Here is an 84,214-nt window from a genome sequence, read left to right on the forward strand (position 1 = left end):
CCGCCGTCGGCAAGTGGATCATGGCTGAGGAGTATACAACAATCACGGGACAAACATACGAAAGCGAGGAACAGTAATGAAAGAAAACACAACAAAAATCATCATATCAGCAATAGCCGCAGGGCTGTCAGCGTATTTCCGTGTTATGGCGATACCTATAGTCATTCTGGTTCTTGTGATGATCATTGACTACATTACAGGAATGTGGAAAGCATGGAACAGGGGCGAACTTTCAAGCCGTGTCGGTCTTAAAGGGCTTTTCAAGAAAGTTGGGTACATATTTGTGGTGGCGGTGTCAGGCGTACTCGATTGGCTCTTTATCTCAGGACTTTCACAGATAGGCATTGAGGTAAACGTCAGCTTTTACTTCGGTCTTATCGTGACGATATGGTTTATCATCAATGAATGTATTTCTATCTTGGAAAATCTTGCGGTGATAGGTATACCATTGCCGTCATTCTTGGTGAAGATAGTACACAAGCTTAAAATCACAGTTGAAAGCAAAGTGGATACAAACGAAAGTGAGGAATAGAAAATGACATATGATGAGTTTATCAAGAAGCACAATGGCGTAGCTGTTAACTATGACGGCGCAGCAGGCAAACAGTGTGTAGACCTTGCAACGGCATATTTCAACGAGGTCTTCGGCTCAGGTATCAAGAATTTCTGGTATGACGCTCACCATTTTTGGGATTTATTCGATAAGAACACTTGGCTGAAAGCAAATTTCACAAAGGTAAAGAACACACCAAGTTTCGTGCCGAAAAAGGGCGATGTAGCGATATGGTCAGGCACGTTGAATGGCGGCTGGGGTCACATAGCAATCTGCACTGGTGAGGGCAACACGAATTATTTTTATTCGTATGACCAAAACTGGAGTGGAAAAGCCTGCACTAAGGTCAAGCATACTTATGACCATATTGCAGGCTTCCTGAGACCAAAGAAACAGAGCAAGATAAGTGCGAAAGTGCTTGACAAGACAGGTTACAAGCAGGGCAACAAAACAAACGGTGTGCTTGCACTCAAGGAGCTGCTGCTTCTTGCAAAGGCGGTCAAGCTCCACAACGTAGGTATGGATAAGAACGGTACATACGGAAAAGGTACTGCAAAGGCAGTTAATACTCTGCTGAAAAAGTGGGGGTACAGCGAGAATGGCATTGCAGGCGTGAACTTCATCAAAAAGCTCAGCGATGAGATTACAAAGAAGATAAAGTAGGTAGTAAGACAGCCGACAGGGATTATTCCTTGTCGGCTGATTTACTTAATATTCAGTTTTGTCTTTAACAAATGCCGCCACTATTAATCCTACCATGGAACTACGCCATCGTCTTTATTATCAGTATTACTACGATAAGGCGCTGCTATTTGCTGTTTAAATTTATCACATTCTTCTTGTTTTTCGATAGCAGTTTCCTTTTTATCAGTTGTGATTGGAAGATAATCATACTTATCGTTGCTATCACACTTCACGTATTCGATTATATCGCCCGGCTGTAAATCCAAAGTGCCACAGAGCCAGTCAATGGTTTCAAACGATACTACCTTGCGTTCTCTTAACTTTTGGATAGTGCTTTCGGAAAGTATGCCGTCTTTTCTTAGCTTATAGGTGCTGTACCCATTTTCTTTAAGACGTGGCAATACATCTATTTTTATTCTTATCATTATATCACCTCACAATAATAGTATCACATATATGCTCTTTTGTAAAGTGTACAATATATACAAAATATGCACTTTATTTTCGTGTATATTTATATTCCAAAAGCATTGACATACACGTTTAAAAGGTGTATAATAATATCAGAAAAGAACGAAAGGAGTGAAACCAATGGGTAAGAAAAAGAAAAAAGCGGCTCAAAAGAGCCGCCAACCTGAAGATAATGCGACCGTCCTAAAGCTGCTTATCATTCAGGTAAGTTTAAACCTCTTAGACAGTTTGATACAGCTTATTGATAAGCTCACAGACTAAAGAGGAATTCCGCAAGAGAGCCGAAAGGCTCTCCGCTGCGGATATTATATCACACAAAAGGAGAAATGTCAAATGGAGATCGTAAGCATTATTCTTAATGTGGCTGAGATAATCATTCTTGTAGCAGCCGTAATCGTATTTTTCAGAAAAAAGTGATTAAATATTCGGAGGTAAAAAAACATGAAAGTTACAGTTGAAAACGAGAAAATCAAGGTCAACAGTCCGTACAACAAAAGCTTTGTCGCAGGGGCAAAGCAGATACAGGGTAAGTGGAACGCCCCTTGCTGGGTCTTTCCAGAGGAGAACAAGGAAGCCGTCAAGGCGTTACTCATCGAATGCTATGGTGAATGCGGAGAACTTGGTGCGGTTAGCACTGTCACAGTAGATCTTGACCTCGACACTTATACAGAGGGCTACGAGGACGGAGAAATCAGAGTTGGCTCAATCGTTGTTTTGAAAAGACTCTATCGTGATAGAGAGGTTATTTTCTCCGACAATGCAATGCTTATAAGCGGTGGCTTTGCCACTTCGGGCGGCTCTGCCAAAAATCCCAGGATATCAGCTGATGAGGGTACAATCGTTCGTGTTAAGGGTGTGCCTGAAACAATTTACAATAAGATAAAGGACCATGAGGGCGTTAAGCTCGTATCTGATATAGACGTGGAAAGCTTAAAAGCTGAGCGTGAGAAGCTGCTAAAAAGAATTGCAGAAATAGACGGCTTGCTTGCACTATGAAAGCGGCGGTCTATATAAGGGTGTCAACGCTGGACCAAGCACGAGAGGGGTACTCCCTCTCTGCTCAGCGAAAAACACTAACAGAATGGTGTGCCACAAGAGGTTATGAGGTATACAATGTATATGCCGACGAGGGTATAAGTGCAAAAGATATTACACATCGCCCAGCGTGTCAAGCCATGCTTGAAGCGGCGTATAACAGTGAATTTGATATCATACTGATATGGGCGTTAAGCCGTTTCACAAGGTCCGTTGCAGATCTTTACGATACATGGGATAAACTACAAAAACATAACGTCAGCGTTGTAAGTTGCACAGAGGGTTTCGACACATCTACACCGACAGGGCGTGCGATGATGGGCGTACTTGGTGTTTTCGCCCAAATGGAGAGAGAATTGACGGCTGAAAGAGTTTCGTTTGCTTTAGCTGAAAGAGCTTCACAGGGGAAGCGGACTTGCTCTGATGTGTTAGGCTATGACCTAGACGGAAAGGATAGTCTTACTATCAATGAAACAGAGGCAGAAGTTGTTCGATTAATTTTCAAAAAATTCATTGAGTATCAGTCCTATCTACCTGTAGCTGAGATAGTCAACGCAATGGGGCATCATGGGCGACGAGGAAGTTCATTTAACGCTGAGTCGATAAAGAAAATAGTAACACGCCCTGTTTACATCGGCTATTATAGCTTTAAGGGGCATTTATATCAAGGTGATTATGAGCCGTTGATATCGGAAAAAGATTGGAGACACGCACAACGTATTGTTCAGAAGATACGTTGCGGTCGGAGAAAGTATATCAGATAGTAGTTCAGCCGTCTCGGAACAATCTGAGGCGGCTGTTTTTGCGTACACGAATTATACACGATAAAGCTGAATTGTAAATATATGCTTGTGAAACACGGAGCAAGAAAAACGGCTTAAATGACGTAAATGCGTGGTTTGCGAGTAGTTTTATAAAACAATAAAAAGTGGTGTGAAGTGGTATATTTAATCTCTCCATCTCCGCCAAACGAACAAAAACCACCGTAAATACGGTGGTTTTCTTTTGGTAGCGGATTTTTTTGTTGCCACACAAAATCTTGCATTTCCACCCGAACTGTGTTATAATCCTATATATCAAACATCATAACACGGAGGTCTATCATGTACGAAAATTTTAAATATCTCGACGCTGTTGCACAAAAAGAGATAACCAACGGTGTTTTCTCAGGCTCAGTTCTCAGCGTTATCCATAAAGGCGAAACTGTCTATCTCAAAAGCTTTGGTCTTGCTGACAAGGAGAAAAATATCCCTATGAAAACTGACAGCATTTTCAGACTCTTTTCTATGTCAAAGCCTGTCACAGCCGCTGCCGCAATGATACTTATCGAGCGTGGTCTGCTCGACACTCGTCACCTGCTCAAGTGGTTTATCCCTGAGTTCTCCGACCCTGTGGTTCTTGATGAGAACGGCGAACGTCCTGCTGACAGAGATATAACCATAGGCGACCTGCTCACCATGACTTCCGGTATTCCTTATCCTGACGGCACTCCCGCAGGTCAGAAAATGGGTGCGCTTTGGGGCGAGCAGTCTGAAAAATATCTCAAAGGCGAAAAGCTTCTGGATACTGTGAGCTTCGCAAAGGAAATGGGCAAGCGTCCTCTTATGTTCTCCCCTGGTGAAAAGTGGATGTACGGTGCATCTGCTGACATCATGGGTGCTGTTATCGAGGTGGTTTCTGGCATGAAGTTCGGAGATTTTCTCAGAAAAGAGATCTTTGAACCCCTCGGTATGAACGATACAGGCTTCTATATCCCAGCGGAAAAGTACAGCCGACTTGCCCAGTGTTATGAATACAAAAATGGCGGAAATGAGCCTTTTACTCACTTCCACCTTTGCCTTACTGATTACACTGTACCTCCTGCCTTTGAGTCGGGCGGAGCAGGTCTTGTTTCCACTGTAGAGGACTATGCAAAGTTTGCCAAAATGCTTATGAACAAGGGCGAGCTTGACGGCGTGAGGATACTCGGCAGAAACACGGTCGATTTCATGACAAGAAACGGTCTTACACCTGAACAGCGCAAGACCCTTAACTGGGACAGCACAAAGGGTCACGGCTACGGTAACTTCATGCGTATCCTTGAAGACCCTTCCACCGCAGGACTTATCCAGTCAGAAGGCTCTTTCGGCTGGGACGGCTGGATGGGCTGTTATTTCAGCATTGACCCAAAAGAACAGCTCTGCATACTATATTTTATCCAGCAGACAGGCGCAGGCACTACCGATTCTGCAAGGCGTTTGCAGAACATCGCATGGGGTGCAGTAAAATAAGCAGAGGAGGTCTGAGATTTGAAATTACAGGAAGGCAGATTTATACAAGGGCTTAGAAATATGTTCAGTCTGCGCTGGGATATGGCTAACCCTGATGAGATACATAATACGATAATATCTGGCGCAAAACTTCAGGGTACTAATATGTGTATCCTCATGCTTGCCATACTTATAGCTTCCATAGGTCTGAATATGAACTCCACCGCCGTTATAATCGGTGCTATGCTCATCTCACCTCTTATGGGCGGCATCACAGCCATAGGCTACGGAATCGCCACCAATGACCTGACTCTTTCAAAGGGTGCGGCAATAAGACTTGGCATACAGGTGGTCATTTGCCTTATCACCTCGACTATTTACTTTACTATCTCACCTATCACCACAGCCTCCTCCGAGCTTCTCGCCCGAACCACACCTACAGCGTGGGACGTTCTTATTGCCCTTTTTGGCGGACTTGCCGGCATAATAGGTCAGACCCGTAAGGAGAAAAGCAACGTTATCCCAGGCGTGGCTATCGCAACAGCACTCATGCCGCCTCTTTGTACCGCAGGCTACGGCTTGGCAAGACACCGCCTTGACTATTTCGGCGGAGCATTGTATCTCTTTTTCATAAACAGCTTTTTCATCTGCCTTGCGGCTATCGTTGTGCTGAAGCTTTTAAGGCTGCCTCATGGCAACGATATTTCCCCGAAGGCTTTGAAAAAGATACACAGAAATATCGCTTTTATCACAGTTATTACCATGCTGCCTAGTATTTATCTTGGCTATGATATTGTGAAAAAGACAATGGATAACAGCAGTGCAGAGAAGTTTATCACCGAGAATTTTGACTTTGACGGCACTCAGATAGTGCAGAAAACAATAGATACCGATAAACGTATGATAGAAGTGGCACTTCTTGGCAAGAAGATAAGCACTGCCGATACAAAGGCGCTTCAAAGCGAGCTGAAAGCTTTCGGATTGGGAGATTATAAGCTTGTGATAACACAGACCGAGGTGGAAAGCGGTGTTACCGCTGACGAGGTCGAAAAGATGCTTGAAAAGAATGCCGACGATGAGGAAACACAGAACAAGGTGGCACAGGTGCTTGCGCAGAAAGAAAACGACGACCTTAAAGCCGAGAATGAAAATCTGAAGGCACAGCTTGACAGCTATCAGAGCTATGATATCGACATGAGCGATATCGCCGAGGAGCTTGCTATCGTTTATCCAAACATAACAGGTGCGGCAGGCGGTCACATGAGCAGCCATTCAGTAGGCTCGCCCACAACAGTTAATGGCATAGCAGTGGTGCTATATGAGAACAAGGCTCTTACCGATGAACAGCTCAAAACTGTCACAGAGCTTCTGAAAAAACGTCTTGATGTGTCAAACGTCACAGTTATCCAGCAGGTGGAGAAGCAGAAAGATACTACCTCAAAGGCTGAAAGCACCGATAAAAAGAAAAAGAATTGAAAAAATTCTGAAAACCCCTTGCAATCTGAGAAGATGTGTGCTATAATATATTAAAATGTATAATTATGTTTTGGAGGAACAAAAATGAGCGTAATTGAGATCGTTGCAGGCGCACTGCTGATCGTAGCCAGCCTCGTTATCATACTTGTAGTTCTTGCGCAGGACACCAAAGAGCAGGGTCTTACATCTGCTATCGGCGGTGGATATAACGATTCTTTCTATGGAAAGAACGGTTCAAACACCAAGGACGCTAAGCTTAACAGACTGACAAGGATAAGTGCGATACTGATATTCGTGATAACTCTTGCTGTAAATATCATTTATCAGATCAAGAAATAATTGCCCGCCCTGCTCCGTGCAGGGCTTTTTCTTTTGGAAAGTAAAGTAACAGTAAAAAGAAAGGAAATTTATGAAGTTAGATTACAGAAAAATAATATACTCAAAATTAAAAAAAGCAGGCAAAAAGCCCCTGACTTTCAAAGAACTGCTGAGATCATGCAGAGGAAAGGGCTTTGAGTTTGAAAAATTCACAAAAGCCGTTGACAAAATGAAGAAAAATGGCGAGATAATGGAAGACAAATTCGGCATAAGGCTCGTTGACCCTAAGAAATTCGTCAAGTGCGAGGTGGTAAGGCTCAATAAGACCTACGGCTTTGTGAAAAATCTTGACACTGACGAGGAAATTTTTGTTGTGGGCAAGTATCTAAAAGGCGCAATGCCACACGATATCGTCCTTGTGAGAACCTTCAAGGGCGAGGGAGCTTGCACTGAGGGCGAGGTCATGAGCATTGTGGAGGAGAATTTTGCTAAGTTCACAGGGGAGCTTGTAAGCGAGTTCGGCGTGCTGAAAATCGTTCCTGATATGCTGTCAAAATATGCAATGACATTTGAGAACCCAATGCGTCTTGAGCTTCACGAGGGCGATAAGGTGGTGGCGCAGATCACAAAGCGTGGAAACAGGCACTCAGAACACGTCTGCGAGATAGTTTCAAGCTATGGAAGCTCCATGAAAGCCTCCGCCTGCGCAATGAGCGTCCTTGAGGTCAACGGTCTGACACCTGTTTTCCCAAGCGAGGTCATCTATGAAGCTAGGGAAGTGTCTGATTATTCAAGGATAAAAGATGAGATACCCAACCGCCTTGACCTCCGTGACAAGCCGATATTCACCATTGACGGCGCAGATACAAAGGATATCGACGACGCAATTTCTGTTGAACGAACCAAAACAGGTTATCTCCTTGGCGTTCATATCGCTGACGTTTCCCACTATGTTCAGCCAAAGTCACAACTGGATAACGAAGCTTTCAAGCGTGGCACAAGCGTTTATTACGCAAACCGAGTTATCCCAATGCTCCCAAAGGAGCTTTCAAACGGCATCTGCTCCCTCAATCCGCAGGAGGACAGACTTGCGTTCTCATGTCTTTGTGAACTCGACAAGCAGGGCAACATCACCGAGTATAAGTTTGCAAAAACTGTTATCCGCTCCCGTGTAAAGGGCGTTTATTCCGAGATAAATTCACTTTTGGCAGGCAGTGACGATGCTGAACTTAAAGAAAAATATGCCGAGGTTTCAGGTCAGCTTCCTATTATAAATGAGCTTGCGGATATTTTGTACAAAAACAAGAAAAACCGTGGCTGTCCTGAGCTTGAAACCTCTGAGAGCAAGCTTATCATCAATGACGAGGATATCTGCGTGGGCGTTGAGAGGCGTACCCGTGGAAGAAGCGAGGAGATAATAGAGGACTTTATGCTTGTTGCAAACGAGTGTGCCGCAAGATTTGGCATGGATAATAACCTGCCGTTCGTTTATCGTATCCACGAAGAGCCGTCAGACGAGAAGCTTGAATCCCTGAGAGAAGCGCTTGTCAAGCTCAACGTCCAGTATAAGCTGGGCGAAAAGGCTTGCCCTGGGGATATGTCTGAGATACTCAAAGCCGCAAAGGGTACTGATATCGACCTTATCATGAACAATATCGTTCTGAGGAGTATGTCAAAGGCAAGATATTCCACCGAGCCTGTGGGTCACTTCGGACTTGCGCTGGAGGATTACGCCCACTTCACTTCACCTATCAGACGTTACCCTGACCTGACTATCCATAGGATAATGTCAGCTTTTCTCAGTGGCAGCAGTGCAGAGGAGTGCGCCACAAAGTTCAACAAGTTCGTTTACGCCTCAGCTGACCAGTCCACAAAGACGGAGCTTACCGCAATGCAGGTGGAGCGAAGCTGTGAGGATTGCTACAAGGCTGAGTATATGAACGCTCATATCGGTGAGGAGTTTCAGGGAACAGTGGTTTCAGCCGTTGAGTTCGGTCTTTTTATCGCACTTCCTGACACCTGCGAGGGACTTCTTCACACTGACAATATGCCTGACGGCGAATATGTCTGCGACGATATGGTGAGCCTGAAAAACCTCACAAACGGAATGGAATATCGTGTGGGCGACCCTATCAGAGTAAAGGTGATAAACGCAAATGTAAATTCGGGCAAGATAGATTTTGCACTTGCTGACGAGGACTAAATTAGAAATCAAAAGGACGGCGAAGAAAAGCCGTCCTTTTTTGTGTGTTAAAAAAATGTAGGGGCTGGCGCCCTCGACAGCCCGCCTTTCTCGCACGTCACTATTTATGTTGCTTTTCACATTGAATAAACATCGCACAAACAATGTAGGGGCTGGCGCCCTCGACAGCCCGCTTTTCTCCCACGTCACTATTTATGTTGATTTTCACATTGTATAAACATCGCTCGAACCATGTAGGGGACGACGCACTCGGCGTCCCGTTCATTTCGCTCATCTTGTGGTTTTACAAATTTATCGTTTCATGAATTGCGTATATGTACAAAAAATCGGACAGTCGCACCAAGCAACTGTCCGATAATTTTTTGTATTAATAAATTACTTTGAAAGACCCCAAATATCTCTAGCGTAGTCCTCAACAGAACGGTCTGCGGAGAAAATGCCTGCGCCTGCAATGTTTGCAAGGCTCATTTTCTGCCACTTTGTCTGATCCTTGTAGCACTCAGAAGCGTAAGCCTGTGCCTTCTGGTAAGAATCGAAGTCCTTGAGAGCCATGTATGGGTCAGAGTTCTTCAGGCTGTCAGCGATCTCGTTGAACTGCTGTCCGTTGATGCCGTACTGAAGTGTGTCGATAGCCTGCTTAACAACTGCGTTGGAGTTGTAGATGTCCATAGGCTTGTAGCCTGACTTGCAAGCGTTTACCTCGTCAACGTTCATACCGAAGATAATGATGTTGTCGTCGCCTACCTGCTCGTGTATCTCAACGTTTGCTCCGTCAAGAGTACCCAGTGTGATAGCACCGTTTATCATAAGCTTCATGTTACCTGTACCTGAAGCCTCTGTACCAGCAAGTGAGATCTGCTCAGAGATGTTTGCCGCTGGCATGAGTATCTCAGAAAGTGATACGTTGTAGTCCTCGAGGAAGATAACGTTGAGCTTCTCGTTGAGCTTCTTGTCCTTTTTCAGCTCCTGAGAAATGTTCCAGATAAGCTTGATGATCTGCTTTGCCATGTAGTAGCCAGGAGCAGCCTTTGCAGCAAAGATATATGTCTTTGGTACAAAATCAGCGTTTGGATTAGCCTTGAGGTAGTTGTACTGTGCTATGATGTTCAAAGCGTTGAGCTGCTGTCTCTTGTATTCGTGAAGTCTTTTTACCTGAACGTCAAAGATAGAGTCAGTGTTGAGAACAACGCCATACTGATTCTTTACATACTTTGCAAAACTCTTCTTGTTGTCAAGCTTGATCTTTGCAAGTCTGTCAAGAACGTCCTTGTCGTCCTTGAATACAGCAAGCTTTGAAAGCTCAGCGGCATTCTTGAGGAAGCCGTCGCCTATCTTCTCGCAGAGGAGATCTGTCAGACCCTCGTTAGACTGATAAAGCCATCTTCTGTATGCGATACCGTTTGTAACGTTCTTGAACTTTGTTGGTGTGTCAAGATACTCGTCCTTGAATGTTTCTTTCTTGATGATCTCAGAGTGTATCTTTGCAACGCCGTTTACGCTGTGGCAAGCGTGTACGCAAAGTGTAGCCATTTTCACCTTGTTGTCCTCAACGATAGACATATGTGAAACCTTAGCCTGATCCTTGTATCTCTCCCAAAGATCCTTGCAGTAACGCTCGTTTATCTCGATAATGATAGAGAAGATTCTAGGGCAAACGCTCTTGAGGAGGTTGCAGTCCCACTTCTCCAAAGCCTCAGGCATTACAGTGTGGTTTGTGTATGCAAATGTGTTTGTAACGATGTGCCAAGCCTTGTCCCATGAATAGCCGCAATCATCAAGAAGAACCCTCATAAGCTCTGGGATAGCAAGTGTTGGGTGAGTATCGTTGATGTGGATAGCTACCTTTTCATGGAGATTGTCAAGTGTGCCGTAAACGCTCATGTGCTGATTTACGATATCGCCGATAGAAGCAGCACAAAGGAAATACTGCTGTCTAAGTCTGAGTGACTTGCCCTCTGCGTGGTTGTCGTTAGGATAAAGCACCTTTGTGATAGCCTGTGAAATGATGTTCTTGCTAAGAGCCTTCTGATAGTCGCCCTGATTGAACATTGACATATCAAAGTCAGCCATTTCAGCTTTCCAAAGTCTGAGCTTTGAAACTGCCTCGCTGTTGTAGCCTGATACGAACAGATCGTATGGAACAGCCATAACTGATGTGTAGTTCTCGTGAGTTACGCAGTGATACTGATTGTCCCAGTATTCCTTAAGCTCGCCGTCAAAACGAACCTCGACAGCCTTTGACGGAACAGGAACGAGCCATACAGAGCCGCCTGGGAGCCAGTTGTCAGGAAGCTCGGTCTGCCAGCCGTCCTCCAGCTTCTGCTTGAAGATACCGTATTCATAGCAGATAGAATAGCCTGTAGCATGGTAGCCGTCTGCAGCAAGAGCGTCAAGATAGCAGGCAGCAAGTCTTCCAAGACCACCGTTGCCAAGACCTGCGTCAGGCTCACACTCGTAAATGCCGTTTATAGAAATGCCCATGTCTTTAAGGACCTTTGTAGCCTGCTTCTGCATTTCAAGGTTATAAAGAGAAGTCTTAAGGCTTCTTCCCATAAGAAATTCCATTGAAAGATAGTAGACCTTCTTCTTGCCCTCAGACTGAGTTTTAACGGTGAACTTTCTTCTCTTAGCTTTAAGAATGCCTACAACGATCTTAGAAAGAGCCTCGTATACCTGCTGATCGGAAGCGTCCTCAGGTGTTGTCTGGAAATCGTTGTGAAGAACGTCAAGAAGCTTTTCTTTAAGTTCCTGCGTGGAAATTGTTTTTTCTACAGCACTATTTGCCATAAATCTTTACCTCCTATATACTTTCAAGTCGAGCTTTGCGCTCTGCACCTTTATTACTGTATTGGCGAAAACGTTTGAGAAATAAGGATAGTTTTCACCCGTTGGGGGAATAACACGCCCCTGCTGCTGATAATTATACCACAAGCCGACAATTTTTGCAAGAAAAAATGCCAAACGCCCCTAAAATTTAAACACTTTTTACATAGGGCAGGCATATGATTTGTAGAAATCATAGACGCTGATATGCTATTTCTGCAATAGCTGTCATATTATGTTTGGAATATAATACAGGATATAGTATTTGTCTAATTTTATTATATGGTATAGTTGCATAATTGTCAAGGCGTTCAATTGTATAAAATGCTGATTTTGGAAGAATGAACAGCAAAAGGGGACAGTAAGGGCGGTAGTTTTTATATAATCACAAGAATATGAATTTGCTAGGTGGGCATATAGGCCATACGATATGTGTTCAGAAAAAGTGTACTTGCGTTATTTGCAGCAAAAGGCTCAATTTCTATGATTCAGAAATTGAGCCTTTATATATATTCGTTCGTTTTGATATAATATCTATTCTTCTTCTATCTTTTCTTCAGCCTTGGCAAGCTGTTTCTTGTCATACACGCTCTTTGCTACCTGAATACCGAACACGATCGCCGCACCGATGATAAAAAATACGATGCTGAATGTGCCGAAAGACATAGGGTCTTTAGGCTCTTTAAGCGTTGTAGGACCTATAACTATGGCGTACAGTGAGCCTATCATCATGCCGATAACGCAGTAGATAGTCTGGCTTCTGAACTTTTCAAGAGCCTTTTTGATAAGCCTGAGGGTAATGAACACCCCAAGTATAATGCCGATACCCAAAGAGCAGAGGAGTCCGAAATACTCGAAATTCAGATGAAGGAACTCTTTTATTCCCGTGATAACAGGCATATAAAGACCGAATGTGAGAAGTATGGTGGAGCCTGAAATGCCGGGAAGCACCATTGCAGATATTGCGCACATTCCTGCAAGAACAACGAATATCACTGTGCCTATATTCATGTGAGAAACATCAGTGCCGCTGCCGGAGGGATTTATAAGGGAAATGCCCACAACGATAGCAATGCCGATAACAGCCCATACGATGTTGTAATATTTGCCCTTAATGCTCTCTTTTTCTTCCATTATCATGACCGGTATCGCCAGAATGATAAAGCCCAGAAACAGCGAGCTTACCTTGTAGATGCCGCTTTCAAACACGTTGGCAAGAACGCTTACTGCAAGAAGCATACCGATCACCCAACCCACGCCAAGCTTTATAAGAAAGAAAAATGCTTTTTTACGCTTTGCATTGTCACGTCCCATAATGTCGTTAAGGGAATTTATGAAGCTGTCATAAAAGCCCAGCAGGAATGCTATAGTTCCTCCCGAAACTCCCGGAACGCTGTCCGCAAGAGCCATGCAAAAGCCTCTGAGTGCGTTTATTATCATACTTGTTTCTATGCCTTAAAAGGCATATCCTCCTTCCGTGGTGTTGTCTGCTTTCGTATCAGCAGACTTTTCTTTTGTTCTGATGTAAGCTTTTTCTACCTGTGTCATCAGCTTTCTAAGCTGTGCTTCCTGCTTATCGTCACTAACGAGCGCCGCACTTTTTTCAGCCGAAGCCTTTGCCGATCTCACATCACCCTGAGCGAGAAAACACTCGCCCTTGTAAAGCTCACAGTTGCACCGAAGCGTCTTGTCAGCGTCACGGCTTTTCTCTGCACTGTCAAAAAACTTCACCGCCGCTTCAAAGCGTTCGTTGAAATATTCCAGCAGACCAATGGTGAAAAGCATTTGCCCATTGCGTTTATCGAGAAGACCTCGCTTGAAGTAATGCTCTGCTGAAACAAATATCTCGTTTGCCTGAGAAATATCTCCTGACATGAGTCTGCCGTAAAGAAGCAGTTCAAAATACTTGTTCTGATCTGAGGGGGTAAGCTTATCAAAAGCTATACGGTCAAGTGTGAGAAAACAGTTTTCAAAGCGTTTTTCTGAAATGTAAACAGCGGCAAGCTTCAAAAACCCGTGGCCCTTATCTTTGTTCTGCCTGAGAAGATATTTTTCAAGAAGCTCAAAATATTCGTCACAGCCGCCCTTTTTAGCGTAGAGCCTTTCGAGCTTTTTTATTTTGAAGACCCATATGAAAAGCCCTGCAAGCTCGACGATGCACAGGAATATAAGACAAAGAGGAAGCGCTCTCATAAAAACGTTTATGCAAAACTGCGCTCCATAGCGACAGCCCTTTGAAAGCCATGCAATGCACATCACAGCATAGCTCAGCACCAGGCTCAATGCGGCAATGAGCCACAAGGTCCTTATAACGCCTTTATGCACCTTGCTCACCTCTTTGTAAATCATATCACATATAAGTAAAAATCAAATGTTGTCTGTGTAAAGAATGGGTAAAAATGTATAAACTGTTCAAAAATTTTTAAATTTAATCTATTGCCGTCTACTGCATATCCTTATTTCTGTTTTTGAGAAGCTTCTGTCTTTTGCGTTCGTGTCTATCCATAACTATCTTTTCGCAGAAGTCTACGACTTTCTTCATGAAAGGCTTGAAAATGTAGAAAAATTCACCCTCATAGGTAACGACCTCGCCGTTAAAACCCTTTTTGAACTTGTATACGCCGTAGTTAGGGTTTGTTTCATCGTTGTAGAATGGTATGCCCTGAAAATCGTAGATGTAGTTTTTGCCCTCAAGTGCCCAGTTTATCATCGTCCACTGCATAAGATAGTTAGGGTAGAGGTTTCTGTGGTGGTTTGCGGAAGCACCGTAAACATAGCAGGTCTTGCCTGCATACTGTGTTGTTACTGCACCTGACAACGGTATCTGCTTGCCGTCCTCGTCAACATAGCACATGAAAAGTCGGCAGTGTTCAGGGCCAAGACCATTGAGCATTTTTACAAAATACTCCTTTGAACGGATAGAGAAGCCATCTCTGATACCTGTTGCCTGCATGAGAGGGTAGAAATCGTCAAGAGCCTCAGTGCCGCAAGCCTTGCAGTAAACGCCCTTTCTAGGGGCTTTTCTGATACGGTTTCTCCAGTCAGGCTTGAAAGTCGCCATGACCTCGTCAGGGGTCTTGCCCTCGATATTTCTGAGCATATAGTTATTACGAGCCTGAATAGTGGTCAGCTCAGCCGCCTTGTGTATGTGCTTGAAGCCCATGTCCTCGATAAGCTTTGTACACTTGTCGTCGCCCTCCTCGAAACAAGGATCCCACATAAACTGGTAGCATTTGTATTTCTTTGCAAGTGCTTTTACGCCCTCGAAAAGGTCGGTCATGACCTCTTTATCAGACCAGTCGCAAACAGGGCCATGAGGGGCATACATAAAAGTAACACCGAAAATAGGCACTTTTTTGATTATGATAAGGCAAGTTCCACGGATATTGCCGTCAGCGTCACGGGAGATAACAGCGTCCCAGCCCCAGTTGTCCTTTACTTTCGGCCATTTGAGGGATTGCATGAAATTGCCGTATTTGCTGGTGCTTGCGAACTGTTCATATTCTGCAAGGAGTTTTTCATCGGACTTATTGATTATTTCCATTTTATAAAGATCCTCTCTGTAAGAATTTTTCTGTTATTATGCACTATTTCATTTATTATACTACATATTACGGGAAAAATCAAGGGGGGAGGGGAGTTTAAGTGAGGAGTGAGGAATGAGCAAAGCTGCCCCCCAAGCACCGAGCGAAGCGAGAGATAAAGCGCACGCTCAAGCCCAGTGCTAGAGGGCTTGTGGGGTCTAGGGGCAAAGCCCCTAGCGGAGTTTGAGGCAGAGCCTCATTCGGCGACAGCCGACTAGGTGCAGATATAATGAGAAAAAGCACACAAAAGTTGTGCTTCTTATCAAAAGTAATAACGGAGTAGAAATCTGCACCGCCTATCCTATCTCCAATTACAACGTAAATCCGCAAAGAGCAAAGCGATTTTGCGGCGTGATGAAGTCGGGGTAGAATTGTAGGGGACGGCGCCCTCGACGTCCCGTTTCGGGGAACGGCAAGGTTTGAATTTATCACAATGTTGTGTAGACGTGCCGTGTGGAGAATATTGTGCCGCTACCCTGAAGATGTGATTGGATAGTTTTTAGTTCTATCCAACAATGATATAATCGTGGGCTTGTTTCTTCGACGGGCGAACACTGTTCGCCCCTACTGCCGTTTGTGGGGGTATCAGTGGGTGTGTGATAATTACAATGTGTAGTATTCTATACGAATTCAAAAAGCGGTGAAAAAGTGTTTTATACCACAATGTATGGCGTAAAATGCCCGTCACGGCGAGTGACAGTACAAAAAAGCGGACAGCATAACGCTGTCCGTTTCAATTCTATCTCTTATTTGTCATCATGCGACTCGGTGATAAGATCAAGATTGATCTCGTATTTGGAGTCGAGAGAGTTCTGTAAAGGTGCGTCCTTTACATATTTGTTTACAAGCGCTGTACTCTTTTCTACCGCCTGAAGCGTTCCTGCACCTGCTACACAGCCGCCAGGACAAGCCATGCCCTCGAGAAGATAGCCGTCATATTTGCCTGCTTTCGCAAGTGTGAGAAGCTTGCGGCAGTCTTTAAGTCCCTGCGCTGATACTACCTTGACCTCACGCTCTGGGTCAAGCTTGTGGATAACGTCTGCTACTGCCTTTGCTACTCCGCCGCTTACTGCAAAGCCACGTCCGTCACCTGTACCCTCGCAAAGATCTACCTTTTCTTCATCTGTAATGTCTTCAAATGTTACGCCCTTGGCATTGAACATTCCCATGAGTTCTTCAAAGGTAAGCACAAAGTCTACGTCGCTGCGGATAGTACGTCTTGAAGCTTCAAGCTTCTTTGCCGCACATGGTCCAATAAATGCGATACAAGCGTCAGGATCGTCCTTTTTGAGCATTCTTGCTGTAAGTACCATTGGGGTCAAAGCCATTGAAATGTATGGTGCAAGGGTAGGGAAAAGCTTCTTCGCCATTACTGACCATGCAGGACAGCATGATGTCGCCATGAATGGCTGATGTTCAGGAACTTCTCTCATGAAGTCCTTCGCCTCTTCGATGGAACAAAGGTCTGCACCTATTGCTACCTCGACCACGTCTGCAAAGCCAAGCTTCTTCATTGCCGCTGTGAGCTTTTCAGGGCTTGCCTTTGGTCCGAACTGACCTACAAATGCAGGTGCTACGATAGCGATGACCTTCTTCTTTTTCTTCATTGCTGTTATAAGCTGGAATATCTGTCCCTTGTCTACGATAGCGCCGAATGGACAGTTTACAAGACACATTCCGCAGGATACGCACTTGTCATAATCTATTTTTGCCTTGCCCTCTTCGTCTGAGCCGATAGCGTCCATGCCGCAGGCTCTTGCGCATGGTCTTTCCATTTTGTTTATTGCATTGTATGGACAGACACTCTGACATCTGCCACACTTTATACACTTAGACTGATCTATTACTGACTTGCCATGCTTGATAGTGATCGCACCCTTTGGACAGACTTCCTGACATGGGTGTGCAAGACAGCCCTGACAGCAGTCGGTAACATGATAATGAGTTTCAGGACAGCCGTTGCAGGCAAACTTGATTATGTTTACAAGCGGTGGATCGTAATACTTTTCTGCGATCGCACTTTCTTCAATGCCGTCAGCCACAGACTTATGCTCCTCGATCGGTCTTAGGGGCAGACCGATAGCAAGACGGAGCCTTTCTTCAACGATAGCTCTTTCAAGGAAGATAGACTCACGGTAAACAGCCTTGCTTCCCGGTACTATCTTATAAGGAAGCTCTGCGATCTTTTCGGCATAATCGCCCTCTTCATAGGCAAGTCTTGCCACCTCTGTAAAGACTTTTCGTCTGATATCTGTTACTGAGGAATAGATACCTCTCATTTTCATATTTTTACCTCCTGCGTTGTTCTTCAAATTTGTGTCATACACTTACTATTGTACTATTTTTTCGGCTTTTGTCAAGTAATATATACTTTTTTTCATAAGGTATATTGAAAGTTTCGCATGACTTACATATTTGTCTGAAATAAGGTGCAGTAATGGTACGAAACGTCCTAAAAAAAATAAAAGTATTTCTTTTTTACCAATAGTTTTTCTGTTCATGAAAGTATGTGGCTTTTGCACAGTTTTGGGCAGGGTGATTTATGCAAACAAATGATAAATGATTTAATTTGGCAACATTTCTGCAATTGTTGCATTTTTTATGCAACAAAAGGGGCATTTTTCGGGATAAGTGAGAGATGTTTTTTGAGAGCCGTTAAGATACGGTGGTACATCTTTCGCAGAAATTAAAAAAGGAGGAACGATATGGCAGGCGAACAGAAAAGATTTGCGAGATTTTTCTTCTATCTGAGAAATCTTCGTGAAGCGGCTTTGCACACCGGTGCAAGGGCGGAGGAGGCTGAGGACAGGGGGCTTGAACTTCTGCACTCGGCAGAAACGGAGGCGGAGCTTAAAAAGCTGGAGGAGGCTGACAGCGACACTCTTTCTTATGTGAAGCGAGGGCTGAACAGGATAGCTTTCGGGGCGGTGAATGACGCTGTAAAGCTTGTTTTTGACGCTGAGAACATGACGGCAAGGGACATCATGGGCATGGATCTTTTCAATGTGAGTGAGATAAAGATCAGCGGAAAGAACGTTTTGGAGATCAAGTTTTTTGACAGGCAGAAAGCCTTGGAAAAGCTTGGGGAGCTTGCGCCTCAGCTTGACGGCGGCGGTGAGTCGAAGCGACTTATCGAGAGCATTTACGGCAGGGACGGTGATAGCTTGTGAAAATAACAAGGCTGTCGGAAAATCAGAGGTTTGTTTTCAGATGGTGGACGGCACGGGAGCTTAGTGATTACGACGGGATAATCTGTGACGGCGCGGTCAGATCGGGCAAAACCTTTTGTTTGTCGGCGTCTTTTATGACATGGGCGATGACTAATTTTGACGAGTGCATTTTTGGGCTATGCTCAAAAACTATCGTGTCGCTGAAAAGGAATATCCTGCCTGCGCTCAGGGGGTATATGAAAGCCATGGGCATGACGGCTGTGGAGGTCGCGTCAAAGAACTATATGGACGTGAGCTTTTGCGGCAGGAAAAACAGGTTTTACTACTTTGGCGGCAGGGACGAAGGCTCGCCCTCACTTATCCAGGGCGTGACCCTTGCGGGGGTGCTTCTTGACGAGGCGGCACTTATGCCCAGAAGCTTTATAGAGCAGGCTGTGGCAAGGTGTTCGGTGGCGGGGAGCAAGCTGTGGTTCAACTGCAATCCTGACAATCCTTACCACTGGTTCAAGAAAGAGTGGATAGACAAGGCTGAGGAAAAACGGCTTATCTACAGACATTTTGTGCTGGAGGACAATCCGACCCTTGACCGGGCGGTGATAGAACGCTATCACAGGATATATACGGGGACGTTTTACGAGCGTTTTGTTCTTGGCAAATGGACGGCGGCAGAGGGGCTTGTTTACCCTATGTTCGACGAGGAGAAAAACGTCTTTGAGGGGGATATACAGTGCGAGCGGTATGTTATAAGCTGTGATTACGGCACTGTAAATCCTTCAAGCTTCGGGCTTTGGGGCGAGAGTGGTGGAGTATGGTACAGGCTCAGGGAGTATTACTATGACTCTCGACGTGAAGGTATGCAGAAAACTGACGAGGAGCATTACAAGGGGCTTGAAGAGCTTGCCGACGGGCTTTGCATCGAAAAGGTCATTTGCGACCCCTCGGCGGCTTCGTTCATACAGTGCATACGCAGGCATGGAAAATTCACTGTCCAGCCTGCAAAGAACGACGTTGTTTCTGGTATCAGGCTTGTGTCGGACTGCATAAAGGACGGCAGGATAAGGATAAACCGCAGGTGTCGTGATACGCTTCGTGAGATAAATCTTTACCGCTGGGACGAAAAGGCAGGAAAGGACGCACCTGTTAAAGAGAACGATCACGCCATGGACGATATGAGATACTTTGCGGCAGAATGTCTGGGACGTGAAAAGGACGACTTTTTTGTACTGACAGTTGAACATTAGTGCAAAAAAGTGTACAGAAAGGAAGGAGAAAAAATGAGTATTTTCAGAAAGAAGGTCCGTGAATTTGTGCCGAACACGGCAGGCTCTGACAGAGAGTCGGGGTTTCATTACAGGCTTGCGCCTGAGGGGGTTTTTCAGCAGGAGCTTTATGACGCACTCAGGGCGAATGTGCCGATCATTGACGCTTGCTTCGGCAAGATAATAAGGCTCACAGGGGGCTTTAAGGTTACGGCTTGTGACGAGAGGGTGCAGGCGGAGCTTGACAGGTTTTGCAGAGAGGTTTCCGTGGGGGTGTCGGGAAAGTCCATTTACACTTTTGCGGATATGTATCTGGATTCACTGCTTACATATGGCAAGGCGATAGGCAGGATATATGCAGATTACAGGACAGGCAAGGTAAAGGGGATATATGTTGGCGACCCGACTTTGTACAGAGTGCGTGAGGGCAGGAACGCTTTTGAAAAACGTATTTTTTACATGGGAATCGGTGAGGAGATACCGGTAAGAAGTCCTGAAAAACTGCTTTACACGGCGCTCAATCCTAGTCCTAAGCACCCTGACGGAGTGTCCATACTCCGTGGATTGCCTGCGCTGAGCGAGATACTTATGCGAATTTACGAGTGCATGGGGCAGAACTTCGACAGGGTAGGAAATGTGCGCTATGCGGTGACTTATCACCCTGAGGGTGAGAGCGACAGGGCGAGAGCCAAGGAGCGTGCAGAGCAGATAGCTCAGGAATGGAGCAGGGGAATGAGAGCTTCACGAAACGGCTCGGTGCAGGATTTTGTGGCTGTGGGTGATGTGGACATAAAGGTCATAGGCGCTGACAATCAGATGATAGACACGGAGATACCTGTCAGACAGCTTATGGAACAGCTTGTGGCGAAGCTTTCAATACCACCGTTTTTGCTTGGGCTGAACTGGTCAACCACTGAGCGAATGTCTGCACAGCAATCGGATATCCTCACAAGCGAGCTTGAATATTACCGCAGACTGCTTGAACCTATACTCAGAGAGATATGCGAGGCGTTTTTAAGGCTTAACGGATATGCTTGTGGGGTGGAGATAGAGTGGGACAACATAAATCTTCAGGACGAGGAAGCGTTGGCGAAGTCAAGGCTTTACAATGCGCAGGCTAAGACGGCGGAGCTTGAAAACGAAAGGGTAGAGAACGAGAGAAAAAAGGAGGAAATGCAATGAGCGAAACAGTATCAGGCGAGGAGCTTGAAAAGATAAACGGCTATGCGAGAGAGCCGCTCACGGAGGACAAGGTCTTTGTTTTCAGGGTGGCGCTTTGTGACAATGACATTGACAGAGATGGTGAAAAGTTTTCATCAGGCGCTTTGGAGAAGCTTGCGGAGCTTTTTAAGGGCAGAACGGGTATTTTCGACCATGACCCTAAAAGCTCAAAGCAGACTGCCAGAATATTCGACACTTGGGTGGAAACTCTGCCTGAGAAAACTACGACAGACGGAGAGGTCTACCGCAGGCTTATGGCAAAGGCTTACATGGTGCGAACTGCTTCTAACAGCGATCTTATAGGTGAGATTCAGAGCGGAATAAAGAAAGAAGCATCCATTAGCTGCACCATGGGAAAGAAGCTTTGCTCTGTATGCGGAGAGGATATGCACAAGGGCGGCTGTGACCATGAAAAGGGCGGTGAATACGGCGGTAAACTGTGTTATCACATTCTTGACGATCCGCTTGACGCTTACGAGTGGTCGTTTGTGGCAGTGCCTGCACAGGTTCAAAAAAATGGCACTAAAAGTTTGGCAATAAGGAGAACGGCAATGCGTGAAATACTTTTTAGAGGAAAACGTGTAGACAATGGCGAATGGGTAAGTGGCTATTACGTTGTCAGAAAACGTCCATATTTCAAGGACAAAGGGGTTAATGTTGAGCATCTTATTTACGACAATATAGAGATTGAGGACAATGACTATAAGCAGTTTGTTGATACAATGCCAATTTCTTATGTAGTAGACCCTAAGACCGTCAGCCAATACACAGGGCTAACAGACAAGTATGATAAGAAGATTTTTGAAGGAGATATAATTAACATAACTCCTGATGTCACTAATAGACTTATGGATGTAAGGTGGAATGATGAAACACTTTCTTGGGAACTGACGGATGTAGGTACTCCAATGTTTAAAACGAACCATCTTTTTAATACGATTGATCTTGCGGAACTTGAAGTCGAATCTGGCTATGGCGAACGTATCTCTTTTATCGTTGGAAACGTTTATGACAATCCTGAGATGATGGAAAAGATTGAGGAGGATCACGAATGACTAAAAGAGATTTGAGTGTATGGTTTAAAGAGACAGCTAAAAATGTAATAGATGATATTTCAACTGATTATTTGTTCATAAAGAGAGATGATTCATGACAAATGAAGAATACATAATATCAAAAATCTCAGAACGTAGTTTAGCCGATATGTTTAATACTGGTAATTGCTATTATGATAATTTAAATGATAGAATTTATAAGGCTTTTCAGTATTGGAAAGAGTCGTATCGGTATAAGCGTTCTGGCAGACTCTTATTTCAGCTATGGCTTACATTCCAATATAACTCAGAAGAATGGGATTTAGCCAGACGAATAATTCATGAAGAACACCCATCTTGGGTTATAAAATGCGAAACATAAATGGAGAGTATAACAGTAGTTGGAGCAAAGGACACGTCTATTATAAGGAAAGGCAAAAAAGAAAGCATAAAGCAATTAATTTAAAAATGCAAATTAATGAAAATACGCTACTTTGGCATATCCCAAAACAGCGTAAATACGCACTTTTAGACACTTAAAATCTGAATAAAAGAGAAATTTTATTTAGGAGATGATACTGATAAAGCAAGAATATATAAAATCACCACTTAATTATGTGGGTGGCAAATACAAGCTTCTACCGAAGATTTAGAGGTCTTGATTACAAACTATTGAGGAGGACAACATTTAATGAAAACACTTACGGGGACAAGCCTAGCTGGAATGTCTCCTACAAGAGAAAGAGTGACTAATGATTTTTACGCAACACCATTCAATGCGACAGAAGCCATTTTAAAAAGAGAAAAATTATTTGGTAGCATACTCGAACCTGCTGCTGGTCAAGGGCATATATCAAAAGTCCTCAAAGAATTTTATCCATATTCAGAAATTGTATCTACTGATTTGGTTAGTAGAGATAGTCCTTTTGGAATTGATATTACTCCAAACGTTGACTTTCTTACATATAATTACAAACGCAAATTTGATAATATTATTACCAATCCACCGTTCAAATTTGCAAAAGAATTTATTCTTCGATCATTGGATTTAGCAAATGAAAAAGTTATTATGTTTGCAAAAATCCAACTTCTTGAAGGGCAAGATAGATTGAAAATGTGGGAAAACACTCCTATAAAAACAATTTATGTGTTTTCTAAAAGAGTAAACCCAATGCGTAATGGTAGTGAGGTAGATGAAAAGGGGAAGCCTTGGGCAAGCACTATGTGTTTTGCATGGTTTGTATGGGAACATAATTATGAAGGCTTGCCAACAATAGAGTGGATTTAATTTTATTTGAAAGGAGCAGTAAATGTCAACACCTAAGAAACTTTACATATCAGACCTACACATAGGTCATAAAAATATACTAAATTTTGATAATCGTCCATTTTTTAATCTTACAGATATGAAAGAAACTATTATAGATAATTGGAATAGTGTTGTCGGCAAAAATGACAGTGTGTATGTTCTAGGTCCCCACTTTGGATTTATGCAATCGTTAAAGTAATTCTTATAGTTATACTGACGATAATTGCGCTTAATGATAATGGAGTATCGTGCCGTAAAAGAAAGAAGAAACATTAAAATGTTTAATGGTAAAGAAAATACATATAAGAGACAAAATAAAAAAAACAGAAGCAAAAAAAGGAGAATAAAAATATGAGACTAACAAATACATGGATAAATGGAGATTGTCTTAAAGAACTGAAGAAAATGGCTGACGAGTCAGTGGATATGGTAATTACTTCACCGCCATATCACAATCTGAGGGTTTACAGTAATGACCCATGCGACCTTTCAAATTGTGAAAGCTACGAAGAATATTATTATCTTCTCGGTCTTGTAATTGCCGAGTGTCAGAGAGTCCTTAAAAAAGGCGGTAAATTTATAATGCAGTTTGAGGACTATAACTACACCATTGGTAGAGATAATAAAATGGGACAGGAGAGCTTAACAGGTAATATAAATAAGATTATGCTTGACAATAAATTTTCTCTTTGGACTAAGGCATTTTGGAGAAAATATTCCGCACAGAGAGCTATGCTTGCACAGGGTAATCTTTATTATCGCAATATGAAAGCAAGAGATACCATTCTCGCTGCGAATGTAGGCTTTGTTTATGTCTATAAGAAGGAAGGAGATTGTGAACTTATTAAGGCTTCTGATATTACACTCGCTGAATGGGCTGATTGGGCAGATGGTGTATGGAACATTTCTAATTCTGGTATTTCACATACAACCCCTTTTGCAGAAGAACTTGTAAGGCGTTGTGTAAAACTTTGGTCTTGCCCAGGTGACGTTGTACTTGATCCATTTGCGGGAGCAGGAACTACAAATAAAGTTGCGATTGAATGTGGTAGAAGTGCGATAGGTATTGAATTGCAGAAAGAATGGTATGATCTGGCTATCGAAAAGAGATTTTCACTTTGGGACGATAGTGTTTACGAGTCTGACGATAGTATAGAGAAGATGAAAGAGCGTTTTAACGAACAGCTTCTCGTTGGTAAAGAGCAGAGTGCAAAGGCTAAAACCGAGAAACAAGAGAAGAAGGTTATGTCCGATAAGAAAAAAGAATTACAAACACAGATTAAAAACCTAGAAGCTGAACTTGTGGCACTTGGAATAAGGAAATCAGAAATTAAAAAAATCAAAAATGAAGCAAGGGTAGAAAGTGATGGTTGAAGAATGGCGTAATATAAGTGGGTTTGAAAATTATTATCAAGTTAGTAATTTAGGGAACGTAAGGAGAATTGGTGACTATTCAAATCAAATCACATCATGGGGTTTAGAAAATCCTAAAATTTTAAACGTTCGTAAACACAGCAATGGTTATTTGAGAGTTATGCTTTCGGTAAGTGGTAAACATTATGACAGATATATTCATCGCCTAGTAGCAACTGAGTTCTGCAATAACCCTAACCCCGGTAAATACACAGAGGTAAATCATATTGACGGAAATAAAACGAATAATAATGCTATAAATTTAGAGTGGTGCGATAGAAGTTATAATAACAAACACGCTTATATCAAGGGGTTACATACGACACACGGCTGTTATGGAAACAAGAAAATGGTCGCACAAATTGATATTAAAACAAATGTTATAGTAAAAATTTATAATTCTGTAAAAGATGCCTCAAAAAGTGTCGGGTTAAAGAATTTTACTAATATATCAGCTTGTTGTAATTATGCCGAAAATCCTAATAAGTATAAAAGACCTTGTTTATCTTCAAAAGGTTATAAATGGCGATTTGCAACAAATGAAATGAAAGTGGGTGATACTATTGATTGAGTTATCAGTACCTGTTGAAAAGATACCATACATAAGGACTATTGAAGGACGTAAATTTAAAAATGGTAAATGGCAGTTTCCTGACTCGGCATTAACTGTACTACAACAATACAAACTAATCGACAGCAATATCGTTGTTTCTAAGAAAGAGAAAGTTCAATATGAGCTTTCTCCATATCTTAGAGATTATCAGCAGAAGATCGTCAATAACGCACTGAACGAGGGCTGTTATGCAATTTTTTCTGAGACAGGTACTGGAAAAAGCCCTATGGGGCTTGAAATAGCCATACATTTCGATAAGGCTCTTATACTATGTCCGTTATCCGTAATAGAAACTGCATGGATTGATGATTGTCATAGGTTTTATCCTGATAAAATCATCGTGAATTGCCATGGCAGTTCTAAAACAGAACGCTTAGAAAAGCTAAATTCAAAAGCTGATATATACATAATGAATTATGAAAGCTTTAAAATACTTAAAAATGAGATTCGGAACGTTCAGTTTGATTGTTTAATTATTGACGAAAGCTCTGTTATGAAGAATATGACAAGTCAAATTACATCAGATATCCTTGAAATGATAGATGTAATTCCTCACAGGTTTGTTTTAAGTGGTTGTCCTACACCAAACCATAATGCAGAGATATTTCCTCAAATAAAGCTTGTTGATAGCGATGTATTTGGAAATAATTATTATGGTTTCCTTGCAAAGTATTTTACTCAGGATATGGCTAACCCTCACAGATGGTATCAAACTCAGGAGAATAAAAATGCGTACTATAACAGACTTTCTGAAAAATCTATTTTTCTCGCTAAGGACGATTGCATAGCTTTGCCTGATAAGACTTTTGAAATTAAGAAAATTGATATGGGCAAAACGCAGAAAATGTATTATCAGAATATGGTACAGAATATCAAAGATAATATTAACTCATGGAGCAAATTTGAGTTCACGGCAAAGCTAATGAAATTGCGTGAGATTTTAAGTGGCTTTGTAATTAACAAAGATAATAGTATTACCGATTTTGATACTGAAAAAGATAAAATTTTACAACAATCTATTGAAGAAATAGGAGACAAACCTATTATAGTATGGTGTCAGTTTATTCATGAAATCGAAAGACTTGCTAAAAAATTCAATGGTATGGCTCTCACAAGTAAAACAAAAAATCGTGACGATATAATTAGAGATTTTAAAGACAACAAAGTAAAACTGTTGTTTACACACCCACAATTACTAGGCAAAGGCTTAACTTTTACAAATTGTAGTTACAATATTTATTATTCGTTGAGCTTTAGTTACGAGGACTTTAAACAAAGTCAAGATCGTATACACCGTTTTGGGCAAACTAATAAATGCACATACATAATTCTTCAGATGAAGAACACTATTGATGAACGAATTTATAATTGTCTTAGACGAAAGGGCAATGCAGTTGATGAGCTGTATCTTGAAATGGGGTTAAAGAGTATAAATGATTTCAAAGAAAATTCTTAACGCTCTTACGAAAGAGCAACTAATATTCCTAATAAATCAATATCAGCACATGGAATTTCTTATCTCAGAAATCTGTGTCAACGAGAGTAAGCAGCATATTCCGTCTGAGCAGGCGATAGAAGAGATAAGAAAAGAACTTCGTAACTGTAATTTCCCCTTTTGTGCTTCTACAGAAGAATTTATATCACTTTTAGATTATAAAATGGGCAAAATTACACTTGACGAATATAAAGAAAGAATTGGGATTGGGTAGAGAACACAAAAATGAAAGAAATTAAAGTAGCAAAGTATTCTAAGCAATGGTGCAAAACACGAATGACAATATATACTATTATTTGTATTATTTCTTTTTGTGTTTTTGTTTTAACAATGCCAATTATGGTACATTTCTATGACGAATACGGCTTACATCATACCAAAACTATAGTAAGTGTAATGGTGGTTTTAACCTTTTTTGTGGTATGGTTATATTGCTATGCAAAGGTTATGCAGTTTGAGCATTATGAGAGCTATATATACAACCGCATAAAGAAGATTAAGCGTAAACAAGATAGGAAATATAGAAAGTGGTTGATGTAAAAGCAGGAGATAAACAAAATGGATTGTACTATTCAAAATATAAAATGTGAAATCTGCGGTCGAGTGTTCCACAAAGTCTGCCATGCAGAGCCTTTTGACAAAGTTTGTGATAGTGGCGAATGTTTTCATAAAAAATTTTGGCTTGAAATTATAAAAGAAAAGGACGAACACGTTATTATTAATGGCATTTGTTATTACTTAGATAGAACCCACCCAATGAGTGATAGTCCTTTTAGGGGATATGGTGGTAGAGAATTTAAAATTAAATTACATACTGGTGAAATTATCGTAACAAATAATTTATGGCACAATGGTGAAGTACCTAAAGAATTTCGAGATAGATTACCTAATAATGCAGAGTTTATAAAGTAATACACTAAAATACATATAAATCAAACCAACATTTTATTAAGAAAATAAGAGATAAAAACAAAACGGAACGCTCAGATTAGCTACCTGAGTGAATATGATAATTGCAATTATCTTCCAATAAAAACAAATTAGAGGATTTGCAAGATTGTGAACCTAATTACATATTTGGAAAGCTGTTTGAGCTTGATACTGAAACTAGAAAGGAAACAGAATGTTAAATAATGCTTGGAATACTCTCTTGAAATGTACATGGGTGGCTTGCTTTGACACCCATAACTTTCAAGAAGGAAAAGTATACGAAGTAAAAAATGGCAGACTAATAGACGGTCATGGCAGAAAAAGTTGTAATACATATGATAATGTTTACGATATTAATGACAGCTTTTATGCCAGATTTAAAGAAGTGAAGGAGTGAGTAAAAACATGGCAAGCGAGATACGAAATGATTGTGTGGGTTGTACGGCTCTTGGACTTCCCTGCCGTCATTGTTATATGGGTCGAGATTATCGTGTTTTAATATGCGATAAGTGTGGAACTGAGGTTGATACGCTTTATATTATTGACAATGACTCGGAAGAACTTTGTAGCGAATGTGCTAAAGAAAAGGCTATTGAATATTTGTCAAATCATAATGTGGACGTTGACGATTTGTGCGAATACAACGATATTCCTTGCGAAAAAATGAACGGAGAAGATTATTATAACAAATATTGCTATTGTGACGATGAGGAATAAATACATATGAATAAAAAGAAAGACGAGGCAACAAAGCAAATAATGCAACTTATAGTTGCTATTTGCGTAATAGTTATCGGTTTTGGAGTTGTAAAAGTTATTGGGATTAACGAAGATTACAAGCACAATTTTGAAAGAAACAAAGCCGAAAATTCAACAGTTAATACGATTACCACTACCACAAGCACTATAACTAAAAATACAACAACTAGATCGGTAGAAAATAAAAAAAATACAGTAAAAACAAATACTAAATCTACTACAACCACCAAAGAAACAAGAGCTACAAAGCCGTATAGCCATAAAGTAACCGAAACTACAACGATAGTTACTAAGTCTGAAGCAGAGCCAGAAATAGAACTTATTTCTTACGATATTCCAACAGGTGATACTTCATTTCACGGCTATATGGATTATGCTTGTATTACGGACATCAATTCTCTGCAATATCAGTTACAACTAAATTGTTGGACGGATAGTCAGGGAATACGCAGACAAGGTGACGATGTTTGTATTGCTTTAGGAAGTTATTATGGTACAGAAATAGGTACACGCTATCTAATTACAACCGACACAGGTAATTCATTCACCGCTGTTTTAGCCGATTGTAAAGCTGATATTCATACTGACTATAATAATCAGTATCGAGATACAGGCAACGGCTTTAAGAATGTGGTTGAATTTATAGTTGATACATATGCACTTGACCCTGATGTTATGAGCAGTGGCAACATTGGTACTTATGACAATTATTCTGGTAATATTGTATCAATTCAGAAAATTAATTAGAAAAGAGGTGAATTTAAAAATTGGCATACGACAAGAAAGCAGGAAAAAGAAAGCGTTTAGCTAGAGAGGAGGAAAACAGACAGCTAAAACGCTACAAGTCAGAGTGTAGAGAACTAGATACATATTTTATGAGTGAGGACGAACTCATTCAAGCCAAAGAAAGACAGAAGATAACAAAAGCTAGAAATAAAGCAATCGTACAAAGGGCTTATATGATTGCTATGGCAACAAATTAAACGAGCGAGAAAGGACAGATAAAAATGGTAACGGAGTATACAGCATATAAAATTAGATTTACTACGGTAAAAGAGGTACAGCAGTTTATCAGACTTGCGAATATGGTTGACTATAACATAGACCTAAAGCAGAGTCATTACTGCGTAAATGCAAGTAGTATAGTGGGCATATTCGCACTTGACCTAGAAAATGAGGTAATAATGTTTGTGCCAACAGAACATGAAAAGAACGCAGAAGAAATGTTCGCAGAATTTATTATAAAGTAAAGGAAAAGACAATGAAAGTAACAATACTTGAATATCCAACTAATGAAGATTGGATTGCAGTAAAACAAAGAGCCTTGGTGACAGTAGGGCTAAAGGCTAAAACACCACCGACAGACGAGTGGAAATATAAAATATTAAAAGCAAGACATTCACCGATACGCAGACTAAGATTTTCGGTACTGTTTGAAGATATCCCTAATTGGGTAGCGGTACATCTTGTGAGACACATTCACGCACAACCTTATGTGAAATCTCAGAGAAACGATAGGCAATCTAATTATGATAGAACTAAAGCCCCACAGGACGCTCCTGTAAATATGATATGGGATTTCAATGGTGAAGAACTAATGAACATTGCCAATAAGAGATTGTGTAATCAGGCTGCTAAAGAAACAAGAGAAGCTATAAAAGAAATGTGCGATAAAATTATTGAACTTGATGATATTTGGAAAGATTTTCTCGTTCCTATGTGCAAGTACGTTGGAGAGTGTAAGGAAATGTTTCCATGCTATTTAAAGGAGAATGATGGTAAATGACTAAACCACTATTTTGTATTCTTGGAGCTTCGGCAAGTGGTAAATCAACACTTGTGCAAATGCTTGAAAAAGAATTTAATATGAAGCAGATACCCTCTTACACAACTCGTTCTCCGAGATACGAAGGTGAAGCAGGTCATACATTTGTTTCAGAAAAGGAATTTAAGGCACTTAATGATATCGTGGCATATAACTATTATCTCAATAACCATTATGGGGTAACGGCAAGTCAAATTGACGATGATACATATAATCTTTATGTTGTAGACCAAACAGGGCTTAATGAATTACATAAAAAATACAAAGGCAACAGAGAGATTTATTCTATCTTTATAGATTGCCTGCCGATTACTCGGCATGATCGCCTGTTTAGACGTTATTATAAAATGTATAAGAATATTGATAAAGCATTTAAAGAAGCTAGGAAACGTTTTAAGCAAGACGAGATAGAATTTAAAAACTGCAAATCATCTGTTGATTACGTTATCAATAATGATGAAAATATCAACACAGCTTATGAAAATTTCAGAAAATATGTGGTAGGACTTACAATTAAGCAGGAGGGAGATAATGATACCGAAACCGAACATAATTAACAGAGAACATTATAACAGTGTTATTTATTTATCTCACCCATATGGTGGCAAACAAGAAAATCTTAACGAAATAAATGAGTGCCAAAAACTATTAACTATAATGCGCCCTGAGAATTTGTATCTCAATCCTATTGCAATGTTTGGTAGCCTTTACGATTGTACCACTTATGAGCAAGGGTTGAACATGACTCTGTTGTTACTTGAAGAACTTGCAGATGAAATGCTTGTTTGTTCAAATGATTGGCAATTCTCCAAAGGTTGCTGTACAGAGATTAAATATTGTGACAACAGACATATACCGTATAAAATTTGTACTTTGGAGCAAATTAGAAATGAATACGAAAAATACAGAAAGGAACATGATAAAAATGGCTAATTTTATTATTGGTGCTTTGGTTGGGCTTGTACTTGGTTTTCTAATAGCCTATAGAACAGTGACCGAAATGCTTAATGAATTAGACGAGAATAATAAAGAGGAAAATGTCAATGGAACTGAAAGCAAATCTGATAAGACCTAGACCGTGGCGAATTGGTGTAGATTGTGATAATGTCATTAATAATCTAGCAGAGAGTATTATTGATGTTTATAATAAGGACTATAATGACAATTTGTCTGTTGCCGATATAACTACCTATAATATGAGGCAGTTCTTTAAAAAAGTTTCTCAGGATAAGTTCTATGACTATTTCACTGATAAGAGGGTATGGGAAAATATAAAGGTGCTTGAAAACTGTGTCGCTACATTGAAAAAATATCATGATTTAGGTTGTAAAATTTACATAGTAACGGCTACAGCCCCACAGAATGTTTCTAGTAAGGTAGCGTGGTTACAAGAGCAACTTCCATTTTTAAATATGTATGATAGTCTCATAGTCATAAAGAATAAGCAAATGCTCAGTGGAGATATTGATATTCTAGTTGATGATTGTGTGGATAATTTAGTTGGTGGCTATTATCATAAAATTTTATTTGATTATCCATGGAATAGATTAGGCTTCGAGTCATATGAAAACAACACTCATATGTTACATCAAAGATATCGTTGTAGGAATTGGAATGATATTGACAAGGCAATTAATATTATTATGAAAACTGATATGGGTACAGAAATAAAATTAGATTTGAAGCCAGAGAACATAGAGAGTATAGAAAGCGAACAAAAAATAGATTTTGTTTTAAGTGACAACAAGGAGTGATAAAATGTGCAAAATAGTAATTAAAAGAGATGGAACTAAAGTAAAATTTGAAAGAGCAAAGATAGGTAAAGCAATTTTGAAAGCGTATAATGAAGTTTATCCTGATACATTGGATATAAATACCGAACTTGCGAGCGACATATGTACCGATGTATGCAGGAAGCTTGAAGCCATGGCAGAAATTTCAGTAGAAGATATTCAGGATATAGTTGAAACAACACTTATGGATTATGACAGAAATGTAGCGAAAGCTTATATTAAATACAGATATAAAAGAGCTATGGTAAGAAATGAATACAAGGAGTTAATGGAAGCTGTAAAAGAAAAGGTATCAGCCGAAAACGTTCAAAATCAAAATGCCAATGTCGATGAACATTCATTTGGTGGTAGAATTGGCGAGACAGCAGACCTTGTTATGAAAAGATATGCTCTTGAATATTGTATGTCTGATATGGCAAGAAACAATCATATTAATAATGAAATTTATATTCATGATTTATCCCATTATGCCGTGGGAGATCACAACTGTTTGACAATTCCATTTGATGATTTGCTTGCAAATGGTTTTAACACAAGACAAACAGATGTAAGACCTGCACAATCTGTAAGTACAGCATTTCAACTTGTAGCGGTTATTTTTCAGCTTCAATCTCTACAACAGTTTGGCGGTGTTTCGGCTAGTCACCTAGATTGGACGATGATACCATATGTTAGGAAAAGCTTTTCAAAGCATTTTAAAGACGGACTTAAATATTGCTGTGAGTCACCAGAAAATTATATAAATAGAGTACCAAATGAATTGTCTTTTGATGATATGGAAGCAAATGACAAACGTAATGAAAAAGCTTATCAATACGCAATGGATATGACTACTAAAGAAGTTTATCAAGCTGTCGAGGGTATGTATCATAATCTTAATACACTTCAAAGCCGTTCAGGAAATCAACTTCCTTTTACTAGCATCAATTATGGTACTTGTACACTACCAGAGGGCAGGCTTATTATAAAAGCTTTGCTTGAAGTTTCCATTAATGGCATTGGCAAGTTACATAAAACCTCTATTTTCCCTTGTGGTATCTTTCAATGTATGAAAGGAGTAAATCGCAAAGAGGGTGAGCCAAATTATGATTTATTTAAACTTGCGTTGAAATCAACAGCACAAAGACTATATCCAAACTATGCTAATTGTGATTGGAGTGGAAATAAGGGTTATGATAAGAATGACCCTAAAACATATTTTAGTACAATGGGTAAGTAGAACTATAGCCCATTTAAAACCTTTTGAACCTCGCTAGAGGGTGTGAGAATTTATATTCTTGCTAACGAATAGGTCTTTATTATAGTTATGCTGTTATTTAATAAAGATGAGTTCGTGCTAAGTAATTAAGTACAGTAAATAAAAAGAGTCAACATTTAACACATTAAAAGAATGTCAAAATATTTCTCTGAAAATACACACAGATTTATTACAATTATAAATTTACTGTACTTGATTAAAAGTGTATCGACTATCCCTGATGAATGTATGGGAGTAGGGTTGGGGATAAGCACCAACGATGTTATAGGAAACGAAGCATCTGAGAACCGAAGCGGAAGGCTACGGAGCAATCCTATGAAAATATAAATGAATTGACATTTAGTAGAACACATAGTCAGCACCATTGGTGACAATGGATAAAGTGTGTAGAACAGCAAATGGATATGATATAAATGGCTTTGGACAGCTTAAAGACGGACGTGGCAATATTTGTCCTGTAACAATTATTATGCCAACCCTTGCAATGAAATGTAAAACAAATTATGACATGGATGTTAAGGAGCATTATTCTTTTGATGATATAAACATTCTTATAAGTAGATTTATGTATCTTCTCGATGCAAAAATTCAAGAAGCTGCGGTGATGTTACTTGAAAGATTTGATTGGATTTGTTCCCAGAATCCCAAGTCAGCAAAGTTTATGTATGAAAATAATGTAATGGCTGGGTACGATGGAAAAGATATTCGCAGTGCATTAAAACACGGGACACTTGCCATCGGTCAGCTTGGTCTTGCAGAAACACTTCAAATTCTTATTGGTAAAGACCATACAACCGAAGAAGGTATGAAGCTTGCTAAAAGAATAGAAAAGCTATTTAAGGATAGATGTGATAAATTCAAAAAACAATATAAACTTAACTTCGGTGTCTATTTTACTCCTGCGGAAAATCTTTGTTATACAGCCATGCAGAAATTCAAAGATAAATATGGTATAATTCCCAATGTTTCAGACAAGGATTTCTTTACAAATTCTATTCATGTTCCTGTTTGGACTAATATGACACCATTTGAAAAAATTGATATTGAGTCGCAGCTTACAGGATATTCAAACGCAGGTTGTATTACCTATGTTGAACTTGAAGGCACAGTAAAAAATAATCTTGAGTCACTTGAAACAATAGTAAATTATGCTATGGATAAGGATATACCATACTTTGCTATCAACGTACCAAATGATATGTGTACAAATTGTGGATATACAGACGAAATAAACGACAAATGTCCTATGTGTAATTGTCCTAATATTCGTAGACTCCGTAGAGTAACAGGATATCTAACAGGTGACTACAAATCTGCTTTTAATAAAGGTAAACAACAAGAGGTAGAAATGAGGGTAAAACACGCATGAATTATCTAAAAATAGACAAATGTTCTACTTCTAACGGAACTGGTTGCAGAGTCGTCCTTTGGGTATCAGGCTGTAATCACCATTGTCAAAACTGTCAAAATCCACAAACATGGGATAGGAACAGCGGCATACCATTTAATTTAGATACTCTTTTTGAAATATGTGATTATTTGGATAAATCATATATTTCAGGTATCACATTTTCGGGTGGCGATCCCTTACTACCAGATAATCGTGAAATCATACAAGCAATATCTACATTGATTAAATTTTATTGTCCTACCAAAACTCAATGGCTGTATACAGGTTATAAGTGGGAAGAAATTAAAGACTTGCCTATTATGGAGTATCTTGATGTAGTCATTGACGGTCAATACGAAGATGATAAAAGAGATGTAACTTTAAAATGGCGAGGGTCAAGCAATCAGAGAGTTATTGATGTACAGAAAAGCCTAAAACAAAACAAAGTTATTCTTTGGTGCGATTAGCAACACAAAAAAATAAAGGGTTTGCATTTTAACAAACCCTTAAACAAGTCATTAGCCACCATAGAAATTATAATGTGTTCAATATTATGTTTCTGAATGGTGGCGACTAATGACTTTACTAATTATAGCACAGAACAAAATAAAAGTAAAGGAGATAAAAAATGATAACAGCAGTAAAATTTGCAAAGATAAAACCAAACGCAATTATACCAACCAAAAGACCAGAAGATGCAGGCTATGACGTATATCCTTGCTTTGACGAAGATTACATAATAATAAAACCACATACTACGGTTATTATACCAACAGGAATAGCTTCAGCTTGCGATACAGATTACTGTTTCGTGCTACATGAGAGAAGTTCAACAGGCACTAAGGGCATGGCACAGAGGTGTGGAATAATCGACAGTGGCTATCGTGGCGAATGGGGTGTTCCAATTACTAATACAAATGACGTACCGATAGTCATTTGCAAGAAAGAGTCTATTACTGACTTTAACGATTTTGCTAGTGTTTTGTTGCTCCCATATGGAAAATCTGATTCCATTTTATATCCATCTGATTACATTTTATATCCATATGAAAAAGCCATTTGTCAGGCTCTTATAATTCCTGTTCCAGAAGTTGAGATAGAAGAATATACATACGAGGAACTTAAAGCCATTTCGTCAGAAAGGGGTACAGGTCGCCTTGGTAGTAGTGGGAAGTAATATTTAAGGTAGGATAATTAATGAATTGCAAATTTAAAGATTACAATTTGTCTAATTTAATGACTATTAAGGAGCTGCAAAATTATCTGCATATCGGTAAAAATAAAGCATACTATCTCGTTAATAATAATGAAGTACCTACAATACGAATAGGCAATAAAACATATGTTGTTGTAGATAGATTGCAACGATACATAGATAGAAATATAATACTTTAATAAATAAAAGGACAGAAAGTTGATTTCTGTCCTTTTCGTCTTATATGTCTATTTCTTTAATGGTTTTAGCCTTTTCTTCTTCAATTAGATGTACATAAGTGTTATAGGTAAAGGCAACACTGGCGTGACCCAATGTTTCACTTATGATCTTAATATCTACTTTTTTACGAATTAAAAGACTAGCATAAGTGTGTCTGAGCGTGTGCAAGCCTTGTGGATTTAAAATATTGGCTCTTTTACAAATGGAATGATATGTTGTTTCCAAAGAGTCAATCGAGCGTTTACTCGTGGTAATAACAAGATAGTCGTTTGAACGAGGTTTACGAGTTAAATACAAATGTTTTAAATACGATTTTGCAGATTTCGTTAAATATACAAAACGATGTGTTTGTGTTTTGGTATCTTCCTGATTGGCAACCTTGCGTTCATTGTTATCGTCATAATAAGTTACAACATTCTTGTGTATGTTTAAATAATTTGATTTCAAATTTACATCTTGCCACTGTAATGCCATAAGCTCTCCTGCACGAAGTCCTGTATACATCAATATAACTAAAGCAACACCGTTTGTGTATTTATATTGATTACTACTATCTTTTAATGTTGCACAATTAATAAATTTGGCAATTTCTTCATCAGTGAAAAAGCGAATGGGTTTCCGAGTAAATATCTTTTTTGAAGGTTCAGCCACAAAATCACAAGGATTGTTTGAAATAATGTGTTGATGATAAGCATATTTTAGACATTGATTTATTAAAACATATGCCTTATGAATAGTTGAGAAGCTATATCCTCTATAAATTAGTTTGTTTAAAACTTCATTTTGAATAATTTCAGTTGTTAATTCATTCATTCGATATTCACCTATATACGGAATGACATGATTATTCAGTGTTCCAAGTTCCCTAGTATAGCTTGCTCTTTTCAGACGAATTTTTTTTACTGTGAGCATATAATTATGAAAATACTCACTTACAAGAATATCTCCTGAAGAATTTTTTATTTCGTCCAAAATCATATTATTAGCATGAGTTTTATTATATTTTCGCATTTTGTCTATTACATCATTTTGATTTGAACCAACAAAACGTTTTACCTTCACTCTACCATTATCATACTTGCCAATGGTAATTTGTCCTATCCACTTTGCACGATTGTTGTCATAATAAACCGAACCTAAATTTTTAATGTGTCTAGTTTTTTTGTTTCCGACATTTGCCATATGATTATCTCCTTTTAGGGTAGTTTGTTATTATAGCATAAATAATCTAAATTGTCAAGCAGGGGAATAACAATAAGTAATATTTTATAACATAAAACGCAAAAGACAATCAGTGCAAAGCTAAATTAACAATACACACTCAAAATATTTTTACACACTTTTACACACTTTTATAATGATAAATGCATTAAAACCTCGTATTTACGCAGTTTTATTAAATATACCAAAGGGACTTAAAATCCCTCGGGGTAAAACCCGTACCGGTTCAAGTCCGGTTAGCGGCACCATAAATCATCGTAAAATCGGGCTTTTTTGAAGTCCGATTTTATTTTTTGTCCGTTTATCTACCAATCAGTCACATTTCTTTTATTTCTTCATGTCATCAGCCGTATTAGGGCTTCCTACACTCTTGCTTTCCGCAATAGAATTGCAACTTGATAATTGAATATTTTCGTAAAATAGAGGATTTGACGAAATTCGACAGAGCAAAGCTTAAAAAGGATCGTAAAATAGTTATTTATCGTTATACGAATAACGTAATTTTGCCGTCAAAAACACATCATGATGAATCATAACATAACAAAATAAAAAGCTCTTAGATCGTTCCTATGATCTAAGAGCTTTTCTGCTATAGCAAAAAAATTGACGGCACTCAAACGAGTACCGCCAGTTATCCTATTCTTCTTCCTTTTTGATCTTGAAAATAAGCCTCATTAAACCTGATATGACCTTTGGACTTTTTACAACTACAACTTTCATAAGTATTACCTCCCGAATAGTTATAGTTTATATTATTCAAAAATCAAAAATCGGTTACCATTTTTGACTGTACTGACAGCAGATAGCCACTTTTGAATGATATCTCAGCATATTTTCTATCCTGCCCATCAAAGCCTTTCACTACGTTTGATATGCCAAGTGGGAAAGCATTGGTCAGCAGACAGTCCTCTACTTCATATTTCGCACCCTTTATGGTCAGACCCTCTACCTTATCAGTATATGCCACCAGTGAGAACGAAAAGCCCTCACGGTCATATATCCTGTAACTGCCTGCACGATAAAGCCGAATTATCTCACTATCTGCGGCTATCATTCCCTCACCGCCACAAGATAAAATATATCCCAGAGATTGGATATTTCCAAGTAAGTGGTCTACTCGTCCGCCTGTTGCACCAAATATGAGAAAATCATCACAATCCGACTCAAAGCCATGCTTTATGGCAAGCATAAGGTCGGTATCGTCCTTTTCTGAGGGGAAGATCTCGATATTATCAAAAACAGGTTTTTCAGCGGAATCAAAGTCGCCCATAATAATGTCCGACTTTACGCCCACTGCCTGTGCAAGCTTATAGCCCTTGTCAGCGGATATCACAAGAGAATCGTCGATAAAAGACTTATATTCTGCCACACACTGAGCCGACACCGCTTCACCGCCTGAAAAGATAGTGCATTTCTTAGTCATTTTTGTATTCCCACTCCTTAAGCTGCTTTGCCTGCTCGTACATTTCCACATAACTTTCATGCCTTGACTTTGCGATCTCGCCATTTTTTACCGCCTCTATGACCGCACAGCCCTTTTCCTTTGTGTGGCTACAATCAGGAAATCTGCACTTGCCCTCGTATTTCTGAAATTCAGGAAAACAACCTGCAAGCTTGTCCTTGAAAATAATATCATATCTGTTGGTATCAAACGACGAAAAGCCAGGGGTATCGGCAATATACCCACCGCCCTCCAGCTTGTAAAGCTCTACATGGCGTGTGGTGTGCTTTCCTCTGCCAAGCTTTTTGCTTATCTCGTTGGTGGCAAGCCCCAATGCAGGGAACATATTATTGAGCAGTGACGATTTGCCAACGCCCGTGTTTCCTGTAAAAGCCGACAGCTTGCCCTCCAGCACAGCCTTAACAGCTTCACTGCCCTCGCCGGTGGTATTGTCTACCTGAAAGGTCTTTATCCCTGCACCCTTGTATATGTCCACAAGCTCGTCACAGCTTTCCTTGTCTATCTTTGTAAAGACTACCACAGGCTCTATTTTTTTGAAAACAGCTATTGCAATAAACTTATCAAGCAACAGCAGATTAGGTCTTGGTTCGCAGGTAGACGAAACGAACACCAGCATATCAAGATTTGCAAGAGGTGGTCTTATAAGCAATGAGCGTCTTTCCTCTATCTTCTCGATAACTCCGCTTCCGTCGTCCTCCAATGAAAATTCAACTCTGTCACCGCCTACAGGAGAAATGTTCTTTCTTCTGAATACTCCTCTTGCCTTACATTCATAAATGCCGTCGGAGGCTTCTACATAGTAGATGCCTCCGATAGCTTTAACGATTATTCCATTCATGAACTACTGACCCTGCTCGTCTGGCTCCTGAGGCTCCGGTGCAGGTGCTTCAGTAGTGGTAGTTGTAGTAGTTGTTGTGGTCGTAGTTGTAGTAGTTGTGGTCGTTGTCGGAGTAATGTCGATCAGACCGCTTTCATTCAGGCTTCCGCTAAGAGTAGCTGTCTGCTTATCATAATCTATGTCATATACTGCATAACGGCACTTCTGCTGATTTTCGTCATTTGTGATGAAGATAGTCAGAGTTTCTGTCTTCTTGCCCTTTACAGTTACATTTACAGAACCGCCTGCAACAGATTCTCCACTACCGATCTTCTGTGTATATGCAACGTTGCCGTTATTGTAGATGTCTATAGAATATGAGCCGTGGATACCACTTGGGAGTGGCAGTGAGAATGTTACCTCAACAGGTGAAGTTTCTCCGGTCGAAACGTAAATAGTAACAGTTGTGTCACGCTCAACATATGTGCCTTCGTCTGTATCCTGCTCGATGACCTTGCCCTTATCGCCCTCATGCTCGATCTCCTTGACCTCAGCCTTGAGCTTGTTCTCCTTGAGCATTGCAACTGCCTTTTCTTCTGTAAGACCTACAACGCTTGGTACTTTGACTCTTGTTTCAACAGGACCCTTACTTACAAACAAAGCAACAGTCGCACCTACGGCATACTGCTCGCCTGCTGCCGGCTGTGTTTTCACAACAAGACCTGAAGCTATATCCTCAGACCATATATCTCTCTTAACGACCATAAATCCTGCAGCCTTAAGCTCGCTTTCAGCCACAGTGCCGTCTTTCTTCACCATGTCAGGGATAGTTGCCATTTTTTTGCCCTTACTTACAGTAAGAGTAACCGTGAAGCCTTCCTTAACAGACTTTCCTGCTGCCTGACCCTGGAATGTGATTATTCCCTCGTCATACTGGTCATTATACTCTTCAGTGATATCAAATTTAAGCTTATCCTTATAATCCTGCTCTACCTGAACGATATTCTTGCCCACAAAGTTTGGCAGTGTAACTGTGCCTGTGTGCATACCGTTTGAACCGCTGAATGACTTGAATACAACTCCTACGATAACGAACGCTGCAATGATAACTACCGCAACTGTCACAGCAAGGAGTATCGGAACAACGTAAGAACGCTTCTTTTCTTCCTCTTCTTCCTCGTCATCGTTTTCTTCGTCATCGTCCTCATATTCTTCATCGTCGTCATAGTTCTCACTATGCTCATCGTCAAAATATTTGTTATTGTTATCAGCCACAGGGATAGGAACAGGGCTGTTCTTATATCCGAAAACAACAGATGGATTGAGCTTGAATGTGTCTATATCCTTTATCATCTCTGCTGCTGACTGATAACGTCTTGCAGGATCTCTCTCCATAGCGTGCATAACTATTTCTTCAAGAGCCTCTGGGATAGAAGGCATGATCTCTCTTGGCGGAACCGGATCCTCCTGCATATGCTTGAGAGCGATAGCCACAGGATTTTCACCGTCAAAAGGCTTTCTGCCTGTGAGCATCTCATAGAGCATAACGCCTACAGAGTATATGTCAGATCTTTCATCTGTCATATCGCCCCTTGCCTGCTCAGGTGAGATATAGTGAACAGAACCGATAGTCTTGTCAGAAAGTGTCTTTCCGTCGATCCTTGAAAATCTTGCGATACCAAAATCCATGACCTTGATAGTTCCGTCAGGGAAAAGCATTATGTTCTGCGGTTTGATATCTCTGTGAACGATACCCTTATCATGAGCGTGCTGCAAAGCACGGAGTATCTGAGTTACAAAGTGCAAAGCGTCTTTCCATCTAAGCACGCCCTGCTGCTCGATAAACTCTTTAAGGGTGATGCCGTCGATATACTCCATAACGATAAACTGTATCTCGTCAGAAAATCCCACGTCATATATCTTTACGATATTAGGGTGAGAAAGTACAGCGATAGCCTTGCTCTCGTTTCTGAAGCGTCTGAGAAATTCCTCGTTCTGTGAAAACTCAGGCTTAAGTATCTTTACCGCAACAGTACGGTTTTCCATAACGTCAACTGCCTTATAAACGTCAGCCATTCCGCCCACGCCGATAAGTTCGGTTATCTCATATCTGCCGTCTAGCTTTTTGCCGATATTAGAATCCATGTAATTCAACTCCTATATTATTCATGTTTTATTGTCATTCCATTAATTTGCTATTACCGCAGCAGTAATATTATCTTTACCGCCGCATTCGTTTGCGAAAGCAATAAGCTGTTTTATAGCCTCGTCAAGATTATTGCCAAACACAGTTTCATATATCATATTGTCTGTGCAATAATTGGTCAGACCGTCAGAGCAAAGCAGCACCGCAAAATTATCATTTTCTTCAAGCTCGAAATAATCGACCTCAACATCTGATTCAACGCCCACAGCCTTTGTGATAACGTTTCTCATATGATGATTTTTCGCTTCTTCTTTGGTTATCTGACCCGACCTATAAAGCATTTCCACATAAGTATGGTCAGTGGTTATCTGAGCTATACCGTCCTTGGTAAGAAGATATCCACGGCTGTCGCCCACGCTCACCATATAGACGGTCTTATCCACCACCAATGCCGCAACGCAGGTAGTACCCATACCGTTTTTGTCAATATCCTCCTTGCTCTTGCCATACACGATTGTATTCGCATAATGCACTGAAGTGAGCATAAGATTTCTTATGGAATTTGGTTTCATATCTTTTCGGAAATTTTCCTTGATACGTTTTACTACTGCGTCAATGGCAAGCTGACTGGCAACTCCGCCTGATGACGCTCCGCCCATACCGTCACAGACCACCGCAACGGCAACATTGTCAGCAAGAAATTCAGCATGCACTCTGTCCTGATTTTCACTGCGTTTTTTTCCGATGTCTGTATCAGACGCTATAAACAAGCGATTCACCACCTTTTATCAGATCTCATATTCTCGTCTTAGCTGACCGCAGGCAGCGTCTATATCCGCACCCAAGGTCCGCCTCACAGTAGCGTTTATCCCAAGCTTCTCCAGATATCCTCTGAATCTGTTGGCTGACTTTCTGTCAGAATGATAATTACGCTCCTTTATCTTATTAACAGGGATTATATTCACATGACAGACAAATCCGCCCAGAAGCTCAGCAAGCTCCCTTGCGTCCTCCATAGAATCGTTATGCCCGTCTATCAAAGCATATTCAAAAGAAATTCTCCTGCCTGTTACCTTAAAATAGTATCGGCAGGCGGCAAGAAGCTCGTTGATATCATACCTGTCATTAACGGGCATTATCTCGCTCCTGCTCTTATTATTGGAAGCGTGCAAAGAGATAGACAATGTTATGCCAAGCTTTTTCTCTGCAAGCTCATATATCCTCGGCACAATGCCGCAGGTAGACACTGAAACGTGCCTTAACGACATATTAAAGCCCTTTGGACAGGACAGCACTTCAAGGAAATTCACCACATTATCAAAGTTATCCATAGGCTCGCCTATTCCCATAAGCACCACGCCTGATATCTTTCTTCCGCTGTCACGCTCAGAAGCGTATATCTGTCCCAGAATCTCCGAGGAAGTCAGATCACGCTTGAAGCCTGCAATAGTTGACGCACAAAAGCGACAGCCCATTTTGCAACCCACCTGAGTTGACACGCAAATGGTGTTTCCGTAGTTGTATTCCATTATTACGGATTCCACATGATTTCCGTCCTCAAGCTCATATAGATATTTTACAGTATTATCGGTATGAGATTCAAGCTTTTTTGACACAAATAGTGATTTTAAACAAAATTTTTCATTAAGCAGATTCCTTAATTGTACAGATAGATTAGTCATTTCATCAAAACTTGACACTCGCTTTACATGAAGCCAGTCAAATATCTGCCCTGCACGGAACTTCTTTTCTCCAAGCTTTAGTATCTCAGCTTCCAGCTCGTCAGGCAGAAGCCCCAATATATCTATTTTTCCATTATCATCAAATGCTACCAAAAGATCACCTCAGCCTGATAAACTTAGCAATAAAAAATCCGTCTGAATTATATTTTGCATGTGTGATAGATATTCTGCAAAGACCGCTGTCGCTACCGAAAGCCTCGCCTAGCGGTGCAGGCTCAAAATCAGGGTGTTCAGCCAAAAATCTGTCTGCCACCTCATCATTTTCCGCCTTTGACAGCGTGCAGGTGGAATACACCAGCGTTCCGCCGACTTTTACATACTCCGCTGACGTTTTCAGTATATCATACTGTATTTCAGGAAGTCTGTCGAAATCTGAGGGTTCTTTATACTTTATCTCAGGTTTTCTTCTTATAACGCCAAGTCCAGAACAAGGTGCGTCGCAAAGCACTTTGTCAGCCTTTGGCATTTTCTCATCAAAGACCTTTGCGTTGTTGACACCTGCGCTTATGCAGTCAAGTCCAAGCCTTTTGGCACCGCTTTCAATAAGCCCTGCACGATTTTTATGCAGATCAAAAGCAAGTACTCTGCCCTTGTTGTTCATACGCTCGGCAATTGTAAAGGTCTTTCCACCAGGTGCGGCACAAAGATCAAGAATTGTATCGTTCTCCTTAGGATCAAGAGCCGCACAGCAAAGCTGGCTCGAAAGATCCTGAACGTGTATCCTGCCCTCTTTGTAAGCCTTAGTATGCTCCACTGCCCCTGCACCGCATATCCTTATGCAATCAGGCAGGACGGACAGCCTTTCAAAGGTAATGCCCTCTTCAGCGAGCATATCCAGTGTGCTTTCAAGAGAATGAAAGACCGTGTTCACTCTTGCGGTGACAGGTGCCTGTCCCACAGAGGTTTTCAGCATTTCAAGGCAGATGTCCTTGCCATATTCCCTTGTCCACTTCTCCGTCAGCCATACAGGTGCGGAGTATTCTATAGAAAGCTCCTCCGTGGCATTTCTGCCCTTTGGAAGCTTTTTGTCGTTTCTTATAAACTCCCTTAGCATTGCGTTCACAAAGCCGCTTGCCGCAGGATTTCTGTTTTTCTTTGCAAGCTTCACAGACTCGTCCACAGCCGCATTGTCAGGAACAGAGTCCATATATAAAAGCTGATAAAGACCTATTCTCAGTATAACTCTGACCTCAGTACCAAGCTTATTCTTAGGGTTTCGTGAATATTCCCGAATAATGTTATCAAGAGTTATCTGTCTTTCCAAAACGCCGTAGAAAAGAGCTGCGGCGAATTTCTTGTCCTGAGGCGAAAGGTCTGACCTTTCAAGACCCTCGTCAAGAAGTATATTTGAATATGAGCCGCTGTTTTCAAGCCTTGTAAGCAGCCTTAAAACCGTTTTTCTGGCGTTTCCCATAGTTCCTCCGAATTATCCCAGCACAGTGCCGTTCTCGATATGTCTGCCTCTGAGAAAATCAGCGGTATCCATTCTCTTTGAGCCCTCAGCCTGCACCTGAGTAAATCTTATGACTCCGTCTGAGCAGGCAACGGAAAAGTCGCTGTTATCCACCACAGTGCCTGCAGGCTTTCCGCAAGGCTTTGTGGAAGCTATCTCAGACTTATATACTTTCAGCCTTCTGCCCTCAAGCACTGTAGTAGCGCATGGCCAATCAGACAGACCGCATATCTGCTTGTGTATCTTTCTCACTGGCTTTGTGAAATCTATAGGGCAAAGCTCCTTTGAGAGCATTGGTGCATAAGTCGCAAGGCTCTCGTCCTGCTTAACAGGGGTTATCTCGCCCTTATTGAGCTTTTCAAGGGTATCAACAAGCACCTCTGCACCCATTTCGGCAAGTCTGTCAAAAAGCTCTGCGGCTGTTTCGTTCTCGCCGATAGGAGTAGCCTTTTCCACAAGGATATCTCCTGTATCCATGCCCTCGCCCATAAGCATCGTTGTAATTCCAGTTTCAGCTTCGTCATTAAGCACAGCCCACTGTATCGGACCTGCTCCACGATATTTAGGAAGCAGCGAGCCATGGACGTTCACACAGCCAAGTCTTGGTATATCAAGCACCGACTTAGGGAGCATTTTGCCATAAGCCGCCACCACGATACAATCAGGGGCAAGGTCATTGATAATTTTAACATACTCCTCGCCGTCTTTTTTAAGGCTTTGCGGCTGATAAACAGGAGTGTCATGCTCCTGCGCAAGCACCTTTACAGGGGGCGGAGTAAGCTTATAGCCTCTGCCCTTTGGCTTATCAGGCTGAGTGAAAACAGCCTGCACCTCATATCCGCTGTCATAAAGCTTTTTCAGCGTTGGTACGGCAAAATCAGGCGTACCCATGAAGATTATTTTCATTAGTCCTCGACCTCTACAAATTCTTCAACTATCTCAGTAAACAGATGACCCTCAAGGTGTGCAAGCTCATGGCAAACGCACTGTGCAAACAGCTCTGATACTTCCATTTCGTACCACTTGCCGTGTCTGTCCTGCGCCTTGAACTTAACTCTCATAGGTCTTGTAACATAGCCCCACTCGTTCGGGCATGAAAGACAGCCCTCCAGAACTCTCTGCTTTTCCTCGCTCTGCCATGTTATCTCAGGGTTGATAAGCTCGTAAACCTTATCGTCGATTATTATAACGACCACTCTTCTCAGCTTTGCCACCTGTGGACCTGCAAGACCAACGCCGTTGGCGTTTTTCAAGGTTTCTGTCATATCGTCAAGAAGCTGACCAAGCTTGTCGTCAAATTCTGTAACAGGCTTGCAGACCTTATGAAGAATCTCGTCGCTCTTATTAAGTATTTTTCTGAGTGCCATTTACTTAACTATCCTTTCTTAAAGCCCGATATCGCCGTTTATGTCGGCATAGATACGAACTGTCTGATAATCTTTATTTTTATAGAACTCGCCCAGAACGTGCTTTATCATCTCGCGAAAATCCGCAGTATTGCGTGTTTTCAGGATAAGTCTGTATCTGTAGCGATTATTTATCATTTCAAATGTACATGGTGCAGGGCCTAACGCTCTAAGGGGAAAATTCACCCTATGCTGCGAGATATACTCTTTTATAAGCTGAGTCACCCAGCGTGAAGCGCCTATTACCTTGCTTTCAAGGGGTGCTGAAAAGCCTATGACGCATATATCGCAAAAAGGCGGATATGTCAGCGACTTTCTCAGTGCTATCTCCTCTTTATAAAACTCATCATAATTTTGTTCTGCCGCAAGGTTCAGCACATAATGGTCAGGCACAAAGGTCTGAATGTATGCGACCCCTGGTTTATCTCCTCTGCCGCTTCTTCCTGCCACCTGAGTGAGCAGTGAAAATGTTCTCTCATAGCTGCGAAAATCCCCTGTGAACAGTGCCTTGTCAAGGGATATGACACCCACCATTGTGACGTTCGGAAAATTAAGTCCCTTTGCTATCATTTGAGTGCCGAGCATTATATCATACTCGCCTTTCTCAAACGCTTTGAAATTCTCCTCATAGGAATATCTCGAAGAAGTGGTGTCAGCGTCCATTCGCAGAAGCCTTGCCTGCGGAAAAAGCCTTTCAAGCTCGTCCTCCACACGCTGAGTTCCCACACCGCTTGATTTGAGCCGCTGTGAGCCGCACTGTGGACAGCGCTCTATATTATCCATGGTATATCCGCAGTAGTGGCACATATACCGATCATTTTTCTTGTGATAGGTCAGGGGTATATTGCAATTAGGGCAAGCCACAGGCTGTCGGCAGTCCATGCAAGTGATATATGTTGTATAGCCACGTCTGTTCAGAAGCAGGATAGCCTGCTCTTTTTTCGCAAGCACTTCTGTGAGCTTATCACACATAACACGGCTGAGCAAGCTGTCATTGCCCTCTGCCGCTTCCTCCTGCATATCGACTATCTCGACTGCCGGCAGGGGCGACTTTGAATATCTGTTTTTAAGCTCAAACAAGTGATATCTGCCCTTTTGAGCGTAATAAAAGCTCTCCAGCGACGGCGTTGCAGAAGCCATCAACAGCACGCAGTTATTATATCCGCACCGCTGTATGGCAACATCTCGTGCATGGTATCTAGGCGTTGAGTCCGACTTATATGACGGCTCGCCCTCTTCGTCCATGATGATTATTCCAACGTTAGTGACAGGAGCAAATATTGCACTTCTTGTGCCGATAACTATTCTTGCTTCCCCACGCATTACACGTTTGAACTCGTCAGTACGCTGTCCCAACGACAATGACGAGTGCATCACGGCTATCTTATCCCCGAAAAGTGACTTGAATTTGCCGAGCATTTGTGGTGTAAGGGATATTTCAGGAACGAGCATGACCGCTGTTTTACCCATATCCATTACACTTTTTATAAGCTTTATGAACACAGACGTCTTGCCGCTTCCCGTAACACCGTAAAGCAACGCACCTGCGGGCTTTTCGGCTTTTATAAGCCTCATTATGCCCTCATATGCCGCTGATTGTTCATCATTTAATATGATATCGTCAGGGTCCTGCCTTTCGCCAAGCTCGCCTATGGCGTCACGCATGACCTCGTATTTATACTGCACGATAACTTTCTTGTCAGCTAGCCTTTTTAATATGCTTGAAGTGCAGTTGGTCATATAGCAGACCTCTTTCACAGAGGCACAGCCGCCCTCTTCAAGCAGCTTCACCACAAGGGTCTGCTTCGGGGTAAGAGTGGTCTGTATCTCCCCTGACACATACTCGTCAGAAAGCCTTACCATGCTGACATTCTCATCACCGACTTTTCTTTTCAAAGCGTCGCTGATCTCAACATAGCCCTTATCCACAAGAGAATCCACAGTTTTCTTCTTTCGTGCGTCATTATGCACGTCAAGAAAGCTGTCTATCTCCCTCTGACTTTTTGCACATCGGAGAAAGTCCACCACATTTTTCTCATCTTCATTTAAAGTATCCTCGTCAATGTAGGTATTGACAAGGCTGTAATGCTGTGAAAAAGTGTAGGAAAAGCCTGTAGGCACAACGGATTTGTAAGCGTCATAATAGGTGCAGAAAGTGTTTTCTTTCAGCCACATTATTATCCTCATCATTTCCTCGGTTACAAGGCTTTCCCCGTCCACCACTGAAATAACAGGCTTCAGCTTATCGTTATACTCGGCTTCCGTATACGTTCTCGCAACAAACCCTACGGCTTTGCGGTTTCCTCTGCCAAAAGGCACAAGCACACGCACTCCGCTTTTCACTTTCTGAGCCAGCTCCTCCGGCACACTATAGCTATACAGTGCGTCAAAGCTGTATGATGCACGGCTTATTGCAACCTTTGCCACGATAAAAACTCCACGCACAGCCGTACACCTCCCCATAAAAAGCCTCGATTATTTTCTGAGGCTTGGATCCTCGATTATCTTGTATTCGCCATTATAAAGCTCGTCAACTGCTGTCTTTACTGGCTTTTCATCAAGCACCAGCTTGTTGTCAAAAGCGTCGCTTGTGATCTCTCTTGCTCTCTTTGCAACTGCAATAACTAGAGAATAATAGCTTTCATTGTTCTTCAAAATCTGGCTTACGGCCGGTCTAAGCATCATAATTAAGCACCTCATCAATTAATTTCTTTGTATCATCATTTTCTGATCTGAATTTATCCGCCTTGCCGTCCTCGGCTTTCACGGAGTTCATAACTGCAACAAAATCTTCCACAGCGTCCTCTAGTCCGTCGTTCATTATCACATAATCATAACCGCCGGCTTTGCCGATCTCACCGGCAGCCTGACTTACACGGTCAGCAATAACATCGTCAGACTCAGTTCCACGCTTTCTAAGCCGTCTGTCTATCTCCTTAACAGACGGTGGAAGTATAAACATCAGCACAGCTTCAGGAAAGGCTTTCTTCACCTGAAAAGCACCGTTAGTTTCAATTTCAAGTATAACATCTCTGCCCTGCTCAAGATTAGCGAGAACAGGCTTCTTTGGTGTTCCGTAATAATGACCAACATAGCCTGCGTGTTCAAGAAATTCACCGCTGTCTATCATTTTCTTAAAGCTGTCATCGCTTATGAAATGATAATGAACGCCATCCTTTTCGCCCTCTCTGGGCTTTCTTGTAGTGCAGGATATAGAATAGAACACATCTCTGTTTTTAAAGACCTCTGCAAGTATAGTTCCCTTGCCACAGCCTGAGGGAGCTGATATAACAAACAGCTTTGCATTGTTCTTATACATTGTCATCGTCCTCCTCGTCAACAGCGGCACGTCCGCCTACAGTTTCAGGTGCAACTGCCGACAGCACCACATGGTCGCTGTCCATAATAAGCACCGCTCTTGTTCTTCTGCCGTAGGTGGCGTCTATAAGAGTACCCTTATCCTTAGCTTCCTGAATGATACGCTTTATAGGCGCAGACTCAGGGGAAACTATGGCAATGACCCTTGCGGAGGACACCATATTTCCAAAACCGATATTAATAAGCTGCATATCTCACACCGCCGTTATTCGATATTCTGTATCTGCTCTCTGATCTTTTCGATCTCAGCCTTAAGATCCACCACCATTTTTGTGATAGTGAGATCGTTAGCCTTTGAGCCGATAGTATTCACCTCACGGTTAAGCTCCTGCACAAGGAAGTCAAGCTTTCTTCCCACAGGCTCGTCCGACTTGATAAGCCCTCTGAACTGTGAGATATGGCTTCTGAGCCTTACTGTTTCCTCGTCTATTGCCACCTTATCGGCGAAAATAGCCACTTCTGTAAGTATCCTCTGCTCGTCTATGTCCTTATCGCCGAGAGTTTCCTTTATCTTTGCATAAAGTCTTTCTCTGTAGCTTTCAGTAACGCTAGGTGACTGATCTTCTATCTTGCCCACAGTTTCCTCGATATAATCAAGTCTGCCGCTGATATCGTCATACATCTTGGCGCCCTCAGTTTCACGCATCTGAACGAATCTGTCCAAAGCCACCTGAGCCACGTCCTTGACCTCGTTCCAGATAACTTCCTCATCATCTGTTTTCTTCACAACTGTGAACACGTCAGGAAGCTTCATGATATGTGACAGTGTGATATCGTCATCAAGGTCAAGCTCGTCAGCCGCACCTCTCAGTGCGTCAAGATAGCCCTTTGCAACAGCCTTGTTAAGCTCTATCTCAGCGTCAGTACCCTCCTGATTATAGATAGAAACAGACGCCTCTACCTTGCCACGGGAGATACCGCTTTTAAGAAAGCCTTTCAGCTTTTCATCAAGATAGCCGTAGGCTCTCGGAGTTCTCGAAGTAAATTCATAATATCTGTGGTTTACAGAGCGTATCTCAACGATTATCTCTCTGCCGTTTGCCACGATATGCTCTCTGCCGAAACCGGTCATGCTTTTTATCATAGCATACCCGTCCTTTCATATATTAATATTTATGTTATCCGCTTGGTACTTAACATAGTACATCAAATTATATTATAACATCAAGCTCCGTAAATAGCAATAGTTTTTCACATTTATTTAAAATTATATTTACTTAAAATTTATATATTCTGAAATATGTCCAACAGTGACGAGCCGATATAGATATGAGGATATTTTTCAAAATTCTCTTTAGTGGTAGAGCCAGTTGTTACTCCTGCAAAATCCACCCCTGAATTGAGTGCGGTTTCAGCGTCGATGTAGCTGTCGCCTATATAAAGCACGTCCGATTTATCCGCACCGAAACGCTCTATTATCAGGTCAAGTCCCTGCGGGTCAGGCTTTGCCCTTGTGACGTCCTCGCCTCCAACTATGATATCTACAGGCAAAGAGCCTGCCTGCTCATTGAAAGTATTGACTATCCTATAGCGATATTTCGTGGAAACTATGCCGACTTTTACCCCTGCGTTCTGCAAAGTCTGCAAAATTGCGATAGTATCGTCATAAAAATATGTTTTCTTCACCATTACCTCGTCTGCCTTTTTTACATACGCTTTGCGCATATCCTCACGCTGAGGATTGTCAGGCATATCTGTCAGCAGGTCGAAAGCGTCCACAAGGGTCATGCCTATGGTGTTGTAGATAGTCCTGTCGTCCTTTGGCGGATAACCAAACTCTTTCAAAACGTGCTTAAAGCACTCCAGAATTCCCTCGGAAGAGTCTGCAAGAGTAAGGTCAAAATCGAAAACAAAATATCTGTATTTGCTCATAATAAACTCCTTTTCAAACAGCAAGGGCAACCCTTTGCGGATTGCCCTGTATTTTATTCAACTGTAACTGATTTTGCAAGATTTCTCGGCTTGTCAACGTCATTGCCTCTGAGAACTGAGGTATAGTAAGCGATAAGCTGCAAAGGAACCACTGTCAGCATAGGCATGAGCAGATCGTCTATTGTCGGCAGACCGATCTTATAATCTGCCACCTCATCGTCAACGTTGATATATCCGTGAGTAACAAGGACAACGTATGCTCCTCTTGCCTTGACCTCCTTGACGTTGCTTATGGTCTTGTCAAGAAGCTCTCTTTGTGTTGCAACTGCGATAACAGGCATATTGTTTGTTACCAGTGAGATAGTGCCATGCTTAAGCTCGCCTGCGGCATATGACTCAGAGTGGATATATGATATCTCTTTAAGCTTCAGTGAGCCTTCCATAGAAAGCGCATAGTCAAGACCTCTGCCGATATAAAGAAGATTTTCCTTGTTTACAAGCTGTGAAGCAACATACTGACAATTATCAGGTGTTTTAAGGACAACTTCAAGCATATTAGGAACGTTCTGAAGCTCTGCTGTAAGTCTCATGCACTCCTCTTTTGAGATAGCTCCGTGAGCGTATGCTATAGCAAAACTCAGCAGATAGAATACAGAAAGCTGAACGATATATGCCTTTGTGGAAGCTACAGATATCTCAGGGCCTGCATGGGTGTAAAGCACCATATCAGACTCTCTTGCGATAGACGAGCCTTTTACGTTTACGATAGAAAGTGTTTCAGCACCCCTCTCCTTAGCCATTCTAAGGGCTGCGAGAGTGTCGGCTGTTTCTCCTGACTGTGAAACAAGAATAACAAGATCTCCCTTTGCAATGATAGGATCTCTGTATCTGAACTCAGAAGCCATATCCACTGTAACAGGTATCCTGCCAATCTTTTCAAGAACATACTTGCCCACAAGACCTGCATGCATAGCAGTACCGCAGGCAACAACGAAGATGTTGTTATAGCCCTTGAGTCTGTCATATGTAAGACCACACTCTTCAAGGTTTGGCATACCGTCAACTATTCTTGGTGTGATAGTTGTTTTTATAGCTGTTGGCTGTTCGTGAATCTCTTTGAGCATAAAGTGAGCATATCCGCCCTTCTCAGCGGCTTCCATATCAAAGTCAGCAACAAGCATCTCTTTCTCAACTGGCATTCCGTGAACGTCAAAGAACTCCACCTTGCCATCGTCAAGGACAGCTATCTCGTTCTCGTCAAGAAGATAGTAATTCTTCGTATATTTCAGTATTGCAGGCACATCAGAAGCTATAAAAGCTTCGTCCTCGCCAACTGCAACGATAAGAGGAGAATCCTTTCTTACTGCATATATTCTTCTTGGAAAATCCTTGAATATGATACCCAGAGCATATGAACCCTCTATCTCAGCAAGAACCTTCTGTATTGTCGCCATAGGGTCGCCCTCATAATAATAATCAAGAAGCTTTGCAACTGTTTCTGTATCTGTCTGAGATTCAAAGACATATCCCTTTTTCAGCAGAAAATCCTTGATAGTTCTGTAGTTTTCAATGATACCATTATGAACGATAGAAATATTCGCATTTCCGTGAGGGTGTGAATTTATATCAGACGGCTCGCCGTGTGTAGCCCAGCGTGTGTGACCTATACCGCAAGTACCGTTGAGCCAACCCTCTCTTTTAAGCTTTTCTTCAAGGTCAGCAAGTCTGCCCTTTGTCTTTTTTGTCTTGATAGCATCGTTCTCAAAAACAGCTATTCCTGCTGAGTCATAACCTCTGTATTCAAGCTTTGACAGTGAGTCAAGCAGCACCTTTGTACAATCCTTTTTTCCCACATAGCCTACTATTCCGCACATGTATAAGCAACTCCTTTCATTCTCATTTGTTAAAAATCATTAAATTTCTTATATTTTTCCAAACCATATCCACATAAATATAATATATCATAGCATATTTTGCATGAAAAAGCAATAGCAAATGCAAAAATTAGCGAAAAGTACTGTTAATCTTACAAAAAATATGTTATAATTAGTTTGGAAAAACTAAAACACTAAAGCTTATCATAATATAATATTTTTACAGGAGGTCAACTATGTCAAAGGTAACAGAACTTAAAGACAAATTCGTTGAGATCTACACGGAAAACATAAAGCGACCGGGCTCGGAAAAGCTGCTCAATTATCTGCTTTCAGAAAACAGCGACTTCTTTGTTGCACCTGCTTCTACAAGATACCACGGAGCATACGAGGGTGGCTTGTGCGAACACAGCATACACGTTTATGAGTGCCTGAAAAGCTATCTGGAGCGTGAGCGTGTAAAGGAAGATTACAACATGGAATACTCCGACGAGAGCATTGCTATCGTTTCACTGCTTCACGACATCTGCAAGGTAAATCTTTACAGAGTAAGCTACCGCAACGCCAAGAACGAACAAGGCGTGTGGGAGAAAGTCCCATACTATGAATTTCACGAAACACTGCCATATGGTCACGGTGAAAAGTCGGTCTACATAGTAAGCAGCTATATGCGACTGACCCGTGAGGAAGCCATGGCTATACGCTGGCACATGGGCTTTTCAGGAGAAGAAAACAAGAACAGTATCGGTCTTGCTCTTGAAATGTATCCTCTTGCACTGGCGACCCACATTGCAGATATGGAATCTACATTTTATATAGAAGGCGGCAAGGCGTGAGGATACTTATAGACGCTGACGGCTGCCCTGTTACGAATATCGCAGTTTCTATAAGCAAAAGTCATGGGCTTGAATGTATCATAGTTTGCGACAGCTCGCATATTTTCAGTTCTGACTATGCACAGGTGATAACTGTCGACAAGGGTGCGGACAGTGCAGACATGAAGCTTGTGAACATCGCTCTAAAGGGCGATATTGCCGTGACGCAGGATTATGGGCTTGCGGCAATGTGTCTTGCAAGAAACGTCCTTGCTCTGGACCAGAACGGCAGGATATATGACAGCTCCAACATTGACGCACTGCTTCTATCAAGACATACTGCAAAGAAGATACGCAGAAGCGGTGGCAGGCTCAAAGGTCCGCCAAAGCGCACCAAACAGCAGGACGAGGATTTCAGGGTGGCTCTTACCAAACTAATCGAAGATAATATTAACTTTATGTAAAATATGCACAAAATATATAGAATTTCATAGAAAATTGTGTTACAATCAAACTATAGTTTTATAGAAAAGAGGTTTTCACAATGAACATAGACAAGATTTTGAAGGAACTCACACTTGAAGAAAAAGCTTCATTGTGCTCAGGCTCTGACTTCTGGCACACTGAGGAAATAAAAAGGCTGGATATACCAAGCATAATGGTGTCTGACGGCCCTCACGGACTTAGAAAAATGCGTGATGATACAGACAATCCTAACGAAGCTATCAAGGCAGTATGCTTCCCATGTGCCTGCGCACTTGCCTGCTCTTTTGACAGAAAGCTGCTTACAACTCTCGGCAAGGCTCTTGGCGAGGAGTGTCAGGCTGAGGACGTTTCCGTTATACTTGGCCCTGGCTGTAACATAAAGCGTTCACCACTTTGCGGCAGAAACTTTGAATACTTCTCAGAAGACCCTTATCTTGCTTCACAGCTTGCCACAGCACACATAAAGGGCGTTCAGAGCAAGGGCGTGGGAACTTCCCTTAAACACTTTGCCATGAACAATCAGGAAACAAGACGTATGAGCTATTCTGCCAACGTTGATGAGAGAACGTTCCATGAGATATATTTAAGTGCCTTTGAAACACCAGTCAAGGAAGCAAAGCCTTGGACAGTGATGTGTTCATACAACCGCATAAACGGCGAATATTCCTCGCAGAACAAGCTTCTGCTCACTGATATACTCAGAAACGAATGGGGCTATGATGGACTTGTAGTTAGCGATTGGGGCGCAGTTGATGACAGACCTCTTGGCGTTGCCGCAGGTCTTGACCTTGAGATGCCTACCAGCAACGGCAAGAATGACGAGCTTATCATAGAAGCCGTAAACAACGGCTCACTTTCAATGAAAGACCTTGACAAGGCTGTTAGAAACGTGCTTACGCTTATTCAGAAAGCTGAGGACGGCTATGCCACTGCAACAAAGTGGGATAAAGAAAAACAGCATGAACTTGCAGGCAAGATAGAATCCGAATGTGCGGTACTGCTCAAAAATGATGATAAGATACTGCCGCTTGACAAGTCTGCAAAGATAGCTTTCATTGGCGAATTTGCCGACAAGCCACGTTATCAGGGTGGTGGAAGCTCTCACATAAATTCATTTAAGGTAACATCTGCTCTTGAAGCTGTCAAGGGCATGGATAATATCACATACGCACAGGGCTTCGTCACCGACCGTGACGAAACTGTTGACGAGCTTCTCGATGAAGCTGTGGAGCTTGCCAAGAACAGTGATGTTGCCGTTATCTTCGCAGGTCTGCCCGAAAGCTTTGAGTCTGAGGGCTTTGACAGAAAGCATATGAGAATGCCTGATTGTCAGCTCAAGCTTATTGATGAAGTTGCTAAGGTAAATGAAAACGTTGTTATCGTTCTCCACAACGGCTCGGCTGTTGAAATGCCGTTTGCAGATAAGGTGAAGGGCATACTTGAAATGTATCTTGGCGGACAGAACATCGGCACTGCAGAAAAGGCCCTGCTTTTTGGCGAAGCTAACCCTAGCGGAAAGCTTGCGGAAACTTTCCCTGAAAAGCTTTCACATAATCCGTCTTATCTTAATTTCCCGGGAAATATGGACGATGTTGACTATACCGAGGGAATTTTCGTGGGCTACAGATATTATGATGAAAAGGGCATAAAGCCACTGTTCCCATTTGGTCACGGACTTTCATACACAACCTTTGAATACAGCAATCTTACTGTTTCAGAAAACGAGATAAAAGACGACAAGACCCTGACGGTCATGGTGGACGTAACAAACACAGGCGACAGAGATGGTATGGAGATCGTTCAGCTTTACGTTTCCGACAAGGAAAGCTCAGTGCGCAGACCTGTCCGTGAGCTTAAGGGCTTTGAAAAGCTTTTCCTTAAAGCTGGCGAGACCAAAAAGGCTGTGTTCCACCTTGATAAGCGTTCATTTGCATACTACGAGCCTGATATACACGATTGGTTCGTTGAATATGGTGAGTTTATTATCGAGGCAGGCTCTTCTTCAAGAGATATCAGACTTTCGACTTCTGTTTATGTATCTTCCGATACAAAACTCCCAGTGCATTTCACCTTGAACACCACCTGTGGCGAGATAAATTCTATCCCAGAGGGAAGAGCTATGTTCGAGGACATTTTAAGCAAAATAGACTGCGGTTTTGGCGACACGGCTTCCGACGATCTTGGCGCTTCTGCAAAGGAAATGATGGAAGCAATGATAAGAGATATGCCACTGAGAACCCTTGTTACATTTACAAATGTTCCAGACATCACAAGAGCGAAGATGTCAGAAATGGTGGAAAATCTCAACGAAATGCTTGCAGAAAAATAATCAATTATGGACAGCAAGTTAGACAGCAACAAAGACGAAAAATCGAATGTGACAGAAAATGATGCTTCAAAAGTAGAAACAAGCAGAATAAAACTTTTCGTAGGCTTGATCGCAGTTGCGATCGCCATTACTACAGCGATCGCTTCTGCACTTGTTAACAGACCACAGCGTGATGATGTGGTGATACTCACACCGCCTGCTGACAGCTCTCAGGCTGACAAGGTGGACAATTCAGGCAGTGAAAAGGTCATTAGCAAGACTGCAAAGGCACACACCACAAAGAAAACAGTGACATCAAAAGCCGTCACAAGCAGTATTGCTGAAACAAAAGAGGAATACAGATTTCCTGCTGACATAAACAAGGCTGATAAGGAAATGCTTATGGCGGTGAGCGGCATAGGCGAGGTAACAGCCGACAGGATAATAGCATATCGTGACAGAGTTGGTGTTATCAGCAACATGGATATGCTTCTTGAAGTAAACGGCATCGGAGACTCTACACTTGAACTTCTCAAAGGCTATTTTTATGTTGACAGTGCAGACTACCATGATATGCCGCAGGAAACGAAAGTCGCAGAAACTCAGCCTGTTCAGACAGAAATCCCTGCTGATACTGTAACAGAGCCTCCGGCCACAGAGGAGCAAACTGTTACAACGGCTGAAACTACTGAGAAAGTCAGGCAGAAAGTGAACATAAACAAGGCTGACGCTCAGGAGATATCAGACAAGCTGCTAATTGATATGGACAAGGCGAATGCTGTCATAGAACTTCGTGAGCTTATATCCTATTACGAAAGCCCTAACGAGCTTCTTTTGTGCAAGGGCTTTACAGAAAAACTTGTTTCCGAGCTTTGGGATTATATTGAAATATAACTGTATTTTATATATCTGCTACATAAAAAAAGAACTCGCACAATTTCGTGCGAGTCTTTTTTGCTTAATAACGCCAATGCAAACGGCGAGCCTTATGAATATCAGATCATTTATCCTTTGTTCTTTTTGACACGCTTACGGCAACGGCACCAAGCAGCAACATTGTCAATGCTGCACCTGCTCCTAAGCCTGTGTTAGGTGACTTATCACCGTCTTTGTTTACATTTTGAACTGCTGTCTGTGAACTGTTTTGTAAGCTATCATCTTTTTTACCAGTGCCGTCTGGTGATATATCTGATGAACTTTCAGGTGCTTTTGTACCAAGGACATAGAAAGGTGCATCGTCTGTGACAAAGGATATTTCTGCATCAGACTCTTCACATTTAAGACTGCTTACTGTACCATCAGCTTTAACGGAATTTACCTGATCTTTGTCTATGTTTATCGTGACCTTTATTCCATTTGCCGGCAGAATAGAATCTCCGTCAATGTAATAAATATGAAATGCTACGGTGTTTTCAGACTTTTTTCCCATGACGCTGTTTAACCAGTCAAGAGCTTCCTTCTCTGTGACCTGATCCACCACAAGATTTTTATCTTTATCGGCATTCTCGATCTTCACGCTTGTGCCATCTGGAAAATCAATAACAGCATTTCCATCGTCGTCAACAGGCACACTGTTCCATGGAACATCTTCTGTATAGACCGCATAAACATTTCCATTTGCAGTTGTATTATCATCATCAAGCTTTGCCTCGGCCGCATAAGCACCAGAAGGTATGCTTAATGCAAGCACAAGAGCAAGAAATGAAGTCATTTTTTTCATTGGTCTATTTGACCCCCTATCTGTGTATTCAAGGAAGCCGCACCTGCACTATAATAAGTGTGTGGCTCGTAACCCATTATCTTAAGCTTTATCTTTGTACCGACCTCCGGCGTCTTTGAGAGCGTAACATATTTCACATACTCGTTTGGCTTGATAAGACCCGTTTCTCCGAGCATATTTCCCTGTTCGTCAAACACTCTGAGCTTTATCCAAGCTTTGTTGCCCTCGATATTTGTAAGATATACTATTGCCTTATCGCCTTCCATAGTGACGTTTCCGCACACCGCAAAATCATAGCTCATATCATCTCTGTTCGGAGAGCTATAGCCTAAATTTTCCGAAACCTCAGGCTTGCCATGCTGTGCTGTGCTTTCAAAAGGCGGTGGAGTAAATTCCGCACTTTTTTTATCATTTGGACGGCACAATGCAAATATCATCACGCCAATGGTAACTGCAAAACAGACCATAAGCACTGATACGATCAGCTTCCCGTCATTTTTTTGCTTATCCATCATAAGCCCCCTGATATGAATACTTTTTTTATTACGCTATCGGTACAATCCCAATATCATTGTTTCTTACTACCCTCCATGCTCCATTTGATCCTGTTACATAATAAAGAGTTGTATCAACATGAGTAGAAACAACCATTGCGTCAGTTACTTACTGAATGTCTTCAGAGATCGTTACTGTGATAGTGCCAAGATCTGTATTGTTTGTTTCTATCCCTGCTCCACTTACACTGAAATGTGTTGAATCTTTAGGTGCGGCGTCAACAGTAGTGCCTTCGGCTGTTTCCAATAAAATAACATCTTCATCAAACATACCGTTAAGTCCTTCGACCTTTGATGCAAAATTCAACTGTGCTTTAATAGCCGAATTTGAATGGTTTGTTACAGTTATCGCCTTAGGCTCATCCCACCAGCATGCAGACTCTGTGGTATAGCTATGTGTTTCAGGATCCCATACCTTATGTCCGCCAAAGTAGGTAAAATTCATTTCCTCCCACTCAACGTCCACAGACATTGTCGTTGACTTGGAATCAATATAGCTTCCTGTAACCTTGATATTTGTTGGTTCGCTGCCGTCATTTTTTTCTGAATTTACCGCATATGCTGTAACCACGCTAGTGCTTGCAAGCACTAATGCGGTGATGATCGCAAATTTGTTTTTCATGATAAATTCCCCCGTTATTTATTTTTCAACAGTGACAGTTATTTTTGCCACCGTATCGACCATTGCTTTTTCACCTGATTGCGGATCATAACTTAAAACTCTAAAATTTGCGTCTGTATAAGTGCCTTCACTAAGTTTGTCCGCCTCGCCCTCAAGCAAAGGAAGCGTTTTAAGCTGATTACCTGGTTTTATAGTACCTGAGCGTGCGATGATCTCACCATTTACCTCGATACAAAGCACGATATCCTGAGTTGAACTGCTTGGATGCTTATAACTAAAATAAGCTGTTTTATCAGAAAGCTTGATATTCACTGTATTTTCGTATTCAAGAGAAATTCCTCCGCCACCCTCAGGCACATCAAGACTTCTGCTGTTGTCATCCAAAGGTTCAGCATTCTGCTCTGTCTGCTGAGGTGCATAATCAGGTACAAGAGATTTTGTTTCTGACTTTCTGAAAAACACAGCCCAAATCGTAATGCCTATGCAAAACATCATGCCCAGAATAAGTGCAGCTATTATGATCCTTTGTTTTTTTGCTTTGTTCTCATTATTCTCCATCATTTTCCTCCTGATTGTGCATTAGCCAGACATTCCTGCTAAATAGCATTAATGTTCACAATAATCATACATTGTTATTAACAAAAAGTCAACAACATTTGCACAAGTGGTAAAAATAATGCACAAGCGGTAGTTTTTTTGATACATATGGCATTCATTTTTTGACAGTTCAACATCTCCATGACCGTTAAAGCACAACAAAAACGATAGCTCTTATAATAACACCGTTACTTTTTTATTAATAGATAATACTTGAAATCTTCGGGATAATATAGTATAATAACTTTATATGTTGTTGTCCTGATAGGAAAACTCAGGCAGAAGGAATGGTGATAGTATGAAAAAAGGAGTTATCTCTGTGAACTCAAATGCAGAGAAAACTATTATCGCAATGACGATATCCGTTGTTCTTGCCATTATTTTTGACGGCAAAAAGAAAAAGCCTGCAAAGCGCAAAAGCTTTGCTCAGCGTGTTTCAAAGCACTATAAAACTATCGATAATATAATGCTTATGACAGTTGCAAAGGACGTCAAGAAAAAAGAGCAGGAACGTGCGGCTCTTAAAAAGAAAAATTCATACAAGACCAAGCTCCGTGACCTTGAGATACAAGACGCTGAGTTTATTGAACTGTAGGTGATATCATGACGGAATATTTCAAGCGTTACCGCAGTTTTGTTGCAAGCTGTCTTGAGGATAAAGACTGCGACTTTGCAAAGCTCCTTGATTATCACAAAGAACATATCGCTTTTTTTCAGCACGAACGGCTGATACATCTTATCGTGACGGTGCTTTTTGCACTTTGTACTGTCATGACGTTCATTGCCATTGCAGTTTGGCAGGTCATGATACTCATACCCCTTGCCATTGCGTTTCTCGTACTGCTTGTGCCTTATATAAAGCACTACTATTTTCTTGAAAATCAGACTCAGCTTCTTTATAAGGACTATGACAAAATATACAGACGAGTACATAATTTTGGACTTGACAACGAGAAAGGCGTGAAATAATGGAGTACACAAAATACACCAAGGAGCAGTGGAAAGGCAGCGTCATAACCTCTCCCCTGCCACCTACTCTCGTTACCTGCGGCAGTATGGACAAACCCAATGTGTTCACAGTTGCGTGGACAGGCATTCTCTGCACTCAGCCGCCTGTTACCTACATCTCCGTCAGACCTGAGAGATATTCCCACGAGCTTATCACTCAAAGCGGTGAGTTCGTCATAAATCTGCCGACCAGAGAGCTTGTGAAAGCCGTTGACTGGTGCGGTGTGAAAACCGGCAGAAAAGTGGATAAGTTCAAGGAAATGCACCTTACCGCAGAACCGTCCGCAAAGGTATCGGCACCTTTGCTGGCAGAATCTCCTGTGAATATCGAGTGCAAAGTAAGAGAGGTCGTGAGCCTTGGAACGCATGATATGTTCATTGCAGATATCGTGGGACTTGACGTTGCAAAGGAACTTCTCGATGAAAAGGGTAAGCTTTGTCTTGACAAAGCGGGGCTTCTTGCCTACGCTCACGGAGAGTATTACGGTCTTGGCAAAAAGCTTGGCACGTTCGGCTACTCAGTAAGGAAAAAGAAAAACAACAAAAATATCAGAAAAGGAAAATAGAGTTATGAAAAAAATTCTCACAGCCGCAGTTGCGCTGGCTGTATGCTATAGGCTCAGACCTATCAAAGCGTACGCATGGAGCGGCACTACTCACGAGGACATTGTGAAAAAATCACTTGCACTTCTGGAAAAGGAGAAAAAGCAGAAGCAGGTGACATTCTATAAAGACTATCACAGCGAGATACTCAAGGGCTGCACACAGCCTGACGAGGAAAACGATATGGACAAGGGTCATGGCAAGCATTATTACTCCTGCGTTAATCCAAAGGGCAAGGAGCTTCCTGAAACTAACGGCTATTACCGCAACCGCTTTGGTGACCTTGCAGTGAGCGCAAGAACTTGCCTCGAAGAAAACTACACCGCCGCAGTATCTCTTTACAAAAGCGGTGACATAAAAAACGCCATGCGTGTTCTCGGCAGAGCCGCACATTTTATTTCAGACATGGGCTGCACTGTTCACGTTGCAAACATGAAATATCAGGACAAGGCAAACAACGTGCATTACGCTTTTGAGAAGCACGTTTCCACCACCTGCACAAGACACACAGCCGACAGCTTCGACAAGCGTCTGCTGAAATACTACGGCAAGGATAACTTTGGCGAGGCTTCAAACAAGCTTGTAAAATACGCAGGCAAGTTCGTTGACACCATTTCTCACCTTGACCCAAGAGCTTTTGATGACGTTGCAAAGAACACTCTGCCGGTCACACAGCAGAATGTCACAGCGCTTCTTCTGAAATTCTATGACGATTGCACCTCTGACGCAGGGAATTACATACTTGACGGCAAGGCTTACACATTCAAAAACGAGATATCAGGTCTTGTACTCACTGTTACCCCAAAGGGATTGCAGCTTGAAAAGCCTGACAAGGAGCTTGAACAGAAGATGACGGTCTGTCTTACAGAGGACGGCACATTCGGTTTAAAGATAGGCGACGGCGGATATGTAAACGCTTCATGCAAGGGCTATGACTATCTGAAAATAGACGGCAAGCCTGTTCAGTTCAGGGTCACTGCGCTGGGAAAAAGACGTTTCAGAATATCCACTGAGTCCACAGACTATGTAAAGGTGCTTGCAAACTCGAAGGGAGGAAAGCTCTCCTTTGCTGACCTTGAGCCTGAAAACTCAGCTCAGATTTGGATACTTAACTAAAGATCACAACACAAAAAAAGGCAGACTCATCGTCTGCCTTTTTTTATTGCAAATTATGTTTGCGTGTTATTATGAAGTTTGTCAACAGGAAATATGCCAAAATATATGCGAACTGATACATTGTCATAAACACAAGTCTTAGGTTGAATGTCACTTCTGTATCAGGCAAGCGTGACGTTGGCATAAAGAGCATATTCCACAGAGAAAGGTCGCCTGCCAGATTGCTTATCATCGAGGATAACATATTGCAAGCGAAGATTATGGCAAAGCCTACAAGAACTTTGTGCTTGAAACAGTTTGAAAGAGAGATAACAAAGTATAAGAATATCTGCAAGCCTGCAAACAGCGTCAGAGTATACAAGCATATCAGAAACGAAGTGAGCGGTTCTTCAGCAAAGCCGTTGCCCAAAGCGTTTATAAAATCTCCCACAGAGTCAAGATACTCTGTTGGGTCGATAAGCAACAGCGAAAGCACAAAAACGATCATGCTTGCCGCCGACCATATAACAGAAGAGATGAACTTTGTGAAAATGTGATAATATGGCTTGACAGGTATTGTCAGCATAAGATAGCCCTCGTCAGTGAAAAGGGTCTTGTGAAAGTTCGTCAGCGATATGGTAAAACCCACAGTGAACAAAGCCCCCACGGCAATACCATAGGCAATGCTCACAACAATGAATATCATCAAAAAATTAGGGCTTTTAACGCTCTCACCGTAACGGAGCATAAGAGAAAATATCAGTGCAACTATCATATATCCCAACACAAGAGGGAAAAACTTTCTTGCCGAGCGTTTAAGCTCATATTTCAAAAGCTTGCCTAACATCTGTACACCTCCCTGAAAAGCTGATCCACAGACTTGCCGGTTTCGTTATGGATAGCGTCAACAGATTTATGCAGCCTTAGCATACCGTTTTGTATCATTACTACGTCGTCAAGGACAGGTTCGATATCTGCAATAAGGTGGGTGGAAATTACCACAGCCGCCCGCTCGTTGTAATTTGAAATTATGGTGTTGAGGATATAATCTCTTGCCGCAGGATCAACGCCTGCAATTGGCTCATCAAGAAGATAAACGTCAGCCTCACGGCTCATAACAAGACAAAGCTGCACCTTTTCTTTTGTACCCTTTGACATTGTCTTGAACTTTGCCGCAGGGTTTATCCCCAGCCTGTTCATCATGTCCTGAGCCTTTGCTACATTGAAATTGCTGTAAAAATCCTGAAAAAACCTAAGCATTTCATTGACCTTCATATCGTCAGGTATGAAATTTCTGTCAGGCAGATAGGAAACCACTTTTTTAGTTTCCACGCCAATAGGCATTCCGCATATGAGTATATCCCCTGCCGTAGGTTTTATAAGTCCACAGCAAAGCTTGATAAATGTTGTTTTTCCGCTTCCGTTCGGCCCTAGCAGACCGATAATTTTACCCCTCTCCAGCGCAAGATCAAGATTGCTCAGCGCTGTAAAGCTTCCATACTGCTTTGTAAGCCCATAAGTCTGCAAAACAGTTTCCATGCTGTCCCCTCCTTTGTAGCAAAAAGCAGCAAGACTTTAACACGCCTTGCTGCCGCATTATTATCTTTCTTCACAAATAAGCTTGATCGCAGTTCTTTCCTCACCGTCGATCAAAACGCTTGCAAATGCAGGGATACAAATAAGATCAATGCCCAATGGTGCAAGATAGCCCCTTGCGATTGCTATAGCCTTGATTGCCTGATTGGCTGCGCCTGCGCCCACTGCCTGTACCTCAACTGCACCGCTTTCACGGATAACGCCCGAAACTGCTCCTGCCACCGAATTAGGGACAGACCTTGAAGAAACCTTTAGAATTTCCACTTGAATACCTCCATAAGTAAATTCAAAGAATTTACCCCACTTATTATACACACTATATTATACTACATACATAATAAAATTTCAAGCTTTATTAATACTTTTCGTTATTATCGCTTAATAACACGCTGTATATTTGTTGCTTTTCCCGATTTTTCATCAAATTTTACCACAACTCCGTTTATAAAGCAATCGTTGGTGCTTTCTGAAAACCTCACAGGGGTGCGATATTTGAACTTATTTATGACTATATCACTGTCTACCCCAAGTACGGAAAGCTCAGGACCTGTCATTCCAACATCGGTGATATAGGCGGTATGTCCGCCTAAGATCGTTTCATCAGCCGTCTGAACATGGGTATGAGTGCCAAGCACAGCGGTGCATCGTTTTTGCAGATAAAAGCCCATAGCCTTTTTCTCAGAAGTTGCCTCCGCATGAAAATCAACGATTATATTAGGCGTATCAATGCTTTCAAGAAGCTTGTCAACATAGTTAAAAGGATTTTCCACGGCTTCCATATACATCGTTCCCATAAGATTTACCACGGCTATCTTATAAGGACACATATCGATATAAGTCACTCCATGACCCATAACGCCCTCAGGGTAATTGGCAGGTCTTAAAAGTTGCTCGTTTGTGTCATAAAGCTCCTCAGCCTCACGTCGTCTGAAAGAATGATTTCCTGTCGTTACAACGTCAGCCCCCATGTTGAGAAGCTGTCTGTAAGACTGCGGTGTGATACCATTGCCCTGAGCGGAATTTTCACCGTTCACCACGGTCACATCTATATCATATTCACGCTTCAGCTTATACATTCTGCTTTCAAGAAAATCACAGCCGCTTTGTCCCACAACATCTCCGATAAAAAGTAAGTTCATTTGCTATCTCCGTTCTATACTGCATTTTACAGTTACCCTTATTATACACTATCCTTACTGCAAAATCAAGCAGACATCAAAAAAAATCAGACGCTTTTACACGTCTGATCTTCCATATCAATTATCGTCAACTGAAATATCATCAACTATCTCAGGAGTATCCTGGATTTCTGGTGTTTTATCAGGTTCGCCCATGAACTCGCTTTCTGTAAGCTCGCCATTCATAAGCTTCTCAAATGTTGCACCGTCAACCTTTTCATATTTCATAAGATACTTAGCCACAACATGAAGCTTATCCATATGCTCGTTGAGTATCTTTTCAGCGTCAGTAAATGCACTTTCAATAAGAGTTCTTATCTCATTATCGATCTCAGCCGCAACGTTATCGGAATAGCTTGGTGTATTAGTGTAATCCCTGCCAAGAAATACTTCATGATCGCCCTGACCGTATACAACAGGACCAAGATTGTCACTGAAGCCGTAGCGTGTTACCATGTTTCTAGCTGTGGAAGTAGCTCTCTCAAGGTCATTTGAAGCACCCGTTGAGATATCGTCAAGGATCAGCTTTTCAGCAACACGTCCGCCAAGAAGAACCACGATATTTTCGTACATCTCGTTCTTGCTAACATAAGATTTATCCTTGACAGGCAGGCTCATTGTGAAACCGCCAGCCTGACCTCTAGGTATGATAGATACCTGATGAACTTTATCCTGTGATTTGCTGTAGTATGTGCAGAGTGCATGACCGCCCTCGTGATAAGCGGTAAGCTTCTTTTCGTCCTCTGTGATGACCTTAGACTTTTTCTCAGGACCTGCCACAACCTTGATAGAAGCTTCCTCAAGCTCATCTTTGGTGATAGCCTTTTTATTCTTTCTTGCCGCAAGGAGCGAAGCCTCGTTCACAAGGTTTTCAAGGTCTGCACCTGTGAAGCCCACAGTTGATTTTGCAATAGTTTCAAGGTCAACGTCAGGAGCGAGCGGCTTGTTTCTTGTGTGAACTTTCAGTATAGCTTCTCTGCCCTTAACGTCAGGATAGCCCACAAGTATCTGTCGGTCAAATCTGCCCGGACGAAGAAGTGCAGGGTCAAGTATATCACGTCTGTTTGTTGCAGCCATAACAATAACAGAATCGTTATCCTCAAAGCCGTCCATTTCAACAAGAAGCTGGTTAAGGGTCTGCTCACGCTCGTCATGACCGCCGCCAAGGCCTGCGCCTCTCTGTCGACCCACTGCGTCGATCTCGTCTATAAAGATGATAGCAGGAGCGTTTTTCTTAGCCTGCTCAAAAAGATCTCTTACTCTTGAAGCACCGACGCCCACAAACATCTCAACGAAGTCAGAACCTGAGATTGAGAAGAATGGAACTTTTGCTTCGCCTGCAACGGCTCTTGCGAGAAGGGTTTTACCTGTACCCGGAGGGCCGAGGAGCAGAACGCCCTTAGGTATTCTCGCACCGATCTCGGTATACTTCTTATTATCACGGAGAAAATCAACGATCTCCTTAAGTTCTTCCTTTTCCTCGTCTGCACCCGCAACATCATCAAAGGTAGCTTTCTTGCTGCTTGGCGCCATTTTGGCATTTGTTTTTCCGAAAGATGACATCTTTCCGCCGCCTGCATTCTTCATCATGAACACAAAGAAGAATATCATAACGCCCAGCATAAGCAGCGTCGGTATCAGATTGAGCCAGAAGCTGTTATCCGATATCGGTATAAGATTATACTGCAAAGGATCGTCTGGATTTTCAGTATTATATTTCTTACGATAGTTCTCAGCGTCCTCACCGCCAAGGACTTCATTTGCAAACAGTGAAACATTTGGAACTGTATAACTATATACCTTATCCTCGCCCTTGAGCTTATACTTAAGCTGTCCGGAGCCAAGGTCAAGCTCAAACTGTGACACGTTCAGGCTGTCAAACTGTTCCATTATCTCCGAATATTTTTTGTCGGAAGATTTTGTGCTCATGCTTGTTAGCATATAGACCAATCCGCAGATTATGGCAACCGATACCAGCAGATAGATCAACAGGGTCTTTCCATTATTATTGTTTTTCAATCGATCACAACCTTTTGTTCTGTATTATATTTGGCTCCTTATTCGGAAACTATACCGATAAAAGGAAGATTTCTATATCTCTCATCATAATCAAGACCACAGCCAACAACGAATTTGTCCTCGATCTCATAGCATTTGAAATCAGGTGTTATGTCTGCAACACGTCTTGACGGCTTATCAAGCATAACAGCTATCTTAACACTTGGCGCACCCATTGACGCAAACTTCTTTTTTAACTCGCAAAGCGTTCTTCCTGTGTCGAGAATATCCTCAACCAATAAAACGTCCCACTCTCTCAGGTCAAGACCCATAAAATCATGATCTCCTGAAATTGAAGCATTTCCTGTTGAGCTTGTGCCAACATAACTCTTTGCAGTAATAAAAGCGATCTGCATATCGTTGTCAATACTTCTTACAAGATCAGCAGTAAACACGAACGCTCCCTTAAGAACGCACACAACAAGAAGCTTTTTTCCTTTATACTCTTCAGTTATCTCTGCTCCAAGCTTTTTCACAGACAATGCAAGCTCTTCCTCAGAATAAAGAACCGATATATTGTTCATTAACTAACAACCTCTCTGATTATATATTATCAATGTGACAGAAAAGTGAAAAAATACAAGTTCACACAAAAAACTTTTCAGCTTAGGGTGATATTCATCTCACTTTATGGTAAAAGCCAATATTTTAACGGTTTCAGAGTCTATCTTCACCCTTTCAGCCGCACCGCTTCCTTCAACGAAAACAACGCCCTGACTATCTTTTAGGATAACGGCACTGCTCCTGTCCTCAAGTCTGAAGTACTTGTTCACCAGCTTTCGCACATCGCTGTCAAAATCTCTGTTCACAAGGCGTATCTTCTCGCCCTCTCTGCGATTTTCGACAACAATCTCACCCTTTATTTTATCATAATCCAGACAACAATTTGCAAACTTTTTATGAACATTTGCGATTTTTCCGTCAAAAGGATAGATTTTGAACTCTATCTCCCTGTTGCCGAACTGATAAACGCCCTCGCCGCTTACATTAACGCTCCTGATAGTGCTGTTTTCAAGCATCTCGCCCTTTACAAAGCTGAGCACACCTTTTGAGCAGACCGCAAAAACTCCGCCCTTGACGTTCGCCTTGCCAACGTCAAGTATCAGCCTGTCGATATCCTCGATACTGTCATGGCTCACAGTAAGCCCCTCTTTCTCAAGAATGTGCATTATTGCACGTCGGCGTACACTTTCGTGGAGCTGTCTTAGACACAATGCGTCATAGCCCTTTGGCAAGACCGCTTTCTCAAAGGCTTCAAGCCCCTGACTTTCAAGATAGTCACTGTCTGTTCTAAGCCTGTCAGCTGTCATGGAATATGAGCCAAAAAGCGAACTATTAAGCTCCGCAAGCCTTGGCACAACAAGGTGGCGAATCTTATTTCTGGTATAATCGTCAGTAAGATTTGTGGAGTCAGTAACAAAGTCCTGTCCTCTCTCTTTGAGAAAGTCCTCTATTTCCTGACGAGTACAATTTATAAGCGGTCTTATGATATTTCCCCTCACAGGCGGTATTCCGCAAATACCTTTCAGACCTGTACCTCTTGCGAGGTTGAATATGGCAGTTTCAAGGCAATCCGAAAGGCTGTGTGCTGTGCATATCTTGTCTGCGCCGATACTGTCGAAAAAGTCATATCTAAGCTTTCTTGCCCCCTCTTCGGTAGAAACAGAATGTTCCTTGCAGTAGCCCACAACATCGGCATGAAACACCTTCAGCTCGACCCCAAGCTTCTCGCAAAGCTTTTCACAAAAATGCTGATCTCTGTCGCTTTCCTCCCCACGAAGGTGGTGATTGACATGACAAGCGCATACATCATAGCCCAGCTCATATAAACACAAAAGGAGCGTAACGCTGTCGGCACCTCCTGAGAGGCACACAAGCAAGCGTTCGCTCTTATTTGCCATATTAAATTTCTCTATGGTAGAAGCTACCTTTACAAGAAAATTATTCATCATCTCTCCTGAAATCAAGACCTCTGAACAGGGTATATTCGCCTATCCAGCCAAGCTGCACCTTATCTGTCTGTCCGTGACGGTTTTTCGCAACTATACACTCAGCCACCGACTTGTCGCCCTCATCGCTGTAGTAAGCGTCACGATAGAGGAACATGATGATATCAGCGTCCTGCTCGATAGAACCTGATTCTCGCAAGTCTGAAAGGATAGGTCTTTTATCGTCACGCTTCTCTGAGCTACGGGAAAGCTGTGAAAGTGCGATAACAGGCACATTAAGCTCCTTAGCCATAAGCTTCAAGGAACGTGTTATTTCAGACACCGCCTCAACACGGCTGGCGTTTTTATTTGCTGATTGCATGAGCTGTATGTAGTCGATGACCACAAGTCCAAGATTTCTCATTCTTCTGAGCTTTGCTTTCATCTGCGGCACTGTACAGCCTGCACCGTCATCAAAATATATAGGAAGCTGTGACAGCGTATCTGCCGCACCTGCTATCTTCTCCCAATCGGAAGGTTCAAGATTGCCCGACCTAAGCAGGGTATTATTAACAAGTGCCTCTGAAGCGAGCATACGGGACACGAGCTGTTCCTTACCCATTTCGAGAGAGAATATAACAACGTCACGCTTTGTCGCCTTGCAGGTATTCACCGCAATATTAAGTGCAAATGCAGATTTTCCCATTGCAGGACGTGCAGCGATGATGATAAGGTCAGTTCTGTTAAGACCTGTTGTGATTGCGTCAAGCTGGCCAAAGCCTGTCTTTGCGCCAAGATGTTCACCTGCGTCAGGACCTGATATCTCCTGCAAATGCTCGAATGTATCAACGATAACGTCGCTTATTCGTGTAAGACCCTGAACATCTCTGCCCTGTCTTATCTCAAATATAGACTGCTCGGCAGCGTCAAGCTGCGTCTGAGAATCCTCACCGCCGTCATACGCCTTTTCAAGAATCTGATTAGCGGCATTTATAAGCGACCTTACCCTTGCTTTTTCCTCGATTATCTTGCAATAACTCTCGATATTATCCGTTGACGGCACCATTTCCATAATACCAAGAAGATAATTCTTAGCCATTGCAGACGTTTCAAAAACACCCATTGTGACGGCTTCATTAATTACCGTGATAAGGTCCTCTTTGCTGCCTGTGGTGAACATCCTCACTATTATGGTGAAAAGCTGCTGATGCTGTGGACGATAAAAGCTTTCAGGCTTTAGTATCTCAATGACCTTCGGAAGCACCGAAGGATCACGAAGAACTCCTCCCAGAACGGCTTCCTCAGCCTCCTGAGAAAATGGCAGCTCCCTGCCAAGGGTCGCTCCTGTGGTAAGCCCACGGAAATTATCAGCCATGATTACTCCTCAACGACCTTTACTTTAATGCTGCATGATACGCCATGAGTAAGCTTTATCTGTGCAGTATAGTCACCGAAAGCCTTTATCTCGGCTGCAAGATTTATCTTCTTCTTCTCGATAACAACGCCATACTGAGCCTTGAGGCAATCTGAAATAACGTTTGCTGTAACTGCGCCAAAGAGCTTTCCGCCCTGACCTGCCTTAGCCTTTACCAGAACTTCCTTATCCTTTATTTTCTCTGCGATAGCTTTATTGTCGGCTGTTTCAACATCTATCTTGTGCTGAGCGGAAGCCTTTTTGCCTGCAAGGTCATTAAGGTTTTTAGCTGTAGCTTCAAGTGCAAGACCCTTTCCGATAAGAAAATTTCTTGCATATCCGTCTGCAACGTTGATGATATCTCCCTGTTTGCCTGAACCCTTTACATCTTTTAACAAAATAACTTTCATATTATTCACTCTGCCTTTCTTTTTTTATTCCTGCGAATTATTTTCCCAGTATTCGTCAATGGCGTCTGCAAGGCGTTTTCTCGCCTCATTCATTGAACAGTTGAGCTGAGTTGCCGCCATAGTAAGATGACCGCCGCCACCCAAAGACTCCATGACGATCTGCACATTACAAGCACCCATGCTTCGTGCAGAGATATTTATCACACCGTTCGTTTCATAGATAACGAACGAAGCTTTTACGCCTGTTATACCAAGCAGCTCGTCTGCCGCCTGTGAAGCCGCTATCCTTATTTCAGAGAAGCTTTCCTCTGTATAAGCCACTGCGCACTCTTTATAAAGGTGAGCACTGTTTATAAGCGACGATTTTTGATGATAAGTCTCGATAGAGTTTGCAAAAAGCTTTTTGACAGCTATGGTATCAGCGCCCTTTTTCTTCAAAAATGCTGCCGCTTCAAAAGTGCTTACACCTGTTTTCATAATGAAATTCTTTGTATCCAGCATTATTCCCGCAAGCAGAGCTTCCGCCGCATGGACTGTGATATTGGAATCCTCGCCGAAATACTCGATAAGAGCGGTCACAAGCTCGCAGGCTGATGACGCATTCGGCTCTAAGAATGACATGATAGTCGGCTCGATACCGTTCACCATTCTTCTGTGGTGGTCGATAACTACCACATTTTTCGCCCTTGCAAGTATCTCCTTTGACTCCACCAGTGCAGGGTTATGGGTATCAGTTACCACAAGAAGCGTGTTATCGTCAAGTCTTTCAAGACCCTCCTGAGGGGTTATGTAATAATGCTCTGACTCGTTTTCGTTTATGTAATTTATAAGCGTTTTCGACAAATTCTGCTCAGGGTCTACCACAACGTAAGCTTCTTTTACCATGTTTCTGATAGCACAGCAGAAGCCTGTTGCAGAGCCTACGCTGTCAAGATCGCCAAATCGGTGACCCATTATGAGCACCTTATCGTGGTTGCAGATAAGCTCCAGCATAGCCTTTGCCACCATACGGATACGGGTCTTATTGTTCTTGTCAGGTGCAGAAGAAATGCCGCCGAAGAACTTGAACTCACCGTCCTCCTTGACAGCCGCCTGATCTCCGCCACGTCCAAGACACATTTCGAGAGCCTGCTTTGCAAACTTCTCGCTCTCCGCAAGGTTTGCACCATCTCTGCCCACACCTATGGACAATGTAAGGTTAGAACGCTCGCCAACAGCTATTTTTCTTGCCTGCTCGAGTATCTTAAATCTCTGCTCGATTATAGGTGCAAGGTGGCGTTCCTCCATATAAACATAGAACTTGTCGCTTGCTACTTTCTTCGACACCGCAGTAGTATTCTCCAAAAATTCCTCTATGAGCTTTTCTATCTCAACAACAACGTGAGCCTTTTCGCTCTCTCTGATATTTGACATAAGCTCGTCAAAGTTGTCGATAGTTATGATTATTACCGTTTTGTGGGACATTCTGAACTCATATTCAAGCTCCACATAATCGGTAACGTCATTGAAATAGACCATTGAAAGCTCACCGTTCACATCGGTGTGTATAGCCTTCGCCTTATAAAAATGGGCGTTTATGCACACAAGGTCGCCGTCAGAGGAATATATCTTGTCCATATCAATGTTCATAAGCTCAGTGAGGTCAATGCCGTAAGCCTCTTCCTCAGAGTAGACCTGTCTGCCAAAAAGTCTGTTATACCACACTATGACGTTTTCGCTGTCGATTATTATAGCAGGAGCAGGAAAATTCAGGAGAGAATCTCTCTCCGTCTTTGAGATCATCGTGGAAAGCTTTGCCACATACTTGCGAGTGTGATTGTGGAAAACCACTTCTTCAAGCACCCACAATACAGCCGCCGCCACAGACACTAGGATAAGCACACTGCCCGACTCTCTGTGAGACGGAGTAGAATGCAGCATAAAAGCGCCTATAAGTGACGAAAGCATGGTAACGCACACTGTTATTCTTATTATGATCTGTAATCCGTTGTTACTTTTCATTTTAAAGCTCCTGCATTTCTATAAACAACCGCACTGTTGTCAGACGGTCATAATTCCATTATTATCGGCAAAATCATAGGACTTCTCTTTGTCTTTGTGAAGATAAAGTCCGAAAGATTGTCCTTCATTCTGCCCTTTATGGTATTCCAATCCTTCATATTCCTATCAAGACAATCCTGAAGTGTTTCGGTAAGAAGCTTCTGAGCTTCAGTCATAAGCTCCTCGCTCTCTCTTACATACACAAAGCCTCTTGAAACCACGTCAGGCCCTGCAAGGATATCTCCCGAAGCCCTGTCGATAGTTGCCACGGCAATGATAAGTCCGTCCTGAGCAAGATGTTTTCTGTCACGGAGAACTATTGCGCCAACATCGCCAACGCCAAGACCGTCCACAAGTACCTTGCCTGCAGGCACTTGTCCTATTATCTTCATGTCAACGCCGTCTGTTTCGATAACGTTGCCTATATCAGCAATGATTATATTGCTCTCAGGGATTCCCACAGAAAGTGCCGTATCTCTATGCTTCATAAGATGTTTATACTCACCGTGTACAGGGATAAAGAACTTTGGCTTTGTGATAGAAAGCAATAATTTCTGCTCTTCCTGACAAGCGTGTCCTGAAACGTGCACCTCGTACATTGACTCATATATTACCTCTGCACCCAATCTCATAAGGTCGTTTACTACCTTTGTGACATACTTTTCATTGCCGGGGATAGGATTAGCCGAGATTATGATAAAGTCCATAGGAGTGATAGTAACGTTCCTATGCTCGTTTGCCGACATTCTTGTAAGCGCCGACATAGGCTCGCCCTGACTTCCCGTTGTGACGATGACCATTTTTTCAGGTGCATATCTCGATATAGTGTCGATATCCACAAGCACACCGTCAGGCACTTTAAGATAGCCAAGCTCGATGCCCTTTGAGATAACATTCACCATACTTCTGCCTGACACAGCCACTTTTCTGCCGTGTGTGACAGCGTTATTTATTATCTGCTGAACTCTGTGAACGTTTGAAGCGAAAGTGGCAATGATTATCCTCTTGCCCTCAGCCTTGTTGAAAAGCTTCACAAAGCTTTCGCCAACCTTGCGCTCGCTCATGGTATAGCCGGGTCTTTCAGCGTTTGTAGAGTCAGCCATAAGAGCCAAAACGCCCTTGTTTCCAAGCTCTGCAAATCTAGGCAGGTCGATTATACCGCCCTCGATAGGTGTATAGTCTACCTTAAAGTCGCCAGTATGGATAAGCACACCAGCAGGGGTATGGATAGCCATTCCCACGGCATCAGGGATAGAGTGATTTACTCTTATAAACTCCACCGCCATACAGCCAAGCTTAACTGTCTGTCTTGGCGTTACAACGTTGAGTTTTACAGTTCCTAAAAGCCCATGCTCTTTCAGCTTGCCCTCAACAAGACCAAGCGTAAGCCTTGTGCCGTAAACAGGCACGTTGAATTTTTTCAGAAAATATGGCAGACCGCCTATATGATCCTCATGACCATGTGTAAGCACAACGCCCCTGAGCTTTTCCTGATTTTTCTCGACGTATGAGAAATCAGGGATAACAATATCAACGCCAGGCATTTCACTGTCAGGAAAAGCTAATCCGCAGTCGATAACGAACATATCGTTTGAACACTCGATAACAGTGAAATTCTTGCCTATCTCGTTAAGACCGCCAAGAGGGATTATCTTCACAGGCGTTCTTCTTACAGGCTCTTTCACTCTGTTCGCCGCAGGTCTTGGACGTCTTTGCTGAGTATTCTGCGGTTTTCTCTGTGGAGTTTCATTTCTCGGCTGAAGTGTTTTTTTCACACTGCCCGAAGCTCTCTGACTTTTTACACGGTCAAGCTCTTTTGAAGCCTGAGCCAGAGGTATCTCGCTCTTGTTCTGTTTTTTTCTAAAAAAACGTTTTTGTGTAGGATTTTTTACTGTGTTGTTCTTTTCGTTCATAAAATAATGTACTTTGCCCTGCTGTACTCCGCTTTTAAGCCTTCAAAGGCACAAAATGCCGCAAAAAAGCAACACAAACATACGGCAGGAGCAATTATCTCCTTCCTGCTGCATTTTATCATGCTCAAATAATATTCGATTTTTCCGTTTAGATTCAATATACCGCTGCGTTTGGGCTTTATTATCATGTGCTGTCAAAAACGCTTAAAGCCTCAAAGAAAGACAAAATGGTGTGATGAACGCAGTTTAAATACAGCGGCATGAGCCGCCTTTGTCCGAACAAAAATATCTGATTATATTGTACTCCATTTTCGTCTCAATGTCAATAGCAATTTATTACATTTATCTAAATATGCCCTTTATCCTGCTTGTTATATCCTCGCAAAAGGCAGCCGCCTGCTCGCAGCTCACGCTTTCTGCAAACACTGTTATACCTTTTTTATCCCTCAGCGGTCTGATAACTGCGTGTGTCTTGCCCATTGTTATCTCTCCCTCTACCGAACAGCCAAGCTCTGAAAATATCTTTTCCTTGTTTTCACGGCTCATTGTTATGCCCACAAATCGGCTTGAAGTGTATGCGTCAGGCACATCACAGAGAGCTTTTTGTAGCGTTATCCCCTGCTCTGACAGATAAGACGTTACCGCTGACGCAAGGTAAAGTCCGTCATAGGCAAACATATTATGGGTTGAAACGGCAACGTCCTTTGCTATGTCAGCATTGTTTTCGTATCGGTAAAGCCTGCCACAGTGGACTTCAGCAGTGGCATCGGCATTAGAGGGGAAATTCTCAGGCAATGCCACCGCAAGCCCCTTTTCAAAGCACACCCCTGCATACATTGCCACCAGTTTTTCCCACATGACATAGCTTGTTTTCTCACTGTAAGCTGATACTTTTGTGCCGTCTGCGGAAAGATTGAATATTATACGCTCACCGTCTATATCGTTCCTGCCGTGAAAGAGTCTGTCGGCAATGGTCGCCTTTTTAACATCATATGTGCGGATATCCACATTTACGCCTTTAAATCGGTCAGGGAGTATTTTTTCAAGCTCTGCGACGTATATCTCCCTCACCGCTGAAAAATCTGTCACACGACCCGTCTGAGAAAGCCCCACACTGCGATAAGCTCTGTCGTCAGCTATGCTTCCAATGCGGTCAAGAAGCTTTTCATCAGGCAACATTCCCCCTGCCGAAATAAGCCTTGCATGACCTGAAATGTTTGTGCCAATGAGTATGCCAAACTCTCCGCCAAATCTGTTTACAGCATAAGAAAGCTCTGAAATGCCTGCTCTGCCTATACTGTAAACGTTCACTCCTGCCTGACATATGCCGCAGTCAAGGGCTTGTTTGAGCAAAAGGCTTTCGTCAGAGCCATAGGCTGTCACTATACTTCCGCCTTTTTTTGCGGCGCTTGCGGCACAAAGTCCAAAAAGCATAGCCTTTTGCGCTGTGGCTTCACCGCCCCACAAACTGCACTCGCCGTTTTCGTCTATGACAAGTCGGCTGTCAGATGATCTTTTCACGTTTTCATAAAGCCTTGCGCCCTTTTCAACATTTTTTCCAGACCATATGCCCACGCCTTTTTCAATGACGGCTTCACTTGCGATATGAGCCTTTTCGCCTATGACGGAATATTCACCGCACTTCACACCGCTGTCAAGGACAGCCCCACGGCATACCACTGCACTGTTTATATCACAGCGTTCAGATATCACCGAGCCTATGCCAACATATCCGTTCACCTTGCCGCCCTTTACAACAGCGTTATTGTCTATGACGCTTCCGCTTTCTATGACCGACCCTGACATGACAGAAACGTTCTCTCCTATATAAACAGGCTCACCTATTGCCGCACCGCTGAAATTATTTTCTGTCAGCCTTTGTGACATATTTTCGTTGTAAAGCATATGCCTTTGACAATCGAGAAAAGCCTCAGGCGTGGTTATCCTTTTATAATAGCCTTTTCCGTCAAGCAGGACAGCTTCGCCACTTTTCACAGCCTCTGGGATAATATCCTCCGTCATATCCATGGGCTTTTCAGGATTAAAACTATCAAAAAGCTCTCTTTTCACTATATATATGCCAGCAGGTTTGTTTTCAGTATCATAAGTCAGAGCCGTACAAAAGGTATCGTGGCTCAAATGAACTTTTATAATCTCATCAAGAGGGTGAATGCATATACAGTTACATTCCACGGCAAGAATTTCTGTTTCATCGCACATTGCTGTTCTAACAGCCTGCACAGTGCTTTTGCCTGCGGTGTTTATCATATGGAGCTTTATCTTACCTGAGTATTTTTCGTCAAGAAGCCTTTCTACCTGTTCAGAGCCATAGCCCACTGCAAGGACAGCTTCTTCAAAGCCTGCTTTCTCCAGCATTTCAAGAGTAAAAAGCAAAATTTCTTTTCCGCATAATCTCAGAAGAGCCGCAGGTCGCCTGTCTGTCATGGGCATCAATCTTTCTCCACGTCCTCCGCATAAAACAACAGCTTTCATATATGTTCCTCCGTTCATAATATTTGATTTAATGTATTATTGGAAAACATACCCACTGTTATTCATGTGAAAAAAATTTGCCGCCGCCCTTTTCAAGATAGAAAAAATATGCTATAATGTAGGATACGGCATAAAATAAATTTTACGGAGGTGTATATAATGGAGCAGTTTACGGCTCTTAAAAGAAAAGCACTTGAAAAATATTTTTCACGAATGAACGACCAACAGCGCAAGGCTGTGTTCAAAATAAAAGGACCTCTCCTTATACTGGCAGGAGCAGGAAGCGGCAAGACCACTGTTTTGGTAAACCGCATCGCAAACATGATATACTTCGGCAACGCATACAACACAGAGCAGACCTACGGCACGCCCTCTGAGCAGGACATACAGTTTCTCAAAGACTACATTGACGGCAAGACAAATGACGCTTCTACCCTCGCAGACATTGTAGCATATGACTGCATAAAGCCGTGGAGCATACTTGCTATCACGTTCACAAACAAGGCGGCAGGCGAGCTTAAAGAACGTCTTGCAGGAATGTTGGGAGAGGCAGGTCAAGGCATTACAGCGGCGACTTTCCACTCCGCCTGCGCAAGGATACTCAGGCGTGAATGTGACAAGCTTGGATTTTCAAGCAGTTTCACCATTTATGATTCTGACGATTCTCAGAGAACTGTAAAAAGCATATTGAGAGAGCTTGGCATATCCGAGAAGATGTTTCCACCGAGAACGATACTCAGCGAGATATCCCACGCTAAAGACCTGCTCCAAGAGCCTGATGAATACATCGCCTCAGCCGCAGGAGATTATCGTAATCTGACCATAGGCAAGGTATACAAGCACTATCAGAAGAAGCTCAAAGCCGCAAACGCTATGGACTTTGACGACATGATCTGCCACACAGTCAAGCTTTTTGAGCAGTTTCCTGACGTCCTCGACCACTATCAGAACTTGTATAAATATATAATGGTAGACGAGTATCAGGACACCAACAAGGCTCAGTTCAGACTTGTTTCGCTGCTGTCACAGAAGTATAACAACCTGTGCGTTGTGGGTGATGACGACCAGAGTATCTATAAGTTCCGTGGTGCGACTATCGAGAACATCCTCAACTTCGAGGAGCAGTTCGACTGCAATGCTGACACTGATGTTATAAAGCTTGAACAGAATTACCGTTCAACGCAGAACATTCTTAACTGCGCAAATCAGCTTATAAGCAACAATCAGGGCAGAAAGGGCAAAAATCTGTGGACAGCTTCGGGTGACGGTGAAAAGGTCACAGTATACAAGGCTTCAAGCGAGCGCAGTGAAGCAAAATTCGTGGCTGACACTATTTTAGAGGACATAAACAAGGGCAGAAAATACAATGACCATGCTATACTCTACCGAATGAACGCACAGTCAAACGCTTTGGAGCAGACGTTCATACAAAGTGGAATACCATATAAAATAATAGGCGGTCTGAAATTCTATGACAGAAAGGAAATAAAGGATATCCTCGCTTATCTCTCTGTAATAAACAACCATTTTGACTTTCTCCGTCTGAGAAGAATAATCAACGAGCCGAAACGTGGTATCGGTGAAGCCACTGTAAACGCTCTTGAGCAGATAACCTCAGACCTTGGGGATTCACCTATCCACATCATGCAGGAAGCCGATATGCTTGCTCCCCTTGTGAAGCGTTCAAAACAGCTTATGCCTGTGGGAGATATGCTCTCAGAGCTTACTGAGCTTTCTGACACTCTGCCACTTGCGGAGCTTTTGGACAAGCTTCTTGATATGACAGGCTACAAGCGTCATCTTGAAATGCAGGGCGACGAGGGTCTTACACGTCTTGAAAACATCAACGAGCTTAAATCCACCATGTCAAGCTATGAAGAAAATGCTGACGAGCCGTCGCTGTCGGGATTTTTGGAAGAAATATCACTTTACACTGACGTTGACAATCTCGACTCTGATGCTGACTATGTTGTGCTTATGACAATGCACTCTGCAAAGGGCCTTGAGTTCCCCATAGTTTTCATGGTAGGCATGGAGGACAACATCTTCCCGTCATCAAGAAGTCTTGAATCGGAGGCTGACACGGAAGAGGAGCGCAGACTCGCCTATGTTGCAGTAACACGAGCAAAGGAAAAGCTTTATCTTACCCATGCAGAGGAACGTATGCTTTACGGTCGCACTGACAGAAACAGGATATCACGCTTTATAAAAGAGCTTCCTGCCGATTGCATAGAAAAGCAAGCCGAGGAAACAAAGGCTTCACCTTATCTCAACGGCTATGAAAAGCCTCACAGCATGAGCCTGCAACAGCAATTGGCTCAGCGAAAGGCTGATAAGAGCAATTTTTCTGTTAATACTGAAACTTTCGCACCAGGCGACAGAGTTTTGCACAAGATATTCGGTGAAGGCACTGTTTTAAGTTCAAAACCTATGGCTAACGATACTCTTGTTGAGATAGCATTCGATAATCGTGGCACAAAGAAGATAATGGCAAATTACACGAAGATAAAAAAGATATAAGGATATAAAATAGAAAGATCCGCAGGGCGTTTTGTTTCGCCCTGCGGATCTTTTGCAATATAAAAGCCGTACACCAAAAAATGTACGGCATATTTTATGTATCAGATAACATCGTCTTCCTGATTTGGAATGTTAAGCTGTTTCTTTGGAACACGCTTGATAGGATCATAGACCCACTTCTTACAGCTATAATCAGCGTCTACCAGACCCTGCTTCTCACAAAGGACCTTATTTCCTTCTCTTGATCTGTTGCCGAAAAGGCAGTAAGAACATGACGGTGAAATTCTGTTACCAAAATAGCTCTTCTTTGCCATGATTTATACAACTCCTTTAAGATAAGTTAATCTTTTTTCATTTGTTATTAATTATATCATACTGTTTTAGAAAATGCTAGTCTTTTCTTCAAAGTTAGTAATAAAATCATCATAATCAAGCAAAACGAGGGAACAAAATTGTTCACTTTGACGAATTTAACATTATTTGTAACAGAAGTCAAAACTGAATCAGGAATAAAGAAAGGATAGATAAAACGGCATATGACAGCAGACAAAAAGGCTGATGTCAAACGTGAGATAAAAAACGGCACAAGGGAGAAATCCACGCCAAGTGCAGCTATTTGTATAATCACACACAGACCACCGAAGGAGCAGACAGCGGCTATAAATGGCAGAAGATAAAATGGACTTCCCGAAAGCTCAGTGAGAGAGGTTATTTCAAGACAGCTTTTCACAAGCACAAGTCCGTTTTCTGACAGTGAAAACGCATCTTTCAGAAAGCAGAACGCTCCGCAGTATTCAAGAGAGGACATAAACGCTCCGAAAAAGACTATCATAACGCAGATAACAAAAAGTGACTTTCCTGCTGAGATAACGCTGTCGGTGAACATTCTGCCGTCAAGTCTGAAAGTCGGCTTTGATGTTTTCTTATCCTCATTTATAGCTCTGCCGAGAACAAGTGCAGTGAGAAAATTTGCCGCTAGTATGGATACGAACACTGCAATGCCTGCTCCTGTACAACCAAACACCGCAAGACCCACTGTACCAGAATAAAAAGCAGGCCCTCCACAGCAGCAAAAGCAGGACATTATCTTTGCAGTACGCTGGGATATTATCTTTCTCTGACACAGATCCGAAAGAAGCTTTACTCCCACAGGATAGCCTGCGGTATTGCCAAGAAGAAATACAAAGAAAAGCTGAGGCGGTATGCCCATTATAAATCTCGATATAGGATAAAAAGGCATTGAAACGCAGTAGTAAAGCCCACTTGAAACAAGTATCTGTGACAATGCCATAAAAACAAACAGCGACGGGATTATGATATTCATACAGCGGTCAACGGCTTCGGAGATACCAAGCTTTACGCTCTCGCCCCCTGATATGGTGATAATGCAGAACCATATGACCACCCCCGCAAGTATGTATACGCAAAGCTCCTTTGCAAGTCTTTTCAACATTTTTATTACCTCCCTACTTTTACTTTTTAAGTATATGTCAGTCTGTCTAATAATATAATTAAGCATAAGACAATGAACGGAGGACGCAAAAATGAAGAAGATACCATTTTTAAGCTTTTTCGGCATGACAAAAGAATTGACCGCACTAAGCTCATACATAAGCATAACTGACGACAGAGCCGCCGTTATCGAAAACTGCAAGCAGATAGTTGAGTGCAGCGAGATAATGGCAAAGGTGCTGACAGGCTCTTTTGAGATAGAGATATGGGGCAGCGGACTAACAATGTCAAATTTCTGCTCCGACAGCGTGGAGATAAGAGGAAAAATAGAGTCGGTCAAGCTTGTGTCAAGAAGTATCAGGGAGAGAGGATAATGATTTTCGGTTATATAGATTATGTTATCACAGGGGACAGCTTCACCAAGTTTTTCCGCAGGATAATGTCAAAAAAGCTTCCCGTTAGCAAAATGTGTGAAAAGAACGGAAAGCTCACTTTGCGTATGCCTGCGGAACACTGTAAGGCACTTGAAAGACTATGCGATGAACTTGGGCTTGAATACACCGCCACAAAACGTCACGGAAGCTTTGTTCTTGCAAAACGTTTTTTCGGAAGAGGAGGACTTGTCATAGGCACTGCGGCTGTCATGCTTTCGTGCTTCTATCTATCAAACGTGGTGGTGAGGTTTGACATACTCAGTGATGATGAAAATATCAGAAAAGGCGTTATGTCGGTGCTTAAAGAGGAGGGCGTTGAAACCGGCACTTATATCCCAAGCATTGATCTTATAGTCACAGAACGTGCCTTAAAGCAAAAAGTGGAGGGCATATCATGGGCAGGCATAACACGCAAGGGTGACACGCTGATAATCGACGTTATCGAAACTGAGGGTGACACAAAGCGTGAGTCAAACCGCTATCCCTCAAATCTTGTTGCCTGCGAAAACGGAGTTATCGAAAAAGTCGAGGTTTATGACGGACAGCTAAAGATACCAGTGGGAAGCGGTGTGACAAAGGGCGATATCGTTGTAGGCGGTGAGATCATCACATCAAAATCAAGCTGGATAGACGGCAAGGAAAACGTTGAAACAAAGACAAGCTATGCACGCTCAAAGGGTAAGATACTAGGCACTTTTGAGCGCACTGTCACATTCACACAACCCTTTGAGGACAAGACAGAAAAGACGACAGGCAAGAGAGATACAAAGCGTTTTTTCACTGTGTTTGACGCTGATATCCCTCTTTTTTTCTCAAAGCCTGAGGGTTACTGGAAAAATGAGCAGAGATATTCTCCTCTGTCGCTTTTCGGGCTTGAAATGCCTTTTGGCATAACCACCTGCGAACTTGAAGAATATAAATTTTCACAAGACACCCTGACAGAACAGCAGGCACTTGACGCCGTTCATGAAAAGGCGTATTTATATGAGGAAAATTTTCTCTCAGACTATGAGATTAAAGACCGGCAAGTGGAGGATAATGTGACGGAAAACGGAGTAACCGCTACTGTAACATACACCCTATATGGCGAGCTTTGCAGAGAGGTGGAATTTTTTATTAAGAAATGATCAAAAAGTGTGAAAAGGTGCATAAAAAAAGTGTTAAATCTTACTGAGTGTAGGTTTGTCAATCATATTGGACACTATCATTAAGAAATTCGATAGGCGAAAACCATTTGAGGGGACGCATAGGACGGTTGTTTGTTCGACTTAAACGTGCAGCTAGCTGCACGTTTAAGTC

Annotated in this window: 87 protein-coding genes; 46 read left to right on the top strand and 41 right to left on the bottom strand. The window is 42.1% G+C overall.

Going from position 1 to position 84,214, the window contains the following annotated elements:
* The first annotated feature begins 76 nt into the window (after positions 1-76).
* Positions 77-532, top strand: coding sequence for a phage holin family protein (locus OCV57_RS10930; protein ID WP_267301575.1), 456 nt, complete (start codon positions 77-79; stop codon positions 530-532).
* A 3-nt stretch (positions 533-535) separates the two neighbouring features.
* The gene (locus OCV57_RS10935; RefSeq protein ID WP_267301576.1) at positions 536-1,216 is read left to right on the top strand and encodes a CHAP domain-containing protein; all 681 of its coding nucleotides are present in this window, start codon (positions 536-538) and stop codon (positions 1,214-1,216) included.
* An 89-nt stretch (positions 1,217-1,305) separates the two neighbouring features.
* On the opposite strand, the gene OCV57_RS10940 is transcribed toward OCV57_RS10935, so the two are convergent.
* A complete protein-coding gene (locus tag OCV57_RS10940) occupies positions 1,306-1,662 on the bottom strand; it encodes a helix-turn-helix domain-containing protein (protein WP_195221583.1) in 357 nt (118 codons plus the stop codon).
* A gap of 166 nt (positions 1,663-1,828) precedes the next feature.
* Between OCV57_RS10940 and OCV57_RS10945 the strand changes: the two genes are divergently transcribed.
* The 7 genes from OCV57_RS10945 to rnr all read left to right on the top strand — a co-directional run bounded on the left by OCV57_RS10945 (position 1,829) and on the right by rnr (position 8,989).
* Positions 1,829-1,969: a hypothetical protein gene (locus tag OCV57_RS10945; RefSeq protein WP_195221582.1), complete on the top strand. Its 141-nt coding sequence runs from the start codon at positions 1,829-1,831 to the stop codon at positions 1,967-1,969.
* Positions 1,970-2,149: 180 nt separating this feature from the next.
* On the top strand, positions 2,150-2,704 hold the full coding sequence (locus OCV57_RS10950) for a hypothetical protein (RefSeq protein WP_267301578.1): 555 nt from the start codon (positions 2,150-2,152) through the stop codon (positions 2,702-2,704).
* Positions 2,701-3,507 carry a recombinase family protein gene (locus OCV57_RS10955; protein WP_267301582.1) on the top strand — a complete coding sequence of 269 codons (807 nt, stop codon included), beginning with the start codon at positions 2,701-2,703 and terminating at the stop codon, positions 3,505-3,507. Before OCV57_RS10950 ends, OCV57_RS10955 begins: the two co-directional genes overlap by 4 nt.
* Positions 3,508-3,846: 339 nt before the next feature.
* Positions 3,847-5,013, top strand: coding sequence for a serine hydrolase domain-containing protein (locus OCV57_RS10960; RefSeq protein WP_267301583.1), 1,167 nt, complete (start codon positions 3,847-3,849; stop codon positions 5,011-5,013).
* A gap of 18 nt (positions 5,014-5,031) precedes the next feature.
* Positions 5,032-6,468 carry a DUF389 domain-containing protein gene (locus OCV57_RS10965; protein ID WP_267301584.1) on the top strand — a complete coding sequence of 479 codons (1,437 nt, stop codon included), beginning with the start codon at positions 5,032-5,034 and terminating at the stop codon, positions 6,466-6,468.
* Positions 6,469-6,552: 84 nt separating this feature from the next.
* Complete coding sequence (secG, locus tag OCV57_RS10970) at positions 6,553-6,807, top strand: preprotein translocase subunit SecG (RefSeq protein ID WP_022287545.1); 255 nt, start codon at positions 6,553-6,555, stop codon at positions 6,805-6,807.
* Between the two features lie 70 nt (positions 6,808-6,877).
* Entirely contained in the window at positions 6,878-8,989 is a 2,112-nt protein-coding gene (gene rnr, locus OCV57_RS10975) for a ribonuclease R (RefSeq protein ID WP_267301586.1), read from the top strand.
* Positions 8,990-9,364: 375 nt separating this feature from the next.
* On the opposite strand, the gene OCV57_RS10980 is transcribed toward rnr, so the two are convergent.
* The 5 genes from OCV57_RS10980 to OCV57_RS11000 form a co-directional block, all read right to left on the bottom strand.
* Positions 9,365-11,776, bottom strand: coding sequence for a glycogen/starch/alpha-glucan phosphorylase (locus tag OCV57_RS10980; protein ID WP_022287542.1), 2,412 nt, complete (start codon positions 11,774-11,776; stop codon positions 9,365-9,367).
* Positions 11,777-12,346: 570 nt separating this feature from the next.
* Positions 12,347-13,252: a DUF368 domain-containing protein gene (locus tag OCV57_RS10985; RefSeq protein WP_347503056.1), complete on the bottom strand. Its 906-nt coding sequence runs from the start codon at positions 13,250-13,252 to the stop codon at positions 12,347-12,349.
* Positions 13,253-13,267: 15 nt separating this feature from the next.
* On the bottom strand, positions 13,268-14,161 hold the full coding sequence (locus tag OCV57_RS10990) for a tetratricopeptide repeat protein (RefSeq protein ID WP_267301589.1): 894 nt from the start codon (positions 14,159-14,161) through the stop codon (positions 13,268-13,270).
* Positions 14,162-14,255: 94 nt separating this feature from the next.
* The gene (locus tag OCV57_RS10995; protein WP_267301591.1) at positions 14,256-15,356 is read right to left on the bottom strand and encodes a lipid II:glycine glycyltransferase FemX; all 1,101 of its coding nucleotides are present in this window, start codon (positions 15,354-15,356) and stop codon (positions 14,256-14,258) included.
* Between the two features lie 786 nt (positions 15,357-16,142).
* Positions 16,143-17,675: a 4Fe-4S dicluster domain-containing protein gene (locus OCV57_RS11000; protein ID WP_117858009.1), complete on the bottom strand. Its 1,533-nt coding sequence runs from the start codon at positions 17,673-17,675 to the stop codon at positions 16,143-16,145.
* 426 nt (positions 17,676-18,101) lie between these two features.
* Here OCV57_RS11000 and OCV57_RS11005 point away from each other — a divergent pair, with 426 nt between their 5' ends.
* The 26 genes from OCV57_RS11005 to OCV57_RS14410 all read left to right on the top strand — a co-directional run bounded on the left by OCV57_RS11005 (position 18,102) and on the right by OCV57_RS14410 (position 36,260).
* Positions 18,102-18,566, top strand: a complete 465-nt coding sequence (locus tag OCV57_RS11005; RefSeq protein ID WP_022287537.1) for a terminase small subunit — start codon at positions 18,102-18,104, stop codon at positions 18,564-18,566.
* Positions 18,563-19,807 (top strand): PBSX family phage terminase large subunit, encoded by a 1,245-nt coding sequence (locus OCV57_RS11010; RefSeq protein ID WP_256322518.1) that lies wholly within the window; start codon positions 18,563-18,565, stop codon positions 19,805-19,807. The genes OCV57_RS11005 and OCV57_RS11010 overlap by 4 nt, the downstream gene beginning before the upstream one ends.
* Positions 19,808-19,840: 33 nt before the next feature.
* On the top strand, positions 19,841-21,007 hold the full coding sequence (locus tag OCV57_RS11015; protein WP_267301595.1) for a phage portal protein: 1,167 nt from the start codon (positions 19,841-19,843) through the stop codon (positions 21,005-21,007).
* On the top strand, positions 21,004-22,101 hold the full coding sequence (locus tag OCV57_RS11020) for a YopX family protein (protein ID WP_267301596.1): 1,098 nt from the start codon (positions 21,004-21,006) through the stop codon (positions 22,099-22,101). Before OCV57_RS11015 ends, OCV57_RS11020 begins: the two co-directional genes overlap by 4 nt.
* Before the next feature lie 670 nt (positions 22,102-22,771).
* Positions 22,772-23,368 carry an NAD(P)-dependent oxidoreductase gene (locus tag OCV57_RS11025; RefSeq protein ID WP_267301597.1) on the top strand — a complete coding sequence of 199 codons (597 nt, stop codon included), beginning with the start codon at positions 22,772-22,774 and terminating at the stop codon, positions 23,366-23,368.
* Positions 23,369-23,740: 372 nt separating this feature from the next.
* The gene (locus OCV57_RS11030) at positions 23,741-24,763 is read left to right on the top strand and encodes a DNA-methyltransferase (RefSeq protein ID WP_267301599.1); all 1,023 of its coding nucleotides are present in this window, start codon (positions 23,741-23,743) and stop codon (positions 24,761-24,763) included.
* Complete coding sequence (locus tag OCV57_RS11035) at positions 24,756-25,373, top strand: NUMOD4 motif-containing HNH endonuclease (RefSeq protein WP_267301600.1); 618 nt, start codon at positions 24,756-24,758, stop codon at positions 25,371-25,373. Before OCV57_RS11030 ends, OCV57_RS11035 begins: the two co-directional genes overlap by 8 nt.
* Positions 25,366-26,871 (top strand): SNF2-related protein, encoded by a 1,506-nt coding sequence (locus tag OCV57_RS11040; RefSeq protein WP_267301601.1) that lies wholly within the window; start codon positions 25,366-25,368, stop codon positions 26,869-26,871. The genes OCV57_RS11035 and OCV57_RS11040 overlap by 8 nt, the downstream gene beginning before the upstream one ends.
* The gene (locus OCV57_RS11045) at positions 26,849-27,124 is read left to right on the top strand and encodes a hypothetical protein (RefSeq protein ID WP_267301602.1); all 276 of its coding nucleotides are present in this window, start codon (positions 26,849-26,851) and stop codon (positions 27,122-27,124) included. The genes OCV57_RS11040 and OCV57_RS11045 overlap by 23 nt, the downstream gene beginning before the upstream one ends.
* Before the next feature lie 11 nt (positions 27,125-27,135).
* Entirely contained in the window at positions 27,136-27,450 is a 315-nt protein-coding gene (locus OCV57_RS11050) for a hypothetical protein (RefSeq protein ID WP_267301604.1), read from the top strand.
* 18 nt (positions 27,451-27,468) lie between these two features.
* Positions 27,469-27,822, top strand: a complete 354-nt coding sequence (locus tag OCV57_RS11055) for a hypothetical protein (protein ID WP_267301606.1) — start codon at positions 27,469-27,471, stop codon at positions 27,820-27,822.
* Positions 27,823-28,033: 211 nt separating this feature from the next.
* Positions 28,034-28,237, top strand: a complete 204-nt coding sequence (locus tag OCV57_RS11060; protein WP_267301608.1) for a hypothetical protein — start codon at positions 28,034-28,036, stop codon at positions 28,235-28,237.
* An 8-nt stretch (positions 28,238-28,245) separates the two neighbouring features.
* A complete protein-coding gene (locus OCV57_RS11065; RefSeq protein WP_267301609.1) occupies positions 28,246-28,557 on the top strand; it encodes a hypothetical protein in 312 nt (103 codons plus the stop codon).
* 6 nt (positions 28,558-28,563) lie between these two features.
* Positions 28,564-29,346 carry a hypothetical protein gene (locus tag OCV57_RS11070; RefSeq protein WP_267301610.1) on the top strand — a complete coding sequence of 261 codons (783 nt, stop codon included), beginning with the start codon at positions 28,564-28,566 and terminating at the stop codon, positions 29,344-29,346.
* 20 nt (positions 29,347-29,366) lie between these two features.
* A complete protein-coding gene (locus tag OCV57_RS11075; RefSeq protein WP_267301612.1) occupies positions 29,367-29,582 on the top strand; it encodes a hypothetical protein in 216 nt (71 codons plus the stop codon).
* Between the two features lie 24 nt (positions 29,583-29,606).
* On the top strand, positions 29,607-29,849 hold the full coding sequence (locus OCV57_RS11080; protein WP_267301613.1) for a hypothetical protein: 243 nt from the start codon (positions 29,607-29,609) through the stop codon (positions 29,847-29,849).
* 11 nt (positions 29,850-29,860) lie between these two features.
* A complete protein-coding gene (locus OCV57_RS11085) occupies positions 29,861-30,385 on the top strand; it encodes an FAD-dependent thymidylate synthase (RefSeq protein ID WP_267301614.1) in 525 nt (174 codons plus the stop codon).
* Positions 30,382-30,981, top strand: coding sequence for a hypothetical protein (locus OCV57_RS11090; RefSeq protein WP_267301615.1), 600 nt, complete (start codon positions 30,382-30,384; stop codon positions 30,979-30,981). The genes OCV57_RS11085 and OCV57_RS11090 overlap by 4 nt, the downstream gene beginning before the upstream one ends.
* Complete coding sequence (locus OCV57_RS11095) at positions 30,956-31,357, top strand: hypothetical protein (protein WP_267301616.1); 402 nt, start codon at positions 30,956-30,958, stop codon at positions 31,355-31,357. The genes OCV57_RS11090 and OCV57_RS11095 overlap by 26 nt, the downstream gene beginning before the upstream one ends.
* On the top strand, positions 31,350-31,499 hold the full coding sequence (locus OCV57_RS11100; protein WP_267301617.1) for a hypothetical protein: 150 nt from the start codon (positions 31,350-31,352) through the stop codon (positions 31,497-31,499). The genes OCV57_RS11095 and OCV57_RS11100 overlap by 8 nt, the downstream gene beginning before the upstream one ends.
* On the top strand, positions 31,468-32,178 hold the full coding sequence (locus OCV57_RS11105; RefSeq protein ID WP_267301618.1) for a 5' nucleotidase, NT5C type: 711 nt from the start codon (positions 31,468-31,470) through the stop codon (positions 32,176-32,178). Before OCV57_RS11100 ends, OCV57_RS11105 begins: the two co-directional genes overlap by 32 nt.
* A gap of 4 nt (positions 32,179-32,182) precedes the next feature.
* Positions 32,183-33,436, top strand: a complete 1,254-nt coding sequence (gene nrdD / locus OCV57_RS11110) for an anaerobic ribonucleoside-triphosphate reductase (RefSeq protein WP_267301620.1) — start codon at positions 32,183-32,185, stop codon at positions 33,434-33,436.
* A 412-nt stretch (positions 33,437-33,848) separates the two neighbouring features.
* On the top strand, positions 33,849-34,844 hold the full coding sequence (nrdD, locus tag OCV57_RS11115) for an anaerobic ribonucleoside-triphosphate reductase (protein ID WP_267301621.1): 996 nt from the start codon (positions 33,849-33,851) through the stop codon (positions 34,842-34,844).
* A complete protein-coding gene (gene nrdG / locus OCV57_RS11120; protein WP_267301622.1) occupies positions 34,841-35,332 on the top strand; it encodes an anaerobic ribonucleoside-triphosphate reductase activating protein in 492 nt (163 codons plus the stop codon). Before nrdD (OCV57_RS11115) ends, nrdG begins: the two co-directional genes overlap by 4 nt.
* A 161-nt stretch (positions 35,333-35,493) precedes the next feature.
* Complete coding sequence (locus OCV57_RS11125; protein WP_267301623.1) at positions 35,494-36,042, top strand: dUTP diphosphatase; 549 nt, start codon at positions 35,494-35,496, stop codon at positions 36,040-36,042.
* Positions 36,043-36,101: 59 nt separating this feature from the next.
* A complete protein-coding gene (locus OCV57_RS14410; protein ID WP_394804283.1) occupies positions 36,102-36,260 on the top strand; it encodes a helix-turn-helix domain-containing protein in 159 nt (52 codons plus the stop codon).
* 40 nt (positions 36,261-36,300) lie between these two features.
* Here the strand turns inward: OCV57_RS14410 and OCV57_RS11130 are convergent, their stop codons facing one another.
* The 17 genes from OCV57_RS11130 to glmS form a co-directional block, all read right to left on the bottom strand.
* The gene (locus OCV57_RS11130) at positions 36,301-37,482 is read right to left on the bottom strand and encodes a tyrosine-type recombinase/integrase (protein ID WP_267301624.1); all 1,182 of its coding nucleotides are present in this window, start codon (positions 37,480-37,482) and stop codon (positions 36,301-36,303) included.
* Positions 37,483-38,157: 675 nt separating this feature from the next.
* On the bottom strand, positions 38,158-38,241 hold the full coding sequence (gene spoVM / locus OCV57_RS14415) for a stage V sporulation protein SpoVM (protein ID WP_117856231.1): 84 nt from the start codon (positions 38,239-38,241) through the stop codon (positions 38,158-38,160).
* A 43-nt stretch (positions 38,242-38,284) separates the two neighbouring features.
* Positions 38,285-38,944, bottom strand: a complete 660-nt coding sequence (locus OCV57_RS11135) for a thiamine diphosphokinase (protein ID WP_171028788.1) — start codon at positions 38,942-38,944, stop codon at positions 38,285-38,287.
* Positions 38,937-39,821: a ribosome small subunit-dependent GTPase A gene (gene rsgA / locus OCV57_RS11140; RefSeq protein WP_046441704.1), complete on the bottom strand. Its 885-nt coding sequence runs from the start codon at positions 39,819-39,821 to the stop codon at positions 38,937-38,939. The genes OCV57_RS11135 and rsgA overlap by 8 nt, the downstream gene beginning before the upstream one ends.
* A gap of 3 nt (positions 39,822-39,824) precedes the next feature.
* Positions 39,825-41,945, bottom strand: a complete 2,121-nt coding sequence (gene pknB / locus OCV57_RS11145) for a Stk1 family PASTA domain-containing Ser/Thr kinase (protein WP_051706481.1) — start codon at positions 41,943-41,945, stop codon at positions 39,825-39,827.
* A 42-nt stretch (positions 41,946-41,987) separates the two neighbouring features.
* On the bottom strand, positions 41,988-42,716 hold the full coding sequence (locus OCV57_RS11150) for a Stp1/IreP family PP2C-type Ser/Thr phosphatase (RefSeq protein WP_022287850.1): 729 nt from the start codon (positions 42,714-42,716) through the stop codon (positions 41,988-41,990).
* A gap of 18 nt (positions 42,717-42,734) precedes the next feature.
* The gene (rlmN, locus tag OCV57_RS11155; protein ID WP_022287849.1) at positions 42,735-43,781 is read right to left on the bottom strand and encodes a dual-specificity RNA methyltransferase RlmN; all 1,047 of its coding nucleotides are present in this window, start codon (positions 43,779-43,781) and stop codon (positions 42,735-42,737) included.
* A 4-nt stretch (positions 43,782-43,785) separates the two neighbouring features.
* Positions 43,786-45,102 (bottom strand): 16S rRNA (cytosine(967)-C(5))-methyltransferase RsmB, encoded by a 1,317-nt coding sequence (gene rsmB / locus OCV57_RS11160; protein ID WP_267301626.1) that lies wholly within the window; start codon positions 45,100-45,102, stop codon positions 43,786-43,788.
* A gap of 12 nt (positions 45,103-45,114) precedes the next feature.
* Positions 45,115-46,047: a methionyl-tRNA formyltransferase gene (gene fmt, locus OCV57_RS11165; RefSeq protein ID WP_267301627.1), complete on the bottom strand. Its 933-nt coding sequence runs from the start codon at positions 46,045-46,047 to the stop codon at positions 45,115-45,117.
* Positions 46,047-46,508, bottom strand: a complete 462-nt coding sequence (gene def, locus OCV57_RS11170) for a peptide deformylase (RefSeq protein WP_022287846.1) — start codon at positions 46,506-46,508, stop codon at positions 46,047-46,049. Before def ends, fmt begins: the two co-directional genes overlap by 1 nt.
* 18 nt (positions 46,509-46,526) lie before the next feature.
* The gene (gene priA / locus OCV57_RS11175) at positions 46,527-48,992 is read right to left on the bottom strand and encodes a primosomal protein N' (protein WP_267301628.1); all 2,466 of its coding nucleotides are present in this window, start codon (positions 48,990-48,992) and stop codon (positions 46,527-46,529) included.
* 30 nt (positions 48,993-49,022) lie between these two features.
* On the bottom strand, positions 49,023-49,232 hold the full coding sequence (rpoZ, locus tag OCV57_RS11180) for a DNA-directed RNA polymerase subunit omega (protein WP_022287844.1): 210 nt from the start codon (positions 49,230-49,232) through the stop codon (positions 49,023-49,025).
* On the bottom strand, positions 49,222-49,866 hold the full coding sequence (gene gmk, locus OCV57_RS11185) for a guanylate kinase (protein ID WP_022287843.1): 645 nt from the start codon (positions 49,864-49,866) through the stop codon (positions 49,222-49,224). Before gmk ends, rpoZ begins: the two co-directional genes overlap by 11 nt.
* Complete coding sequence (gene remA, locus OCV57_RS11190; RefSeq protein WP_022287842.1) at positions 49,859-50,116, bottom strand: extracellular matrix/biofilm regulator RemA; 258 nt, start codon at positions 50,114-50,116, stop codon at positions 49,859-49,861. The genes gmk and remA overlap by 8 nt, the downstream gene beginning before the upstream one ends.
* Positions 50,117-50,130: 14 nt before the next feature.
* Positions 50,131-51,009 carry a YicC/YloC family endoribonuclease gene (locus OCV57_RS11195; RefSeq protein WP_267301631.1) on the bottom strand — a complete coding sequence of 293 codons (879 nt, stop codon included), beginning with the start codon at positions 51,007-51,009 and terminating at the stop codon, positions 50,131-50,133.
* Positions 51,010-51,149: 140 nt separating this feature from the next.
* Entirely contained in the window at positions 51,150-51,797 is a 648-nt protein-coding gene (locus OCV57_RS11200; protein ID WP_267301632.1) for an HAD family hydrolase, read from the bottom strand.
* A 53-nt stretch (positions 51,798-51,850) separates the two neighbouring features.
* Positions 51,851-53,671: a glutamine--fructose-6-phosphate transaminase (isomerizing) gene (gene glmS, locus OCV57_RS11205; RefSeq protein WP_022287839.1), complete on the bottom strand. Its 1,821-nt coding sequence runs from the start codon at positions 53,669-53,671 to the stop codon at positions 51,851-51,853.
* Between the two features lie 236 nt (positions 53,672-53,907).
* Between glmS and OCV57_RS11210 the strand changes: the two genes are divergently transcribed.
* The 4 genes from OCV57_RS11210 to OCV57_RS11225 all read left to right on the top strand — a co-directional run bounded on the left by OCV57_RS11210 (position 53,908) and on the right by OCV57_RS11225 (position 58,174).
* A complete protein-coding gene (locus OCV57_RS11210; RefSeq protein ID WP_022287838.1) occupies positions 53,908-54,507 on the top strand; it encodes a hypothetical protein in 600 nt (199 codons plus the stop codon).
* Complete coding sequence (locus tag OCV57_RS11215; protein WP_117865411.1) at positions 54,504-54,950, top strand: YaiI/YqxD family protein; 447 nt, start codon at positions 54,504-54,506, stop codon at positions 54,948-54,950. Before OCV57_RS11210 ends, OCV57_RS11215 begins: the two co-directional genes overlap by 4 nt.
* An 80-nt stretch (positions 54,951-55,030) precedes the next feature.
* Entirely contained in the window at positions 55,031-57,301 is a 2,271-nt protein-coding gene (locus tag OCV57_RS11220; protein ID WP_267301634.1) for a glycoside hydrolase family 3 C-terminal domain-containing protein, read from the top strand.
* A gap of 6 nt (positions 57,302-57,307) precedes the next feature.
* Positions 57,308-58,174, top strand: coding sequence for a ComEA family DNA-binding protein (locus OCV57_RS11225; protein WP_022287835.1), 867 nt, complete (start codon positions 57,308-57,310; stop codon positions 58,172-58,174).
* A gap of 106 nt (positions 58,175-58,280) precedes the next feature.
* Here the strand turns inward: OCV57_RS11225 and OCV57_RS11230 are convergent, their stop codons facing one another.
* The 4 genes from OCV57_RS11230 to OCV57_RS11245 all read right to left on the bottom strand — a co-directional run bounded on the left by OCV57_RS11230 (position 58,281) and on the right by OCV57_RS11245 (position 60,734).
* A complete protein-coding gene (locus OCV57_RS11230; RefSeq protein WP_267301637.1) occupies positions 58,281-59,000 on the bottom strand; it encodes an NPXTG-anchored protein in 720 nt (239 codons plus the stop codon).
* Entirely contained in the window at positions 58,997-59,512 is a 516-nt protein-coding gene (locus OCV57_RS11235) for a hypothetical protein (protein ID WP_267301639.1), read from the bottom strand. Before OCV57_RS11235 ends, OCV57_RS11230 begins: the two co-directional genes overlap by 4 nt.
* Before the next feature lie 151 nt (positions 59,513-59,663).
* On the bottom strand, positions 59,664-60,176 hold the full coding sequence (locus OCV57_RS11240) for a hypothetical protein (RefSeq protein WP_117893861.1): 513 nt from the start codon (positions 60,174-60,176) through the stop codon (positions 59,664-59,666).
* A gap of 18 nt (positions 60,177-60,194) precedes the next feature.
* On the bottom strand, positions 60,195-60,734 hold the full coding sequence (locus tag OCV57_RS11245; RefSeq protein WP_046442042.1) for a hypothetical protein: 540 nt from the start codon (positions 60,732-60,734) through the stop codon (positions 60,195-60,197).
* 337 nt (positions 60,735-61,071) lie between these two features.
* Here OCV57_RS11245 and OCV57_RS11250 point away from each other — a divergent pair, with 337 nt between their 5' ends.
* Genes OCV57_RS11250 through OCV57_RS11265 form a run of 4 tightly spaced genes read left to right on the top strand, consistent with a single transcriptional unit; the run spans position 61,072 to position 63,500 of the window.
* Positions 61,072-61,368, top strand: a complete 297-nt coding sequence (locus OCV57_RS11250) for a hypothetical protein (RefSeq protein WP_022287830.1) — start codon at positions 61,072-61,074, stop codon at positions 61,366-61,368.
* Between the two features lie 8 nt (positions 61,369-61,376).
* Positions 61,377-61,742: a hypothetical protein gene (locus OCV57_RS11255; RefSeq protein ID WP_022287829.1), complete on the top strand. Its 366-nt coding sequence runs from the start codon at positions 61,377-61,379 to the stop codon at positions 61,740-61,742.
* Positions 61,742-62,347, top strand: a complete 606-nt coding sequence (locus tag OCV57_RS11260) for a flavin reductase family protein (RefSeq protein WP_195388387.1) — start codon at positions 61,742-61,744, stop codon at positions 62,345-62,347. The genes OCV57_RS11255 and OCV57_RS11260 overlap by 1 nt, the downstream gene beginning before the upstream one ends.
* Before the next feature lie 4 nt (positions 62,348-62,351).
* Positions 62,352-63,500, top strand: a complete 1,149-nt coding sequence (locus tag OCV57_RS11265; protein WP_267301645.1) for a zinc dependent phospholipase C family protein — start codon at positions 62,352-62,354, stop codon at positions 63,498-63,500.
* A gap of 43 nt (positions 63,501-63,543) precedes the next feature.
* On the opposite strand, the gene OCV57_RS11270 is transcribed toward OCV57_RS11265, so the two are convergent.
* From OCV57_RS11270 to OCV57_RS11325, 12 genes are all read right to left on the bottom strand, one after another.
* Complete coding sequence (locus tag OCV57_RS11270) at positions 63,544-64,326, bottom strand: hypothetical protein (RefSeq protein ID WP_267301647.1); 783 nt, start codon at positions 64,324-64,326, stop codon at positions 63,544-63,546.
* Positions 64,320-65,018, bottom strand: coding sequence for an ABC transporter ATP-binding protein (locus tag OCV57_RS11275; RefSeq protein WP_117858943.1), 699 nt, complete (start codon positions 65,016-65,018; stop codon positions 64,320-64,322). The genes OCV57_RS11270 and OCV57_RS11275 overlap by 7 nt, the downstream gene beginning before the upstream one ends.
* Positions 65,019-65,078: 60 nt before the next feature.
* The gene (locus OCV57_RS11280; RefSeq protein WP_267301648.1) at positions 65,079-65,339 is read right to left on the bottom strand and encodes a stage V sporulation protein S; all 261 of its coding nucleotides are present in this window, start codon (positions 65,337-65,339) and stop codon (positions 65,079-65,081) included.
* A gap of 107 nt (positions 65,340-65,446) precedes the next feature.
* Positions 65,447-66,214 carry a TIGR00282 family metallophosphoesterase gene (locus tag OCV57_RS11285; protein ID WP_046440166.1) on the bottom strand — a complete coding sequence of 256 codons (768 nt, stop codon included), beginning with the start codon at positions 66,212-66,214 and terminating at the stop codon, positions 65,447-65,449.
* Between the two features lie 117 nt (positions 66,215-66,331).
* Positions 66,332-68,272 (bottom strand): ATP-dependent zinc metalloprotease FtsH, encoded by a 1,941-nt coding sequence (ftsH, locus tag OCV57_RS11290; protein ID WP_117858948.1) that lies wholly within the window; start codon positions 68,270-68,272, stop codon positions 66,332-66,334.
* Positions 68,273-68,310: 38 nt separating this feature from the next.
* Positions 68,311-68,835, bottom strand: a complete 525-nt coding sequence (gene hpt, locus OCV57_RS11295; protein WP_267301649.1) for a hypoxanthine phosphoribosyltransferase — start codon at positions 68,833-68,835, stop codon at positions 68,311-68,313.
* Between the two features lie 99 nt (positions 68,836-68,934).
* A complete protein-coding gene (tilS, locus tag OCV57_RS11300; protein ID WP_117924328.1) occupies positions 68,935-70,263 on the bottom strand; it encodes a tRNA lysidine(34) synthetase TilS in 1,329 nt (442 codons plus the stop codon).
* Positions 70,253-71,614 carry a replicative DNA helicase gene (dnaB, locus tag OCV57_RS11305; RefSeq protein ID WP_022287819.1) on the bottom strand — a complete coding sequence of 454 codons (1,362 nt, stop codon included), beginning with the start codon at positions 71,612-71,614 and terminating at the stop codon, positions 70,253-70,255. The genes tilS and dnaB overlap by 11 nt, the downstream gene beginning before the upstream one ends.
* Positions 71,615-71,616: 2 nt before the next feature.
* Positions 71,617-72,063, bottom strand: coding sequence for a 50S ribosomal protein L9 (gene rplI / locus OCV57_RS11310; protein WP_267301650.1), 447 nt, complete (start codon positions 72,061-72,063; stop codon positions 71,617-71,619).
* A gap of 24 nt (positions 72,064-72,087) precedes the next feature.
* Positions 72,088-74,064, bottom strand: coding sequence for a DHH family phosphoesterase (locus OCV57_RS11315; protein ID WP_267301651.1), 1,977 nt, complete (start codon positions 74,062-74,064; stop codon positions 72,088-72,090).
* 47 nt (positions 74,065-74,111) lie between these two features.
* A complete protein-coding gene (locus OCV57_RS11320) occupies positions 74,112-76,016 on the bottom strand; it encodes a ribonuclease J (protein ID WP_267301652.1) in 1,905 nt (634 codons plus the stop codon).
* A 342-nt stretch (positions 76,017-76,358) separates the two neighbouring features.
* On the bottom strand, positions 76,359-78,509 hold the full coding sequence (locus OCV57_RS11325; protein ID WP_267301653.1) for a sugar phosphate nucleotidyltransferase: 2,151 nt from the start codon (positions 78,507-78,509) through the stop codon (positions 76,359-76,361).
* 159 nt (positions 78,510-78,668) lie between these two features.
* On the opposite strand from OCV57_RS11325, the gene OCV57_RS11330 reads away from it, so the two are divergent.
* Positions 78,669-81,029, top strand: a complete 2,361-nt coding sequence (locus tag OCV57_RS11330; RefSeq protein ID WP_267301654.1) for an ATP-dependent helicase — start codon at positions 78,669-78,671, stop codon at positions 81,027-81,029.
* 101 nt (positions 81,030-81,130) lie between these two features.
* Here OCV57_RS11330 and OCV57_RS11335 read toward each other — a convergent pair whose 3' ends face one another.
* Together OCV57_RS11335 and OCV57_RS11340 are read right to left on the bottom strand one after the other, a co-directional pair.
* Positions 81,131-81,343 (bottom strand): hypothetical protein, encoded by a 213-nt coding sequence (locus OCV57_RS11335; RefSeq protein ID WP_022287813.1) that lies wholly within the window; start codon positions 81,341-81,343, stop codon positions 81,131-81,133.
* A gap of 56 nt (positions 81,344-81,399) precedes the next feature.
* A complete protein-coding gene (locus OCV57_RS11340) occupies positions 81,400-82,482 on the bottom strand; it encodes a nucleoside recognition protein (protein WP_267301655.1) in 1,083 nt (360 codons plus the stop codon).
* A 91-nt stretch (positions 82,483-82,573) separates the two neighbouring features.
* On the opposite strand from OCV57_RS11340, the gene OCV57_RS11345 reads away from it, so the two are divergent.
* Together OCV57_RS11345 and OCV57_RS11350 are read left to right on the top strand one after the other, a co-directional pair.
* Positions 82,574-82,855 (top strand): YabP/YqfC family sporulation protein, encoded by a 282-nt coding sequence (locus OCV57_RS11345; RefSeq protein ID WP_022287811.1) that lies wholly within the window; start codon positions 82,574-82,576, stop codon positions 82,853-82,855.
* Positions 82,855-84,042 (top strand): sporulation protein YqfD, encoded by a 1,188-nt coding sequence (locus OCV57_RS11350; RefSeq protein WP_022287810.1) that lies wholly within the window; start codon positions 82,855-82,857, stop codon positions 84,040-84,042. Before OCV57_RS11345 ends, OCV57_RS11350 begins: the two co-directional genes overlap by 1 nt.
* The last annotated feature ends 172 nt before the right edge of the window (positions 84,043-84,214 follow it).

The organism is Hominimerdicola aceti, from assembly GCF_025567495.1.
In the GTDB taxonomy this organism is placed as follows: Bacteria; Bacillota; Clostridia; order Oscillospirales; family Ruminococcaceae; genus Hominimerdicola; species Hominimerdicola aceti.

Bases quoted from the DNA above. Each gene is read 5' to 3' on its own strand.
- OCV57_RS11260 (WP_195388387.1), top strand. From the start codon at position 61,742: ATGGAGTACACAAAATACACCAAGGAGCAGTGGAAAGGCAGCGTCATA.
- OCV57_RS11240 (WP_117893861.1), bottom strand. From the start codon at position 60,176: ATGAAAAACAAATTTGCGATCATCACCGCATTAGTGCTTGCAAGCACT.
- dnaB (WP_022287819.1), bottom strand. From the start codon at position 71,614: ATGGCTGATAATTTCCGTGGGCTTACCACAGGAGCGACCCTTGGCAGG.
- rsmB (WP_267301626.1), bottom strand. From the start codon at position 45,102: ATGGGAAACGCCAGAAAAACGGTTTTAAGGCTGCTTACAAGGCTTGAA.
- spoVM (WP_117856231.1), bottom strand. From the start codon at position 38,241: ATGAAAGTTGTAGTTGTAAAAAGTCCAAAGGTCATATCAGGTTTAATG.
- glmS (WP_022287839.1), bottom strand. From the start codon at position 53,671: ATGTGCGGAATAGTAGGCTATGTGGGAAAAAAGGATTGTACAAAGGTG.
- hpt (WP_267301649.1), bottom strand. From the start codon at position 68,835: ATGAACAATATATCGGTTCTTTATTCTGAGGAAGAGCTTGCATTGTCT.
- OCV57_RS10990 (WP_267301589.1), bottom strand. From the start codon at position 14,161: ATGATTTACAAAGAGGTGAGCAAGGTGCATAAAGGCGTTATAAGGACC.
- nrdD (WP_267301620.1), top strand. From the start codon at position 32,183: ATGTGCAAAATAGTAATTAAAAGAGATGGAACTAAAGTAAAATTTGAA.
- OCV57_RS11350 (WP_022287810.1), top strand. From the start codon at position 82,855: ATGATTTTCGGTTATATAGATTATGTTATCACAGGGGACAGCTTCACC.
- OCV57_RS10960 (WP_267301583.1), top strand. From the start codon at position 3,847: ATGTACGAAAATTTTAAATATCTCGACGCTGTTGCACAAAAAGAGATA.
- nrdD (WP_267301621.1), top strand. From the start codon at position 33,849: ATGGATAAAGTGTGTAGAACAGCAAATGGATATGATATAAATGGCTTT.
- OCV57_RS11330 (WP_267301654.1), top strand. From the start codon at position 78,669: ATGGAGCAGTTTACGGCTCTTAAAAGAAAAGCACTTGAAAAATATTTT.
- secG (WP_022287545.1), top strand. From the start codon at position 6,553: ATGAGCGTAATTGAGATCGTTGCAGGCGCACTGCTGATCGTAGCCAGC.
- OCV57_RS11320 (WP_267301652.1), bottom strand. From the start codon at position 76,016: ATGAACGAAAAGAACAACACAGTAAAAAATCCTACACAAAAACGTTTT.
- OCV57_RS11275 (WP_117858943.1), bottom strand. From the start codon at position 65,018: ATGGAAACTGTTTTGCAGACTTATGGGCTTACAAAGCAGTATGGAAGC.
- OCV57_RS11265 (WP_267301645.1), top strand. From the start codon at position 62,352: ATGAAAAAAATTCTCACAGCCGCAGTTGCGCTGGCTGTATGCTATAGG.
- OCV57_RS11245 (WP_046442042.1), bottom strand. From the start codon at position 60,734: ATGGAGAATAATGAGAACAAAGCAAAAAAACAAAGGATCATAATAGCT.
- OCV57_RS10950 (WP_267301578.1), top strand. From the start codon at position 2,150: ATGAAAGTTACAGTTGAAAACGAGAAAATCAAGGTCAACAGTCCGTAC.
- OCV57_RS11105 (WP_267301618.1), top strand. From the start codon at position 31,468: ATGGAACTGAAAGCAAATCTGATAAGACCTAGACCGTGGCGAATTGGT.
- OCV57_RS14410 (WP_394804283.1), top strand. From the start codon at position 36,102: ATGACTATTAAGGAGCTGCAAAATTATCTGCATATCGGTAAAAATAAA.
- OCV57_RS11130 (WP_267301624.1), bottom strand. From the start codon at position 37,482: ATGGCAAATGTCGGAAACAAAAAAACTAGACACATTAAAAATTTAGGT.
- OCV57_RS11225 (WP_022287835.1), top strand. From the start codon at position 57,308: ATGGACAGCAAGTTAGACAGCAACAAAGACGAAAAATCGAATGTGACA.
- OCV57_RS11340 (WP_267301655.1), bottom strand. From the start codon at position 82,482: ATGTTGAAAAGACTTGCAAAGGAGCTTTGCGTATACATACTTGCGGGG.
- OCV57_RS11020 (WP_267301596.1), top strand. From the start codon at position 21,004: ATGAGCGAAACAGTATCAGGCGAGGAGCTTGAAAAGATAAACGGCTAT.
- OCV57_RS11030 (WP_267301599.1), top strand. From the start codon at position 23,741: ATGAGACTAACAAATACATGGATAAATGGAGATTGTCTTAAAGAACTG.
- OCV57_RS11285 (WP_046440166.1), bottom strand. From the start codon at position 66,214: ATGAACTTACTTTTTATCGGAGATGTTGTGGGACAAAGCGGCTGTGAT.
- OCV57_RS11270 (WP_267301647.1), bottom strand. From the start codon at position 64,326: ATGTTAGGCAAGCTTTTGAAATATGAGCTTAAACGCTCGGCAAGAAAG.
- gmk (WP_022287843.1), bottom strand. From the start codon at position 49,866: ATGTATAAGAACAATGCAAAGCTGTTTGTTATATCAGCTCCCTCAGGC.
- OCV57_RS11125 (WP_267301623.1), top strand. From the start codon at position 35,494: ATGATAACAGCAGTAAAATTTGCAAAGATAAAACCAAACGCAATTATA.
- OCV57_RS11250 (WP_022287830.1), top strand. From the start codon at position 61,072: ATGAAAAAAGGAGTTATCTCTGTGAACTCAAATGCAGAGAAAACTATT.
- OCV57_RS11325 (WP_267301653.1), bottom strand. From the start codon at position 78,509: ATGAAAGCTGTTGTTTTATGCGGAGGACGTGGAGAAAGATTGATGCCC.
- OCV57_RS11095 (WP_267301616.1), top strand. From the start codon at position 30,956: ATGATACCGAAACCGAACATAATTAACAGAGAACATTATAACAGTGTT.
- OCV57_RS11015 (WP_267301595.1), top strand. From the start codon at position 19,841: ATGAGTATTTTCAGAAAGAAGGTCCGTGAATTTGTGCCGAACACGGCA.
- OCV57_RS11210 (WP_022287838.1), top strand. From the start codon at position 53,908: ATGTCAAAGGTAACAGAACTTAAAGACAAATTCGTTGAGATCTACACG.
- OCV57_RS10995 (WP_267301591.1), bottom strand. From the start codon at position 15,356: ATGGAAATAATCAATAAGTCCGATGAAAAACTCCTTGCAGAATATGAA.
- OCV57_RS11100 (WP_267301617.1), top strand. From the start codon at position 31,350: ATGGCTAATTTTATTATTGGTGCTTTGGTTGGGCTTGTACTTGGTTTT.
- OCV57_RS11135 (WP_171028788.1), bottom strand. From the start codon at position 38,944: ATGACTAAGAAATGCACTATCTTTTCAGGCGGTGAAGCGGTGTCGGCT.
- rnr (WP_267301586.1), top strand. From the start codon at position 6,878: ATGAAGTTAGATTACAGAAAAATAATATACTCAAAATTAAAAAAAGCA.
- OCV57_RS11005 (WP_022287537.1), top strand. From the start codon at position 18,102: ATGGCAGGCGAACAGAAAAGATTTGCGAGATTTTTCTTCTATCTGAGA.
- OCV57_RS11345 (WP_022287811.1), top strand. From the start codon at position 82,574: ATGAAGAAGATACCATTTTTAAGCTTTTTCGGCATGACAAAAGAATTG.
- OCV57_RS11000 (WP_117858009.1), bottom strand. From the start codon at position 17,675: ATGAGAGGTATCTATTCCTCAGTAACAGATATCAGACGAAAAGTCTTT.
- OCV57_RS11070 (WP_267301610.1), top strand. From the start codon at position 28,564: ATGAATAAAAAGAAAGACGAGGCAACAAAGCAAATAATGCAACTTATA.
- OCV57_RS11255 (WP_022287829.1), top strand. From the start codon at position 61,377: ATGACGGAATATTTCAAGCGTTACCGCAGTTTTGTTGCAAGCTGTCTT.
- OCV57_RS10980 (WP_022287542.1), bottom strand. From the start codon at position 11,776: ATGGCAAATAGTGCTGTAGAAAAAACAATTTCCACGCAGGAACTTAAA.
- OCV57_RS10945 (WP_195221582.1), top strand. From the start codon at position 1,829: ATGGGTAAGAAAAAGAAAAAAGCGGCTCAAAAGAGCCGCCAACCTGAA.
- OCV57_RS10940 (WP_195221583.1), bottom strand. From the start codon at position 1,662: ATGATAAGAATAAAAATAGATGTATTGCCACGTCTTAAAGAAAATGGG.
- OCV57_RS10985 (WP_347503056.1), bottom strand. From the start codon at position 13,252: ATGATAATAAACGCACTCAGAGGCTTTTGCATGGCTCTTGCGGACAGC.
- OCV57_RS11045 (WP_267301602.1), top strand. From the start codon at position 26,849: ATGATTTCAAAGAAAATTCTTAACGCTCTTACGAAAGAGCAACTAATA.
- fmt (WP_267301627.1), bottom strand. From the start codon at position 46,047: ATGAAAATAATCTTCATGGGTACGCCTGATTTTGCCGTACCAACGCTG.
- OCV57_RS11335 (WP_022287813.1), bottom strand. From the start codon at position 81,343: ATGGCAAAGAAGAGCTATTTTGGTAACAGAATTTCACCGTCATGTTCT.
- OCV57_RS11055 (WP_267301606.1), top strand. From the start codon at position 27,469: ATGGATTGTACTATTCAAAATATAAAATGTGAAATCTGCGGTCGAGTG.
- OCV57_RS11235 (WP_267301639.1), bottom strand. From the start codon at position 59,512: ATGGATAAGCAAAAAAATGACGGGAAGCTGATCGTATCAGTGCTTATG.
- rpoZ (WP_022287844.1), bottom strand. From the start codon at position 49,232: ATGATGCTTAGACCGGCCGTAAGCCAGATTTTGAAGAACAATGAAAGC.
- rplI (WP_267301650.1), bottom strand. From the start codon at position 72,063: ATGAAAGTTATTTTGTTAAAAGATGTAAAGGGTTCAGGCAAACAGGGA.
- OCV57_RS11080 (WP_267301613.1), top strand. From the start codon at position 29,607: ATGGTAACGGAGTATACAGCATATAAAATTAGATTTACTACGGTAAAA.
- OCV57_RS10955 (WP_267301582.1), top strand. From the start codon at position 2,701: ATGAAAGCGGCGGTCTATATAAGGGTGTCAACGCTGGACCAAGCACGA.
- OCV57_RS11085 (WP_267301614.1), top strand. From the start codon at position 29,861: ATGAAAGTAACAATACTTGAATATCCAACTAATGAAGATTGGATTGCA.
- nrdG (WP_267301622.1), top strand. From the start codon at position 34,841: ATGAATTATCTAAAAATAGACAAATGTTCTACTTCTAACGGAACTGGT.
- OCV57_RS11035 (WP_267301600.1), top strand. From the start codon at position 24,756: ATGGTTGAAGAATGGCGTAATATAAGTGGGTTTGAAAATTATTATCAA.
- OCV57_RS11025 (WP_267301597.1), top strand. From the start codon at position 22,772: ATGAAAACACTTACGGGGACAAGCCTAGCTGGAATGTCTCCTACAAGA.
- rsgA (WP_046441704.1), bottom strand. From the start codon at position 39,821: ATGAATGGAATAATCGTTAAAGCTATCGGAGGCATCTACTATGTAGAA.
- OCV57_RS11220 (WP_267301634.1), top strand. From the start codon at position 55,031: ATGAACATAGACAAGATTTTGAAGGAACTCACACTTGAAGAAAAAGCT.
- OCV57_RS11195 (WP_267301631.1), bottom strand. From the start codon at position 51,009: ATGATAAAAAGCATGACCGGTTTCGGCAGAGAGCATATCGTGGCAAAC.
- def (WP_022287846.1), bottom strand. From the start codon at position 46,508: ATGGCACTCAGAAAAATACTTAATAAGAGCGACGAGATTCTTCATAAG.
- OCV57_RS11090 (WP_267301615.1), top strand. From the start codon at position 30,382: ATGACTAAACCACTATTTTGTATTCTTGGAGCTTCGGCAAGTGGTAAA.
- tilS (WP_117924328.1), bottom strand. From the start codon at position 70,263: ATGATGAATAATTTTCTTGTAAAGGTAGCTTCTACCATAGAGAAATTT.
- remA (WP_022287842.1), bottom strand. From the start codon at position 50,116: ATGCAGCTTATTAATATCGGTTTTGGAAATATGGTGTCCTCCGCAAGG.
- pknB (WP_051706481.1), bottom strand. From the start codon at position 41,945: ATGGATTCTAATATCGGCAAAAAGCTAGACGGCAGATATGAGATAACC.
- OCV57_RS11065 (WP_267301609.1), top strand. From the start codon at position 28,246: ATGGCAAGCGAGATACGAAATGATTGTGTGGGTTGTACGGCTCTTGGA.
- OCV57_RS11200 (WP_267301632.1), bottom strand. From the start codon at position 51,797: ATGAGCAAATACAGATATTTTGTTTTCGATTTTGACCTTACTCTTGCA.
- OCV57_RS11315 (WP_267301651.1), bottom strand. From the start codon at position 74,064: ATGAAAAGTAACAACGGATTACAGATCATAATAAGAATAACAGTGTGC.
- OCV57_RS10935 (WP_267301576.1), top strand. From the start codon at position 536: ATGACATATGATGAGTTTATCAAGAAGCACAATGGCGTAGCTGTTAAC.
- OCV57_RS11060 (WP_267301608.1), top strand. From the start codon at position 28,034: ATGTTAAATAATGCTTGGAATACTCTCTTGAAATGTACATGGGTGGCT.
- OCV57_RS11230 (WP_267301637.1), bottom strand. From the start codon at position 59,000: ATGAAAAAAATGACTTCATTTCTTGCTCTTGTGCTTGCATTAAGCATA.
- OCV57_RS10930 (WP_267301575.1), top strand. From the start codon at position 77: ATGAAAGAAAACACAACAAAAATCATCATATCAGCAATAGCCGCAGGG.
- OCV57_RS11050 (WP_267301604.1), top strand. From the start codon at position 27,136: ATGAAAGAAATTAAAGTAGCAAAGTATTCTAAGCAATGGTGCAAAACA.